The following is a 115,343-nucleotide window of genomic DNA, read 5'->3' as shown; positions in this document are numbered from 1 at the left end:
TCGGTGGCGAGGATCGACTGGCTGGTCTCGATCTGGATCTCGAAGCCGAGCCGGCCGGCGTCCAGGCCGTGCTCCTTCTCGAACGCCTCCAGGAGACGGACGAAGGCACTCACCTGCTCGGGGTACGTCACCTTGGGCAGGGTGAGGACCAGGCCCTCGGGCAGGCCGCCGGCCTCCATCAGGCCGGTCAGGAAGACGTCGAGGGTGCGGATGCCCCGGTCGCGTACCGCGGCCTCCATGCACTTCATCCGGATGCCCATGTACGGCGCCGCCGTGCCGTTCCGGTACGCCTCCGCGATCAGGCGGGCCGCGCGGGCCGCCGTCTCGTCCTCCTCGGCGTCGGGGCGTGGGCCGTAGCCGTCCTCGAAGTCGACGCGCAGGTCCTCGATGGGCTCGCGCTCCAGTTTGGCGCGGACGCGGGAGTACACCGGCTCCGCGAGGTCGTCGGAGAGGCCGAGGACGGCCGCGAAGGAAGCGGCGTCCGGGGCGTGTTCGTCGAGGGCGGTCAGGGCCCGGTCGCCCCAGGAGCGGAGGGTGTCGGCGGCGAAGGCGTCACCGGGGACGTAGACGGTGTGCACGGGCTGGCGGGTGCCGGGGTCCCCGGGGTAGCGGCGCTCCAGCTCCGCGTCGACCGGTGCGAGGGAGGCACTGATCCCCTCGCTGACGGTGCCCGCGAGGCTCGTCGCCACCTTCTCCTGCTGACCCATCCCACACCCTCCAATTTTCCGCTGTACGGAATCAACAATCCGTAGAATGAAGTTATCCGGGTGGTTCTCGCTGGTCAACACCCCGTCCGGACCGTGGTCGGCACCCCGGCGGATCCGTCACCAGGATGCACCGAGGCCCCGGGGACCGCGTGCGGTCACCGGGGCCTCGAAGGCACCTCAGGGGGCTCAGCCCCGGCCGGGCTCAGCCCTTGCGGGGGCTCAGCCCTTGCGGGTCTTGACCTCGTCGGTCAGCTGCGGGACGACGTCGAAGAGGTCGCCGACCACACCGAAGTCGACCAGCTCGAAGATCGGGGCCTCGGCGTCCTTGTTGACGGCCACGATCGTCTTGGAGGTCTGCATACCGGCGCGGTGCTGGATCGCGCCGGAGATGCCGTTGGCGATGTACAGCTGCGGCGAGACCGACTTGCCGGTCTGGCCGACCTGGTTGGTGTGCGGGTACCAGCCCGCGTCCACCGCGGCACGCGAGGCACCGACGGCCGCACCGAGGGAGTCGGCGAGCGCCTCGATGATCGAGAAGTTCTCGGCGCCGTTGACACCACGGCCGCCGGAGACCACGATCGCGGCCTCGGTCAGCTCCGGGCGGCCCGTCGACTCACGCGGCGTACGGCCGGTGACCTTGGTGCCGGTCGCGTTCTCGGAGAAGGACACCGACAGGGCCTCGACCGCACCGGCGGCCGGCGCGGCCTCGACGGCGGCCGAGTTCGGCTTGACCGTGATGACCGGGGTGCCCTTGACGACCCGGGACTTGGTGGTGAAGGACGCGGCGAACACCGACTGGGTGGCCACCGGGCCCTCGTCGCCGGCCTCGATGTCGACGGCGTCGGTGATGATGCCGGAACCGATGCGCAGCGCCAGACGGGCGGCGATCTCCTTGCCCTCCGCGGAGGACGGGACCAGCACGGCGGCCGGGGAGACGGCCTCGACGGCGGCCTGCAGCGCGTCCACCTTCGGCACGACCAGGTACTCGGCGTACTCGGACGCGTCGTGGGTGAGGACCTTCACCGCGCCGTGCTCGGCCAGCGTGGCGGCGGTGTCGGCGGCGCCGTTGCCCAGCGCGACGGCGACGGGCTCGCCGACGCGGCGGGCCAGGGTCAGCAGCTCCAGGGTGGGCTTGCGGACGGCACCGTCCACGTGATCGACGTAGACGAGGACTTCAGCCATGGGATTGCTCTCCTGCGTAACGAAGTTGAGGGGCGGTCGGCGGGCGCGGGCCCTTAGATGAACTTCTGGCCCGCGAGGAACTCAGCGAGCTGCTTGCCGCCCTCGCCCTCGTCCTTGACGATGGTGCCGGCCGTGCGGGCCGGACGCTGGGTCGCGGTCTCCACCTTGGTGAACGCGCCGTCGAGACCGACCTCCTCGGCCTCGATGTCCAGGTCGGACAGGTCCCAGGACTCCACCGGCTTCTTCTTGGCGGCCATGATGCCCTTGAAGGACGGGTAGCGCGCCTCGCCCGACTGGTCGGTGACCGAGACGATCGCCGGGAGCTGCGCCTGGAGCTGCTCGGAGGCGGCGTCGCCGTCGCGGCGGCCCTTCACCGTGCCGTCCTCGACGGAGACCTCGGACAGCAGGGTGACCTGCGGGACGCCCAGACGCTCGGCGACCAGCGCGGGAACGACGCCCATCGTGCCGTCGGTGGAGGCCATGCCGGAGATGACCAGGTCGTAACCGGCCTTCTCGATGGCCTTGGCCAGCACCAGGGACGTACCGATGGCGTCCGTGCCGTGCAGGTCGTCGTCCTCGACGTGGATGGCCTTGTCGGCACCCATCGACAGGGCCTTGCGGAGCGCGTCCTTGGCGTCCTCGGGGCCGATGGTCAGAACGGTGACCTCGGCGTCGTCCGCGTTCTCCGAGATCTGCAGTGCCTGCTCGACCGCGTACTCGTCCAGCTCGGAGAGCAGACCGTCGACGTCGTCGCGGTCGACGGTCAGGTCATCGGCGAAGTGCCGGTCGCCAGTGGCGTCGGGCACGTACTTCACAGTGACAACGATCCTCAAGCTCACGCCGGCTCTCCTACTGCATCGTCATTTCCGGGCTGCCTCTTGCAGGCAGCATAGGCGCCTGAAGCGGCCGATCCCGATCGGGGCGTCCGCGCGCTCCGACCGAAATATTACTCGCCAGTACACCCAGTTCCTGCCCGCTAAGCAAGCGCTTTGAACTGTGACCTTCGCAACGCAGCGTAACCGGAACCCGACTGCGGCGCAGGTCCGGCCGGCGTGATCAATCCCGCAGGCCGTTGAAGCGACCCTGGTGGTAGAGAAGGGGACGGCCGGTACCCGAGGGGTCGCCGAGCACGACCTCGGCGAGCACGATCCGGTGATCACCGGCAGGGACCCGCCCGACGACCCGGCACACCAGCCAGGCGAGCACGTCGTCGAGCACCGGTACGCCTTCGGGTCCCTCGCGCCAGGCGGTCGGCGCGCCGAAGCGGTCGGCGCCGCTGCGGGCGAAGGTGGCGGCCAGCTCGCTCTGGTGGTCGCCGAGTATGTGGATGCCGACGTGCTCGGTCTTGGCGATGGCGGGCCAGCTGGAAGCGCCCACACCGATGCCGAAGGAGACCAGCGGTGGCTCCACCGAGACGGAGGTCAGGGAGGTGGCGGTGAAGCCGACCGGGCCCGAGTCGCCGTCGGCGGTGATCACCGCGACACCGGCGGCGTGCCGGCGGAAGGCGGAACGCAACAGGTCGGGGGCGGCGAGCCGAGCGGTGCCGAGGTCGGGCGTGGCCGTCATGGAGTGGTCCTTCTGCCGGAGGTCACAGGCGGGGTCGTCGGTGCTCAACAGCCCGGACAGCGCGCGCTCGCGGTGCGGGAGAGGTCGACGTGCATCCGCTCATGGAGAAGGAGTTCGATCGGCATCGGGTCAGACTGACGATAGGTGGCGCGCGCAGTCAAGGACGGTTCGGGATCGCGAAGATGCCGCAGGGCGTCCCGAGGGCCCCTCACACCGCCTCGCCCAGTGCCGCGATGACGTCGGCCTTGCGGGGCTGCCCGGTGGCGCGCCGCACCTCCCGGCCCTCGGCGTCCAGGACCAGGACCGTGGGCGTCCTGAGGACCCGCAGCTCGCGTACGAGGTCCAGCCGGGCCTCGGCGTCGATCTCCACATGGGTCACCCCGGGCACCATCGCGGCGATCTCGCCGAGGATGCGCCGGGTGGCCCGGCAGGGCGCGCAGAACGCGCTGGAGAACTGGACGAGGGTGGCCCGCTCGCCGCGTTCGCCGCCCAGCTCGGCCGCCCCCAACCGCTTGCCGTCGTCCCGCCCGCGCACCCGCACTCTCCCTCGCCGCGCAACCGCCGCCGTCCCGCCGTCCTCTGCACAAGCATTCCCGACGTCACGGAGATTCCCGCCTCCCGGAATCGTTTCCGTCGCGACGCCCCCCGCAAGCGTTTCTGTCGCACGGCTTTCCGGTGGTATCCGGCGGCACTTCACGGTCCGGGCGGCCTGTAGGCCGACGTGACGAGGATCTCGCCGCCGCGGGGCACCAGGACTGGCTACCCGTCCGTTCTTCGGGCACGATCTGCGATACGCCGTAAACCTACGGCTGCGTAACTTTCCCGCCGGGAGCCCCTTTCCCGAGCAGAGCAGAAAGGGCCCACCCCGCCCATGGCAGAGCTGGTCTACCGTCCCGTCGTCGGTTTCGCCAAGTCGTTGTTCAAGGTCTGGGACCTGAAGATCGACTGCCAGGGGTCGGAGAACATCCCGCGCTCGGGCGGCGCCGTGCTCGTGAGCAATCACATCAGCTATCTGGACTTCGTCTTCAACGGTCTGGCGGCTCTGCCGCAGAAGCGGCTCGTGCGCTTCATGGCGAAGGAGGCCGTCTTCCGCCACAAGATCTCCGGTCCGCTGATGCGCGGCATGAAGCACATCCCGGTGGACCGCCAGCAGGGCGAGGCCGCCTACGCGCACGCACTGGACTCGCTGCGTTCCGGCGAGGTCATCGGCGTTTTCCCGGAGGCCACCATCTCGCAGTCCTTCACGCTGAAGGGCTTCAAGTCCGGCGCGGCCCGCCTGGCCCAGGAAGCCGGCGTCCCGCTGATCCCCATGGCCGTGTGGGGCACGCAGCGGCTGTGGACGAAGGGCCAGCCCCGCAACTTCAAGCGCAGCCACCTGCCCGTCACGATCCGGGTCGGCGATGCGCTCGAGGCGCCCCGCGACCAGTACGCCGGTGCCATCACCCGCCGGCTGCGCGAGCGGGTCCAGGAGCTGCTGGAGGCCGCGCAGCGCGCCTACCCGGGCCGCCCCAAGGGCGCGGAGGACACCTGGTGGCTGCCGTCGCACCTCGGTGGGACGGCCCCGACGACGGAGCAGTTGCGCGCGGCCGAGGCGCGCTGACCCCGGCGAAGCAGCCGCCCGCAGGGCCTGGCCGCGCCGGTTTCGCACGCGGCCCGGCAGGGGGCGCGGCCCCGCGGTCCTCTCAGCCTCCGTCCCGGTCACCGGTCAGCAGGCGTTCCAGCCGGTCGAAGCGTTCGTGCAGGGCCTCGGCGGTCTCGTCGCGCAGCCGGTGCGTGTGGGCGCGCCGCCCCGCCTCCCGGCCGACGAACCAGGTCGCCAGCGCCGCCGTCACCATGCCGTAGGTGGTGATCCCGACGACCATGACGACCGAACCGACGACCCTGCCCCACGGCGTGACCGGGTAGAAGTCCCCGTAGCCGACGGTGGTCGCCGTCTCGATCGACCACCACAGCGCCCGCGGGTACGACGTCAGGTTCGCGCTGCGCGCCCCCCCTCCGCGGCCGACACGGCCCAGGACCCGCCGAGCATCCCCAGCACCAGGACGACCGTCGCGCCGCCAGCGGCCTTCAGGTGCAGTGACCGTCCCTCCCGGCCGAGGAGCGCGGAGACCACCCTGACGAGGAATCCGGGCAGCATGATCACTCCTTCCGCCCGCGGCCAGTGTCGCCCCGCACCGGCGCCCTCGCACGCCGGCTGTGCCGTCCGGGGCCGCCGTGGTGCGGGGTCGGCGGCCCCTGCTGCCAGCCGTGTCGCCGTCTCACGGACCACGGACCACGGACCACGGACCACGGACCACGGACCACGGACCACGGACCACGGACCACGGACCACGGACCACGGACCACGGACCACGGGATGATGGTGGTCGATGACCTCATCGGCCGCCAGGTAGGTGGAAGGGTCGGTAGTGGTCTGGATCGGCTCCATGCCGGTGCGCACAGGTACGCGATCACCCGAGCGTAAATGAACTTTCGGGTGACCGCATACCTATGCAATGACTGATGTGCGCGCTAGTGCGCCATCTCCTCCTTGAGCGCCGCCACGAACGTGTCGACGTCCTCCTCCGTGGTGTCGAAGGAGCACATCCAGCGCACCACTCCGGCGGCCTCGTCCCAGAAGTAGAACCGGAACCGCTTCTGCAGCCGCTCGCTCACGTCGTGCGGGAGCCGGGCGAAGACGCCGTTGGCCTGCACTGGGTAGAGGATCTCCACACCGTGCACCGCGCGAACGCCCTCGGCCAGCCGCTGGGCCATCTGGTTGGCGTGCCGTGCGTTGCGCAGCCACAGGTCCTTGGCGAGCAGGGCCTCCAACTGCACCGAGACGAAGCGCATCTTGGACGCCAGTTGCATCGACATCTTGCGGATGTGCTTCATCTGCCGCACGGCGTCCTGATTGATCACCACGACGGCCTCGCCGAACACCGCGCCGTTCTTGGTGCCGCCGAGCGAGAGGATGTCGACGCCGACCGCGTTGGTGAACGTGCGCATCGGCACGTCCAGGGAGGCGGCGGCGTTGGCTATCCGGGAGCCGTCCAGGTGCACCTTCATGCCGCGGGCGTGGGCGTGCTCGCAGATCGCCCGGATCTCCTCGGGCGTGTAGAGCGTGCCCAGCTCCGTGCTCTGGGTGATCGAGACGACCTGCGGCATCGCACGGTGCTCGTCCTCCCAGCCCCAGGCCTGCCGGTCGATCAGCTCGGGCGTGAGCTTGCCGTCGGGCGTCGGCACCGTCAGCAGCTTGAGGCCGGCCATGCGCTCGGGCGCGCCACCCTCGTCGACGTTGATGTGCGCGCTCTCGGCGCAGACCACCGCGCCCCAGCGGTCGGTGACCGCCTGGAGCGCGACGACGTTCGCGCCGGTGCCGTTGAAGACCGGAAAGGCCTCGGCGGTGGAGCCGAAGTGGCTGCGGACGATCCGCTGGAGGTTGTCGGTGTAGTCGTCCTCGCCGTACGCGACCTGGTGGCCGCCGTTGGCCAGGGCCAGGGCGGCCATCACCTCGGGGTGGGCACCGGCGTAGTTGTCACTGGCGAAACCGCGGACCTGCGGGTCGTGGTGGCGACGCGCATCGGTCCTGGGAGGGTTCACGGCTTCTCGGTCAGCCACAGACGGTTTCCGTTCACTTCGGCGACGGGCTTGCTCCAGACGCCCTCGATGGCCTCGGCCAGGTCCTTGACGTCGGTGAAGCCCGCGAACTTCGCGTTGGGGCGTTCGGCGCGCATGGCGTCGTGCACCAGCGCCTTCACCACCAGGATGGCAGCCGCCGAGCGCGGGCCCGTCTCGCCCCCGGCCTTGCGGAAGCCGTCGGCCATGGCGAGCGTCCAGGCCTCGGCCGCCGCCTTGGCGGCGGCGTACGCCGCGTTGCCCGCCGTGGGCTTCGCGGTGCCGGCGGCGCTGGTGAGCACGTACCGGCCGCGGTCGCTGCGCTGCAGGCCGTCGAAGAAGGCCAGGGAGGTGTGCTGGACGGTGCGGACCAGCAGCTTCTCCAGCAGGTCCCAGTCGGCGAGGTCGGTCGCGGCGAAGTTCGCGCTGCCGCGCCAGCCGCCGACGAGGTGGACCAGGCCGTCGATGCGACCGTGGTCCTTCTCGATGCGCGCGGCCCAGTCCCGGGTCGACTGCAGATCAAGCAGGTCGACCGTCTCGCCCGTGACCGTGGCGCCGCCGCGGGCATAGCGGGCCGCGTCCACGGCCTCGGCCAGGCGTTCGGGGTTGTTGTCCGCCCCCACGACGACCGCGCCCGCCTCCGCGAGCCGGACCAGCGTCGCGTGCCCGGCGGGTCCACCCGCACCCGCCACCGCGATCACCGCACCACTGAGAGACCCGTTCCCCACCATGTTCTTCCCCTCTTGACCTGTGTTCCGGACGCGATCGTTCACGCGGCGAGCCGCTCGGCGCCGTCCGCGGTGATCCCCTTCGTCGAGGCGATCACGTTCTTCAGCTTCTTGGACAGGGCCTCATAGAACATGCTCAGCGGAAACTCGTCCGGAAGCACGTCGTCCACGAGTTTGCGCGGCGGCAGGGTCAGGTCCAGGGCGTCCGGGCCCTTGGCCCACTTCGAGCCGGGGTGCGGGGCGAGGTAGGTGGCGACCAGCTCGTAGCCCGCGAACCAGTGCACCAGCTTCGGGCGGTCGATGCCGTCCTTGTAGAGCTTCTCGATCTCCGCGCACAGCTGGTTGGTGACCTGGGGCGCGCGCTCCCAGTCGATGGAGAGTTTGTTGTCGGTCCAGCGGACGACGTCGTGCTTGTGCAGGTAGGCGAAGAGCAGCTGGCCGCCGAGGCCGTCGTAGTTGCGGTTGCGGTCGCCGGTGACCGGGAAGCGGAACATCCGGTCGAACAGCACCGCGTACTGCACGTCACGGGCCTGCGGGACGCCGTCGTCCTGGAGCTTCACGGCCTCCTTGAAGGCGGTGAGGTCACAGCGCAGCTCCTCCAGGCCGTACATCCAGAACGGCTGGCGCTGCTTGATCATGAACGGGTCGAACGGCAGGTCACCGTGGCTGTGGGTGCGGTCGTGGACCATGTCCCACAGTACGAACGCCTCTTCGGAGCGCTTCTGGTCGTGGACCATGGCGGCGATGTCCTCGGGCAGTTCCAGGCCCAGGATGCCGACCGCGGCGTCGGTGACCCGGCGGAAGCGGGCGGCCTCGCGGTCGCAGAAGATGCCACCCCAGGAGAAACGTTCCGGCGCCTCGCGTACGGCGATGGTCTCCGGGAAGAGCACGGCCGAGTTGGTGTCGTAGCCCGAGGTGAAGTCCTCGAAGGCGATGCCGCAGAACAGCGGGTTGTCGTAGCGGGTGCGCTCCAGTTCGGCCAGCCAGTCCGGCCAGACCATGCGCAGCACGACCGCCTCCAGATTGCGGTCCGGGTTGCCGTTCTGCGTGTACATCGGGAAGACGACCAGGTGCTGCAGGCCGTCCGCGCGGTTAGCGGCGGGCTGGAAGGCCAGCAGCGAGTCCAGGAAGTCCGGGACCGTGAAACCGTCCTCGGCCCAGCGGCGCAGATCCCGCACGAGGGCCTGGTGGTAGTCGGCGTCGTGCGGGAGCAGCGGGGTGAGCTGCTCGACCGCGCCGGCGACACGCTCGACGGCCGCCACGGCATCGGTTCGCTGCGGGGCGCCGTCGGCCTCGAAGTCGATCGATCCGTCCTTCGACTGCCATGGCCGGATCTGCTCCACGGCATTCTTGAGCACGGGCCAAGCCGGGTGCTCAACCACCCTGGTCAGCGGAGAAACCTGCTCCTCCGCACCGGCCTGCACAAGAATTTCCGTCATGTCCCATCCTCCACGGGAGAACCTCGCGTATGGACACCGTATGCATACCCCGTTTCTCCCAGCAAGAGGCAGCTCCGAAAATTATTCTGCCCAGCCCCTTCATCACCGATGTTTTTCCTGCCGTAAACCGTGACGACGCTCACTTTCGCTTTTTCACATCACGGGCAGAATCCCTGCGAAGGGGGCAAACCGGACAGTCAACCGTGTGAGGAATCGCCCACGCCAGGGTGACGGTGAGAACGGATACCGGCCAGTCGGCGCCCGCCACGCGCCCCGATCAGCCGCGCACATGCGGGTTCATCACGGGCCCCGGCCGTTAGGCTGCGATTCTGCCCGCGCGGACGACGGCGTCCGCCCGTCACGCGCGTGCCGAGCCGCCGTCGACGGAAGCGAGTCGAACCTTGAACTTCCTTACCATCGGTCACCGCGGGGTCATGGGTGTCGAGCCCGAGAACACCCTTCGTTCCTTCGTCGCCGCGCAAGCCGCCGGCCTCGACCTGATCGAACTCGATCTGCACCTGAGCAAGGACGGCGCCCTGGTCGTCATGCATGACGCGGAGGTGGACCGGACGACCGACGGCTCCGGTCCGATCGCCGAGAAGACCCTCGCGGAGCTGCGCGCGCTGGACGCGGGCCGCGGAGAGCGCGTGCCGCTCTTCGAAGAGGTGCTGGACGCGGTCGGCTCGCCGCTGCAGGCCGAGATCAAGGACGTCGCGGCGGCCAGGGCACTGGCCGAGGTGATGCACCGGCGGGACCTCGTCGGACGCGTGGAGGTGTCCTCGTTCCACGACGAGGCGATCGCCGAGATCGCCCGGCTGGTGCCGGGCGTGCGGACCGCGCTGGTCGCGAGCCGCTACGGCACCGACGTCGTGGACCGCGCCGTCGCCGTCGGCGCCCCGACCCTCTGTCTCGACATCCGCCGGCTCACCCTGGAGGTCGTCGAGCGAGCGCGCGCCTCGGGGCTGCGGATCATCGGCTGGGTGGTCAACACGCAGCACCACCTGCGGCTCGTCCGCGCGCTGGAGCTGGACGGCGCGACCACCGACTATCCGGAGATCAAGCGCACGGGCCGGTTCACCGCCTGACCCGGCGCCCGGTCCCCCGCGGACACGTCACACCAAGGGCTTGACCAGCAGCTCGAACTGCAGGTCGGCGCGCTGCGGGACGCCGAAGCGCTCGTCGCCGTACGGGAACGGGGACATCTCTCCCGTACGGCGGTAGCCGCGGCGCTCGTACCAGGCGATCAGGTCGTCGCGCACCGAGATCACGGTCATGTGCATCTCGCCGGCGCCCCAGGTGTCGCGGGAGTACCGCTCCGCCTCCGCCATGACGGCCTTGCCGAGGCCCGCGCCCTGCTGGCCGGGGCTGACCGCGAACATGCCGAAGTACACGTGCTCGCCGCGGTGTTCCAGCTGGCAGCAGGCGACGATCCGGCCGCCCTGCTCGACGGTCAGCAGCCGGCTGCGGGGCGACTTGATCACCTGCAGCACGCCCTCCGGGTCGGTCCGCTGCCCCTGGAGGATGTCCGCCTCGGTGGTCCACCCGGCCCGGCTGGCGTCCCCGCGGTACGCCGACTCGATCAGCGCGACCAGCGCGTCGACGTCCGCGTCGGTGGCGTCGCGGAAGGTGAGTCCGGTGGCTTCGGCGTCCATGGGGCGGTCTCCGATCTCGGGTGTGGCAGAACCGGGGACGAGCGTATCCCTGCCACTAGGCTCCGCCCGCATGGTGCATGTACTCAGCAGCCGCACACTTCTGCGGCCCACCGATCCCGAACGTTCCCGCGTCTTCTACGGCGGACAGCTGGGCCTGCCCGTCTACCGCGAGTTCGGTACGGGCCCCGAGCGCGGGACGGTCTACTTCCTCGGCGGCGGATTCCTGGAGGTCTCCGGACGCTCCGAGACCGCGGCCGCGCCCGGCGTGGCCCTCTGGTTGCAGGTCCCGGACGTGTCGGCGGCGCACGAGGAGCTGCGGGCGAAGGGCGTCGACATCGTCCGGCCGCCGGTCCGGGAGCCGTGGGGCCTGCTCGAGATGTGGATCGCCGACCCGGACGGCACCCGGATCGTGCTGGTCGAGGTACCGGCGGACCATCCGCTGCGCCACCGGCCGGGGATCTGAGTCGGCCTCGGCCGGGGCTCCAGGCCGGCCCCGGCCGCCGCGCCCGCCGCCGCTAGGCGCGCAGTGCCTCCATCCGCCCCTCCAGGCGGCTCAGCAACTCGGCCAGCAGTCCCGCCAGTTCGCCCTGGCGCCCGGGGGCCAGCACGGACAGTACGGCCGTCTCGTAGGCGAGTTGCTCGGGAAGGACGCCGTCGACCAGGTCGCGGCCGGCGTCGGTGAGACGGAGATGGGCCACGCGGCGGTCGCGGGTGTCACCGCGCCGCTCGACCAGTCCGCGTTCGGTCAGCTGCTTGAGGCGCTTGGTGACGGCGGCCCCGGAGGAGAAGGTCTCCCGGGCCAGCTCGCCGGGGGTCAGCTCGTGGCCGGTGCGGCGCAGCGCGCCGAGCAGGTCGAACTCGGGCCGGCTGAGGCCGGCCCGGCGCAGCGGCGCGTCCTCGGCCTGCTGGAGCAGGGCGGCGCAGCGGTTGATCCGGCCGATCACCTCCATGGGGCCGGTGTTCAGCTCGGGGCGCACGGCCTGCCACTGACCGACGACGGCGGCGACCGTGTCCCTCCGGGCGGCGCCGGCCCCGAGTGGCACGTGCGGCGGTCGTACCCCGGCCGCCGCCTCGTCCTCCGCCGGCACACCGGTCGCATCGCTCCCGGGCACCGGCTCGCCGTTCGTCGCCGTCATGGCCGTATGTCCTCCGTCGTCCTGCCGGGGTCGTGGTCCTGCGGTACGAGGCCCTGCCGACGTACCGTCGCGGCGAGCGTACGGTGTCCGGCCTGCTCGGTGAGCACGACCCGCTCCTCGGGCAGGGCCCGCTGCCACCACTCGCCGGAGGCGGCGTCGGCGGTGGCGCGCAGGTCGACCAGGGCGGCCGTGAGCGAGCGGCGGGCGGAACCGAGGGCGGCGGGCGCCGGCCGCGGCTCGGCGAGCAGCCGGGCGGCGTCCTCGCGGGCGCGTTCCGCCGTGGCCAGTGCCCGTTCCAGCCGGTCGCCCGCGCGGCGGTTGGTGACGGCGAGTGCTGCGGCGAAGCCGACCAGCGCACCGACGAAGGTGTCCGCCACGCGCTCGGTGATCAGCCGGCCCGGGTCCTGGGTGCGGGCGAACTCGGTGACGAGCAGCGCCATCGGGGTGACGCAGACGCTGCCGAGCCAGTAGTTGCGGCCCATCAGCGCCTCGGCGCCGAAGTTGAGAGCGGCGCAGCACAGGACCAGGACGGCCGGATGGAGGTGCGCCACCGGGACGAGGGCGGCGAACAGGAGGACCCCGGCGAGGTTCCCGACGACGCGCTGGACGCCCCGGCTCCAGGTGAGGGCGACGTTGGCCTGGTAGAGGGAGGCGGCGGTGACCAGCGCCCAGTAGGGGCGGCCGACCCCGAGCGCGAGGGAGGCGTAGCCGGCCAGCGCGCAGCCGATCGCGGTGCGCGTGGCGAGCGGCGCGAACGGGCCGAGACGCTGCCGCAACGGCCGCCGCGGCGCTGCGAGTTCGGCATCGACGCCGAGGAGTTCGCCGGCAGGGTCGCGCGGGTTCGGGACGCGCGGGATCCGGCCGGTGCCGCGCAGTTCGCGGGCCCAGGCGCGCAGGGGGGCGGGGTCGGTGCCGGCGGGGGCGGCGAGGGCGGCCTCGGCGCGGACGAGGAGCTGTTCGAGGGCCCGCCGGGTGGGGTCGGGGCGGCCGCCGCCGGCGAGCAGCGACTGCCAGGCGGCGTGGACGGCGGCGGCGCTCGCGGCCCGGGCCCGGTCGTGGTCGTCGGCGGTGCCGTGCGAGCCGGCGTACCCGGCGGCGGCGTTCAGGGCCTGCGCGGTGGCGCGCCGCTCGGGTCCGTGCGGGCGGAGCAGTCCGGGTGCCATGCCGACCAGCCAGGCCCAGGCGCCGGCCGCGAGGGCCAGCGCGATGTGTCCGGGCACCTGGCCGAGGGTCTGCGGCGCGAACAGCGAGGCCGAGCTGATGAAGGTCGGGACGACGTTCCCGGGCGGCCCGACGCGCGAGGCGTCGCACACGGTCTTCTGGGCGGCCGCCATGAGGGCGCCGACCGTGACGAGGACGACGGCGTCGGAGGTGAACGACGCCGCGAGCAGGGCCAGGGCGAGGCCGCCCACCATGCCGAGCACCACCCGGGCCAGGGTCCGGGCGCGGGCGGCGTAGGGCCGGTTGTGGCCGTAGAGGGCGCACAGCGAGCCGGCCATGGTGTACATGGCGAGGTCGAGGCGGCCGAGGGCCAGCAGGATCAGGTTCGGCGGGGCGACCGAGGCGACCACGCTCAGGGCGGGCTTGAACCAGATGTCGGAGGGCCGCCCGAGGCGGAGCACTCCGGCGAGGGGAAGACGGTGGGGGGCGGCACTGCTCATCCATCAAATTTAGCATGTGTTTTACTCGTAAATAATACCGGGGCCGGCTCGCTCACCAGCCGTGCTCCGCGGAATGCCCCCCGCGTACCCCCTTGCGCTCGCGTACGCTCCCTCCGCCCTGGGCATCGCACCCTCGACCGATGGTCGGACGGGGAGGTGCGCATGCACGGACCGGTGCCGGCAGCCTGGCTGCTGGTGGCCCTGTGCACGGCGACCGGCGCCTACTGCCTGCTGCGCATGCGCAGCGGTGTGCAGGAGCAGCGCCGGGCCGCGGGCGGCGAGGCCCTGATGGGCTTCGGTATGGCCGCGATGGCCGTACCGGCGGCGGCGTTCACGCCACCAGGGTGGGCGTGGCCGGTGTACGCGGCCGTGTTCGGCGCCGCGGCGCTGCGCACCCTGTGGGCCGCGCGCGGCAGCCCGCACCACCTGCACCACCTGGTGGGTACGGCGGCCATGATCTACATGTCGGTGGCGATGGCCACGGCACCGCCGGCCGCGCACCATGCCCACGGCGGCTCGGGGGCACCCGTGACGACCGGCGCGCACTACGCCCACGGCGGCTCCGGAGTGCCCGTGGTGACCGGTGTCCTCCTGCTGTACTTCACGGGTTACGTGCTGCTCTCGGGCGCCCGGCTCGTACCCGCCCGCGTCACCGTGGCCGGTACGGCCGCCACCGGGGGCGTGGTGGCCGCCCGGTGGGGTGACCGCCCCGAGCTGGCGCGGGCGTGCCGGCTGTCGATGGGGATCGGCATGGTGGCGATGCTGCTGTCGATGTGAGGCACCGGCTGCCGTGACGCGCACCCGCGTTGCCTGCGTCACTTCGGCGCCACGGACCGTACCCCTGAGCCGCTCCACGCTCATAGGGTGCTGCCCATGATGGTCCCCGTGGCCCTGTTACTGCTCGGCGCCCTGACCGCCGTCATCGCCCCGCGACTGCTCGCCCGGACCGACTGGCCGGATCGTGAGCCGGTCGTCGCCCTCTGGGTGTGGCAGTGCGTCGTGGCCGCCGTGCTGCTGTGCTGCGCGCTGTCGATGACGCTCAGCGCCGCGGCGGCCTGGCAGGCGGTGCGCGGTCACGTGTTCGCCCCGGCCCCGCGGGCGGTCGTGGACGCGTACGCCCTCGGCGCCGCCGGACCGTGGGCCGCGACGACCGCCGTGCTGCTCGCCTCGGGCGGCCTGTGGAGCCTCGCGATGCTCGTGCGCGAGGTCGTACGGTCCCGCACGCGGCGGCGCGACCGGCGTGCCGAACTCCTCGTGCGTGCCCCGCTGTTGCCCGGCGAGGCGCCGGCGAGCGGCCGGCTCGTGGTACTGGAGGGCGAGCGCTCCGACGCCTGGTGGCTGCCCGGTACGGCACCGCGGCTGGTCATCACCACGGCCGCGCTGCGCCGTCTGAAAGGCCGCCGGCTGGATGCCCTGCTCGCCCATGAGCAGGGGCACGCGCAGGCACGGCACGACTGGCTGCTGCACTGCTCCGGCGCGCTGGCGGGTGGTTTCCCGCAGGTCCCGGTGTTCGCCGCGTTCCGTGACGAGATGCACCGCCTGGTCGAGCTGGCCGCCGACGACATGGCCTCCCGGCGGTTCGGCCGGCTGACGACGGCCCTGGCACTGGTCGAACTCAACGAGGAGCGGGGCGTGTTCGGACCCTGTCCGACCCCGCAGGCGCATGTGCCGAAACGGGTGTACCGGCTGCTGACCCCGCCGGACCGACTGCCCGCCCTGCGCCGACTGCGCCTGACGGCGGCCGCGGCAGTAATACCGGCGGTGCCGGTGCTGGTGACCTTGATCCCCGCACTGCGGACACTGGGCTGAGCCCACGTCCGCCCCGACGGTAGGACCACGGTCGGCCCGGGCGGTGGGCCCACGTCCGGCGACGGTAGGTCGGCTCCTTCGCCGCCCCGACGGTAGGCCGGCCTCTTCGCCGCCTGCTGGCCCTGTGGCTGTTCGGTCGGCGAAGATCGCGGCATGCGCCATCGGACCACCGCACCCTCACCGCCCCGCCCCGACGCGCCGCGCACCGCATACCTCGTGGCCGCCGTCCTGGGCGCCTGTTCCGTACTGCTGCTGGTCCTGGTGGCCGCCCGATGGAACCCCTTGCTCAGCGTGGACGGTGACCTCGCCCGGGCCACCCATCGCCGGGCGGTGGACGACCGGGGCGTCACGGACGTCCTCCGCGTGCTGTCGGACTGGGTCTGGGACCCGCTGACCATGCGCCTGGTCTGCGCGGCAGCGGCGGTGTGGCTGGTGTGGCGGCGGGCTGCCTGGCGGACGGCGGTGTGGCTGGCGGTCACCTGTGCCCTGACGGCGATCCTGCAGCAGTCCGTGAAGGCCGCCGTCGACCGGCCCCGCCCGTACTGGCCGGACCCCGTCGACTCCGCCCACTACGCGGCCTTCCCCTCCGGCCACGCCATGACGGCCACGGTGGTCTGCGGCCTGCTGCTGTGGATCCTGCGCCGCCTCGGGGCGAGCCGGGCGGTGTGGCGTACGGCCGTGGCGGCGGCGCTGGTCTCGGTGGTCGGTGTGGGCGTGACCCGGGTGTGGCTCGGCGTGCACTGGTTCTCGGACGTGGTCGGCGGCTGGCTGTTCGGAGCGCTGGTCACGGCGCTGGCCGTCCTGGTGTACGAGTGGCCGCGGTCCGGCCGTGCCGAACTGCCCGGCCGGCGGCGCGAGTAGAGTCCGGCGCATGGCTGCCGTGCTGTTCGACTTCTCCGGGACGCTGTTTCGCGTCGAGTCCACCGAATCCTGGCTGCGCGCGGCACTGGCGGAGACCGGCGTCACCCTGTCCGAGCCGGAACTGTCGGAGGCTGCCAGGGCGCTGGATGCCGCCGGGGCCCTGCCAGGTGGTGCGGATCCGGAGCAGTTGCCCGAAGAACTGGCCGGTGCGTGGGCGCTGCGGGACAAGAGCGCGGAACTGCACCGGGCCGCCTACACGGCCCTCTCGCGGCGAGTGCCGCTGCCCGACCCGGTGTTGCACGACGCGCTGTACGAGCGGCACATGACGCCCGCCGCCTGGTCCCCGTACCCGGATGCGGCCGGCGTGCTGCGCACCCTGTGCGAGCGTGGAGTCGGTGTGGGCGTGGTGAGCAACATCGGCTGGGATCTGCGCCCGGTGTTCCGCGAGCACGGGCTCGACACCTATGTCGGCACGTATGTGCTGTCGTTCGAGCACGGCGTGCAGAAGCCGGACCCGCGGCTGTTCACGGTCGCCTGCGAGGCGCTGGGCGCCGACCCCCGGCAGACCGTGATGGTCGGCGACAACAGGGTGGCGGACGGCGGCGCGGCCGCACTCGGCTGCAGGGTGCACTTCGTGGACCACCTGCCGGTCGGCCACCGGCCCGACGCGCTGCTGCCCGTGCTGGATCTGGTGGGGTGAGCGAGGGCGCGGCGGGGCGGGCGGGGACGACGCGCTCGGGACCGTTCAGCCCCGGTAGCCCTCGACCTGGGAGGAGGGCCGCTCCTTGGCCTGGTCCGGATGGTCGCCGGACTCCGCCTTGGCCCGCCGCTGCCGCAGCAGGTTCCAGCATCCGTCCGGCTCATGAGCCCGCGCCGTCCGTCTGAGACGATCCCCCGCGTCGCCCCAGACGGACGGCAGCTCTGAGCAGGCGCCGCGCATGGCTGCGCCTCCCGCGTTGAGTATAGTTGGCTGGCAGCCAGTCAACGCAGGAGTTACAGGATGTCCCCGCGCAGCGCCTCGGTCAATGAAGAGTTGCGGCGGCGTTCCCGGGAACGGCTTCTGCAGGCCGCCGTGGAGCTGGTCGGCGAGCGCGGGTTCGAGGCCACGACCCTGGGCGACATCGCGGACCGCGCAGGATCGGCGCGCGGACTGGTGTCGTACTACTTCCCCGGCAAGCGCCAGTTGGTGCAGTCCGCCGTGCACCGGCTGATGCACCGCACGCTGGAGGAGGCGCTGGAACGGGAGCCGTGCGCCGAGGACGGCCGGGAGCGGCTGGCCCGGGCCATCGACGCGATCCTGGGCCTCGCCCGGGACCGGCCGGTGCTCATGCGGCAGCACATGGCGGGACTGCTGCACGCAGAGGGCTTCGTGCAGTGCCCGGAGCAGCGGCGGCTGTCGGATCTGCTCGGTGACACCGTCGCCCGGTACGGCTCCCACGACGTCTCGGCCGACTATCCGATGCTGCGGGCCCTGCTGATGGGCTCGGTGTACGCGGCCCTGGTGCCCGGAGTGCCGATGCCCGTCCCGGCGCTGCGGGCCGAGCTGTTCCAGCGCTACGGACTCGACTGGGCGCTGGGCGTGCCGCCGGAGAGCGATCCCGGGGCCGGGGCGCGAGGGCGGGACGATGATCTGTCCCGGTTCTTCGCGACGGAGGAACGCCCGAGCCTCCCCGAGGGCTAGGCCCTGATCCCCCCGGGCGGGCTCCCGTGACGCGTCCGCACGACGAGTGGGTCCGGGCGGGGGCGCCGCCGCGAACCGCCCGGGGGATGTGTCCGTGCGGCCCCGTGACGCGTCCGCACGATCGCACTCCGCGCGAAGGGCGCCCGGGCGCGTCACCCCGTCGGCCCCTGCCCTCTCGCGCCGTGCGGTGACATGCTGGAGAGGTCCGCACCCGACCTCCTTCGGGCAAGGAGTACCGCCGTGCTGCGTGTCGCCGTGATCGGTTCCGGGCCGAGCGGGTGCTACACCGCCCAGAGCCTCGTCCAGTCGGACCCCGGGGTGCGCGTCGACGTCCTGGACCGGCTGCCGTGCCCGTACGGGCTGGTCCGCTACGGTGTCGCCCCGGACCACGAGAAGATCAAGTCCCTGCAGGTCAGCCTGCGGGGGGTGCTGGAGCACGAGCGGGTGCGGTTCCTCGGCGGGGTCCGCGTGGGCGGCCCCGGAGGCCTGCCCGTGGAACGGCTGCGGGAGCTGTACCACGCGGTGGTGTACTGCGTGGGCGCGGCGACCGACCGCCGGCTCGGTGTCCCGGGTGAGGACCTGCCGGGCAGTTGGTCGGCGACCGAGTTCGTGTCCTGGTACAGCGCGCATCCGGACGCGGCGGACTCGGGCTTCCTGCGCGGGGTGCGTTCCGCGGTGGTCATCGGCGTGGGCAATGTGGCGGTGGACGTCACGCGGATGCTGGTCCGGGGCGCCGCCGAGCTGCGCCCCACCGACATCCCGCAGGCGGCCCTGGACACGCTGACGGCGAGCGGGATCGACGAGGTCCACATGGTGGGCCGGCGCGGCCCGGCGCAGGCCCGTTTCACCACGAAGGAACTGCGCGAGCTGGGCGCTCTGCCCGGAATCGACGTGCGCGTGGATCCCGGCGAGCTGGCGTTGGATCCGGTGGATCCCGCCACGCTGCCGCCTGCGCAGCGCCGCAACGTGGAGGTGCTGCGCGGCTGGGCCGCTGCGCCCCAGGCGCCGGCCGGACGGCGGATCGATCTGCGGTTCTTCCTGCGGCCCGTCGCGCTGCTCCCGGAGGCTCCCGGGACGGGCCCGGAGCCGGGAGGCGAGCGGGTGGGCGCCGTGCGCTTCGAACGGACGGTTCCGGACGAGCACGGTGGCGTGACGGGCACGGGCCGTTTCGAGGACGTGCCCGCCCAGCTGGTGCTGCGCTCGGTCGGCTATCGCGGAGTGGCCCTGGACGGGCTGCCGTTCGACGCGTCCACCGGCACGGTGCCGCATGTGGCGGGGCGGGTCGTGCGCGACGGCGTTCCCTCCCCCGGCGAGTATGTCGCCGGGTGGATCAAACGCGGCCCGACGGGCGTCATCGGCACCAATCGGCCCTGCGCCAAGGAGACGGCGCTCTCCCTGCTCGCCGACGCCGCGACGCTCGCCCGCGCGGACGTACCCGCGGATCCGGTGGCGGCCCTGCGGGCCGGCGGCATCGATCCCGTTCCCTGGAGCGGCTGGCTGTCCATCGAGCGGGCCGAGGCCGCGCTGGGCGCGGACCTGGGCCGCAGCGTGGTCAAACTGGCCGACTGGGACACGCTTCTCGGCGCGGCCCGGACGCCGTAGCGGCCGCGCCCCGTCCCGGCGGCGGCCGTAGCGGGCCCCTCCTGGCGCCCCGCGAACCCTCCTGGCGCCCCGCGAGCCCTCCTGGCGCCCCGGGGCAGGACACGCGAGGTCGTCGACCGGCTTCCGGACGGGAACGTACACGCGAGATCGCCCGGCCGGATTCCAGACGGTGACGGACAGCGGCGCTTCAGACGGTGATGGGCAGCGGTTTCAGCGTGCGCTGCCCGTCCGCGCCCGTGCCGGATCCACTCGTCGGCCACTGTCCGGTGCAGGTGTTCAGGTTCCCGTCCGGGCGGCGAGGCGGAGGGACTGGCGGGCGGCGGCGGTGAGGAGGCTGTCGAGGAGTCCCGGGAAGAGTCCGTCCAGGTCGTCCCGCCGCAGGGCGTTCATCTTCGCCGTACCCCGGTAGATCTGGCGGATGACGCCGCTCTCGCGCAGCACCCGGAAGTGGTGCGTGGTGGTGGACTTGGTCACCGGCAGATCGAAGTGCGAGCAGGACAACTCGACACCGGGTCCGGCGAGTTCGCTGACGATCCGCAGCCGCATCGGGTCGGAGAGCGCATGCAGCACGGCCTCCAGCCTGATCTCCTCCCGCTCCGGGTGCGGCAGCGCACGGCCGGTGGTGGCGGTGTCGGTCACGGCGGTCGCCCTTCGTCGCGGAATTCCTCGGCTGCCAGCATTGTACGAGAAGCATCGTAGTTTGACATGTCTCGTAGTACGAGGGTTATCGTACGAGGAGACCACCGGTCCAGTGACGAATGGAGTCCGTCGTGAGCGCGCTCTTCGAGCCCATCACTCTGCGCGAAGTGACCATCCCGAACCGGGTGTGGATGTCGCCGATGTGCCAGTACTCGGCCGAGCCGGAGGGCCCGGCGGCCGGCGTCCCGCACGACTGGCACTTCGCGCACTACGCCGCGCGCGCCACGGGCGGCACCGGACTGATCATGGTGGAGGCCACGGCCGTCTCCCCCGAAGGCCGCATCTCCCCGTACGACCTCGGTCTGTGGAACGACACGCAGGTGGAGGCCTTCCGCCGGATCACCCGCTTCCTCGCCGCCCAGGGCGCGGTGCCCGGTGTCCAGCTCGCCCACGGCGGCCGCAAGGCCTCCACCGACCAGCCGTGGCGCGGCGGCGCACCGGTCGGACCCGAGGCCCACGGCTGGCAGCCGGTCGCCCCGAGCGCGGTGCCCTTCGACGAGCGCCACCCCGTGCCGACAGAGCTGACCGTCGATCAGATCGGTGAGATCGTCGGGCAGTTCGCGGCCGCGGCGCGCCGGGCGCTGGACGCCGGCTTCGAGATCGCGGAGATCCACGGCGCCCACGGCTATCTCGTCAACGAGTTCCTCTCCCCGCACACCAACCACCGCACCGATGCCTACGGCGGCTCGTACGAGAACCGCACGCGGTTCGCCCTCGAAGTCGTCGACGCCGTCCGGGAGGTGTGGCCCGAGGGCAAGCCGGTGTTCTTCCGGATCTCGGCCACCGACTGGCTCCAGGACGGCGGCTGGACCCCGCAGGACACTGTCCGCTTCGCCCGCGACCTGCACGCCCACGGCGTCGACCTCCTCGATGTGTCCACCGGCGGCAACGCCCCGGGCGCCATGATCCCGACCGGCCCCGGCTACCAGGTCCCGTTCGCCGCCCGGGTGAAGGCCGAGACGCCGCTGCCCGTCGGCGCCGTGGGGATGATCACGGAGGCGGAGCAGGCCGAGAAGATCATCGCGAACGGCGAGGCCGACGCGGTGTTCCTGGGCCGGGAGCTGCTGCGCAACCCCTCCTGGGCCCGGCAGGCGGCCCGGGAGCTGGGCGGCGAGGTCAGGGTGCCGGACCAGTACCACCGGTCGGTCTGAGCCCGGGCCCCGGGCCGGCCCCGCCGGTGGGTCCGGGACCCGGTCGCCGGTGGGTTGGGAAACCGGTCACCGGTGGGTCCGGGACCCGGTGGCCGCGCCCAGCCCGCCCTGACGCCCGGTATAGGTCTCAGCCGGACGCCCCACCGCCCGGCCTGCCCCACCGCCCGGCCTGGGTCTCGGCCCGACGCCCCACCGCCCGGGCTCTCAGCCCGGCGTCTCCACCGTCCGGGCCGGGAGCAGGCGAGTGATGGTCTCCTCCAGTCGGGGCAGCGACCGCTGGGCCGCCAGGGCCAGGGCGATCGCCGCCACCACCCCGGCCCAGGCGACCGGGCCGAGCGGGGTGCACCCGACGACACGGCTGACACCCGGGGTCTGCACCACGGCCACCAGAGCCACGGCGGACCCCAGGGAGGTGACCTGCACCAGGCGGCTGTCGCGCCGGTCCAGCAGGGTCTGCACGAGCTGTGTGCCGACCACTCCGCACAGCGCCATGGTGCTGGACCGGCGGGCGGTCCCCGGGGTGAAGCGGCCGATCAGCCACGCCGTGAGCGCGCCCAGGCTGGTGGTGAGGGCCCGGTGCCGGATCTGCCGCAGCAGGGGTTCGCCCAGCACACCGGCCGCCTCCTCCACGTGGGCCAGGTCCGCCTCGCCCTCCCGCTGCGTCACCGCCACCGCCATCGACGGGAACAGATCGGTGAAGAGGTTCACCATGAGCATCTGCCGGGTGGACAGCGGCGCCCGCCCGGACAGCAGCGTGCCGAGGATGCCGAAGCCCACCTCGCCCGCGTTGCCGCCGATCAGGATGGCGATGGCGTCGGCCACGCTGTGCCACAGGGCGCGGCCCTCGCCGATCGCGTCGATCAGCACGGTCAGGTCGTCGTCGGTGAGGACGATGTCGGCGGCGTTGCGCGCGGCGGCGGAGCCCCGCGCGCTGATGCCGACGCCGATGTCGGCGGCGCGGATGGCCGCGGCGTCGTTGGCTCCGTCGCCGACCATGCCGACCACTCGGCCCGCGTCCCGCAGTGCCTCGACGACCTGCAGTTTCTGTTCGGGCGCGACCCGGGCCACCACGCCGGCGTCCCGCAGCATACGGGCCCTGGCAGTCCGGTCCGCCGCCGCCAGCTCGTCCCCAGTGACCACCACGGTGTCCTCCGGCCAGCCGAGATCGGCGGCGATGGCCCGCGCGGTCCGCGGGTGGTCGCCGGTGAGCATGACCGGCCGCACGCCTGCCTTGCCCAGGCCGCTCACCAGGGCCGTCGACGTCTCGCGCGGTACGTCGGACAGGGCCAGCAGACCGGTGAACTCCAGCTCACCCAGCTCCTCTTCGAGGGCGTCGGACTCGTTATCGTCCTCGCCGAGCCGCCGTTCGGCCACCGCGAGGACCCGCAGACCGTCACCGGCGAGGGCCTGCGCGGCGTCGTGGGCGTGCTCCGGGAGCCCGGCGCAGGCGGGCAGCACGGTCTCCGGGGCGCCCTTGACGACGAGCACGGGCGGCCCGTCCCCGGTGCGGCCGACCGCCGCGGCGTATCCGCGCCCCGCCTCGAACGGCAGGCCCGCGAGCTGCGTCCAGTCCGGTTCGGGGGCGGCGGCCGCCAGCACCGCCTCGTCGGTGGCGTGCACGGGACGGTCGGAGTCACCGTTGAGCTGCGGGCAGGCCCGCGCGGCGGCCCGGATCGTGTCCGCGGAACCGGCGTCGTGCACGGCGCGGACCGTACCGTCGGCGCCGGAGGTGCGTACGAGCCGCAGCCGGTTCTCGGTGAGGGTGCCCGTCTTGTCGAAGCAGATGGTGTCCATGCGGCCCAGCGCCTCCAGCGTGCGCGGGGTGCGGACCAGTACACCGGCGCGGCTCAGCCGCCGGGCGGCCGCCAGCTGGGCGACCGTGGCCACCAGCGGCAGGCCCTCCGGCACCGCCGCCACGGCCACCGCGACACCGCCGCTGACCGCCTCGCGGATGGGAGTGCCGCGCAGCATGGCGAGGCCGGTGACCGTGGCGCCGCCCGCCAGCGTCAGCGGCAGTGCCTTGCGGGTGAGTTCCTGAAGCCTGGCCTGGACACCGGCCGCCGGGGGCGTGCGGGCGGCGAGGTGTACGGCGCGGGCGGCCTCGGTGCTGTCGCCGGTGTCGACCACCATGGCCCGGGCCTCGCCCGCCACCACCGTCGTGCCCTCGAAGACCATGCAGCGCCGGTCGGCGACGGGGGCGTGCGGGGTCGGATCCGTCTGCTTCTCCACCGGCAGCGACTCACCGGTCAGCGCGGACTCGTCGACCTCCAGGCCGTCCTGCCACAGCAGACGGGCGTCGGCCGGCACCACGTCCTCCGCCTTGAGCTGGATCACGTCACCCGGCATGAGCCTGCCCGCCTCCACGGTGCGGGTCCCGCCGGCCGGCGCCTCCTCCTCCGGCGGCACGAGGCGCGCCTTCCGTTTCTGGTCGGCGACCAGTCCGGACAGCGCCTCTTCGGCGCGCAGTCGCTGGATGCCGCCGACCAGGGCGTTCAGATCCAGGGCACCGACGACGAGCAGGGCGTCCATGACCGAGCCGAGGATCGCCGACGCCGCCGAGCCGACCGCCAGGACCGGGGTGAGCGGGTCCTGCAGTTCCCCTCGGACCGCCCGGCCGAGCCGGTACGACCAGCGCACGGGCGTCGCGGCCGGATGCCGGTAGGCGCCGGCGGTCGCTTCCCGCAGGCGGGCGGCGGCCTCCCCGAAGGGCGTGCTCACGGCGGCCGGTTCGTGTTCCAGCCGCTCGCGGGCCTCGTCCGGGTCCAGCTCGTGCCAGTGCACGCGCGGGTGCGGGTGCGGGGCGCGGGCCGTCGCCACCCCGAGCGCGGCCCGGCCCCCGGACAGCAGGGCGGCCGCGGCGCCGGCGTCGACGGGTGCGTGCCGGAGCCCCGGCAGCATCGCGCGGCGGCCGCGTCCGTCGCCGGACTCGCCGACGGCCACCAGGAGACCGGAGAGCGCGGCGCCGGAGCGGGCCAGGGTTTGGGACCGCCGGCCGACCGTGCGGGCGGCCGGGACGGCGGTCAGCACCCGCCACACGTCGGGCAGACCGTGCAGCGCGAGGATGTCCGCGCCCCAGACGACCGCCCCGTCGTGGTCGGTCAGGGCGATGGCCACGTCACTGGCGCGCAGGGCGGCCAGGATGTCGTGCTCGTCGGCGGTGCGCACCCGGGCGACGGTGATCACGGCTCCTGCCGAGTCGCCGCACGCCTCGTACACCACGTCGTCCAGCGGCCGGCGGGCGTCGACCACCTGGTCGGCGAGCCCGGTGAAGTCCTCCAGCGCGGGGTCGTCCAAAACCACGACCCGCAGCCCGGCCCGGCGCGCGGCGTCCAGCACCACCTCGGCCCAGGGATCGGCCTCGCCCTCCTCGGTGCACAGGGCACCGGGGTGCAGGACGACCGTTTCGGCCATCTCCAGCAGGCGCAGCCGTTCCGGGTCCCGGACCAGCACACCGGCCCGGGCGAGGGCCGCGCTGAGCAGGGCGTGGAAGGCGGCGGGGCCGTAGCGGGCCGCCTTCGGGGAACCGGCGAGCACCGCTTCCGCCGCCTCGGTGCCGCTGTGCTTGACGAGCAGAGTGGCCGCGGCGCCCAGCACGCTGCCCGTCGAGGCGTGGGAGGCGTACGCCTGCGCCGGGGAGCGATGCAGCGGCGGCCGTGGAGGGCCGTTCGGGGCGAGGCTGACCCGGTCCGGTGCGCACAACTGGTCGTGCACCGCGTCGAAGGCTGCGGCGCGGGCCACCGTGTCGGCCACCTGGCACACCCGCAGGGCGCCGTCGAGCACAAGGGAGCTGGGTGTCTGGCCGGCGCCGTGGGCGGCGGCGTTCGCGCAGGCCAGTGCCAGGTCCATCCGGGTGGCACCGACCTGGTCGCGCAGCCAGCCGCGGAAGCGGGGGTTCTCCCGCAGCAGCGTCACCGCAGCGGTCAGCACGCGCGGCGAGGGCGGCAGCCGCATCGCGTACGCGCCGAGTGCCATGCCGATGCCGGCGCCGTCGGCCGCGAGCGCGGCCACGGCGGCGCGCACCCCCGCCGGATCGGCGGGGTGCGTGGTCTCCTCCACGTCGTCGCACAGAACCAGTCCGTGCCGCTCGGCCAGCTCGGCCGCGTGCTCCAGGACCCGGTCGGCCGCCTCCTCCTCGACCGCGGTGACCACCAGGCGCGCGAGTCCCTCGTCCCAGTAGGCGACGAGCACGTCCGGTCGCTCGGCCAGGGCCTCGGCCACCCGTCGTGCCAACTGGGCCGTGCCGCCCGCGCGCCGTGCCCCGTCGTGTTCGACCGGCCGCAGGGCCAGGTGCGCGCGGGCGCCGGCCCGCCAGTGCGCGCCGCCGCCGGGCAGCGTGCTACGTGCCACACGCGCCACCCGTACGGCGGCGTCGGCGCCCCGCACCCCGGCGCGTGCCGTTCCGGCCGCGGCACCCGCGGCCATCCCCATGGCCGGCGCCGCCGCCCGGGCGAGGAGCCGCGGGGCGGCGGGCAGCAGGCGTGCGGCGACGGAGGGCACCGTCAGCAGACCGGGCACCATCAGCCTCCTCAGAGCGAGGTGCGGTCGGGCCGCGCCGTCGGACCCAGTGGACCGGTCGACGGCTTCGGCTCCGCTCTCTCGTCGTGCGGCGCCTTGCCCGCGTGGGACGCACCGGCAGGACCGTGCGCTCCGGCGGGACCGTGCGCACCGGCAGGACCGTGCGCCCGGGCCTCCGTGGACGGCTTCCCGCCGCCGGTCACGTCTGCGGCCGTCGGCCCATGACCCGGGTGCCCGCTGCCGTGCCCGGACCTGAGCGCCGCGGTGCCGATGTCGTGCGCGGGTTCGAGACCCGGTGCGGAGCCGCGGTGCGCGGGCCTGGGCTGGGTGAGCCAGGCGACGGCGGCACCGGTCACGGCCACGGGCCACTCCACCACTCCGGCGGCTCCGAGCAGCCCGGCCCCGGCGTACACGGCGATGCGCCGGCCACGGGGCGAGACCACGCCGACCTTGTCCAGCGTCTCCCCCGCCGCCCTGCTCACCGTCCCGGCGCCGGGCACCTTGCGCAGGACCGAGGCCGCGCCGCGCAGGGGCGCCGTGAGGATCGACGACGACTTCTGCTCAGCCATGACTCTCCTCGGATGAGATCGCGCTCGATGTGACTTCCGAGTGCCCAGCCATGTCACAAATCATCCCTTTTCGACACGCAAAGCACCGCCTTTGTGTGAGCGGACCCCGCGCAGCCCGGCCGGACCCGCTCCCGCCCTGGCCGGGCCGGGCCGGGCCGGGCGATCGTCCGGCCCGGGCGGTCGGCCCTTCGCCGTCCCGCGTCCGGGACACCGCGGGCGCCCCCTGCCGCACCCGAGGAGGGGCGCCCGGCCCTGCGGGTGACAGGTCAGGGGTTCCGTGTGCGGGACGGCAGGCCCTCCGCGTCTCCCCCGCCCGGCGACGGGGCCGGTTCCGGGTCTCCCAGGCCCATCGAGCGGGCCAGTTCCCGGCGGTAGCCGGCGTACGCGGCGCGCAGGGCCTCGCCCGGCCAGTCGGCGGGCAGCAGAGCGGGCGGCAGCACGGGGTCGGTGAGCAGGTGGCGTACGGAGGCGGCGTAGGCGGTGAGGCGGTCGGCCGGCTGTCCGGCCGCCGTCGCTCGGGCGAGCAGGGCGCGCGCGGTGGCGGCCCAGGCGTCCAGGGGCCAGAGCCGGGCGACCAGATCACGCGGCGGCTCGTCGGGCCGGGCGATGTACGTCCGTGCCGTGTCCCGCAGGTCGTCCGGCAGCGGGCGGTCGAGGTTGGCGGGGCGCAGCCACACGCCCTCGCGAAGTTCGGCCAGGCGCAGGGCGGCCAACCGGGCACGCAGGTCCGCGCGCTCTGCCGGCCCGCGGCCCGTCGCCGTGATCACCACCATCTCCCAGTCGCCGTCCCACGCGCGCGTGCCGGGGTGCACGGCCTCGTCCTGGCGACGCCGGCGGACCAGCAGCCGCTCGCTGAGCCGGTACACGGCGTCCGTGCGCCGCAGGTCGCCGGCGGCCACCATCCGGCTCAGCGCCGCCCGCAGGGTGGAGCCGCCGACACCGAACGGCTCCACCAGCCGGACCAGGTCCTTCACGGGCAGCTCCGGCGGGTGCGCGCCGAGGAGCAGGCTGAGCACGACCGAGCGCGCGGACAGCGGCCGCAGGGCCGCCACGTCCGGCTCGCCCGACACGTTCATGCGCATGGGCACGTACTGTACGGGCGACCGCATGTTGCACCATTGCTACGACCGCAGAAAGTGTGCAACATACCTCGTATGGTCCCGACCCCCGCGCAGTCGCCGCCCCAGCCGCAGTCCGCCACGCACGACGTCACCAACCAGGCCCCACCGCTCTCGCCGTACGACGCCTCCGACGACCGGGCCCTGCTGGAGGGGCTGCGCCGGGAGGGCGCCGGGTGGGCCGAGGAGGACATCCGCGGGCTCGGGGCGCGCGCCGGGAGCGCGGAGGCGCAGGAGTGGGGGGACCAGGCGAACCGGCACGAGCCCGTCCTGCGGACCCATGACCGTTACGGCCACCGCGTGGACGAGGTGGAGTTCCACCCCAGCTGGCACCACCTCATGCGCACCGCGGTCGCCGAGGGTCTGGCCGGGGCCCCCTGGGCGGACGAGCGGCCCGGCGCGCATGTGGCCCGTACGGCGGGCGGGCTGGTGTGGGGGCACACGGAGGCCGGCCATGGCTGCCCGACGTCGATGACGTACGCCGCCGTACCCGCGCTGCGCGCACAGCCGGATCTGGCCAAGGTCTACGAGCCGCTGCTGACCGCCCGGGAGTACGACCCGGAGCTGCGCGTGCCGACCGAGAAGCCCGGGCTGCTCGCCGGGATGGGCATGACCGAGAAGCAGGGCGGCTCGGACGTCCGGACGAACACCACCATGGCGACTCCCACCGCCGAGCCGGGCGTGTACACGCTGCGCGGGCACAAGTGGTTCACGTCGGCGCCGATGTGCGACGTCTTCCTGGTGCTCGCGCAGGCGCCGGGCGGACTGTCGTGCTTCCTGGTGCCGCGGATCCTGCCCGACGGCAGCCGCAACACCTTCCGCATCCAGCGGCTGAAGGACAAGCTCGGCAATCGGTCCAACGCCTCCTCGGAGCCGGAGTTCGACCGGACCGTGGCCTGGCTGGTGGGCCCGGAGGGGCGGGGCGTGAAGACCATCATCGAGATGGTCAACTGCACGCGGCTGGACTGCGTGATGTCCTCGGCGGCCCTGATGCGCAAGACGCTCGTCGAGGCGGGCCACCACGCCCGGCACCGCTCCGCGTTCGGCGCGCGCCTCGTCGACCAGCCGCTCATGCGCAACGTCCTGGCCGATCTCGCGCTGGAGTCGGAGGCGGCGACGACGCTCACGCTGCGGCTGGCCGGCGCCGCGGACCGCGCGGTGCGCGGGGACGCCGGGGAGCGGGCCTTCCGGCGCATCGCCACGGCCGTCGGCAAGTACTGGGTCACCAAGCGGGGCCCGGCGTTCACCGCCGAGGCCCTGGAGTGCCTGGGCGGGAACGGGTACGTCGAGGAGTCCGGCATGCCCCGGCACTACCGGGAGGCCCCGCTGCTGTCGATCTGGGAGGGCTCCGGGAACGTCAACGCGCTCGACGTGCTGCGCGCCCTCCATCGCGAACCGGACAGCGCCGAGGCCCTGTTCGCCGAACTCGCCCTCGCGCGCGGGGCGGACGCCCGCCTGGACGCGGCCGTGACCGGACTGGAGGACCAGTTGGCCGAGACCGATCAGGTGGGCGCTCGCCGGCTGGTCGAGCGGATGGCTCTCGCCCTGCAGGCCTCCCTGCTGATCCGGCACGCTCCGGCCCCGGTCGCGGACGCCTTCTGCGCTTCCCGGCTGGGCGGTGACTGGGGGCACGCGTTCGGCACCCTGCCCGGCGGGTCCGCCCTGGGGGCGATCCTGGAGCGCGCCCTGCCCGACCGGAACTGATCGGCCCCGCACGCCCTCCCCGCACCCCTCCCCTCATGCCCTCCCCGCAGCCGGCGGGGCGGTGCCGCTGGCCGATCACAGCCGACGGATCGCACACAGTCAGCGTGCGGTTCCGGACCGTTGTCAGTGCCGTGGTGCAGACTCGCGCTCAGGTGGCACTCGTCTGGGGAGGACAACGTGTTCACGGGGATCGACGAGGTCGACTGGGCCTCGCTGCGGCACGCGTACGGCAGCGCGGAGGACGTGCCCGGCCGGCTACGGGCACTGGCGTCCGTGGACCCCGCCGAGCGGGCGACCGCGCTCGACGGGATGTACGGCACCGTGCACCACGAGGGGCAGGTGTACGACTCGACGCTGGCCTGCGTCCCGTTCCTGTTCCGGCTCGCGGCCCGCGAGGAGGTGCGGGACCGGGGCGCCGTACTGGAGCTGCTGGTCAGCATCGGCGCGGAGAGCGAGGACGGGGAGGGGCGGGCCCGGGAGGCGGTGTGTGCGGGCGCCGAGGGCTTCGTCACCCTCGCCGGCGACCCGGATCCGGCGGTGCGGGCGGCGGCGGCCGGCGCACTCGTCCGGTTCCTGGACGAACCCGCCCGCGCCCTGGAGGTGTTACGGCGGCGCCTCCGGGCCGAGCGGGACGACCAGGTCCTGCTCGCGCTCACCGAGACGCTCGGCCTGTTCGTCCGCCGGTACCCCGCGTACGCCGACGGCGCGGTGGACCTGCTGGCCGAGCAGAGCGCGGCGCCGTACCCCCCGGGGTTGCGGCTCGCGGCGCTGGGCCAGCTCGCCCTCGGTGCGCCCGGCCGGCTGCCCGCCGACCTGGTGCCGACGGCGGTGCGGCTGCTGCGGGAGCGTTCCGCGCTCCGTCTCCGTGAGGCGCGGCTTCCCGGCTCCGAGACCCTGGTGGGCCGGATACGGCGACTGCGGCCCTCGGACGAGGAGGGCTCTCATCTGCTGCGGACCCTGCACATCGCGCTCGGCGACCGGACGGACGACCGGACCGCCCTGCTGGCCGGGCAGTTGACCAGCTCGGACCCGGTCGACCGGTGCAACGCCGTATGGATGGCGGCGGCGCTGTTGCGTGGCTGGCGCGGCGAACACACCGGCTCGGTGGCGCTGCTCGGCGCCCAACTGGACACGGAGCACGACCGGTTACGGGAGGCGGCCGTCTCGGTCCTCGCGGAGCTGTTCGTGCTGGCCGCGCCCGCCGCGGACGACCTGCACGCACTGGTGGCCGCCCGGCCCGACCTGTGGACGCACCGCTGGGAGCGCGGCTCCCCCCTCCTCGGCTCTCCGCTCAAGGCGCTGGCCAGAAGCGGCGATACGCGCGCGGTGCCCCCTCTCGCCCAGTTGCTGGCCGGCCCCGCGGCCCCCGCCGACCTTGGCTTCGAGCTGGCGCAACTGGGGCGGGCCGCGGCCCCGCTCGCCCCCGCGCTGCGGCACCGGCTCGGCCGGATACCGCTGCCCTCGCCGTCCGCCGCCCGGCTGGCCGCGCCGCTGCTGTCGGCGGTCCGGGCCGTCGGGGACGCCGAGGCGGTCCCGGAGGTGCTGCGGCTGCTGTCGGGGGCGCCCGGCGACCTGGGCGCCCGGGACACGATCGCGGAGGAGGCGATCCGGACCCTGGAGGCGCTCGGCGCCGCCCCCCGGGCGGCACCGCTCCTGCACGCCCTGCTGCACACCCGGCACGCGGCCACGGCGGCGGGCGCACTGTGGTCGGCCGAGGGCGACGCCCGGACCGTACTGCCGGTACTGCTACGGGAGTTGAGGGAGGGAGACCCGGCGAACCGCCGGCTCGCCGCCCGGCAGCTGGGCAGGCTGGGTCCGGCGGCCCGAGCCGCCCTGCCGGAGCTGCGCCGGACCGCGGCCTCGGCGCCGGTGCGGGAGCGGACCGCGGCCGCGTGCGCGGTCTGGCAGATCGACGCCGATCCCGGACCCGTCCTCCCGGTGCTGCGGGCCGCCTGGGCTCAGGCCCCCCGCACCCGGGGCCCGATCGCCCGCTGCCTCACCGGCATGGGCCCGGCGGCGGCCCCGCTACGGGACCTGGTGGCGGCCGAACTGGCGGCCCCCCGGCGGCACACGGCCCGCGAGGGCGGCTACGGCGGCGCCCACGACATTCCCGAGGACGAGGCACTGCTGAGAACGTGCCGGGAGGTGCTGACGCGGTTCTAGGCTCCCGGCCACCACGCCGCGTGCGCCGCGGGGACGGACCCACGGTGGGACCATCGGCCCCTCCGCGGGGCGCGCGCTGCGTCAGACCATCCGTCCCCACTGCGGCCCGAGTCGGGCCCATTGCGTGTCCCACGCGGCCATCCGGCGGCGTTCCAGCCGGCCGCGCAGCACCAGGCCGGCGACGAAGGGGACGGCTGCCGCGCTCACGCCGACCAGGCCGCCTATGAGCGCGGCCCGGAAGGCGGCCTCGCCGGAGGAGGAGGGCCGGCTCACGAGATGCCCCCGGGGGTCGGTCCAGACGGTGACCGGGGTGCCCGCCCTGCTGCCGGGCTCCACCCGGACCTGCCCGGTGTGGGCGGCTCCGTCGGCAGCCGTCCAGCGCACCTCGGCCCAGACCCGCTCTCCGGCGGCGGCCCGGCCGTGCGCGTGGTGTGACCCCGGAGCCCGTTCGACCACCCGTGCCACGGCAGGTCGCCAGGCTGCTCGCTCCCTGGCGAGTCCGTGCTCCACCGAGCGGTCCGCCGCGAGGCCCGCCGGCACCCCGGCCAGCACGGTCAGCAGCCAGACGCCGAGCACCACCCAGGCCTCCAGCACGTCGGCCCGGCGTCTGAGCGGATTGCGCCGCCAGCGCCACAGCCACACCTTCGGACCACGGAACGCCTTCAAAGGCATCCTCCTCACGAGCGCACCGGATGGCCGGACCGCCCTCCCATACGGGAGAGATCACTCCGTTGCTCACGACGAGCCGTCTTCTCGACGGTCGCACGAGACACCCGTTTCCCGCAGGCGCATCCGGCAACGGACCCGACGCAACTTCGCCGCGGTCCGGCGACACAGCCGTGACCTGCGCGTAGGTCCGATGCGACGGTGGTGTCAGTGGTGGGGTGCAGACTGGCCGACAACTGACGGCTGTCCGGACGACGGCGTCCCGGAGGTGATCGGCATGATCGAGGTACTGCTGGCGGTGGGCACCCGCAAAGGCCTGTTCATCGGGCGGCGGCGGGGTGATGACGCCTGGGAGTTCGACGAGAGCCCGTATTTCAACGCGCAGGCGATCTATTCGGTGGCGATCGACACCCGGGGCGCCCGGCCGCGGCTGCTGGCGGGCGGTGACAGCGCGCACTGGGGCCCGTCGGTGTTCCACTCGGACGACCTGGGGCGCACCTGGACCGAACCGCCGGCGCCCGCCGTCAGGTTCCCCAAGGACACCGGCGCCTCCCTGGAGCGCGTCTGGCAGCTGCACCCGGCCGCCGCGGAGCCCGACGTGGTGTACGCGGGCACCGAACCGGCCGCGCTGTACCGCTCGCGGGACCGGGGCGAGAGTTTCGAGCTGGTCCGTCCGCTGTGGGAGCATCCGACGCGCTCGCGGTGGGTGCCCGGCGGTGGCGGCGAGGGACTGCACACGGTGCTGACCGACGCCCGGGACCCGCGGGAGGTGACGGTGGCCGTCTCGACGGCCGGTGTCTTCCGCACCCGCGACGGCGGCACGAGCTGGGCGCCGTCCAACTCCGGGGTGTCCGCGGTCTTCCTCCCGGACCCGAACCCGGAGTTCGGGCAGTGCGTGCACAAGGTCGCGCGGGACGCGGGTGATCCGGACCGGCTGTATCTGCAGAACCACTGGGGGGTGTACCGCAGCGACGACGCGGGCGCGCGCTGGACCGACGTCGGCGCGGGCCTGCCGTCCACGTTCGGTTTCGCGGTGGCGGCCCATCCGCACCGGGGAGGTACGGCGTACGTCTTCCCGATCAACGCGGACGCCGACCGGGTGCCCGCCGAGCACCGCTGCCGCGTCTTCCGCACCGCCGACGCGGGCAGGACGTGGGATCCGCTGTCGAAGGGGCTGCCGGAGCGGGACCACTACGGCACGGTGCTGCGGGACGCCCTGTGCACCGACGACGCCGACCCGGCGGGCGTGTACTTCGGCAACCGCAACGGCGAGGTGTTCGCCTCCGCCGACGACGGCGACAGCTGGCGGCAGCTGGCCGCCCATCTGCCGGACGTGCTGTGCGTCCGCGCGGCGGTGGTCGGCTGACCGGACGGCCGGCCGGGCGGGTGGTCCGGGGCTTCCGGGTCGCCCTCCGCCCCCCGATGCCCCGCCGCGCACTGTGGGTCGCGGTGGTGCGCGGGTCCACGCAGTGGTGCGCAGGGGTGTGCCCATGGACGGCGGGCGATCGTCCGGTCGGCGTCCGGACGGCGGACGGCTGCCCGGTCGGGCTCAGGCCATCGGTTGATCACCCGCCGGCGCACGGCAGTAGGGTGACGCCCGTGGCACCACGACCCTTGCATGAGATCGTCGAAGCGGGCTGGGCGAAGGCCCTGGAACCCGTCGCCGGACGGATCGCCGAGATGGGCGACTTCCTGCGCACGGAGATCGCCGCGGGACGCACCTACCTCCCGGCCGGACCGAACGTCCTGCGGGCCTTCCAGCAGCCCTTCGACGAGGTACGCGTCCTGATCGTCGGTCAGGACCCGTACCCCACCCCGGGGCACGCGGTGGGCCTGTCCTTCTCGGTCGCACCCGAGGTGCGCCCGCTGCCCCCGAGCCTGATCAACATCTTCCGCGAGCTGAACGGCGACCTGGGGCTGCCCCAGCCTTCGAACGGCGACCTCACCCCCTGGACACGGCAGGGCGTGCTGCTGCTCAACAGGGCGCTGACGACCGCTCCGCGCAGCCCGGGCGCTCACCGGGGCAAGGGCTGGGAGGAGGTCACCGAGCAGGCGATCCGCGCTCTGGCGGCGCGGGGCAAGCCGCTGGTGTCCGTCCTGTGGGGCCGTGACGCCCGGAATCTGCGCCCGCTGCTGGGCAGGCTGCCGGCCGTGGAGTCGGCGCACCCCTCACCCATGTCGGCCGACCGCGGTTTCTTCGGCTCGCGTCCGTTCAGCCAGGCCAACGACCTGCTGGTCCAGCAGGGAGGGCAGCCGGTGGACTGGCGTCTGCCGTGACCGCCTCGGGGTATCTCGCCGTGGACTCCGGGGGGTCCGGCCTCCGGGTCGTCGTCGGCGTCCCGGGGCGGGCGCCCTCGGTCCAGCGGGAGACCCGGGAACCGGTCCGTACGGGCGCGCGGGGCATCGATCCCGGCCATCTGATGGCACAGCTCCTCCCTCTCGCCCGGGCCTCGGCCGCGGAGGCCAGGGTGGAGGATCTGGGCACGGTCGTCGTCGGCGCGGCCGGCTTCGCCACGCTGGGCGACGCCCTGCGGGCCGAACTGCCGGGTGCCCTCGTCCGGGAACTGGGCGTGCGGCGGATGGCGCTCGCCGCCGACGCCGTCACCGCCTACGTCGGTGCCCTCGGGCCCCGCCCGGGCGCGGTGCTCGCCGCGGGCACCGGACTGATCGCCGTCGGCACCGATCTGCGGCGCTGGCGGCGGGCCGACGGCTGGGGCCACCTGCTCGGCGACTGCGGCAGCGGTGCCTGGATCGGACGGGCCGGCCTGGAGGCGGCTCTGCGCGCGTACGACGGCCGGGACGGGGGTTCCGTCTCACTGCTGGCCGGGGCGGAAGAGCAGTTCGGCCCGCCGCCCGGGCTGCCCGGGCTGCTGTACCCGCGCACGGACCGGCCCGCCGTGCTGGCCTCCTTCGCCCCCCGGGTGGCCGCGTGCGCCGCGCACGACCCGGTCGCCGCCGGCATCCTGCGCACGGCGGCCCGGCACCTGGCCGAATCGGCCGCCGCCGTGTGCCCGTCGGCCGGAGAGCCCGACGTGGCGCTCACGGGAGGCCTGTTCAAGCTGGGAGAAGCTCTTCTCCGGCCGTTGCGCGAGGAGTTCACGAGCCGGCTGCCGCATGCACGGCAGGTGCCGGCCGGGGGCGACCCCCTGCACGGCTCGGTCCGGATCGCCCTCGACCTCGCTGCCGACCGGCTCGCCCTGCCGGGCGACCCCGCCATGCTCTGCGTGCTCGGCGCCACGGCAACCGGGATCCGGACAAAGGGCGACTGATCCTGCCGATGGCACATGTTCCCGGCACATGCCGGGAACACCCGCTCTCGGCGGGTAACTCATCAGACAAAACCGGACGGATACCGCTCACCTGCACCCTCCCCGAACAGGAGGGCCGGAGAAGCCAGTAACATGCGGCGCCATGAGCTCCCCCACTGGACCCGCGTCCGGCCTGCCAGTACGAATGCCGCGACCCCGCCAGCCCGGACGGCACCGCCGCCCGGAACCGCTGGTGGCTCCCGAGGGCGCGCCCGCGCTCGTCCTCGCGGTGCCCGGTGCGCCCAGCGCCGCCACACGCGGCCTCGCCGAGGAGGTCGTGAGCATCGCCCGCTCCGAGCTCCCCGGCCTGGATGCCCGGATCGGGTACCTGGACGGGGACGACTCCGAGTTCCTCACGCTCCGGTCCGTGCTGGCCCGTGCCGCCGGGGAGCGCACCGCCCGTTACGAGCAGGCCGTCGCCGCCGGTCTCGACGTCAAGGAGCCCGACGGTCCCGTCGCCGTCGTCGTCCCGCTGCTGGCCGGCCCGGACAATGCCCTGATCCGCCGGATCCGCCAGTCGGTGATGGACAGCCGGGTCGCCGCCGAGCTGACCGACGCCCTCGGCCCGCACCCGCTGCTCGCCGAGGCGCTGCACGTGCGGCTGTCCGAGGCGGGCCTGGCCCGCGCCGACCGCGCCCGGCTGTTCACCGTGGCCACCGCCGCGGACGGCATCATCCTGGCCTCCGTGGGCGGCGACGAGGCCGTGCAGGCGGCCGGGATCACCGGCATGCTGCTCGCCGCGCGTCTCGCCGTGCCCGTGATGGCGGCGGCCCTGGACCAGGAGGGCTCCATCTCCTCCGTCGCCGAGCAACTGCGCTCCTCCGGTTCGCAGCAGCTGGCCCTCGCGCCGTACCTCGTGGGTCCCGAGATCGACCCGGGGCTGCTCGCGGCGGCCGCCGAGGAGGCGGGCTGCGCCACGGCCGAGGCGCTCGGTGCGTACCCGGCGATCGGCAAGCTCGCGCTCGCGAAGTACACGACGGCGCTGGGCATCGCCCCGCAGCAGACGCAGGGCGCGCCGGTCCGCTGACCGGACGAGGCTTCGGTACGCCACAGGGCCCGCTCCGGTACTCGGGAGCGGGCCCTTCGCCCTTCCCGGCCCTCTCGGGGCCCTTCCCGGCCCTCTCGGGGCCCTTCCCGGCCCTCTCGGGGCCCTTCCCGGCCCTCTCGGGGCCCTTTCCGGCCCTCTCGGGCCCTACCGCCGGCCCCTGACCAGGCACGTGAGGCTTGCCCCCCCGGCGCCCCGCCGGACCCGGCTCCGGCCGCTGACCAGGCCCCTTGCCCACCCCCTCCACAAGGCTCGCCTCGTGGTGCCTCTCTAGGCCAGTAGGCGGGCCTTTTCCAGGCGTGTTTCCGGCCCGTCTCCCGGCCATTCCCCGCCCGTCTCCCGGCCATCCCCGGCCGGCCGGGCTCGATCAGCCGAAGACGACGCAGGAGGCCGCGGTGACCTGCACGGCGCCGTCGTAGCGGGGCAGTCCCGTTCTCTCGTCCACGGCGAACCAGCTCACGTCTCCGGAGCGCTCGTTGGCCGCGTAGAGGTACCCGCCGTTCTCCGTCAGCGCGCGCGGCCAGTGTCCGCCGCAGGGCACCGTGCCGGTCAGCCGGAGGCCGTCCCCCTCGACGGCGAGGACCGACAGGACGTCCTCGCCGCGGGTCGCGGTCCACACGAAGCGGCCGTCGGGCGAGACCGCGATGCCCGACGGGTAGGCGTCGCCGGCCGGGGCGCCCGGCAGCAGCGGGATCTCGCTCAGCGGCTTCAGGGCGCCGCCCGCCGCGTCCCAGCGGCACACCGTCACGGTCGGGGTGAGTTCGTTGACCACGTAGGCGTGCTCGCCGCCCGGGTGGAAGGCCAGATGGCGGGGCCCGGAGCCGGGACGCAGGGCGAACTCGCGGTGCAGGACGGGGGCGCCTCGCTCGAGGGCGCACACCCGTACCGAGTCCGTGCCGAGGTCGACGCTGACCGCCCACCGCCCGGTGGGGTCGGGCTGCACCTGGTGGGCGTGCGGGCCGCGCTGGCGCCGGTCGTGCGGGCCCGAACCGGTGTGCTGCAGGACACCGGACGGCTTGGCCGCGAGCAGCCCGTCCGGGCGCACGGGGACGGCGGTGACGCTGCCGGAGCCGTAGTTGGCGGTCAGCACGTGACCGTCGTACAGGCTGAGGTGGGTGGGTCCGCTGCCGTCCACCTGCACGGGCGGCCCGGCGAGTTCGGGCCGGTCGTCGAGGCGGTACGCGGCGACGGCCCCCTCGGCCGTCTCACTGACCGCGTACAGCGTGCGGCCCCCGGGCGCCACGGCCAGGTACGAGGGGTCGGGTACGTCCTTCACGGCGGCCACGAGGCTGAGGGCCCCGCCGTCCGGCGCGACCTCGGCGGTCACCAGTCCGGGTCCGCCGGCCGCCGTGAACGAGCCGATGAACGCCCGGAGCCTGTCCGCCCTGCCGTCCTGTGCCAACGCTGTCCCCTCTCGGTCGAGCCTGGGTGGAGCCGGTGGAGCCGGTGGAGCCGGTCCGGGGCAGACGGTAGCAGTCGATCACGTGCGGTCTAGACCAAGAGACGGGGTGACGGGGCGGTTCTTCACGGAACCGTCCGATTGCCGCGCGTTCCGGTGCCCACGGGATCCGCCCCTCAGGCCCCGACCAGTCGCGATCCGGAAGGCGTGCGCAGCGGCTCGGCCAGGTCGGCGAGGGCGCGTTCCAGACCGTGCAGATGCGCCAGCGCGGGTTCGTCGGGAGCTTCGGCGAGGCGCCGCCGCGGCTGCGCGCCGCCCGCGGTCAGAGCCTCGACGGCGCTCTCCACGCGCCAGCAGGCGGCGGCCAGGCGGGCGTCGTGGGAGGCCACGGGATCGGCGGCGATCGCCACCAGGCCGCGGATCTCGCGGGCGCAGTCGTCAAGGAGGGCGAGGACCCGGCGGGCGCGCCGCTTGCGGACCGGCATCGGGTTCAGCGGGTGCACCAGGGGCGCCACCGAGAGCCGGACCCGGCCGAGGAGCTGCTCCAGTTCGGCCACGCGCGGCGCCGGGTCGGCCGTGGCCGAGCCCGCGAGCCGGGCCGCGGCCTCGCCCGTGCAGGCGTGCACACAGCGCAGGGCGCGCTGGATCCAGGCGTCGGTGGTGGCGTGCGTGGTGACCGGCAGCACGAACAGCACGGCGAGGGCGGCGCCGAGCGCGCCCACACCGGTCTCGGTGAGGCGCAGGGCGAGCAGGCCCGGGCTGAGGACGCCGAGGAGACCGTAGAGCAGCTCGGCGAGCAGGGTCACCCAGAGCATCATCCAGGTGTAGGAGACGGCGGCCGTGTAGAAGATGCCGAAGACGGCGACGGCCACGAGGACGGCCGTAGGGACGGCCGCGCCGTGCACGGGGACGGCGACGAGGAAGCCCAGGCCGATGCCGATCAAGGTGCCGAGGACGCGCCGGAAGCCGCGTACCAGGGTCTCCCCGCGCGAGGCGGTGTTGACGAAGATCCACCAGGTGGCGCCGACGGCCCAGTACCAGCGCTGTCCGGACACCAGCTGGCCGGCGACCAGCGCGAATCCGGCGCCCGCCGTCGCCTGGACCGCCTGCCGGGTGGTGACCCTGGCCAGCCCGGCTCCGGCCGGCGGGACGGGGACGGCGGCCGGGGGCAGCCGGCGCTCGTAGCACCACACGCCGAAGCGGACCGCGGCGGCGCTGAGCACCGACAGCAGGAGGGCGGCGTACAGCTCGGGCAGCTGGGCCACGGTGGCGTGCAGGAACTGGGCCACGAAGAAGGTCATGAAGGCGAACACGCCGAGGCTGTGCCCGCGCGGGCCCCAGCGCCGCGCGTACACGCCGGCACCTACGACGGCCAGAAAGGCAAGGTCTCGGGCCACGGGCTGGTCGTGCAGTCCGGCCGCCGTGGCGAGCACCGGCACACCCACGGCGGGCAGCAGGGCGGTGGTGACCGCCTGTCCGCGCACGGTCGGGTCGGTGACGGTGAACAGCGCGAGCAGCGCGGCGAGGCCGCCGGTGACCGCACCGGCGAGGGAGTGTCCTGCCAGCAGACAGACCATGACGGCCAGCCCGATGCCGAGGACGGCCCGCGCGGCGAAGCGCAGGCGCGCCCGTCCCGGGTCCGGAGCCACGAACACCCTCTTCAGCACTGCTGCCCTCCCCATGGAACACGGCACAGAAAAGGCGCCGCGGGGTCCGCAGCGCCATCGACACGCCCATGAGACCACCTCCGACCTCAGTGGCTCAAGTGATGCCCTCCTCAATGGACCATTGGCACATAGATGAGCTTCTACGGAGGGCGGCCGGAATACCAACGGAGCAGGTGGGGCTCGACGTGGCGCCGACCCGCCGCTGAGCCATTGGTACAGTCGTAGATCATGGCCGTGGACGAACTCGACACCCGTATCCTGCGGCTGCTCCTGGAGCAGCCGCGCACCAGCGTGCGCGAGTACGCCCGCATCCTGGGCGTCGCCCGCGGCACACTCCAGGCACGCCTGGACCGGATGGACCGGGAGGGTGTGATCACCGGCACCGGCCCGTCCCTCTCCGCCGCCGCCCTCGGCCACCCGGTGCTGGCTTTCGTGCACATCGAGGTCACCCAGGGTCATCTCGACGACGTGGGCGACGCACTGGCGGCCGTGCCCGAGATCGTGGAGGCCTTCTCGATCACGGGCGGCGGCGACATGCTCGCCCGGGTGGTCGGACGGGACAACGCGCATCTGGAGGACGTGATCCAGAAGCTGATCAGCCTCCCGGGCGTGGTGCGCACCCGTACCGAGGTGGCGCTGCGCGAACGCGTCCCGTACCGATTGCTGCCACTGGTGGAGTCGGTCGGCCGGGCGGCCCGCACCTGACCCCGGGCATCGTGGACCGCATGGGAGACGGTGCCGCTCTGGCGCAAGGCGCTACGGCCTGCGCACCTCGACGGAGGAACTGCTGGACGCCACCAGGGGTGACGCGCGGTGGTTCTGCGTGCGTGGGGGGCCATGGCTGCATAGCGTGACCGCATGATCACAGACCAAGCCCCGCCCGCCCCGGACGACCGGCGGTGGAAGGCGCTCGGGGTCTGTCTGACGGCGGGCTTCATCTCGCTGCTCGACACCTCGATCGTGAACGTGGCGCTGCCCTCCATGGAGCGGGGTCTCGGAGCCTCCGAGGCCGCCCAGTCGTGGGTGGTCTCCGGGTACGCGCTGACCTTCGGGCTCGCGCTGGTACCGGCGGGCCGGCTCGGCGACATGCGCGGACGGCGCCAGGCCTTCCTGTGCGGGCTCGCGGTGTTCACGGTGGCCTCGGCGGCGTGCGGTCTCGCCCCCAGCGCCTCCTGGCTGGTGCTGTTCCGGCTGATCCAGGGCGCGGCGGCGGGCATGGTCGCGCCGCAGACCTCGGGTCTGATCCAGCAGATGTTCCAGGGGGCCGAGCGGGCCAAGGCCTTCGGCCGGCTCGGCAGCGTCATCGGCGTGTCGACGGCGACCGGGCCGCTGGCGGGCGGCGTGCTGATCAACGCCGTCGGCTCGGACGACGGCTGGCGCTGGGTGTTCTTCGTCAACCTGCCGATCGGGGTGGCCGCCTTCGCCGCGGGGCTCCGGCTGCTGCCCCGGTTCCCGGCGTCGACGGGGAAACGCGAGCAGTTCGATCCGGTCGGGGTGCTGCTGCTCGGCTCGAGTGTGCTCGCGCTGATGCTGCCCCTGGTGCAGGAGCAGCAGTGGACCGGACGGGAGAAATGGGCGCTGCTGCCGGTGGCCGCGCTGCTGCTGGGCGCGTTCTGGGCCTGGGAGCGGCGGCAGGCGCGGCGCGGAGCGGCTCCGCTGGTGGACCTGGCGCTGTTCTCGCTGCGCTCGTTCACGCTCGGCGCGCTGATCAGTCTCAGTTACTTCGCCGGCTTCACCACGGTGTTCTTCGTCTTCACCCTGTACCTGCAGAACATCGTGGGCTACAGCGCGCTGGCGGCGGGTGTCACCGTCCTGCCGTTCGCGGCCGCGTCGGCGATCGGGGCCGCCGTCGGGGCACGACTGGTGGCGCGGTTCGGCCGCAAGCTTGTGGTCGTCGGTCTGAGCGGGGTGGCGATCGGGCTGCTCGGGGTGGTAGCGGCGGTGCAACTGGTGCCCGGCCCGGAGGTGGGATGGGCCGCGGCGCTGCCGTTGCTCGTCGGAGGCATCGGCTCGGGAGTGGCTGTGTCCCCGAACACCACCCTCACCCTCACCCGGGTTCCCGTGCACCGTGCCGGTGCGGCCGGCGGTGTTCTGCAGACGGGCCAGCGAGTCGGATCGGCGGCCGGGATCGCAGTCGTCGGCGCGGTGTACTTCGCGCACCTGGCGAACCACGGGCGCCCCGCCGCGGCGATTCAGCTCGGCCTGCTCACCGCCGTGGGCATCATCCTGATCGCCCTGCTACTGGCCATCGCCGACCTGCGCGAACGCCATGCGCACCCGGAACCGGAGGGGAACGCCGAGCCGGTCCGGGGCGCGGAAGAGGGCGGGACCGAGGAGAGAGTCGGCCCCAGCGCCTGAGACGCCTGGGGCGCGGCCCATGTCCCGCCGGGTTCCGCGAGGGTGGCGGCCGGCTCCGGTGCCGCGAGAGCCGGGGAGAGGGAGCGGCCGGCCCCCGCGAGTCCACGACGGGAGGCGGCCCCTCTCAGGAGCTGCGGCGCGGCTTCCCGCGTCTGGCCGGCTTGCCGCCCCCCGACCCTGTGCGGCCGCGGCCGCCGCGGCCCGCCGCCTTCGCGCCGGTCGCCTTCGATCCCCCGGCCTTCGATCCCCCGGCCTTCGGTCCCGCCGCCTTCGCGCCGGCCGGCTTCTTCTGCCGGGTGCTCCCCGGTTCCGCCTGCTTGCCCTGCTGCTCGGCGCCGGCCTTCGCCTGCGTACGGCCCCGCGTGCTGTTGACCGTGCGGCCGCGCACGATGCCGATGAACTCCTCCACCAGATCGGTGGTGGCCTCCTCCGGCCAGGACAGGGCGACGCTCGAGCGAGGGGCGTCGCTGACCGGGCGGTAGGTGAGGTCCCGGCGGTGGTGAAGGCGGGCCAGGGACTGCGGCACGACCAGGAGGCCGACGTTCGCCGCCACCAGTTCGACGGCGTCCGGTGTCGTCGCGGGCCGCTCGAAGGCCGGCTCGCCGGGTGGGCTGTCCCAGTCGAACACGTCGTCGAGGGGGTGGAACAACACCTCGTCCTCGAGGTCGGCGAGGGTGACCTCGTCCACCGCCGTGATCAAGTGGTCCTTGGGGACGATCACCACCGTGGTCTCGGTGTACAGCGGGATCGCGCTGAAGAAGGTGCGGTCCACGGGCAGCCTTACCAGACCCACGTCGGCGTCACCCTCGCGGAGCAGCTCGGGCACCTCCGCGGCGGCTGCCTGGACGAGGGTGAGCGGGATGTCGGGCAGGCGCTCGTTCCACACCTTCACCCATTTGGCGGGTGTCACTCCGGGGGCGTACGCGAGCCGGAACGACGGTGGTGGTTCTTCCGAGCCTGTCACCAGGCCAGGCTACCGGCCGTGGTCGGCCCGCCCGCACGCGGCCGATACCCTTGACCTCATGAGTTCGCAGCAGAGCACCCAGACGATGAAGCCCGCGACCGCGGCGAAGAAGCTGGGTGTGTATCTCCCCGCCACCCCCGCCACCTTCCAGGAGGGTGTGGTCTCGCGCGCCGAGCTGAACGAACTGCAGGCCGATCCGCCGGAGTGGCTGCGCGAGCTGCGGGAGAACGGCCCGCACCCGCGCCCCGTGGTCGCGGCGAAGCTGGGCGTGTCCATCGCCGGTCTCGCGCGCGGCGGGGTCACCGAGCCGCTGACCACGGCGCAGATCGAGACGCTCAAGCAGGAGCGGCCCGAGTGGCTGGAGAAGGAGCGCGCCACGCAGGCCGAGGTTCGCAAGGAAGGCGCGCGGATCAAGAAGAAGAACGCCGAGCGCGACGAGAAGTCGCGCCCCTGACACCGAGCGCCGCCACGGTGCCTCTCGCTGCCGACGCCCCTGCCGCCGAACCACAAGGCGGTGGGGGCGTCGCGTCGTGAGCGGTGAGACCTGGCCCGCCGGGTGGGGGAGCACGCGGGCCGGCGGGTACGGAGGCAGGAGGCGCGGGCGGCACGGGTGCATGCCGCAGGGGTGCGGGCGGCAGGGGCGCGGGCGCATGCGGCATGAGGCGCCGGCGGCAGGGGCGCGGGCGCATCGGGCATGAGGCGCCGGCGGCAGAGGCGCGGGCGCATCGGGCATGAGGCGCCGGCGGCAGAGGCGCGGGCGCAGGAAGGCCGAGGGCCCGGGGTGGGGTGACACCGGCCGGGCCGCCGTTCCCCCGTGCCGGCGGCCCGTCCGACATGGGCCCGACGCGCGCCCGACGTACGTCGACGCGCGCCCGGCATACGTCCGAGCAGGCCGGTGTCCCGGATGAAGTGTGCCAAGCCCGGGCCGAGAGGGGTATGCGTAGAGGTACGTACGGGGCGCGAAGGCCGTGCACACGAGTCGGAGGCCGAGCGGAGAGGACACGTGGAGCTGGACAGGGCTTACGAGCGCATGACGGCCGTCGCCGTGGCCGCGCTGCACGAACGGGAGCCCGCGCGGCTGTGGCCGCTGGTCGCCGACGCACTGGCCGGCCTGTGCGGAGGCGAGGCGGTCGTCCACAAACTCGGCGACTGGACCGAGAACGAGGGCGGTTTCGGCATCACGCCCGGCGCTGCCGCCGCTCCTCTGGACCGGCTCGACGAGGCGGACCTGCGGCTGTTCCGCGCGGGCTACCCCTTCGCCCGGCGTTACGCGGCCGGAAGCGACCGCACCCCGGTCAGCGCCCGCCGGGCGGCGGGCCGCCGCTGGCCGGAGAGCCGGACGGCACGCCTGCTCGGTGCCGTTCTGGACGTCGATCACGTGCTGGGCGTACCCCTGCCGGGGAGCACGACGCCGATCACCGGGTGCCTCGTGTACCGATCCGGTACGGACTTCAGCGACGACCACCTCGTCATGGCGGAGCGCGCGCAGCCACTGCTGGCCGCCGTCGAGCGGCAGCGGCAGTTGCTGGAGGAGTGGCGGCGGTCGCTCGGTCCGGGGGCGGCGCCGGACCGGCGGGCGGCCGATTGTGCGTTGACACCTCGCGAGACCACGGTCCTGCTGCTGCTCGCCGAGGCGCTCACCGCCGACACCATCGGCCGCCGCCTCGGTATCTCGGTCCGTACGGTGCACAAACACGTCGAGAACGTCTATCGCAAGCTGGGCACCCGCGACCGCGTCGGCACCGTACTACGCGCCCAGCGACTCGGCCTGATCCCTGCCCCGCTCCCGGCCGCGCCGGGACCGGGGCCCTCCCGCCGCCACGGACCGCCGCGGAACTGAGCGGAGCAGGGCCCAGGCCGCCCGCGACGGCCGCCGAACAGGTGCGGAAGACGGCCCACCGGACGTGCTCCCGCACCGCGCGGGAGGCTCAGTTCAGATGCCACAGCGCATAGGCCGCGGTGAGCATGAGAAGTCCCGCACCCGCCATGACGCTTCCCAGGAACCGCACGTACCCGGATGTCGCGAAAAAGGTCGGAGCCCCGCCGAGACGGCCCATGGCCATCGACGCCTCCTCGCTCCTGCGCCGCATCCGCTCGACCCTGCGCGTGGTGATCCCGCGCACATCGAAGGCCCAACTGAGGCCGCACCACAGGGCGACCACTCCTCCCACGGCGAAGACGACGTCGATCGCCGGAGACGGTCCGTGAGCCCCGGCGGCCAGGTGCTGCATCGTTCTCGGCGTTCCTTTCGTCGTTCCCCGCCTAGGGCGGTCCAGTATCCCCCGGTACAGGGCGCGTCGATGAGTACCGGCGCGAGGCACGGGCGCGGAGAGAGAGCCTTTCCCCTCCGGGGCCTCGGCGGAGGCACGGCGGCGCGGCGCCGCCGATCCCCCCTGGGGGCGTTCACCTCAACCGGTCGAAGTCGGCTGCCACTTGGTCTCGCTGTCTTCGCCGGTCAGGTCGCCCGGTTCCTCTGAGGTGAGGATGGGCACTGTAGTCCGCCGACGCGTGGAAGACCTCATCCGGCGCCTTCCCCGGGGCCCCGCCCACCGGTCATCGTCGAACGCTTGCCTTATCCGGGTCGACGGCCCGCCGACTACCCGAGGAACGACAGCCGCACCCGGCGGTCGGGGTTGTCCCTGTTGGTGTCCACCAGGCACACGGACTGCCAGGTGCCCAGTTCCAGGTGGCCGGCGATCACCGGGAGGGTGGCATGCGGTGGTACGAAGGCCGGCAGGACGTGGTCGCGGCCGTGCCCGGGGCTGCCGTGCCGGTGCTGCCAGCGGTCGTCGGCGGGGAGCAGGGTGTGCAGGGCGGCGAGGAGGTCGTCGTCGCTGCCGGCACCGGTCTCGATGACGGCGATTCCCGCCGTGGCGTGCGGCACGAAGATGTTGAGGAGGCCGTCGCGACCGGCCGCCGCCTCCCGCAGGAAGTCCTCGCAGTCCTGGGTGAGGTCGACGACGCGTTCCCGGGACCCGGTGGAGACGCTCAGCATTCGAGTGGTGAGGGCATCTGACATGCTCCCATCCTGACCCATACGCCGGATTTCACACCCGACGGCACGACCGGCTCGGATACCCGTGCTCCGCTGACCGGGGCACCGTCGATCGGCGTCGGCCGGCGTCGATCGGCACGCGTCCGTCGGGGCCGCCGCCACGTGTGGTGCGGCGCGCGCCGGGGAGCCGGGAAGATCCGTGCGCGGCCGTCTGTTGGGAGAGGCGTGAACGGAGCACACGAGGTCGAGGTGGTCGTCATCGGCGCTGGTCAGGCCGGTCTGTCCAGCGCCTATCACCTGCGGCGCACCGGTTTCGAGCCGGACCGCGACTTCGTCGTGCTGGACCACTCCCCCGGACCGGGCGGCGCCTGGCAGTTCCGCTGGCCTTCGCTGACCTACGGCAAGGTGCACGGGATGCACTCGCTGCCCGGCATGGAGCTGACGGAGGCCGATGCGGGCCGGCCCTCGGCGGAGGTGATCCGCGAGTACTTCGACCGGTACGAGCGCGCCTTCGACCTGCGCGTACGGCGGCCCGTGGACGTGCGGGCGGTACGCGAAGGCCAGGATGGGCGGCTGCGGGTGGAGACCTCGGACGGTGTCTGGTCGACGCGGGGCCTGATCAATGCGACCGGCACCTGGGACCGGCCGTTCTGGCCGCGCTACCCGGGCCAGGAGACCTTCGGCGGACGGCAGTTGCACACCGCTCGGTACGCCGGCCCGGAGGAGTTCGCCGGATTGCGGGTCGTGGTCGTCGGCGGTGGCGCCTCGGGCACCCAGCATCTGCTGGAGCTGGCCCCGTACGCGGCCGAGACCACTTGGGTGACCCGGCGGCCGCCGGTGTTCCGCGAAGGGCCGTTCGACCAGGAGGCCGGCCGGGCCGCGGTCGCGCTGGTGGAGGAGCGCGTGCGCAGGGGGCTGCCCCCGCGCAGCGTGGTCGCGGTCACGGGACTGCCACTGACCGACGCCGTACGGCAGGGCCTCGCGGACGGTGTCCTGGACCGCCGGCCGATGTTCGACCGGATCACCCCGGACGGCGTGGCCTGGAACGACGGCCGGCACGTGGACGCGGACGTGATTTTGTGGGCGACCGGATTCCGGGCCGCGCTCGACCACCTCACTCCGCTGCGACTGCGCGAGCCGGGCGGCGGCATCCGTCTCGAGGGCACCCGCGCGGCGGCCGATCCGCGCGTCCACCTCGTGGGTTACGGGCCGTCGGCCAGCACCATCGGCGCGAACCGGGCCGGTCGCGCGGCCGTTCGGGACATCGGGCGGCTGATGGCCGAGGGGCGGCAGGTCGCCGCTTGACGCCCTGTCGGCTCAGCCGGCCGCGGGCTACGAGGGGGCCGGAGACTCCCGCGGGCTCTGACTCTGTGCCGTGCCCTGCTGGAGCGCGTTGAACTCCGCCACGTTGCGCATGTGGGTCGCGTAGTCGTCGGTGAAGCGGGTGTCTCCGGGCTTGACCGTCACGAAGTACAGCCAGTTGCCCTGCGGCGGGTTGAAGGCGGCGCGCATCGCCTCCTCGCCGGGACTGTCGATCGGCGTCGGCGGCAGGCCCATGCGCTGGTAGGAGTTGTACGGGCTCTCGACGTTGATGTCGTCCTGGCTGGTGTGGCCGGTGCCGCGGTTGAGCGCGTACTTGACGGTCGAGTCCATCTGCAACGGCATACCGCGCTCCAGCCGGTTGACGATGACCCGGGCGACCTTGCCCATGTCCGCCTTCCTCACGCCCTCGGCCTGGATGATGCTGGCGATGGTGATCGCCTGGTAGAGGTTCATCGAGGTGCGCGGCGCTCCGGCCGCGGCCGGCGCCGCGGTGAACTTCCTCTCCGCGGTGGCGACCATGGCCCGCAGCAGGGACTCGGGCGTCGCACCCTTCTGCAGCCGATACGTCGCGGGGAACAGATAGCCCTCCGGATTGCCCCCCGCCTCGCCCGGCAGTTTCAGACCGGCCTTGCCGATGGACTTGCGGGTGGTGCCCGAAGGGAGACTCAGGGCCTTGTCGACCGCGTCGTACACCTGGCTCGCGCGCCAGCCCGCCGGGATGACCAGGGCGACGGGCCTCACCTCCTGGTGACCGGTGCCCAGCATCAGCAGCGGCACCGCCACGGCGGTGCCGACCATGACGGCGCCGGCCACGACGAAGGCGAGTCTGCCTCGACGGGTCAGCCGGATCATGCTCCGTGGCGGAGTGTTCGTCTGCATGCGGGAACGGTAGTACGCATATCCCTGCAAACCCGGCATATGTTCAGTTTGGCGATCGCTGCGTCAGCCGGCCGGTTCCAGTTGCGCGTCCCGGCGCACCAGGGCCGCGTAGCGGCCGTCCAGCTCCAGCAGTTCTTCGTGCGTCCCCCGCTCCGCAACGCGCCCGGCGTCCAGCACCACGATCTGGTCGGCACCGCGGACGGTGGACAGCCGGTGGGCGATGGTGAGCGTCGTACGGTCGGCCGACAGGGCGTCTATGGCGTCCTGGACGGCGGCCTCCGTGCGGGTGTCGAGCGCACTGGTGGCCTCGTCGAGGATGAGGACCGGCGGGTCGCGCAGGATGGTGCGGGCGATGGCCAGACGCTGTTTCTCACCTCCGGAGAATCGGTGGCCGCGTTCACCGACGACGGTGTCGTAGCCGTCGGGGAGTGCGGCTATGTGGTCGTGGATCTGTGCCGCCTCGGCCGCCGCGCGCAGTTCCTCGTCGGTGGCGTCCGGCTTGGCGAAGCGCAGGTTGTCGGCGACCGAGGCGTGGAAGAGGTACGTCTCCTGCGAGACGACGCCGACCGCGCGGGCGAGGGTGTCGAAGTCGAGGTCGCGGACGTCCACGCCGTCCAGGGTGACGCGGCCGCCGGTGACGTCGTAGAGGCGGGGCACCAGGCAGCCCAGCGTGGACTTGCCGGCCCCGGTCGGGCCGACGACGGCGAGACTGCCCCCGGCGGGCACGGTGACGTCGACGCCGTCGAGGACCGGTCCGGCCGCGCCGTCGGCGTCGTAACGGAACTCCACGTCCTCGAAGCGGACTTCGCCCTTGATCCGGTCGAGGCGGATGGGCTGTTCGCGTTCGGTGATGTCGATGGGCAGGTCCAGATACTCGAAGATGCGCTGGAAGAGGGCGAGCGAGGCCTGGATCTGGACGCCTGTCGCGAGCAGGCTGACGGCCGGGCGGAACAGGCCCTGCTGGAGCGATACGAAGGCGACGATGGTGCCGAGGGAGACCTCGGGTCCGCCGACCCGGAGGGCCAGCCCCGCGGTCCAGTAGATGACGGCGGGCATCGCCGCCATGACCATCGTGATCACGGCCATACGCCAGCGGCCCGCCATGTTCGACTTCACTTCCAGGTCGACCAGGCGCTCGGACTCCTCGGCGAACGACGAGGTGAGGGAGTCGGATCGGCCCATGGTGCGGCCCAGCAGGATGCCGCTGACGGAGAGCGACTCGGTGACGGTGGCGGCCATCGCGGCCATCTGCTTCTGCCGCTGGGTGGTGATTCTCTTGCGTTCGTTGCCGACGCGGCGGCTGATCCACACGAACACCGGCAGCAGGAGCAGCGAGACGATGGTGAGCCGCCAGTCGAGCGCGATCATGGCGGTGATCGTGGCGACGACGCTGGTGGCGTTGGAGACCAGGGAGGTGGCGGTCGAGGTGACGGTGGCCTGCATCCCGCCGATGTCATTGGCGATGCGGGACTGCACCTCACCGGTGCGAGTGCGGGTGAAGAAGGCCAGAGACATGCGCTGCAGCCGGCCGTAGACGGCTGTGCGCAGGTCGTGCATGACGCGCTGGCCGACGGTGGTCGAGATCAGCGTCTGCAGCACGCCGAGGACGCCGGCCAGGACGGCGCTGAGGATCATGCCGAGCGCGAGCAGGCTCAGCAGGCCGGTGCGGCCCTGCGGAATCGCGACGTCCAGGGTCTCCTTCAGCAGGAACGGCGTGGCCACCGACACCAGCGAGGAGGCACCGACCAGCAGGCCGACGATCGCGAGCCGCCCGCGATAGGGACGGAAGAGGTGCAGGATGCGGCGCACCTGCCGCGGCTGCGCGCCGGCATCGGCAGGTGGGGTCCAGGAAGATTCACGGTCGGGGTTCATGGGCTCCTACGGGGGGACGGGCGTCGGCCAGGGGCCGGCCGACGAGGCCAGAACGGATCTTAGCTCATTGTTACCTATACTCACAATGAACGGCATCCTGATATTGTTCCCGCATGACCACCCCCGATCCGGACGGCCCGCTCGCCGAGCAGTTGCTGCGGCTGACCCGCCGGGTGCACAGGATCCAGAAGCGCCATCTGCAACAGCGTGACCTGGGTGTCACCCCGGCGCAGTCCCGGCTGCTGCGCACCCTCGCGCACTACGGTTCTCCTCCGCGCATGGCCGACCTCGCCGAGCACCTGGAGGTCGTGCCCCGTGCGGTGACGACACTGGTGGACGGCTTGGAGGCGAACGGCAAGGTGCGGCGGGTGCCCGACCCGGCGAACCGGCGCGTGACCCGGATCGAGCTGACGGACGACGGGCGCTCGACCCTGGCCGAGGTGCGCGGCGCCCGCCGCTCGGCGGCCGAGGAGATACTCGCGCCCCTGACGGAGAAGGAACGCCAGGTACTCGGCGTGCTGCTGGACACGCTGATCGACGGGGACCCACCCAAGCGCTGCTGAGCGGCCGGGGCCCACCCAAGCGCCGCTGAACGGCCGGGGGCCACCCGACCGCCACTGAACGACGGGGGCCCACGCCACGGCCCCACCCCGGCCGACCGGCCCCGTTCCCGCGGATCAGCAGCGCTGGCGATCCTGCGTCAGCGTTCCCTGGGCCGTGGTCAGCGTGTGGTCGTAGCACCCCTCGGAGCCGTGGAGCCGATAGCGCTCGGTCGAAGTGCCCACCGCGTGCCGCTGGTCGCGCGGCACGTCGAGTGCGTACGCCGCATCGCCGCGGTAGGTGTCGTCGAACCGGGACCACACGGTGCGCCGGCCGTCGCGCCGCTCCACGACCGAGGCTCGGTCGCCGAGGATCAGCGCGGTGCGCAGCCGGCCGTCCGAGCCGATGGTCGTGGCGCCGTTCATCGTGTACGTCCGGTGCGTGCGGGCCGTCCGCGCGGGGCCGTGTCCGCCGACGGTGACGGTCTCGTCGTCGGTCCAGGTCGCGTCGAGCCCGTCCATGGTCTCGCCGTCGGTCCAGCGGTGTGCGGAGGTGTGGGCGAGTGTCCGGCTGACGGTGGTGGTCACTCGGCCGTGCGAGGTGTCGAGGTAACCGGAGACGGTGAGCCGGTGCCCGGCCTCGGTGTCCACGCGGTTGACCGAACCGGGCGTGAGGGTGGAGGAGTTCGCGACGTCCGTCGCGCTGTGCGCGGTCAGTGCGCCGCTGAGGTGCGTCCGGTGCGCGTCCCGCCAGACCAGTACGTTCACCGGTGTGCTCCAGCCGGACTGGCCCGCGGGCACGCCGGCGACGGAGACCTCGACGCGGTGCGGGCGGCCGTCGTCGAGAAGGCCGGCGAAGGGCGTCAGGTCGTACTCGATCGGCCGTACGTCGAAGGCGCGGGGCGCCGGGAGCACGTACCAGAGGAAGGGGTTCGACCAGCCGCCGGTCCAGACGTTCGGGAACGGCGCGGCGATGCCGGCCAGTCGGCCGTCGACCTTGATCTGCACCTCGCGGTAGGGCCCGTGGTCGGCCTTGCAGGAGTAGGCCGCCGGGTCGGCCACGGTCAGGTACCAGAACTCCTCGCAGCCGCCGCCCGATCCGGTCGCGTACACCTCGGCGACGATCCGCTCGCTGTTGCGCGGGGTGGTGAGGGTGGTGCCCTCGGGCGTGTCGGCGAGGGTGAGGACGCGGTCGGGCCCGGGACTCTCGGGACGGCCCGCGTAGAAGGTCAGGGTGACGTGCACGTCGATGACCCCGGTGTAGGTGTCGTCGACGACGTTGCCGATGAGCATCTCGACGTCCCGTGCGCCGCGGAAGGTGTCGCTGTACCGGGTGACGTCCTTCTCGACGTGCCACTCGATGCCGTCGGGCGAGGGCTCCGGTGTGGACGTGCGCAGGATCTCGACCCCGCCGACGTGCAGATAGCCGAGCCGGTCGTACTGGCGGCCCTTGACCTTGCCGTCCAGGCGCAGGACCACCTTGCTCCAGCGGTCGCCGCAGCCCTTGGGCGGGGCGTACGTGCCCCGGTACGGGGTGAAGTCGCGGAAGCGGGTGTCGGCGAGCGTGACCTGGCAGGACCGGGTGTGCGGCCGGTCGGGCGGCGGTGCCGCGGTCACCGGGTCGTGCCAGTCGGAGCCGAACTCGGCGGGGGCGTCCGCCGCGCGCGCGGCAGGGGTTCCGGCGCCGAAGAGCGTGCCCGCCAGGAGGGCCGCCCCGGCGAGCATGGACATGACGATCCGTCTTCTCATGGCCGGTGTTCTACGGCGTGCCGGCCGCCGTCCGCAACGGGCAGACCGGCCGAAGCGCGCGGCGTGATCCGGACCGCAGGACCAACGGCCGCATCGCCCCGCACGGACGTGCGACAGCACCGCATCCAGGACGGCCACCCCGCACCGACGCGCGGCGACTCGAGGCGCAGGCGGCATACAGGTCCGCCCCGCCCCGCGCAGGCACGCGACAACACGGCGGTCGGCACGGCATCATCCCGCGCGAGGAAACGACAACACGGCGGTCGGCACGGCATTGCCCCGGGCGGGGGAACGACAACACTGCGGTCGGCACGGCATTACCCCATGCGGGCGCGCGGCAACGTCGCATTCAGTCCTATAAGCACATCATGCTGACATAGTTCCGCCATGGAGATCACCAAGGTGTCGCTCAGGCGATCGGCACACCGAGATCCCCGGCAGGTGCGTCCCCGTCACCTCCTCCGCGCTCGCCACCTCCTGCACGCTCGCCACCTCCTGCACACCCGACACCTCCTGCACGCTCGTCACCTCCTGCCTGCACGTCAGCTCCTGCACACCCGGCACCTCCTGCGTGCCCGTCGCCTCCTGCGCACCCGTCGCGCTGCACTGGCCCTCGTCCTCGCCGGGACCGGCACGGTCGCCGGTGCGGCCGTTCTCGCCGGCGTGCTCCCGCACGGATCCCACCGCTCGCCCGCACCCGGCCCGGCCGCCTCCTCGGGCACGGCCGCGGTGGACCCGGCCTCGTCCGGCCCGGCCCCCGCGCCCGGCGCGCCGGGCATCGGCGACCCGCTGATGCCGCTCGCGGGCAACGGCGGCTATACGATCCGCCGCTACACGCTCGACTTCGACTGGCGGGCACCCCGGACACCCTTCGCCGCGGACGCCGTGATCAGCGCCACCGCGACCCAGGCCCTGTCCCGCTTCGACCTGGACTTCGCCGGCAACGCACTGCACCGGGTCACGGTCGACGGCGTGCCGGCCCGAGCCGTACGCGACGGCGACGAACTCGTCGTCACCCCAGCGAAACCGATCTCCCGTGGCGGCGCGTTCACCGTGCGCGTGGACTACACCGCCGATCCGGCGCAGCGCCGGCACCGCGACGACGCGATCCAGGACTACGGCTGGGTACCCACGTCCGACGGGACCGTGGTCTGCGCACAGCCCGACGGCGCGAAAATGATCTTCCCGGCGAACGACCACCCGAGCCTGCGGGCCCCGGTGACCTTCCGCATCACCACCCCTGCGGGACTCGGCGCGGTCGCCAACGGCCGGCTCGTCGACCGTGCCCGGCGACCCGACGGACGCACCCGCTGGACCTACGACTCCGAGCAGCCGATCGCCGCACAGCTGGTCCAGCTGGCGATCGGCCGGTTCGCGTTCCTCGACGGCACCGGTCCGCACGGGCTACCCGTACGGGACGTGGTCGCCGAGGATCTGGTCGAGGACACCGAGGCCTACCGCTCACTCACCCCGGAGCACCTGACCTGGCTGGAACGGCGGCTCGGCCCCTATCCGTTCCGCCGCTACGGCGTGCTGGTCGGCGACACCGAGCTGCCCGTGGCACTGGAGACGCAGTCGCTGTCCGTGGTGCCGAAGGAGGACCTGCTGGGCGACCGGGTGGACGCCGAACGCAATCTGGTGCACGAGCTGACACACCATTGGACGGGTGACAGCGTGGCCATCCGGCGCTGGTCCGACCTGTGGCTGAGCGAGGGTCACGCCCGTTTCTACGAGCGCCTGTACTCCGACGAGCACGGCGGTGTCGGCCTGGAGTCGGCGATGCGGGCGGCGTACGAGCAGCACGACCAGTGGCGGCACGACGAGGGAGCGCCCGCCGAGCCCACGGAGCCGACGCTGTTCAAGGTGATGCGCTACGACGGCTCGGCCCTGGTGCTCTACGCGCTGCGGGAGAAGGTCGGCGCCGAGACCTTCGACCGGATCGAGCGGTCCTGGGTGACGAAGTACCGGGGCCGGGCGGCCGGCACCCGGGACTTCGTCGCGCTGGCGTCCCAGGTCGCGGGCGAGGATCTGAGACCCTTTCTGACCCCGTGGCTGTACGGGCCGGACACCCCGCCCATGCCCGGTCATCCCGACTGGCAGGTGGACCCGGTCGAGGACTGAGCCGCACGCCGCCGACCGAGTGGCCTCTGCCCGATCGCTCGGCCACCCCGGTGACCCTTGGCGCGACGTGGCGCGCCAAGCACGGAAACGTACCAGGGGTGGCGTCCGGGACAACTGCCTTGTCCTGGTGGTGACGAGCATGTCTGGAGAACCGTGCAATGAGAAGACCGGCCACCCCACGTGTTCCCAACGCCCTCCGCGGGTACCGCCGAACGGCTTGCGTGATCGCGTCGGCGGCGGTGCTGGCACCGCTGCTGCTCATCCCGATGTCCGGCGAGGACGGATCACCGGAGCAGCGGCTGCAGGATGCCTTCGAGGACGCCGCCCGCGAGTACCACGTGCCGCGCAGCGTGGTGATGAGCGTGTCCTACGTGCAGACGCGCTGGGACGCCCATCCGGGTGCCCCCAGCGTCGCCGGCGGCTACGGGCCGATGCACCTGCTGGACACCGCCCGGCTGCGCCCACCGGCAGCGGCGGCCGGGCCGCTGACCCCGCCCGACCTCGACACCCGGCCGCGCAAGGGCAAGGAGAAGGCCGCTCCGCCGCCGCAGGACGAAGCCACTGTCGACCACGCCGTGCAGCCGGCGGATCTGGAGCGTGCCGCGCAGCTGATCGAGGTCCCGGCCGTGCGTCTGCGCACGGACGCCGTCGCCAACGTCCGGGGCGGCACCGCACTTCTGGCGGCCCTGCAGCGACAGCTCGGCAAGCCCTTGAGCGACAACCCGGCGGACTGGTGGGAGGCGGTGAAGCGCTATCCGGGCACCGCTGACCTCACGACGGCGGCGACGTACGCGAACGACGTCTTCGACGTCATCCGCAAGGGGGCGCGGCGTACCACCGCCGAGGGACAGCACGTCGCCCTCGCCGCCAGCCCCGGGGTACGCCCGCGCATCGCCGCTCCGCAGCCGGCACGCCGGTCAAAGGAGGTCGAGTGCCCCGCTGAGGTGTCCTGCGACTGGCTCAGCGCGCCGTACGAGCAGATCGACGACGACGGGGCGTACGGCAACCACGACCTCGCCGACCGGCCCAGCGACCAGAAGATCGAGTACATCGTCATCCACGACACCGAGGCGAAGCTGCCCCGCATGTTCGACACGGTGCTGGATCCGACGGAGGCCTCGTGGCACTACTCGATCCGCTCCAGTGACGGTCACATCACCCAGCACGTCAAGACCAAGGACGAGGCCTGGCACTCCGGCAGCCAGTTCGTGAACGCCCGCTCGATCGGCATCGAGCACGAGGGCTTCCTCACCCACCCCGGCACCTGGTACACGGAACGGATGTACCAGTCCTCGGCCCGCCTGGTGCGATACCTGGCGAAACGTTACGGCGTCCCGCTCGACCGGCAGCACATCTTCGGCCACGACAACGTGCCGTCACCGACCGCCGACAGCATCCCCGACATGCACGACGACCCCGGGCCGTTCTGGGACTGGCGGCACTACTTCGACCTGCTCGGCGCGCCGCTGCGGGCCACGGCCGGCCCGAACAGCGACATGGTGACGATCCTGCCGGACTACTCCACGCACAAGCCGTCGTTCACGGGATGCACCGGCAGCGGCCGGCCGTGTCCCGCGCACGGCTCCAGCGCCGTACGCCTCTACACGGCACCGGACGAGAACGCCCCGCTGATCCAGGACCCGGGCCGCAAGCCGGACGGCGACCCCTCCACGGTGGACGTCAACGACCTGGGGTCGCGCGTCTCCGCCGGTCAGACCTTCGCCGTCGCCGGGCGCAGCGGCGACTGGACGGCGATCTGGTTCCAGGGGAACAGGGCCTGGTTCAAGAACCCGAAGAAGCACCTGACGGCGGTCGGCGCCGCGGGCCGGATGGTGACGCCGAAGGAGGGCCTGGACGAGATCCCGGTGTACGGGCGTGCCCTCCCGGAACCGGACGCCTATCCCGAGGACGTGGAGGAGCCGAGCGATTCGCCGCTCCCCTACCGCTTCACGGCGGGCCAGCGGTACGTGACCCAGGACCGCGTGGGCGGTTCGTACGTCGACAGGTCGTTCTTCGCCGACACCCCCGAGCCCGTGATCAAGGGCCAGGAGGGCTACTACGAGATCCAGTTCGGCCACCGGCTCGCCTACGTCCGGGCGAGCGACGTGGACGTGCTGGCCGCACCCGCCGTGGCCGGAGCTCCCGCGGCGAACGAGAACCCCCCGGCCGGGGGCTAGCCGACGGCCGACAGGCCCCGACCCGGCCGCCGGCCCCGTCCGACGACCGCCCGGTCCCGGTTCGGCCTCCCGACCCCCGGTCCCGGTTCGGCCTCCCCACCGCCCGGTCCCACTCGGCCGCCGGACGGTCCTGCTCGGGCGGACGGTTGCACTCGGACGGACGGTTGCACTCGGCCGGACCGATGTCCTCGGCCGGACGGTTCCACTCGGACGGACGGTTGTCCTCGGCCGGATGTGGGCCGGTCCCTCGTGCCTCCCACGCCGACCTCGCCCCGCCGATCCCTCCGGATCTTTCCTGCCGCGCCCGTCCCCCGTCACGACGGTCGGGGCGCGGACCGGGGTGAGCCGGATCGCGGGCGATTCCCGGCCTCCTCGCAGAGGCCGACGCGGGACGGGGCCGCTCGGGTGGTCCGTGTGCCCCGGCGCCCGCGCCGCGGCCCCTGTGTCACGCCCCAGGTCGTCCGGGAGCGCACGCGCGTGTCCGTCCCGGTGGAACGGCGGCCCGGCGGGGCCGGTGAGTCACAGCCTTCACGCCGCTGAGTTCACGACCTCGCGGGCCGGTGAGTCACAGCCTCCACGCCGCTGAGTTCACGACCTCGCGGGCCGGTAAGTCACAGCCTTCACGCGCCGCTGAGTTCACGACCTCGCGGCCCGGTGAGTCACAGCCTTCACGCGCCGCTGGGTTCACGCCCTCGGGGGCCGGTGCGTTCACGCCCTTGCCGTGAACGGTCCCGGCCCGCGGAGCCCGGGGCGCGTCCGGTGATCTTCCGCGGCGCCACAGACCGATCCGCCGGATGGCCGGCACCCGCCCGGAAGCGGCCCCGCGGCCGCGGCCCGCCTCCGTGGCCGGAAGTCGGTGGACAGGGCGGGATGCCCGGGAAAACCGTTTGAAATCGACCCCTCCGCGACGCGAACCTTTCACGGCTTGCTGCCGCTCACCGCCGTTATCCCTCCCCCTCTGACACGAGCCACTGGGACGTCATGCAGATTCAAGACCTTCCGTACTCCGATCCGGGCGTGCCCGACGCCCGTTCGGGTCCCCGCCTGCTGTGGTGGCTCTGGCGCAATCAGACGGGCGGGCAGCTGAAGGCCCTCGTCTGGGGCCTGCTGCACTTCGTCTCCGTCTCCGCTCTGCCCTTCTGCATCGGCCTCGCCGTCCAGGCGGTCGTCGACCGCTCCGGCACCCGGCTCGCCCTGACGGGTGGTCTCCTGCTGCTGTGCGGCACGGGTGTCGCCGTCGGCGACACCTTCCTGCACCGGGCCGCCGTCACCAACTGGATCACCGCCGCCGCCCGCCTCCAGCAACTGCTGGCCCGCAAGGCCGCCGGGCTGGGCTCCACGCTGACCCGGCGGGTCGCGGCCGGTGAGGTGGTGGCCGTGTCCACCGGTGACGTGGAGAAGATCGGCTGGTTCGTCGAAGGGCTCTCCCGGTTCACCGCGGCCGCGCTGACCGTCGTCATGGTCGGGGCCGGCCTGCTCGTCTATCAGCCCGCCTTGGGCGTGGTGGTCGCCGTCGGACTTCCCGTCGTGGCACTCGCCGTACTTCCGCTGCTGCCCCGCGCCACCCGCCGTGCCGACGCGCAGCGCGAGAAGGCGGGCCGCGCCACCGAACTGGCCTCGGACACGGTCGCCGGGCTGCGCGTACTGCGCGGCATCGGCGGCGAGGACCTGTTCCTCGACCGCTACCGCCGGGCCTCGCAGGAGGTACGGCACGCCGCCGTGCGCAGTGCCCGGATGTGGTCGCTGATCTCAGCCGTCCAGGTGCTGCTGCCCGGGCTGCTGCTGATCGCGGTCGTCTGGCACGGCGTCCACCTGGCCCGCCAGGGCCGGATCACGGTCGGCGAACTCGTCACCGTGTACAGCGCGGTGATGATCCTGAACTACCCGTTGCGCCATTTCGAAGAGATCGCGATGGCCTACTCCTTCTCCCGGCCCTCGGCCGAACGGGCCGCGCGCGTGCTGTCGCTGCAGCGGACCACGGTCACCGACGGCATCCGCGCCGCCGGGGTACCGGCCGGTGACCTGTACGACCCCGGCACCGGTCTGCTCGCCGCCACCGGCCGGTTCACCGCCGTGGTCTGCGGCGACCCGGACGCGGCGGGCAGGCTCGCCGAGCGGCTGGGCGGCCACCCCGCCGAGCCGGGCCACTCGGTGCTGCTCGGCGGGGTGCCCCTGGACGAACTGCCCCTGGAAATCGCCCGGGCCGCCGTCCTCGTCCAGGACAAGGACCCGGTGCTGCTCTCCGGCACCTTGCGCGAGCTGCTCGACGTGCCCGCCTCCGGTGCCGTGCGGGCCGCGGACGCGCTGGCGGCCGCGCAGTGCGAGGACGTCCTGGACGCGCTCGTCCAGGGATCGGTGGACGCCACCGACCCGCTGGACGCCCGCATCACCGAGCGCGGGCGTTCCCTCTCCGGAGGCCAGCGCCAGCGGCTCGCCCTGGCCCGGTCGTTGATCACCGACCCGGAGGTACTGGTGCTGGACGAGCCGACCTCCGCGGTCGACTCGCACACCGAGGCCCGCATCGCGGAGGGACTGCGCCGGCTGCGCTCGGGGCGGACGACGGTGGTGTTCACCTCCTCGCCGCTGCTGCTCGACCGGGCGGACCGGGTGGCCCTGGTGCACGGGGGCGAGGTCGTGGCCACCGGCGTGCACCGTGAACTGCTCGACGCCGAAGCGCTATACCGGGCCGTGGTGACGCGCGAGACCGGCGAGGAGCCGCCCGTCACCGGCATGGTCGCGGACCTGTCCGGCGAGGACGCCGTGCTGGGCGCCCTCGGTGAATTGGAAGAGATCGAGGAGAGCGCATGATCGGCGTTGCGCCGCCAGCGTACGACCCGGCGGCCCCGACGACCGCCACCACCCTGCCCGTCGGCACGGCCGCGACCGTACGCGACTACGTCGCCGAACTGTTCCGCCGGCACCGTCGCGCCTTTCTGCTGCTCATCGCGGTCAACACGGTGGCCGTGGTCACCTCCATGGTGGGCCCGTACCTCCTCGGCGACCTGGTCGAGCGGGTGTCGGACGGGGCGCAGGACCTTCATCTCGGCCTGATCTCAGGGGTGTTCGTGCTCGCCCTGGCCGTGCAGGCCCTGTTCGTCCGGCAGGTTCGGCTGCGCGGCGCCATGCTCGGCGAACGGATGCTCGCCGACCTGCGCGAGGACTTCCTCGTCCGCTCGGTCGGGCTCCCGCCGGGCGTGCTGGAGCGAGCGGGCACCGGCGACCTGCTCTCCCGCATCACCACGGACATCGACCGCCTGGCCAACGCCATGCGCGAGGCCGTACCGCAGCTGGCGATCGGTGTCGTATGGGCCCTGCTGCTGCTCGGTGGACTCGTCGTGACGGCCCCGCCGCTGGCGGCGGCCGTCCTGATCGCCGTGCCCGTGCTGGTGGCCGGATGCCGCTGGTACTTCAGGCGGGCGCCCTCGGGCTATCGCTCCGAGTCCGCCGGGTACGCCGCCGTGGCCGCCGCGCTCGCCGAGACCGTGGACGCGGGCCACACCGTCGAGGCGCACCGCCTCGGCGCCCGCCGCATCGCACTGTCGGAACGGCGGATCAAGGAGTGGACGGCCTGGGAGCGCTACACCCTCTGGCTGCGGTCCGTGCTCTTCCCGGTGATCAACGCCGTCCACGTCCTCGTGCTCGGTTCGGTCCTGATGGTCGGCGGGGTGTTCGTCCTGCGGGGCTGGATCGGGGTGGGGCAGCTGACCACGGGCGCCCTGGTCGCGCAGATGCTCGTCGACCCGGTGAACCTCATCCTGCGCTGGTACGACGAGGTGCAGGTGGCCCAGGTCTCGCTGGCCCGGCTGGTCGGCGTGCGGGAGGTCGAGCCGGACGCCGGGGACGGCTCGCTGGCCCCTGAGGGGCGGGACGTGCGCGCCGACCGGGTGCACTTCGGCTACCGCGAGGGTGTCGACGTGCTGCGCAAGGTCTCCCTGGACGTCGCGCCCGGCACCCGGCTGGCCCTGGTGGGCCCGTCCGGGGCGGGCAAGTCCACCCTGGGCAGGCTGCTCGCCGGCATCTACGCTCCCCGGTACGGCCGGATCACCCTGGGCGGGGCGGAGCTGTCCCGGATGCCGGCCGAACGCGTCCGCTCGCACGTCGCCCTGGTCAACCAGGAGCACCACGTGTTCGTGGGCTCGCTGCGCGACAACCTCCTGCTGGCCCGGGCCGGCGCCACGGACGCCGACCTGTGGGCGGCCCTGGGGGCGGTCGACGCCGGCGCCTGGGCGCGGGCGCTGGACGACGGCCTGGACACCGAGGTCGGCTCCGGCGGCCTCGCGCTGACCCCGGCGCAGGCTCAGCAGATCGCGCTGGCCCGGCTGGTGCTGGCCGATCCGCACACGCTGGTCCTGGACGAGGCGACCTCGCTGCTCGACCCGCGCGCGGCACGGCACCTGGAGCGTTCCCTGGCCCGGGTGCTGGAAGGCCGCACCGTGGTCGCCATCGCCCACCGCCTGCACACCGCGCATGACGCCGACGTGATCGCCGTGGTGGAGAGCGGCCGCATCAGCGAGCTGGGCAGTCACGACGAGCTGGTGGCGGCGGACGGCGCCTACGCGGCGCTGTGGCGCTCCTGGCACGGCTGAACGGGCCGCCCCGGACACAACCGGTGCCCGGGGCGGTACGCGGAGGCCCTCACGGCGGGTACGGGCACGCCGGACACACCACCACGCAGGGCTCCGCGGCTCGGACCCGCACCGCCCACGCGGGCCCCGGGGCGGGGAACAGGCACCGCAACGCCGGACTCCAGGGCGGAGAACAGGCACCGCAACGCCGGACTCCAGGGCGGAGAACAGGCACCGCCACGCCGGACTCCAGGGCACCGACTCGCACCGACTCGCACCGCCACGCAGGGCCGCAGGGCACCGGTGCGGAGCGCGGCCGGGGCGCGTGCCGTTGCGCGGTCCCGAGCCGGGGTGGAAATCTGGAGAGGGGCACCGGCGTGGGAAACACCGGCGGACCGATCGGCTCGCCCGGCCTGCCCGCGCTGGATGCGCCTACGGCCCGCAGCCCGCCCCGGCGGTACGCGGCCGTCCTCATCACCTGGAGGTACTCGTGGACAGCTCCGACGGTTGGGGGGACGACGTCTACCAGCCCGATCCCTCGGAGATCGCGGAAGACTCGGGAGTGCTCGACGTCGAGGACACGCTGGACTTCGACGGCGTCACCGACCCCCTCGACCGCGGCTGGTCCCCTCCCGAACGGCCGTGGGCGGTGGATCACGTCGGCGTGACGGCGGCCGAACGGCAGGCGGGCGAGTCCCTCGACCAGCGGCTCGCCGAAGAGCTGCCCGAGGCGGTTCCGCTCGCCGGCGACGGTATCGGCGACTGCGACGGCACCGACGGCGAACTCCTCGACAACGAGGTCGGCAATCTCCGCTCCGGCCGGCTGGTGGCTCCCGACGAGGGGGCACACGAGGACGAGGAGGCCGCACTCGTCGCCACCGACGTCGGCATCGACGGGGCCGCGGCCGCCGCGGAGGAGGCAGCGGTGCACATCGTCGACGAGGACTTCCTCTCCGGCTGACCCGCCCGCCCCTGCCCGACCACCGTGCGTGAGGAGCCGCCATGCAGCAGGACAAGCACCCCGACTACCACCCCGTGGTCTTCCGTGACCGCGCCGCGGGCTACGCGTTCCTCACCCGGTCCACCGCGCGGAGCGACCAGACCATCGAGTGGGACGACGGCCAGAGCTATCCGGTGATCGAGGTGGAGATCTCTTCCGAGAGCCACCCCTTCTACACCGGCAAGGCCCGCACGGTGGACACCGAGGGCCGCGTCGCCCGCTTCGAGCGCCGTTACAGCGGGACGGATGCGGGCGAGACGACCTGACGCCAGCCCCTAGGCCCCGCCCCGCCCCGCCCCGCCCCGCGCCGAAGCGTGGCGGGTGCCGGGCCCGACGGGTGCCGTGCAGGAGGGGTGCGGGGCAGGACGGGGCCGGGCTGGACGGGGCCGGCACCGGGCAGGGCGGCGGGTGCCTGGCAAAGCGGGTCGAGCGCCCGGCAGGAGGGTGCGAGCGCCGGGCGGGACATGCCCCGGGCGGGCGACGCGCCCCGGTCCGAGCGGGCGGGCCGGCTCAGATCACGTTGAGCGCCGCCGCGCAGCCCACGCCCCCGGCCAGCATGAACACCGGCATCAGCACCTTCAGCTCCACCCAGCTGCCGGCCCGGAACCGCATCGGCTTCGGCGGCCCCAGCGCGTACCAGCGCTTGCGGCCCACCGGGATCGGCCACAGGATCGGGCAGCCGGACACGGTCAGCGCGTCCCCGATGTCGTGCACCAGCGCACCGAGCACGACCGGCAGCCCCAGCCACAGGTACTCCTGTCCGGGCGCCGTGAACAGCCAGTCCGAGCCGTTGCCCGGCTTGTCCAGCACCCCTGCGAGGATCCACGCGCTGGTCGCCGCCAGCAGCCATACCAGCACGTCGCTGCTGGAGCCGCGCGCCGCCCGCCACAGCAGGCCCTCGATCGCGAGCACCATGTGCACGAACAAGATCGCCAGCACCGCCCAGCGACCGCCGGAGATCGCCGCCCCGGAGCAGCCGGCACCGATCACGACCGCCCACAGCCAGGTGTGCGTCAGGGTCCGGTGACCTCCGGACCTGCGCGGGTCGCCCTGCTTCCTGGTCGCCTTGTAGACGGCGTACGACAGCTTGTCGACGATCTCGCAGATCCAGCGGGAGATCGGCCCGAAGGCGCGGGAGATGGTGGCGGCCTTGTGGTCCAGGTCCGGGGCGAGGGCGGCGCCGGCGCAGATCAGGGAGCCGACCAGGAGGACCGGCCAGGGCATCGGGTGCCCGGCCGCGGCGGCTGCTGCCCCCACGCCCAGCCAGGCCGCGGCCCCGGAGAGTGAGTGTGCTGGTCCCATCATGGCCGCTTCCCGCCCCATTCCTCGTGTGCCGCTGTCCAGTTGACCTGGTGCGCCGACGTGCGCCGGCGACACAGCGTATCGGTCATGATCTTCGTACTCGCAGCCGATTCCCCTCCCGGGGACAAGGGCAGGCAAGATGGGGGCGTGACCCTCATCGATCAGCTCCCGCCGACCGCCGACCCCGACGCCCTGTACGAAGCCTTCGAGTCCTGGGCGCAGGAACGCGGTCTCACCCTCTATCCCCATCAGGAGGAGGCGCTGATCGAGGCGGTCTCGGGGGCGAACGTGATCGTCTCTACGCCCACCGGGTCCGGCAAGAGCATGATCGCCGCCGGTGCGCACTTCGCCGCGCTGGCCCGGGACGAGGTCACCTTCTACACGGCCCCGATCAAGGCGCTGGTGTCGGAGAAGTTCTTCGAGCTGTGCAAGCTCTTCGGCACCGAGAACGTCGGCATGCTCACCGGCGACGCCTCCGTGAACGCCGACGCCCCCGTGATCTGCTGCACCGCCGAGGTGCTGGCCTCGATCGCGCTGCGCGACGGCAAGCACGCCGACGTCGGCCAGGTCGTGATGGACGAGTTCCACTTCTACGCGGAAGGCGACCGCGGCTGGGCCTGGCAGATCCCGCTGCTGGAACTGCCTCAGGCCCAGTTCATCCTGATGTCGGCCACGCTCGGTGACGTGTCCTTCTTCGAGGAGGACCTCGCCCGCCGGACCGGCCGCACCACCTCGGTGGTCCGGTCCGCGACCCGCCCGGTCCCCCTCTCCTACGAATACAAGCTGACCCCGCTCACCGAGACGCTCACCGAACTGCTGGCGACGAAGCAGGCGCCCGTCTACATCGTGCACTTCACGCAGGCCCAGGCCGTGGAACGGGCACAGGCGCTGATGAGCATCAACATGTGCTCGCGCGAGGAGAAGGACCAGATCGCCGAGCTGATCGGCAACTTCCGCTTCACCACCAAGTTCGGCCGCAACCTCTCCCGTTACGTCCGGCACGGCATCGGCGTCCACCACGCCGGCATGCTGCCCAAATACCGGCGTCTGGTGGAGAAGCTCGCCCAGGCCGGCCTGCTCAAGGTCATCTGCGGCACGGACACCCTCGGTGTGGGTGTCAACGTGCCCATCCGGACCGTGCTGTTCACGGCCCTGACCAAGTACGACGGCAGTCGCGTGCGTACCCTGCGCGCCCGTGAGTTCCACCAGATCGCGGGCCGCGCCGGCCGGGCGGGCTTCGACACGGCCGGGCTCGTCGTCGCGCAGGCGCCGGAGCACGTGATCGAGAACGAGAAGGCCCTGGCGAAGGCGGGCGACGACCCGAAGAAGCGCCGCAAGGTGGTGCGCAAGAAGGCACCGGAGGGCTTCGTCGGCTGGACGGACAACACCTTCGAGAAGCTGATCGGGTCGGAACCGGAGCCGCTCACCTCGCGGTTCAGGGTCACGCACACGATGCTGCTGTCGGTGATCGCGCGTCCCGGCAACGCCTTCGAGGCGATGCGGCACCTCCTGGAGGACAACCACGAGCCGCGCAAGCAGCAGCTGCGGCACATCCGGCGGGCCATCGCGATCTACCGCTCGCTGCTCGACGGCGGGATCGTGGAGAAGCTCGACGAGCCGGACGCCGAGGGCCGTATCGTCCGGCTCACGGTCGACCTCCAGCAGGACTTCGCGCTCAACCAGCCGCTGTCCACGTTCGCGCTCGCCTCGTTCGAGCTCCTCGACCCCGAATCGCCGTCCTACGCACTCGACATGGTGTCCGTGGTCGAGTCCACCCTGGACGACCCGCGGCAGATCCTCGCCGCCCAGCAGAACAAGGTGCGCGGCGAGGCCGTCGCGGCGATGAAGGCGGACAGTGTCGAGTACGAGGAGCGCATGGAGCGCCTCCAGGACATCACCTACCCGAAGCCGCTGGAGGAGTTGCTCTTCCACGCGTACGACACCTACCGCAAGAGTCACCCCTGGGTCGGTGACCACCCGCTGTCGCCGAAGTCGGTCGTCCGGGACATGTACGAGCGGGCCATGTCGTTCACGGAGCTGGTGTCCTTCTACGAGCTGGCGCGCACCGAGGGAATCGTGCTGCGCTACCTCGCCAGTGCCTTCAAGACCCTCGACCACACCATCCCGGACGATCTGAAGTCGGAGGACCTGCAGGACCTCATCGAGTGGCTCGGCGAGATGGTCCGCCAGGTCGACTCCAGCCTGCTGGACGAGTGGGAGCAGCTCGCCAACCCCGAGGAGATGACGGCCGAGGAGGCCCGGGAGAAGGCGGACGAGGTCAAGCCGGTCACCACCAACGCGCGTGCCTTCCGGGTCCTCGTCCGCAATGCGCTGTTCCGCCGCGTGGAGCTGGCCGCGCTGGACCATGTCGAGGAACTGGGCGAGATGGACGCCGAGTCCGGCTGGGACGCCGACGCGTGGGGCGAGGCGATGGACAAGTACTGGGACGAGTACGACGACCTCGGCACCGGACCCGATGCCCGTGGCCCCAAGCTGCTGGTGATCAAGGAGGAGCCGGAGAACGGCCTCTGGCGCGTCCGCCAGATCTTCGACGACCCGAACGACGACCACGACTGGGGCATCAGCGCGGAGATCGACCTCGCCGCCTCGGACGCCGAGGGGCGTGCGGTCGTCCGCGTCACCGACGTCGGTCAGCTGTGAGCACAGGAGTATCCCACCGATGACGAACCCGGCCGAAAAGCTGGTCGACCTGCTCGACCTGGAGCAGATTGAGGTCAACATCTTCCGTGGCCGAAGCCCGCACGAGTCTCTGCAGCGGGTCTTCGGCGGCCAGGTCGCGGGCCAGGCGCTCGTCGCCGCCGGTCGCACCACGGAGGGTGACCGCCCGGTGCACTCGCTGCACGCGTACTTCCTGCGCCCCGGGCGTCCCGGCGTACCGATCGTGTACCAGGTCGAGCGGGTCCGCGACGGCCGGTCGTTCACGACCCGCCGGGTCACCGCCGTGCAGCAGGGCCGCACGATCTTCAATCTCACCGCCTCCTTTCACAAGCCTGAGGAAGGACCGTTCGAGCACCAGCTGCCGCCGGCCCGTGAGGTGCCGGACCCGGAGTCGCTGCCGACGGTGACCGAGGAGATCCGCAAGCATCTGGGCACGCTGCCGGAGCAGTTGGAGCGGATGGCGCGCCGCCAGCCCTTCGACATCCGGTACGCGGACCGGCTGCGCTGGACCGCCGAGGAGATCGAGGGCGCCGAGCCGCGCAGCGCCGTGTGGATGCGGGCGGTGGGACCGCTCGGCGACGACCCGCTGGTCCACACCTGCGCGCTCACCTACGCCAGTGACATGACCCTCCTGGACGCGGTCCGCCTTCCGATCGAACCCCTCTGGGGTGCGCGGAACTTCGACATGGCCTCGCTCGATCACGCCATGTGGTTCCACCGGCCGTTCCGCGCGGACGAGTGGTTCCTGTACGACCAGGAGTCACCGATCGCCACCGGCGGGCGTGGTCTGGCCCGCGGGCGCATCTACGACCTGCACGGGCGTCTGCTCGTCTCGGTCGTTCAGGAAGGGCTCTTCAGGCCCCTGTAGGGGCCTGCCGTGTGCTTCTGCGCCGCAGCCAGGCCCGCATTCCGCGCGTGGGCCGCTGCCGGCCCTGTCCGGCGCCGGCGTCCCGTGCCGTGACGGCCGGGCCCGGACGCCGACCCGGCTGCGTGGCACGCGTGACCGTGCGTGTCAGCGGCGCGATCGGCCTTGCCGCCGCCCGCACCACCGGTCCCGCGTGGCGGACCGCCGGTCGGGGGGCGGGGGTGAGCGTGCGGGCCTCCTCGACGGCGCGGACCAGTTCTCCGCGCAGCCACTCGATCTCGTCCCCGTCGTGCGCGGTCATGATCCGCTCGGCAAGGTGGGCGGAGGGTGACCCGGGCGCCCCCTGGCCGGGCGGTGCGGGACGGAAGCGGTTCAGGCAGGCGCGCTCGGACGGGTCCTCGACGACGTCGGCGATCTCGGCGGGCGCCAGGAGGGCGGCCAGGGAAGCGGCTCGGGCCCAGGGGTCTTCGGCCTGCCGGAGCAGGAATCCGAGGTGCCGGCCGCGCCAGTTGCGGGCGCGCAGGTCCACTCTCGCCTCCAGCTGGCCCCGCAGGGTCTCGGGCGTACGTCCCTTGAGCAGATGGGCGTTCTCGGCGGCCGCGGTGAAGTCGCGCAGCTCTTCCGCCAGATAGAGCCAGACCACGGCCCGGTAGCGGTTCAGGTACCACTTCGCCGGCACAATCAGGCCCAGACGCGCGAGCCGGGTGAACCGGCCGGCCGGGATCTCCATGAGAGCGGCACCCTCCACGGTCCCCACGACCCGCACCCGGTCCCGGAGGGCCCCGGGGAAGCCGTCCTGGGCGCGGAGCCGGTCGATCTCCGTGCGCTCCACCCGCCGGCCTCCTCCCCCGCCCTCGTCGGGCACGGTCCGGATCCGGCCGAGCTGCACGGCGAGATCGAACTCCCCTCGCTTCAGTTCCAGTTCACGAGCGGCGCGCCCCGGTGCGCAGGTGAGGGGGCGAGGTGGTCCGAAGGTGATTGCCGACATGGTCGTAACTCCCCCGTGGAGTCGGTGGCTGACGCCCTGTGCGTTCGCCGTGCACCCACCGTAGCCAATGCCCCGCAACTCGTGGCGAGCCTGTGGACAACTCCACGGGATGCCGGAGAACCTCGGGAAAGGCGCAGCTCAGAGGTCTGTCGAGGGGGATCGCTCGGGTTGTCTGGCATCGACGCCGAGGTGTTCGCCGACGCGGTTGACCAGCAGGGTCATCTCGTAGGCGATCTGCCCGATGTCGGCTTCCGCCCCGCTGAGCACGCACAGACAGCTACCCGTGCCCGCCGCGGTCACGAACAGCACCGCGTCGTCGTACTCGATCATGGTCTGGCGCACTCTGCCCGCGCCGAAGTGGCGTCCCGAACCCTTGGCCAGGCTGTGCAGTCCGGACGCCACGGCGGCCAGATGCTCGGCGTCCTCGCGACGCAGGCCCGTGCTCGCACCCGTGACCAGGCCGTCGTTCGACAGCACCAGCGCGTGCCGCACGTGGTCCACCCGCTCGGTCAGATCGTCCAGGAGCCACCCGAGTCCCTGGTTCTGCGCCATGTCCGTCTCCCCGTGTGACGTCTCCCCCTGACAGGAGCAACTCTCCGCCAGCCTTCCCCACGACCGGCGTCCGGGCAAGCAGGATGGGGGGCATGGCAGAGAAGATGACCGACGAGGAATGGCGGGCGTTCGTCTCGGAGGGCACCCGCACCGCCAAGTTGTCCACCGTTCGCGCCGATGGGAGCCCTCATGTCGCGCCGATCTGGTTCTTGCTGGACGGGGACGAACTGGTCTTCAACACGGGCAAGGACACGGCGAAAGGGCGCAATCTGGCCCGTGACGGGCGGGTCGCGTTGTGCGTGGACGACGACCGGCCGCCGTTCCACTTCGTGGTGCTGAACGGTCGCGCCCGGCTGTCGGAGGACCTGGACGAGGTGCGAAGGTGGGCCACCCGGATCGCCGGACGGTACATGGGCGAGGACCGCGCCGAGGAGTACGGCGCCCGCAACGGCGTGCCGGGTGAGCTGCTGGTCCGCGTGACCATCGACAAGGTGGTGGCCGTCAAGGATCTGGCGGCCTGAGCCGCCCGTCAGCCGACCGAGTCGAGGAGCCGGGCGGTGTGCATCCGCCCGGCGTACTCGATGAGCCGGATCAGCACCTCCTTGCCGGAGTCCCGGTCGCGCGCGTCGCACAGGACCACCGGTGTGCCGCGGTCCAGGTCGAGAGCCCTCGCCACGTCGTGGGCACCGTGGCCACGGGCCCCCGCGAAGCAGTTGACGGCCACCACGAACGGGATGCGCCGGTGCTCGAAGTAGTCGACGGCGGGAAAGCAGTCGTGCAGGCGCCGGGTGTCCGCGAGAACGACCGCACCGAGCGCCCCCTGGGACAACTCGTCCCACAGGAACCAGAAGCGGTCCTGTCCCGGCGTGCCGAACAGGTACAGGGACAGGCCCGAGCGGATGGTGATGCGCCCGAAGTCCATGGCGACGGTCGTGGTGACCTTCCGGTCCACGCCGTGGGTGTCGTCCACCAGTTGGCCGGCCTCGCTGAGCACTTCCTCGGTGCGCAGGGGGCGGATCTCGCTCACCGCCCCGACCAGGGTCGTCTTGCCGACCCCGAATCCGCCGGCGACCAGTATCTTCAGCGCCAGGGCGGAAGAGTCGCCCGTGGCGTCGGAGTGCTCGGAGACCATGATCACTTCTCTCGGGAGGGCCGGCTGCGGTCGACGTGGGGGTGCTCCGGGGATGGCGTCAGCATCATGGCAACCGGGACACACCTTCGGGCGGTTGGACCGGAATGCACCTGATGTGACCGACTGGGGCCCGGTCGGTGACACATCCCGTACGGTTCGGGGCGCGGCGCGGAGCACTCCGGATTCCGGACGTTCATCTAGAGGGCTCGCAGTCCCGCGATACGTTCATCTAGAGCGCTCGCAGTCCCGCGATGACCTCGCGCAGGATCCGCTCGTCGGGCAGGCGCGCCGGCGGCACGGGAAGGCTGATGCTGACGCAGCCCAGCTCGAGGAGGTCCCCGAGCAGCACCCTGACCACGCCCACGGGCAGGTCCGCGTCGGCGGCGAGTTCCGCGACGGACTGTGTCTCCGTGCGGCACAGCTCGATCAGAGTCCTGTGTTCGGGGCCGAGCGCGGTGTCACCGGCCTGCGGGCCGGCGGGTTCGAGAGTGACGAGCGCGATGAGGTCGAGGCGCACTCCGGTGGGGCCGGACTGGGTGCGGCCGCCCGTCATGGCGTACGGGCGGACCAGAGGTCCGGCCTCGCCGTCGTACCACTGGCTACCCGGCTCCCACGGTCCGCCGGCCGAACTCCCGGTCATCGGTGCCGCCTTCGCCGGCTCATCCGGCGGCCGGTGGCCGGGCCGAGAGCCGCGGCGGCGTGTAGAGGTGCTCCCCGACCCGCTTGACCAGGCGCGCCATCTCATAGGCGACCAGCCCGACATCGGCGGTGACCGCGGTCAGGACTGCCAGGCAGGAACCGTCGCCGGCGGCGGCCACGAAGAGGAACGCGTCGTCCATCTCGACCATGGTCTGACGCACACCGCCCGCCCCGAAGTGCCGCCCGGCGCCCTTGGCCAGGCTGTGGAAGCCGGAGGCGACGGCCGCCAGGTGTTCGGCGTCCGCCCGGGCCAGATCGCCGGAGGCGCCGGTGGCCAGGCCGTCATTGGACAGCACGACGGCGTGCCGCACCTCGTGCACCCGCGTGACCAGGTCGTCGAGCAACCAGTCCAGTTCGCCGGATCGCCGTCCGGCGCCCGGGTTCGGTTCCTGCATCATGCGGGATCTCCTTCACTGCTGTGACTGCCCTTGTCACCGTCCGGTTCGCCGCCGCGGCCCGGTGGCCGGCCGCCGCCGCGCGTCCAGCCGTCGCGGTAGGCCGTCATGCGCTCGCGTACGAGTTCTGGAGTGCGCCGGTCGTCGGCGCGCCGCTGCGGCTCCGGCTCCGTCTCTTCGGCACGCCGCCGACGGAGTTGCGGGGCGAGACTGGCCTGCCGCACCCGGCGCGGCAGGTCTTCGGAGTGCTCGGGGCCGCTCGGGGGACGGTGCGGCCTCAATGTGGTGACTCCGGGGGGCGGGGCGTCGTTCGACGTGCCGTGCGGTGTGGGCTCGGTGGCGGTGTGGTGAGGACCGGGCGTGGTGGCCGGGAGAGCGGGTTGGTCCGGCAGGGAGGATCGGTCGGACGGGGAGGACCGGCCCGGCAGGGAGGACCGGTCCGGAAAGGTGGGTCGGTCCGGAAAGGTGGGTCGGGCCGGAAAGGTGGGTCGGTCCGGCAGGGTGGGTCGGTCGGACGGGGAGGACCGGTCCGGCCGTGTGGCGACGGCTCGCCGCGGCACCGCGACGGGTTCCAGCGGAACGGCGGCGGGCTCCTGCGGCACCGCGACGGATTCCGGCGGTCTGACGACGGGTTCCGGCGGCGCGAACTCGTCGGGCACGCACGCGTGAACGTGTTCCTGCTCAAAGAGTCCTCGTTCGGGCCGTCGGGAAGAACGTTCCGTCGAGCCGCTGTGCAGCAGAGCGGTCGGCACCAGGATGACGGCGGTGGTGCCTCCGTAGGGGGAAGTCCGCAGATGCACCTTGATGTCGTGCCGGGAGGCGAGCCTGCTGACCACGAAGAGTCCGAGCCGGTCACTGTCGAAGAGGTCGAGGGATTCGGACTGTTCGATGCGCCGGTTGGCCTCCGCGAGGGTGTCGGCGCCCATGCCGAGTCCCCGGTCCTCGATCTCCAGGGCGTAGCCGTTGCCGACTGGTTCGCCGGTGACGCCCACGCGCGTGTGGGGTGGCGAGAACTGGGCCGCGTTCTCGACCAGTTCGGCCAGCAGATGGGTGAGGTCGGCGACCGCCGCCCCGATGACGTGCGCCTCGGGGAGCTGCCGCACCTCCACGCGTGCGTAGTCCTCGACTTCCGACACTGCGGCGCGAACGACGTTCGTCAGGGACACCGGCAGGCGCCAGGCCCGGCCGGGAGCCGAGCCGGAGAGGATGATGAGACTCTCGGCGTGGCGGCGCATCCGGGTGGTGAGGTGGTCCAGACGGAACAGGTCGCTCAGTTCGTCGGGATCGTCCGAACGCCGTTCCATGCTGTCCAGGAGGCTGAGCTGACGGTGGACCAGTACCTGGCTGCGGCGGGCCAGATTGACGAAGACCCCGGAGATGCCGCTGGCCAGTTCCGCACGCTCCACGGCGGCGCTCAGGGCGGCGCGGTGCACGGTGGTCAGGGCTTCCGCGACCTGTCCCGCCTCGTCCTCGGCGGGTGGTCCGGCGGGCGCCTCGGACCTGATGTCGATCTCCTCGCCCGCGCGCAGTCTCCTCATCGCTTCGGGGAGTTTGCGCCGGGCGATCTCCAGGGCGTCGTTGCGCAGGCTGACGAGTTCGACCACGAGCGCGCGGCCGATGCGTACGGAGATGACGAGCGAGGCGGCGACAGCGGCGAGGCCGAGGAGCACGGCGGCACCCTCAGCGCTGAGCAGACCGCGGGTCACCGGGTCGGCGCGGCCGGCGACGGCACGCCCCGTGGCCGCCTCGATGGTCCGCATTCCGTCCTGTACGCGCGCGTGGGCGACGCTCCAGGTGGCCGGCGGTGCCGCCGCGGACGGCCTGGCGGCGAGAATGCTGTCCTCGGCCGCGCCGAGCGCGCCGTAGGAGCGGTCTGCGGCCAGCGCGTGCCAGGCGGCACGCTGTGCGGCGGGCAGATCGGCGACGGCCGTCTCGGTCAGGGCACGGCGTGTGGCGACGGCGGAGGCGAACAGCCGGAGTCGCTCGCCCCCCAGGCCGCCGGCGGTCCGCGCGCTGCCGAGTACGGCGTCCTCCTGGGCCAGTGCCTCACCGGCCCGGGCGAATTCGAGCAGCACGCGGGCGTCGGAGCCCATATCCGCCTGCTGGACGCCGCTGAGGGCGCCGTCCACGGCGAAGGCTCCCCCGATCGCCTTCGTGTACTGCGTGTACGCCGCGTCCCAGCCGGCCGTGCGGTCGAGCACGGCCGTCCGCAGCGGACGCAGGCGTTCGGCACCGGTGACGAAGGCGTCGAGCCGCGCCGAGACGCCGCCCGGCAGTTCCTGGCCGTCGGCGACCGTACTGTCGTCGCCGAGCCGCAGCTCGGCCACCGCCCGGTCGGTACGGGCCGCCAGGCGTTCCAGGTCGCCGCGGTCCACGGTCCCCGGAGCGCCGGCGTAGCGCACGGCCGCACCGCGCTCGGCCTGCAGTGCGGCGACCGCCGCGGTCACCGGGGTGCGCAGTTCCGCCTCGACCCGCTGGGACTGGCGCAGCCGGGCGATGTCCTGAGCGGTGCTGACGGTGGCGTAGGCCCACAGGGCGAGGAGCGAGACGACGGGCACCATCAGCAGGCTGACCACCTTGGCGCGCACCGTACGAGGACGCAGCCGCCGACGGCTCCTCCGCGTAGGTGCCGTGGTCCGCGCCGTGCCGACGGGGGCGTCGTCTGCGCCTTCCTGCGCCGGGGGTCCTGCGTGGGCGCGGCGGCCGCGCGGATGCCGCGCCGCGGAGCCGGCTTCCTGGGGTGTACGGGGTGGGCGCATGGCCTCCTCGTTCGGGACGTGGGTCGGGACGCTCGGGCCGGCTGCCGCCGAGCCGGCTTCCGCTAGCGGGCGAGGATGTCGACGGGCCGCTGGGCGGAGGCGGACGCCTCGCGCTCGTCGGCCGTGGGCGAGAGGGCGACGAAGGCCGAGGTGATGAACAGGTAGGAACCGAGGCCCACGGCGAGAGGGAAGATGAACTGCATCGCCGTGGCCCCGGAGAGGGCGTCGCCGGACGGGTCAACCCGCACGCTCACCGCGAACATCCCGGTGTAGTGCATGCTGCTGACCGCCGCGCCCATACCCAGCGAAGCGACGGTGACGGCGAGGGGTGACCTGATGTCGAGTGCGGCCCACAGGGCGGCCGTCGCGGCCACCACCGCGATCGCGACCGACACTCCGACGAGGATCGGGTCGTAGCGGACGTGGCCGTGCAGCCGGACCGCCGCCATGCCGAGGTAGTGCATGCTGGCGACGCCCAGCCCGGTGGTGAGTCCGCCGCACAGCAGCGCCCGGTAGCGGCCGCGGCTGTAGCCGACGGCGAAGACGCCGGCGAAGACGACGACCATGGCGACGAGGAGGCTGAGGATGGTCAGCGGCACGTCGTAGCGGATGTCGGTGCCGCTGACGCGGAAGCCGAGCATGGCCACGAAGTGCATCGTCCAGATGCCCGTCCCGATCGCGGAGGCGGCGGTGACGAGCCAGTTGCGGCGCGATCGGCCGGTGGCGGCCAGCGCGCGGACGGTGCAGCGCAGTCCCAGTGCGGCGCCCACACAGGCCATGAGGTACGACAGCACGGGTGTCAGCCAGCCGAAGGCGGCGTGGTCCAGGTGTCCCATGGGCCCGGGACGCTAGCCGGGGCAGGGGCGCACGACGGGGGCGCATTTCGAAAACTGTTGGAATATGACATGGAGATGAGACGGAACGATCGCGTCCCGCTCGAACATGCGCGCAGAGACATCCCTCGTGTCGGTGAGGAATCATGCGGGACATGAGCGACGACCACACACGTGTCCAGGAGTTCTTCACCGCCCGGGCGGCCGGCTGGGACGGCAGGTTCCCCGACGACGGCCCCGCATACGCGGCCGCCGTGGCCGATCTCGGTCTGCGCGCCGGCGACCGCGTGCTGGACGCGGGCTGTGGAACGGGGCGCGCCCTGCCGCCCCTGCGTGCCGCCGTGGGGCCCTCGGGGGTGGTGGTGGGCGCGGATCTGACGCCGGCGATGCTGCAGGCCGCCACACGGGCGGGCCGGGACCGGGACGGGCGGCTGCTGCTCGCGGACGTGTCCGCGCTGCCGCTGCGGTCGGGGTCCCTGGACGCCGTCTTCGCGGCCGGCTTGATCGCGCACCTGCCACGCCCGGCGGACAACCTGAGGGAACTGGCCCGTGCCGTGAGGCCGGACGGCACGCTCGCGCTGTTCCACCCCATCGGCCGGGCGGCCCTGGCAGCCCGTCAGGGCCGCCGGATCACGTCCGATGACCTGCGGGCCGAGGCGAACCTCGGTCCGCTGCTCGCCCGTTCTGGGTGGCGCATGACGTCGTACACGGACGCGGACGCCCGCTTCCTCGCCCTCGCGGTACGGGAGAGCTGACCGCCGGGGCGGGTCAGGCCGCGCAGGCGACGGCCGCCGCGAAGGCGTCGGGGTTGTCGAACATGACGTTGTGCCCGGCGCCGGGGACCGTCACCACCCGTACCCCTGCGGCCTCCAGCCGGTCCCTGCCGTCGAGTTCTCCGCTGCGCCCGCCCTGGAGGTAGACGCGCTCCACGGCGAGTTCCTCCAGGATCGAGCGCATCACGGGAGTCGAGCCCCGCCGCAGTCCGACGGCACTGCGGTGCAGAGCGCGCGGGTCGGTCAGCCGCATGGTGGCCGCCCACACCGGGCCGACCGCGTGCAGCATGCGCGCGTACTGCTTCTCGACGAACTCGTCCTCCCCGAAGGACGCGATCGCGCCGCTGGCGGCGGTCAGGGGCGGGAAGGCGTCCAGATTGGCCTCCGTCAGGACCAGCCGTGACACGAGGCCGGGCCACCGGTGCGCCAGGACGATGGCGACGGCACCGCCCATGCTGTGCCCGATCAGCTCGGCGCCGGCGACTTCCGCCTGATCGAGGGCCGCGGCGACGGCGTCGGCGTGTTCCTCCAGCGTGTAGCCGAAGTGCTGCGGCCGGTCGCTGAGGCCGTGCCCGGGCAGGTCCACGAAGAGGCTGCGTCTTCCGGCGAGTTCGGGACGGGCCGCGATGTGCGCGTGGTAGGCGGTGCACATCGAGCCGAGCCCGTGCAGATACACCCGCGCGGGTTCCGCTCCCGGCACCTCGGTCCAGCGAATCCGGCTTCCTTCGCTGTCGAACGTGGCCTGCTTCACCGTTCCCCTCCCTGACGCTGCCGCCGCCTGAGCCGCCTGAGCCGCCTGAGCCGCCTGAGCCGCCGACAATACATCGGTAACGATGTATAGCGGTACCGTGCCCTTGTCAGGTCGATGCATGGCGCCGTGGGGAACAATGCGGGCCATGCTCGAACTCGCCATCCTCGGCTTCCTGTACGGCGCCCCGCTGCACGGCTATGTCCTGCGCCGTCACATCGCCGCGCTCACCGGCCACGTACGCCCCATCGCCGAGAGCACGCTGTATCCGGCGATCAAGCGTCTGGAGAAGGCGGGCCTGCTGGTGCGAACCCCCGAGCCGGGCGCCGTGGCGGCACCACGCCATGTCCTGAGACTGACCGAGGACGGCGGACGTGAGCTCAAGCGCCGGCTCGCCGAGCCCGGGCAGCGCGAGATCACCGACGAGAACCAGTGGTTCACCCTGCTCGCCTTCCTGCGGCATCTGGACGACCCCGCCGCCCAGGCGACGGTTCTGCGGCGCCGGCTGGCCTTCCTGGAGGAGCCTGCGAGCTTCTTCTACGATGGCGACCGGCCACTGTCCGCCGAGGAGTTGGACGACCCGTTCCGGCGCGGTCTGCTCACCATCGCGCGCGCCACGAGCCGGGCTGAACTCGCCTGGCTGCGCGACACCCTCGCGTCACTCGACGGGGCCGCCCTCTGATGCTTCCGGGGTGCGGAGAAAGGCAGGTTCCACGACATCTGGACACGACCTGTTCGAAGCGGCGGCCGTCCGTACGACTGCCGGCGCGGAGCACGACGACCGGCTCGAGACGGCGCAGCCCGGGGCACCGCGGCACACACCTTCCCGGCTGACGGCGGTCCGCCGGAACATCACTCGCCCGCCGTGGTCGATTCGCCCCCGTCCAGGCGGAAACCTGCAGCTCCGCGCGGTGTGCGGAGTCGTGACAAGGGCCTTCACCTGGCACTAGGGTGCGCGCCGATGGAAGAACCACTGGGGAGGCTGTGATGGCCGGAACAGACGACGAGGCCGTCGCCGCCGCGGACGATGCGCTGTATGTGCTGACGGCGGTACTGCTGACGCCTGCGAAGTTTCCGAGCGTGCTGGGCGACGACTACCCGGAGGCCTGCGCCGCGCTGGGACTGCCGCCGCGCGCCGACGGGTACGGCCTGGTGCTGGGCCAGGACGGCGACGGCGCCCGCTGGACGGTCGTCATCGACGACGTCTCGCTGGTGGCGGTGGCGATCGCGTCATGGGACTGCGGCATGGAGTACGAGCTGTCGCCGGACGAGCGCGCGGTCGTGACCGCTCTGCCCGGCTGGCCCCTGGCCGTCGCGGTGGCGGCACCCGGCGTCCCCGCGCCGCACGACCCCCCACCCGAGATCGCGGACCGGCCCCCGCTCAGCCCGCCGGACACCAGCTTCTGGGGGCCCGCCCAGCGGCGCCTCGGCGCCGACGAGATAGCACTGCAGTGGGCCGCATGGCGGGAGCAGATCGACGACACGGAGTTCTCCGGGGCGAGCGAGCAGGCACGGCCGGAATCGGCGGAGCCGGGGACCGGGTCGGCGGGGCCGGGACCGGCGGAGCCGGGATCTGTGGGGTCGGCGGAGCCGGGATCCGCGGGACCGGCGGGGCCGGGCGGGCCGGGATCCGCAGGACCGAGTGGACCGGGGCCGGGGGGAACCGACTCGCCAGGGTCGGCGGGAGCCGTGGCGACGGCCCCAGACGAGGATCGCGCATCTGAGGGTGAGGACGAGGCGCCGGCGAGGGGCCATCAGGGCGTTCGCCGGGTGCTCGCGGAGGCACGGGCCTATGTGGCCTCGCCGCCGCCGCTCGGCCGGGTGCGCTCGTCGTTCGCCCCGGGCGACGCCCGTACGCTGCGCGCCGACGGGCCGGGCTGGTCGATCGTGGCCCGCACCGACGACATCGCGTTCGTCCTGCTCGACGAGGAGCCCGGTGAGGTCCTGCCGATAGGCAGGGGCCCCGAGCTTCCGGGTCTGCTGGAGGCACTCGACAAGCTGGCCGCACGACCCCTGTGAGCCGAGGCCGCACGGGACGGGGCCGTGCGGGCCGCGGTCGTGCGGGCCGCGGTCGTGCGTGTGGAGGTCGTGCGGGCGGAGAGGCCAAGCCTGCCGAAGCCACGTGAGCCGAAATCGCGCGTGCGGAGGCGATCCCCGCCGAGGCCCGCACGAGCCGCGGTTTTGCGTGCGGAGGCGATTCCTGCCGAGGCCGCACGAGCCGATCGGCGCGGCGCCGCGAACCCTCGCAGGACCGCACCGAACGCGGCCACCTCAGCGCGAGGCCCGGGCCCCGCCCAGTCGCCGCCACCTCGGGACCACCCCGCCGGCCTTCAGCGCCCGAGTTCCTTGCGGCCGACTCGGCGTAGCCGGCGCCGCTGCGAGGGGTCCAGAGCCAGGTAGGCCGCCACCGGAACCCCCACCACGATCAGGAACGCCACCCACCAGGGCAGCCATATCAACAGGATGAGCCCGACCGCCACGCCGCCCACGGCGATCTTCGCGTTCTTGGACATGAGCGTCCCTCCTTCACGGCCTCTGCCGCTCTCTGCTCTGAAAACGGCCCCCCGCATCCCACGGTTCCAGGAGCCGACCCTGAGACAACCCTGAAGCCCGCCCTTAATGGTGTCACCGGCCGGCGGTGCCGCCGATACCGCGGCCCGGCGGAGACAACGGCCGGCGTCAGGATCGCCGTCCGCCGGGGCCTCTCCTCGCGGTGCTGTACTCTCGACCACCCCGACTGAGTAGTCAAATTTGAGGAGTACGCCAGAGCTGTGCAGAGGATTCCCACCGCACCACCCGCCGGACTGTCCGAACTCGCCCGCTGTCACACCGTGTTCCTGCCCGCCGACCCCGCCCGGGAGGGCCGCTTCGCCTTCTGGCGGACCGATGGCAGCGCCTTCTGGCAGAGGGACGGCCTCGCCTTCGGGCAGACGGACGGCGAGGCCCCTCCCAGCGTCACGGACAGCTCCGTGGCGGACCTGGACGTCGTCGTCCCCGCGGCAGACGGTGGCGTGGAACGGCGTCGTTCGTCCGCCCTCGTCGTACCCGTGCACAGCGCGCTTCCGTTGCTCGCGCAGGCGCGTGAGCTGCGGCGGCAAGGACGGTCCGCCGTCTTCTGGGACACGGCCCGGCTGCTGGCGCTGCACTTCCTGGCGCGCGGCCTGCTCCTGCCGGGCCTCTCCCCGGCGAGCACGACGCCTGGCGGGTCGGGCCGTTGTCCGGTCGTGACACGGAGCTGGTCCGTGCTCTCACCGCCGCCATGCCTCCGGAGGCGCACGCCGTGCCCCTCACGGTGGACGGCCGGCCCCTGCTGCCCGCCCCGGAGCGGCTGCTGCGCGCCTTCCTGGACGCCGTCGCCGACACGCTGCCGCGTTCTCCCGCCGCCGCCATGGTGACGGGCGGGGCGGCGTACGCCGTGGCCGAGCCGCAGCGACTGCCCGCTCTGCGGACGTGGGCCGACGACGTCGCCGCCGGCCATGACGCGGGCGTGCGGCTGTCGCTGCGGGTGGAGGCGTCGGGTCTCGACGACGCGGCCCCGCAGGACGATCCTCCGGTCCGATTCCGTGCGGTGCTCCAGGTACACGGGCCGGGCGGAGCGCCGGACGTGATGGACGCGGCCGGCCTGTGGACCGCTGGGGCCGGGCGCGACGCGTTCGGCGCGGACACCGCCTTCGGTACCGGCGACGCGTCCGGCGCTGGCCCCTCGTCCGGTGCCGATGGCGCGTTCGGTCCACGCGCGCGTGCGGACGCGCTGCTCGCGCTGCGCCGCGCGGCCCGGGCCTGGCCGCCACTGGCGCCTCTGCTGTCCGCCGCCGTCCCCGACGCGATGGACCTGGCCGACGACGAGATCACCGAACTTCTGGGCGAGGGTACGCGGGCACTGGCGTCGGCCGGGGTCGACGTGCACTGGCCGAAGCGGTTGCCGCGCGAGCTGAGCGTGCACGCGAGGCTCGGCCCTCCGGACGCCGGAACGACCGGACCGGGGTGCGCCCCGAACCCGTCCTCGTTCCTCACGGCGGAGCCCGGGGTCGCCCTGGGCTGGTCGTTCGCACTGGGCGGTCGAGAGCTCTCCCGGGAGGAGCTGGACCGGCTGGCGGTAGCGAAACGCCCTCTGGTGCGGCTGCAGGACGGATGGGTGCTGGTCGACCCGCGCACGGCGCAACGCGCCCTGGACCGGCCGGATCGCTCACTCGCTCCCGTCGAGGCACTGGCCGCCGCCTTGTCCGGCTCGGCGGAGATCGACGGCCAGGAGATCGACGTAAGGACCACGGGGTGGCTGGAGGGGCTCCGGGAACGGCTCGCGGACACCAGGACGGCGCGGACGGTCGAGCAGCCGCCGGGCCTGGCCGCCGAGCTGCGGGACTATCAGCTGCGGGGCCTGGACTGGCTGGTCCGCACGACCTCCCTCGGCCTGGGCTGCTGCCTCGCCGACGACATGGGTCTGGGCAAGACGATCACCCTCGTCGCCCTGCATCTGCACCGGCAGACGGACGCCTCGGCGGCCGGTCCCACCCTCGTCGTCTGCCCCGCCTCCCTGCTCGGCAACTGGCAGCGCGAGATCGAGCGTTTCGCGCCCGGTGCGGCACTGCGCCGGTTCCACGGGGCCGGGCGCGACCTCGGTTCCGTAGGCGCCGGGGAGTTCGTGCTGACCACGTACGGCACGATGCGCCTGGACACCGAACGGCTCGCCGCGGTGCCGTGGGGCATGGTGGTGGCCGATGAGGCGCAGCATGTGAAGAATCCCTATTCGGCGACCGCGCGGGCGCTGCGTTCCATCGGCGCACGCGCACGCGTGGCGCTCACCGGCACTCCGGTGGAGAACAGTCTGACCGACCTGTGGGCCATCCTCGACTGGACGACACCCGGTCTGCTCGGCCGCAGCCTCGGCACCTTCCGCACGCGGTACGCGCAGCAGGTCGAGGGCGGCCGGGACCCCGGCGGCGCCCAGCGGCTCGCGCGGCTCGTCCGGCCGTTCCTGCTGCGGCGGCGCAAGTCGGACCCGGGCATCGCCCCCGAGCTGCCCCCGAAGACCGAGACCGACCGTCCCGTGGCCCTGACCGGCGAACAGGCCGGGCTCTACGAAGCGTTGGTCCGCGAGACGCTGGACCGGATCGCGGCCACCGACGGCATGGCCCGGCGGGGACTGATCGTGGGGTTGCTGACCGGCCTGAAGCAGATCTGCAACCACCCGGCGCAGTTCCTCAAGGAGGACGACGCCCGGCTCTCCGGGCGCTCGGGAAAGCTGGAACTGCTGGACGAACTGCTCGACGCGATGCTGGCGGAGGGCTCCGGCGTTCTGGTCTTCACTCAGTACGTGCGCATGGCCCGCCTGCTCGAACGGCATCTGGCGAACCGTGGGGTGCCTTCCCTCCTCCTGCACGGCGGCACCCCGGTCCCCGCGCGCGAGGAGATGGTGCGACGCTTCCAGGAGGGCGAGGTCCCGGTGTTCCTGCTGTCTCTGAAGGCCGCGGGGACCGGTCTGAACCTGACCCGCGCCGAACACGTCGTGCACTACGACCGCTGGTGGAATCCGGCGGTCGAGGCGCAGGCCACCGACCGCGCGTACCGCATCGGGCAGACCCGTCCGGTGCAGGTGCACCGGTTGATCGCCGAGGGGACCCTGGAGGACCGGATCGCTCAGATGCTGGGCCGCAAGCGCGAGTTGGCCGAAGCCGTGCTCGGCGCCGGCGAGGACGCGCCGACGGAACTGACGGACGCGGAACTGGCCGCACTGGTGGAACTGCGCGGGGAGGCGTGATGAGCCGCGAGGGCGACGAACACGACCAGGATGCGGGGCACACGGCGGCCGCACTGCCGCCCACGCGCGGACGCGGATTCGCGCGGAGCTGGTGGGGACGCGCATGGCTGCGGGCCCTGGAGGACGCGGCCCTGGACGCGGCGGCGGTGAAGACCGGACGGCGGCTCGCGCGCGTGGGCGGCGTGGGCGCGGTGACGGTGCGGCCGGGCCGGGTCACCGCCGTAGTACGTGACGCGCAAGGCTCCGCGCACCGGGCCGATGTGCTGGTGCCGGAGCTGTCCGCACGGGAGTGGGGGCGGTTTCTGGATCTGGCCGTGGAGCAGGCCGGGCACATGGCCGCGCTGCTGGACGGGGAGCTGCCGCCGCACCTGGTCGAGGACGCGGCGGTGCACGGGATCGATCTGCTGCCGGGTCCGGGTGATCTGGATCCCGAGTGCGGCTGCGGCACCTGGGACCACTGCGGCCACACCGCCGCGCTGTGCCACCAGGTGGCGCGGCTGCTGGACGACGATCCGTTTCTGCTTCTGCTGATGCGCGGACGGGCGAAGGACGCGTTCCTGACGGAGCTGCACGTGCGCGGTACGGCGCCGAAATCATCCGCCGGCGTACCCGGGGCGGGCGGGGTGGACGCGGCGGAGGCGTGGGCGGCCTCGGACATTCTGCCCCCTCTGCCCGAGCTGCCGGGCCTCCCGCAGGCGCCCGGCACGCCACCCTGCCTCGGCGCCGGATCGGCACCGGACCCGGCGTCCGGCGTCGATCCGTCGGCTCTGGAACATCTGGCCGGCCGCACCGCGGTGGAGGCGTACCGTCTGCTGGCGCAGGACCTGTCCGCCGAACCGCGCAACGGCACTTGTCTGACGGCCGCGCAGGACGCCGTTCGGCTGGCCTGCGGTACGCCGCCCGGCGCCGTGACCGAGCGGCTCGCCGCCGGAACGGGGCGCGGTCGCGCGGGGCTCGCGCTGGCTGTCCGTGCCTGGCGGCTCGGAGGCGGCCCCGCCCTCGGCGTACTCGACGAGGAACGGCAGCTGGAGGACGCGGCCCTGGTACGCGCGCGGGCGGCCCTGGAAGGGGCCTGGGAGGCCGCCGAGCGGCCGCCGCTGCACAGGAGCGGAAACCGGTGGACCATCCCCGGCGGAGGGGTCCAGCTGCGGCTCGGCGGGGACGGCCGCTGGTGGCCGTACCGCGACGAGGGCGGGCACTGGGCCCCCACGGCCGGACCGGAGGGCGATCCCGCGACGGCCCTGGCCTCGACCGGTCACGGCACGCGCGCGTGAAGGTCAGCCCCGCGCCGCCAGGAGGTGGTCCATAGCCAGCTGGTCGAGTCGCTCGAAGGCCATGCCCCGGGCGGCGGCCGCTTCCACGTCGAAGTCCTCGAAGGCCGATCGGTCGGCGAGGAGGGACTGCAGGCCGTCGGCGGCGGTCGGCTGGGTCAGCTGGTCCAGCCGCGCGGCGCGCAAGGCCTCCTGTACCTCCGGGTCGGCGCGGAAGGCGGCCGAACGCTCCTTCAGGATGAGGTAGTTGCGCATGCAGCCGGCCGCCGACGCCCATACGCCGTCGAGGTCCTCGGTGCGCGGCGGCTTGAAGTCGAAGTGGCGAGGCCCTTCGTACCCGGCGCTCTCCAGCAGGTCGACGAGCCAGAAGGCGGCCCTCAGATCGCCGGCGCCGAACCGCAGGTCCTGGTCGTACTTGATGCCGGACTGGCCGTTGAGGTCGATGTGGAAGAGCTTGCCCGCCCACAGTGCCTGGGCGATGCCGTGCGGGAAGTTGAGGCCGGCCATCTGCTCGTGGCCGACCTCCGGATTCACTCCGTACAGCTCGGGGCGCTCCAGGCGCTCGATGAAGGCCAGCGCGTGGCCGACGGTGGGCAGCAGGATGTCGCCGCGCGGCTCGTTCGGCTTGGGCTCGATGGCGAAGCGGATGTCGTAGCCCTGCGTGGTGACGTACTCGCCGAGCAGGTCGAAGGCCTCCTTCATGCGGTCCAGGGCGGCGCGCACGTCCTTCGCGGCACCGGACTCGGCGCCCTCGCGACCGCCCCAGGCGACGTACGTCCCGGCCCCCAGCTCGACCGCGAGGTCGATGTTGCGGATCGTCTTGCGCAGCGCGTAGCGGCGCACGTCCCGGTCGTTCGCGGTGAAGGCGCCGTCCTTGAAGACGGGGTGCGTGAAGAGGTTCGTGGTGGCCATCGGCACCTTCATGCCGGCCGCGTCCAGGGCCTGGCGGAACCGCTTGACGTGCGCCTCGCGCTCGGTGTCCGAGGAGCCGAAGGGGATCAGGTCGTCGTCGTGGAAGGTCACGCCGTGGGCACCCAGCTCGGCCAGGCGCCGCACCGTCTCGACCGGGTCGAGGACCCGGCGGGTCGCGTCGCCGAACGGGTCCCTTCCCTGCCAGCCGACGGTCCACAGGCCGAAGGTGAACCTGTCCGCGGGGGTGGGCTGGTAGTTCATACCGCTGCTCCTCTGGGCTGCGTCCGACTATTTCGTCATCGCCATTTACAAATTAGTATGCGGGCACACCTCTGGGAAGAGACACGGTGTCTTCTGTCCAGAGTCGCGGAAGAGGGAGAGCCCGATGTCAGCAGCCGAGGGTCCGCTCGTCGTCGGCGTGGACACGTCCACCCAGTCCACGAAGGCGCTGGTCGTCGATGCGGCCACCGGGCAGGTCGTGGCGAGCGGCCAGGCGCCGCACACGGTGTCCGCCGGAGCCGGCCGGGAGAGCGATCCGCGCCAGTGGTGGGACGCCCTGTGCGCGGCGCTGCGCCAGTGCGGTGACGCGGCGCACGAGGCGGCGGCGGTGTCGGTCGGCGGACAGCAGCACGGTCTGGTCACCCTGGACGAGCGCGGCGAGCCGGTGCGCCCGGCACTGCTGTGGAACGACGTCCGGTCGGCCCCGCAGGCTCGTCGTCTGGTGGAGGAGCTGGGCGGTTCCAAGGCCTGGGCGGAGCGCACCGGCAGCGTGCCGGGGGCGTCGTTCACGGTCACTAAGTGGGCCTGGCTGACTGAACACGAGCCCGAGACGGTCCGCTCGACCAGGGCGGTACGTCTCCCCCACGACTACCTCACCGAGCGCCTGACCGGGGAGGGCACCACCGACCGCGGCGACGCCTCCGGCACCGGCTGGTGGGCGTCGGGGACGGAGGCGTACGACGAGGAGATCCTCGCGCACGTCGGCCTCGACCCGGCGGTCCTCCCCCGGGTGGTGCGCCCGGGGGAGCTGGCCGGCACCGTGCGTGACAGCCATGACCTGCCGTTCTCCAAGGGCACGCTGGTGGCGCCGGGCACCGGCGACAACGCGGCGGCGGCGCTGGGGCTCGGGCTGCGGCCCGGCACCCCGGTCCTCAGCCTCGGTACGTCCGGCACGGTGTACGCCGTCTCCGAACGACGTCCGACCGATCCCACCGGCACGGTGGCGGGCTTCGCCGACGCGCGCGGCGACTGGCTGCCCCTGGCCTGCACGCTGAACTGCACGCTCGCCGTGGACCGCGTCGCGACCCTGCTGGGCCTGGACCGGGAGGCGGTCCAGCCGGGTGGCTCGGTGACCCTGCTGCCCTACCTGGACGGCGAACGCACCCCGAACCTGCCGAACGCCTCCGGTGTGCTGCACGGGCTGCGGCACGACACGACGGCGGGCCAGTTGCTGCAGGCCGCCTACGACGGCGCGGTGTACGCGCTGCTCGGGGCCCTGGAGCTGGTTTTGGACGAGGACGCCGACCGCGGCACTCCACTGATCCTGATCGGCGGCGGGGCTCGCGGGGCGGCCTGGCAGCAGACCGTGCGCCGTCTGTCGGGGCGGCCCGTGCAGGTGCCACGAGCCGGGGAACCGGTCGCCCTGGGCGCGGCGGCGCAGGCGGCCGGCCTGCTGACCGGCGAGGATCCGGCGGCCGTGGCCCGGCGCTGGAACACCGCCGCGGGCCCGGTGCTGGAGGCCGTGGAGCGGGACCGGGAGACGCTGGGCAGGATCACCGGGGTACTCTCCGACGCGGCCCCGCTGCTGGAGCGGAGGACCGAGGCCCAGCCGCACGCCGAGAGCCGAGCGGCGGACGACGAGGACTGACGCAGGCATGACCGCACCGCCGCACGAGGGCCGCCAGCCGGGCAAGGGCCGCGCCCTGCCGGACACCCAGCGGGGCATGCGGCGCCGCAATCTGGCACGGGTCATGCACGCCGTCAGCGCCGAGGGCTCGCTGTCCCGGGCCGCGGTCGCCACACGGATCGGTCTGACGCGCGCGGCGGTGTCGACGCTCGTGGACGAGCTGATCCGCTGGGAACTGCTGGAGGAACTGGGCCCGGAACGGCCGGGCCGGGTGGGCCGGCCGGGGTCGGCGCTCGCCGTCAGCGGCCGTGGCCCGGCGGGGATCGGCGCGGAGATCGGCGTCGATCACCTGGCCGTGTGCGTGGTCGACCTGAGCGGAACGCTACGCGCGCGTGCCGTGCGACGAGGCGTCAACCGGGGCCGCGCACCCGAGCCGGTGACCGAGGAGCTGACGGCACTGATACGCCGGGTCGTCGCGCAGGCCGAACGGGAGGGCCTCTGGGCCGCCGGGCTCGCCGTCGCCGTTCCCGGACTGGTGGCCCGGGACGAAAGGACGGTCGTCCGTGCCCCGAACCTCGACTGGCACGACACGGACCTCGGCGCCCTGCTGCCCGGCTCATGGCCGCTGACCGTGGACAACGAGGCCAACTTCGGGGCTCTCGCGGAGCTGTGGCTCAGGGACGGCACCCCGCGTGACTTCGTGCATGTGTCGGCCGAGATCGGCATCGGCGGCGCGGTCGTCGTGGACGGCGGCCTGCTGCGCGGCACCCGGGGGTTCGCCGGCGAGCTGGGTCACGTACCCGTGCGGCCGGACGGTCCCGCCTGCCCCTGCGGCGGCCGTGGCTGCCTCGAGCAGTACGCCGGCGAGGAGGCGGTGTCACGCGCGGCGGGACTGGAACCTCGCGAGGACCTGGTGGGGCTGCTCGGGGAGCGTGCCGAGCAGGGAGACGAGAGGGTGCGGACGGCCCTGCAGGACGCCGGTACGGCACTCGGCATCGCCCTGACCGGGGTGGTGAACCTGCTCGACCCCGAGGCGGTGGTCCTGGGCGGCGCGCTGACCGGACTCGCGCCTTGGCTGCTGCCTTCGCTGGAGGCGGAGTTGAGCGGCCGCACGGCCGGTCCGGCCTGCCCGGTGACGGTGTCCGGGCTGGGGCCGGAGGGTCCGCTGCTCGGCGCGGCGCACTCGGTCGTCCGCGCTGTGCTGGACGACCCGGCGATGGTGGCCGAACGGCCCTGACCGCCTCCCACGAGGTCCGGCGCGGAGGACACCGCGAACGCTCCGGCACAGGGCGCCAGGCATCGCCGCGACGGCATCGGTGCGCCGGGGCCGCCGGCTGTCTGCTGTCTGCTGCCGGCCGTCTACTGCCGGCTGTCGGCTGCCGGCTGATGTACGTCGGCTGTCGGCCGCCGGCCGCAGGCTGGTGTACGTCGGGGTCCATGAAGCGGTAGCTCCCAGGCATCTGACGTCACAACACCTCGCCCTTCGGACAGCCCCGGACGGCGGTACGGATTCAGCCGAACGGGTGGCCGAGTTGTCCACAGGAGGTGACTCGTCCACGGAACCGCGACATGCCCTTCTGCCCAACCGGCCCGCGCCTTACCGTGATTCGAACGAGGCTCAGGCGACGGACCGTCACGGCCAGCCGCAAATCACGCGGATGGGCCGGCCGGGACTTGCGCGGATCGGCCGGCCTGCGTCTCGTGGATCGACCGGCCGGCACCCTCGCGCATCGAGGGGAACCACACGCCCGAAGTGACGGGCAGACATGGATGGGGGGGCACATGCACAGGGAACCGACGAAGGACCTCGGACCCACCGCAGACGCCACGGCCAGTGCCACTGCCACTGCCACTGCCAGTGCCCCTGCCCCTGCTCCTGCCCCTGCCCCTGCTCCTGCTCCTGCTCCTGCTCCTGCCACTGCCACTGCCACTGCCGGAACGGTCGTCGATCCGGCAGTCGGACCGGGGCGCGGCGCACCGCCCTGTTCCGGATGCGGGACGGCGGAGTCGAGCCTCTGCCGCTCCTCGATCCGACGCACGGCACGGCCCGTGCGGCTCCCGCCTGCGACGAACAGCGTGCTGATCGCGGACCTCCTCACGGGAACCGCTCCGTGGCGCCGCACGGAGTCGGACCCGCACGTCGGCTCCACCGGCTCGGCGCGCCCGCTGGAGGACGCCTTCCGCATATGCGCGGAGCGACCTGACGCAGAGGTTGATGCGCCGCCACGGCGCCGGCGAGCCGTGCGGCTCCGGCGGCCGTCGCTCGCACCGCGCGGCTGACCTCCGCGCCGTACCCACCGGAAACACCCCGGCACTGCCCCCAGAGCACCGATGGTCCGGCTGTCCGGCGCCGGGCCGCCGGCCGCGGCCCCCGACTCCCGAAAGGCCCCCATCATGGACATGGACCGCACGAAACCGCGTCTCAGTAGGCGTCGGCTCCTCAAGGGCGCGGCGCTGGCCGCCGTTCCCTGTGCGCTGCTCCCCGACCCGCAGGCCGGTGCACAGACCACCGCCGTCGACTACCCGGCCGCCGAGTGGCAGTCGGCGAGCACCTCCAACTACACGGCGTCCGACCGCCCGTACAGCTACACCGTCGACCGTGTGATCATCCACGTCACACAGGAGACGTACGGCGACACACTGGCGATCTTCAGGAACCCGGCCAAGAGGGTGTCCGCGCACTACCTGATCCGCTCGGCGGACGGGCACGTCGCGCAGTGCGTCCATGAGGCCGACGTCGCCTGGCACGCGGGCAACTGGGACTTCAACACCCACAGCATCGGGATCGAGCACGAGGGATGGGTGGACCAGCCCACCTACTTCACCGACGCCCTCTACGAGCAGTCGGCGAAGCTCACGGCGGCCGTCTGCGCCAAGTACGGCATCCCCAAAGACAGAGAGCACATCCTCGGCCACTCCCAGGTGCCGGGCACCGATCACACCGACCCGGGACCGAACTGGGACTGGGTCCGCTACATCCGGCTGGTCAACTTCGCCTAGCGCCGCCGGGCCGGCACGACATCGGGGACGGCGCCGCCCACCCGAGGGAACCGGCGTCGAACCGGTTGTCCGCGCGAACACCGCGAGTGACGATGGTCGCAGTCACATCACCGTCCATTCACCGTCCGGGGAGGCCGAGTTGACCGATCCGTGGGTGGCCCTGGAGCCGGGGGCCGACCCCGCCGAGCGTGTCCGTGTGCTGCGCCGGGCGCACGAGACGTTCACCACGGCGGGCACGGTGCCACGTCCGGTGCGGTCGGTGGTGGCGGCCTCCTGGCGGCGCAGCGCACGGGCCGGGGTCGGTCCGGACGGCACCGCGAGCGTGGAACTGACCGACGGCGACCTCGGCGCCTACCGGGCCGAGCATCCGCTGGCCCGGGTGATGCCACTGTTCCGTGAGCTGCTGGGTACGTTCGCCGCCGACGGCGAGCATCTGCTGGCGGTGTGCGACGCGCACGGCAGGCTGCTGTGGGTGGAGGGGCATCCGGCGACCCGCCGGCGGGCGGACGGGATGAACTTCGTGCCGGGCGCCCGCTGGTCGGAGTCGGCGGTCGGCACCAACGCTCCGGGCACCGCGGTCACCGTGGACCGGCCGGTGCAGGTGTTCGCCGCGGAGCACTTCATACGCCAGGTGCAGCCGTGGACATGCGCGGCCGCGCCCGTGCACGACCCGCGTACCGGACGGGTGCTGGGCGCCGTGGACATCACCGGCGGGGACGGGCTGGCGCATCCGCACAGTCTCGGTTTCGTCAAGGCGGTGGCGTGGGCCGCCGAGGCACAGCTCGCCCTGTTCACCCCACCAGGCCCCGCCGGGGACACGCCGTTGCTGACCGCGCTGGGCCGGGACGAGGCCGAACTGGTCCGGTGCGGGCGGCGGATGAGGCTCAGCCGCCGGCACAGCGAGCTCCTGGTGCTGCTCTCCCGGCACCCGGAGGGACTGACGGGCGACGAGCTGCTGTGCGCCCTGTACGCGGACGAGTCGGTGACCCCGGTGACGCTGCGGGCCGAACTCGCGCGGCTGCGCCGCCTGCTGGGCCCCGGGTCGCTCGCCTCACGGCCGTACCGGCTCACGGCGGCGGTCGACTCGGACGTCACCGTGGTGGAGCGGCGGCTGCGGGCGGGTGCGCTCACCGCGGCGGCGGAGGCGTACACCGGCCCGCTGCTGCCCGGTTCGCAGGCACCGGCGATCGTGCGGCTGCGCGAGCGGATCGCCGGCGGACTGCGCGCGGCGCTGATCGCCCACGGGGACCCGGACCTGCTGGCGGACTGGGCGCACGCGGTGTGGGGCGAGGACGACGTCGAGGTGTGGCGGGCGCTGGCCGGACAGCGGCCCACGGCCCCGGTGCGGGCCAGGCTCGCCGCGCTGGAGACGGAGCTGACGGTACCGGTCCCCGCGAGCCGGGCGCGGACCCGCGGCGCAACGTACTTGCAACGTCCGCCTGTCTAGCCTCGCGCCGAGAGCTGCCCAGCGGCGGGCAGTGCTGCACCGGGAGGCACACCAGCATGACTCGTTACGCGGCGCCGGGCACCGAGGGCGCGATCGTCTCCTACCAGGCGCGCTACGACCACTTCATCGACGGCGAGTACGTGCCGCCGGTGCGCGGGCGGTATTTCGAGAATCCGTCTCCGGTCAACGGACAGCCCTTCACCGAGATAGCGCGCGGCACCGCCGAGGACGTCGAGCGGGCACTGGACGCGGCGCACGCGGCCGCACCGGCGTGGGGGCGTACGTCGGTGGCGGAGCGTTCCGACGTCCTGCTGAAGATCGCCGACCGTATGGAGGCCCACCTGGAGCCGCTGGCGGTGGCCGAGAGCTGGGAGAACGGAAAGCCGGTGAGGGAGACGCTGGCGGCCGACATTCCGCTCGCGATCGACCACTTCCGCTACTTCGCTGGGGCCATCCGGTCGCAGGAGGGGTCGCTGGGCGAGATCGACGACGACACGGTGGCGTACCACTTCCACGAACCGCTCGGTGTCGTCGCGCAGATCATTCCGTGGAACTTCCCCATCCTGATGGCCACATGGAAGCTGGCGCCGGCACTCGCGGCGGGCAACGCGGTCGTCCTCAAGCCCGCCGAGCAGACCCCGGCCTCGATCCACTACTGGGTGAGCCTGATCGCGGACCTGCTGCCGCCCGGGGTTCTGAACATCGTCAACGGGTTCGGGGTGGAGGCGGGCAAGCCGCTGGCGTCCAGTCCGCGGGTGGCGAAGGTGGCGTTCACCGGGGAGACCACGACCGGGCGGCTGATCATGCAGTACGCCTCGGAGAACATCAAACCGGTCACCCTGGAGCTGGGCGGCAAGTCGCCGAACATCTTCTTCGACGACGTGTGGACGCACGACGACGACTTCCGTGACAAGGCGCTCGAAGGCTTCACGATGTTCGCGCTCAACCAGGGCGAGGTCTGCACCTGCCCGTCCCGGGCGCTGATCCAGCGCGGCCACTATGGGGAGTTCCTCGAGGCGGCGGTCGAGCGCACCCGGCGGATCAAGCCGGGGCACCCGCTCGACACGGAGACGATGATCGGCGCCCAGGCGTCCAACGACCAGTTGGAGAAGATCCTCTCCTACCTGGACATCGGCCGGCAGGAAGGCGCGAAGGTCCTCACGGGAGGTGAACGCGTCGAGCACGAAGGCGAGCTGAAGGGCGGCTACTACGTCCAGCCGACCATCTTCGAGGGCGACAACCGGATGCGCATCTTCCAGGAGGAGATCTTCGGCCCGGTCGTCTCGGTGGCCTCCTTCGGCGACTTCGACGACGCCATCAAGATCGCCAACGACACGCTGTACGGGCTCGGCGCGGGCGTGTGGACCCGGGACGCCAACACCGCCTACCGCGCGGGCCGCGCGATCCAGGCGGGCCGGGTGTGGACCAACTGCTACCACGCCTACCCCGCGCACGCGGCGTTCGGCGGCTACAAGCAGTCCGGAATCGGCCGCGAGACGCACAAGATGATGCTGGAGCACTATCAGCAGACGAAGAACCTCCTCGTCTCTTACTCGCCGAAGAAGCTCGGCTTCTTCTGAAGGCTCGCGGAAAAGGAGAGCACCCCGCATCGCCCTGCCCGCGGCTGCGCCCCGCGCCACGCCTGCGCGGGGCGGGTGATGCGGTGAACCGCGTCGTCCCCGCCGCGACCCCGGCCCCGGCACCTGGCGGGCTGTGAGTCCGGTCGCGCCGAAGATGAAAGGGGCTCACCGACTCACCGCTGCCCGCGAGGCCGCAGCTTGGGCCGGGCCGTGGCGTTCGCGCGCCTCGTCTCCTCGATCCGGCCGGCCAGCCGGCTCACCGTCGGACCTTCGAACAGATCCGCGAGGGAGAGGTCGACGTCCAAGGCTGTCCGTATCCGGCTGACCAGTCTGGTCGCGGTCAGGGAGTGGCCGCCGAGTTCGAAGAAGTTGTCGTCGACGCCGACGTGTCCGAGGTCCAGCAGATCCGCGAAGAGGCCGCACAGGATCTCCTCGACGGGATCGCGAGGCGCTCGGCCGCCTCCGCCGCCGAATTCCGGTGCCGGCAACGCGCTCCGGTCGACTTTGCCGTTGACCGTGAGCGGCAGGGCGTCGAGCACCACGAACGCGGACGGCACCATGAACTGCGGCAGCACCGCGGAGACCGAACGACGAAGCGCCTCCACGTCGACACCGGCGTTCTCGCCCGGCACCAGATAGGCCACCAGGCGCTTGTCACCCGGCCGGTCCTCACGCACGACCACCACGGCCTGGGCGACTGCCTCATCACGCAGCACCACCGCTTCGACCTCGGCCGGCTCGATCCGGAACCCGCGCAGCTTCACCTGCGCATCCGCCCGGCCCACGAACTCCACCACACCGTCCCGGCTCCACCGCGCCAGGTCACCCGTCCGGTACATGCGCCGTCCCACCCCACCGAACGGATCGGCCACGAACCGCTCCGCGGTCAGACCCGCACGACCCACGTAACCCCTCGCCAGATGCGACCCAGCCACATACAGCTCACCCACGGCACCCGGCGGAACAGGGCGCAGAGCCTCATCCAGGATGTAGATCCCGGTATTGACCAGCGGGGTCCCGATGGGCAGCGCCCCCGGATGCCCCAACGTCTTGTTCACCCGGTGCACCGTGGCGAAAACGGTACTCTCGGTCGGACCGTAGCCGTTGTGGACGGTGATGTCCGGGCAGTGCGCGAGTACCCGGCGTACCGCCTCGGGAGAAACGACATCCCCGCCCGTCCACACTTCCCGAAGCTCGCGGAAGGCCTGCGGGTTCTCCTCTGCGAGCACATGGAACAAGCCCGCGGGCAACCACAGCGCAGGCACTTTCCGATCGGTCAGCAACCGGCCCAGCGCAATCGAATCCAGCGACCCGGGCGGCGCCACCTCCACGCACCCGCCCTGCAGCAGCGGACCCCATATCTCGAGGGTCGACGCGTCGAAGGCCAACGGCGCGTACTGCAGCATCCGATCGGCCACGCCGTTGCCGAACGCCTCGTCACGCACCAACTCCACGATGTTGCGGTGCGTGTTGCCCGATCCCTTCGGCACTCCCGTCGACCCGGACGTGAACATGACGTAGGCGAGCTGATCGGGATGCACCCGCACGTCCGGCGGCGGCGTCACAGGATCACCCGGCCGCCACTGCTCCAACGGCGGCACCCGCAACACCGGCACCGTGTCCGGCAACTCCGAGCCGGACACATCACGAGCGGTCAGCACCATCGTCGCCGACGCCTGCCGCAGGATCTCCTCGATCCGCGCCCTGGGGTACCGAGTGTCCAGGGGGACGTAAGCCCCACCGGCCTTCAGCACCGCCAGCATCGACACCAGCGCCTCGACGCTGCGGTCCTGGAACACGGCAACCCGCAACTCGGGACCGATCCCCGCCGTGACAAGCCGCCGAGCCAGACGATTCGCCTGCTCCTCGAACTCCGCGAACGTCACCATGCGCTCACCGCACACGACGGCAGGCGCGTGCGGCCGGTCGACGGCGTGCGCTCGAACGACCTCCGGCAAAGACGTCGCCGGCCGGGCCGGCAGCTCACCGGTTCCCGCCCCCGACAGCCACTGCCGCTCACCGGGCGTGAGCACGTCGATGTCGCCGATCGACTGGTCCGGCGCATCCACCACACCGGCCACGAACCACACGAGCCGTTCACCGAACGCACGAACGGTGGTCTCGTCGAAGATGTCGGTGGCGTACTCGATACCCACGTCCAGACCACCGGGGCGGCCCGCCTCCAGCCGGTGCTCCCGGAAGTTGACGGTCAGATCGAACCGGGCCCAGCCGGCAGGGGTCTCCTCCGCGTCCGAGGTCAGGCCGGGCATCGCCGGTCCGGGGATGACCGCGTCGGCGAGGGTGAGCATGGTCTGGAAGAGGGGGTGACGGGAGGCGGAGCGTTCGGGGCTCAGTTCCTCGACGAGGCGTTCGAAGGGCAGGTCCTGGTGGGTCCAGGCGGCCAGGTCGGTTTCCCGGACCCGAGCCAGCAGCTGCCGGAAGCTGGGATCACCGCTGGTGTCGGTGCGCAGCACCAACGTGTTGATGAAGAAGCCGACCAGCTCGTCCAGGACGACGTCGTGCCGGCCGGCGACCGGTGAGCCGAGCGGAATGTCGGTCCCGGTGCCGCTGAGGGTGAGCACTGCGGCGGTGGCCGCTTGGACGGCCATGAACAACGAGGCGTCGCATGTGCGGCACAACCGCACCAGCCGCTCGTGCACGGCGGCATCGATGCGCAGATCGACGCGGCCGCCCCGGTAGGTCGCCGCCGGAGGCCGGGGCCGGTCGGCCGGCAGTGTCGCCTCCACCGGCAGATCGGCGAGCGCGTCCCGCCAGAAGCGCATCTGACGTGACATCGGGCTGCTGGGATCACCGGCGTCGCCGAGCACTTCCCGTTGCCACAGCGCATAGTCGGCGTACTGCACCGGCAACGGCGCCCAACCCGGCGCCCGCCCTGCCACCCGTGCCGCGTACGCCGCCGCCAGATCCCGCAGCAACGGCGTGTTCGACCACCCGTCGGAAGCGATGTGATGGACCACCAACGACAGCACGCACTCGTCCGGACCCGTCTCCACCAACGTGGCTCGCACCGGGACCTCCTGCGCCAGGTCGAACACGTGCCGGGCCACATCCCGCAGCACCGCCCCCGACTCGGCCTCGGAGGTCACCACGACACGCAGCTCCAGCTCCACCTCGGCAGGCGCCAGCACCCGCTGGACCGGGCCGCGTTCTCCCACGGGAAACACAGTCCGCAGGCTCTCGTGGCGTCCCACCAGGTCAACCAGTGCGGCCGCCAGCGCGACCCGGTCCACGCCCCCGCGCAACCGGATCGCCAACGGAATGTTGTAGGTCGCCGAGCCACCCTCCAGCTGCGCCAGGAACCACAACCGCTGCTGCGCGAACGACAACGGCAAGATCTCCGGACGAGGCACCACCGGCTCCAGCGCCGGCCGCTCGGCCGACCGGCCCAGTGCGACCGAACCCGCCATCCCCGCGACCGACGGGCAGCTGAAGACGTCCCGCACCGTCACATCGACACCGAACACCGCCCGTATCCGGCTGACCAGTCTGGTCGCGGTCAGGGAGTGGCCGCCGAGTTCGAAGAAGTTGTCGTCGACGCCGACGTGTTCGAGGTCCAGCAGATCCGCGAAGAGGCCGCACAGGATCTCCTCGACGGGATCGCGAGGCGCTCGGCCGCCTCCGCCGCCGAATTCCGGTGCCGGCAACGCGCTCCGGTCGACTTTGCCGTTGACCGTGAGCGGCAGGGCGTCGAGCACCACGAACGCGGACGGCACCATGAACTGCGGCAGCACCGCGGAGACCGAACGACGAAGCGCCTCCACCTCGACACCGGCGTTCTCGCCCGGCACCAGATAGGCCACCAGGCGCTTGTCACCCGGCCGGTCCTCACGCACGACCACCACGGCCTGGGCGACCGCCTCATCACGCAGCACCACCGCTTCGACCTCGGCCGGCTCGATCCGGAACCCGCGCAGCTTCACCTGCGCATCCGCCCGGCCCACGAACTCCACCACACCGTCCCGGCTCCACCGCGCCAGGTCACCCGTCCGGTACATACGCCGCCCCGCCCCACCGAACGGATCGGCCACGAACCGCTCCGCGGTCAGACCCGCACGACCCACGTAACCCCTCGCCAGATGCGACCCAGCCACATACAGCTCACCCGCGACGCCAGGGGCGGCGGGGGCGAGGGTCTCGTCGAGGACGTAGAGCGCGGTGTTGGCCATGGGACGGCCCAGGTGGAGCCCCGCAACCGGGCGTACCCGAGGTTCGAAGATCTGGTAGCTGCAGAAGACCGTCGTCTCGGTCGGACCGTAGACGTGGACGACGGTGGTGTCCGGGCAGGCGTCGAGGACTCGGCGAAGCGCCGCGGTCGACAGCACGTCGCCGCCGGTCCAGATCTCGCTCACTGCGGCGAGGGCCTCGACCTGCTCCTGTGCCATGGCGTCGAACAGGGCGGTGGTCAGATAGAGGGCGGTGATGCCGTGCTCCGCCACGGCTCGGGCCAGATCGCCGAGGTCGATCTTGTCTCCGGTCAGTACCGTCAGAGCACCGCCGTGCAGCAACGGCACCCACATCTCGTAGGTGGAGGAGTCGAAAGCAGGCGGCGAGTACGCGAGCACCCGGTGGTGCCGTGCCGCGTCCCAGCAGGGGTCAAGGGCGAGCTCGACCACGTTGCGGTGTGTGTTGGCGACGCCCTTGGGCGTACCGGTGGAGCCCGAGGTGTACATCACGTACGCCAGCTGGTCCGGGTGTACGTCGACGTCCGGTGCGCCGGGGTCTCCCGCATGGGCCGCGTCTTCGCCCGCCGGGACTCCAGCCACTGGGATGTCGCAGGTGAAAGGCAGTTCGGCCGGGTGGCGGTCAGTGAGCAACAGCGTTGCTCCGGCGTCCGCGACGATCCAGGCGAGTCGCTGCGCGGGCTGGCGCGGGTCGAGCGGCACATACGCCGCGCCTGCCTTGAGCACGGCCAGTTCGGCAACGATCAGTTCGGCGGAGCGGCTCAGATAGAGGGCCACGTTGTCGCCTGGCCTCACTCCGAGGCCGATGATGAGGTGGGCGAGCCGGTTGGAGGCCGCGTCCAGGCCGGCGTAGGTGAGAGCACGTCCCTCGCAGACGACGGCAACGGCGTCGGGCGTACGGCCTCTCTGCTCGGTGAACAGGTCGTGCAGCGGTGCCTGCGGAAGCGGCTCGGCGGTGTCGTTGTAGTCGACGAGCAGGCTGTGGCGCAGAGATTCGCCGAGCCAGTCGATGTCACCGACTCGTGCTCCTGGTTCGGTGGTCACCACCTCCAGGGCGCGGGTGAGCAGATCGGCAGCGGTTCGGGCCATGCCGGCTGCCAGCCGGTCGGCCCGGTGAACCAGTTCGACGCTGGGCGGCCCGCCGTCATGGGCAGTGCGCACGACGAGAGTGGCGGCGTGTCGCGTGGTGTCGCGCAGTCGTACGCCCAGCACGGCCAGGTCGGTGGGCTCGTCGCCACCCGTTTCGCCGAGACCGAGCGAAGCGGGATCCCAACGACGGGCGTCGACGACGACCGCGGTGTCGAAGAGGGCGCCCGCAAGCCCCGACACGTCCTCCAGCGTCGCGGCAGCCGCATGGCGGTGGGCGGCCAGGAACCCGTTGCACGCGTCGGTGCGCCGGACTACGTCGGCGAACGAGTCGTGTGGTGCGGCCGCAACCCGGACGGGAAGGTCGTCCGTGTCGCCGAGAACCGCTTCCCAGCGGTTCTTCAGCCTCATGCACACCAAAGCCCAAACGGTCTGGTAAAGCGCTTCGGGTGCAATGCCGAGACGGCCGGGAAGCAGGCCGAGGTCGGGCGGTACGGGCACGGACAGCGACTCGGATCGTCGTCGCGGCTCTCGGTTCGGGACGGTCGCGGCCGAGTGTCCGAGCAGGCAGGGTTCGTCGAGGTCGCCCAGCGCTTCCCGCCAGGCACTGTGTGTGTCGGCCTCTGACGGCCGTCCCGCCTCCGCGGTCCCCTGCGAAGTTCCGTGCGTCCCGTCCCGCAGGTCACCACCGAGCATGGTGGCGAGGGTGTCGTGGGCGGCTTGAAGGGTGAGCACCGCGCGATGGCCGGTGAGGACGATGTGGTGACGCGAGCCTTGCCCGGTCGTCATGACGACCAGTCGCATCAGGGGTTCGTCACCTGTCGGGTCGAATTCGCGTTCCCATTCGTCCTCTGCCACCTGCCGGACCGTTGCGTCGGCCTCGGCGCCCACCGAGACGTGTCGCTGCACCAAGGGCAGGCGGCCCTCGGGGCGGGCGATACGCACCGAGCCGCCCATGGCGTCGCGGTCGAAGCGGGCGAGCAGTTGGGGATGCGCCCTGGTGATCCGGCCGGCGCGGGTGTGGAGCTCCTCCAGGTCGAGGTGACCGTCCACGGTGAGCACGACCTGCGTCGTCTCTTCGCCACGCAGATCCCGCTCGACCTCCGCATGAGACAACAGACCCTCCTGGGTGACCGTCACCGGCAGGGGCCTTGCGTCGTGCGGATCGGGCATCTTGCCACCTTCTCGGAGCGTAGTTGTCTGACGGGGTGTGCCGTGCGTCGAACCGACTGCGAGAGTCAGGTCACGCGGGTTCGAGCTCGAAGATGACCTCTCCGACCGTCATGTCGATCGAATGCCTGTGCCGCAGCCTCCAACCGCTCTCCGCGAATGCGGACTCCCAGTCGGCGACGGTGGGCAGGAATGTCCCCATCATGTCGTGGGCCACCTCGAAGCCGAGGGTGAAAACGGGAAGCTCCCGGTCGGAGGTGCCGACCGTCCTCGTTGCGTCGCCGAGCAGGAACCGCTTGACGTTGGGGAAGAGTTCACGAATGCGGGCGAGGGTGGCGATGCAACGTTCCCTCGGCCAGAAGTCGTGCCCCATCATGAAACACGTCAGCAATTCGACCTCGGCGAACTCGGGGCGCCGGTCCATCGTCCGTACGTCGGCGGTGACGAACGTCAGACGGTCGGAAAGCCCGGCACCGACGGCGTCGGACTCGGCCACCTTCAGCGAGTCGGCGGCGATGTCGACGCCGATCCCGCTGGCCCCCGGATGGCGTCGCAGGATCTTGATGAGCCGATCGCCGCTACCGCACCCGAGGTCGGCGACCATGCTGAAATCGAAGTCGATCCCGTCGATGGCCGACCAGAACCAGGGATCGTAGGTGAGGGCGTTGATCTCGCGGCACGCGTAGGCGACCGCCGCCGGATCTCGCGGATCGAGCTCGCCACCGCGGTGCTGGTTCCGGAGAACCAGCGGCATCTGGCGGAACAACTCCGCGCTGCCCCTGGTGAGCCAGTGAAAGAACGATCGTGTCTGCTGTATCTCGGCGAAGTCCGCCGTGGGGGTCACCCTCGTGCCATCCCTTTCCACGATGTTCACCGCGGCCAGCGCCCTGAACATCGCGAGGGTCGACGCCGGGTCCAGGTCGTTGCGAGCCGCGAACTCGTGGGCGTCCAGCTCCCCCTTGTCGTGCAGCTCGTCCAGCGCGCCCAACTCCCAGGCGGCTCCGATGGCCGATGCGGCGACGGCCGAGTTGTAGAGCTGTGCCGCTACCTTCCACGAGCGGGCCTGCTGGGCTTCGATCATTGCTGTCCTCCTGATTGCCGTGGTGGTCAGTGCGCGTACGGGCATTTCCCCCGACTGCGAGCCTGAGCCTCGTCGTCGAGGTAGAAGTTGGGGCGCTGCTCGATTTCGTCGTAGTAGCGATGGAAGACAGGCGTGATGCCGCCGGAGATCGGGGGGACGATCCAGCTCCAGTCCGCGGACACGGTGCGGCCGTTGCGTTCCTCCCGGGCCAAGTGGGCCAGGAAGAGGCGGGATTCGGTGTGGTGGTCGCTGATCGTGACACCGGCGGCGGTGAAGGAATGCAACACGGCAACGTTGAGCTCGACCAGCGCGCGATCACGCCACAGGGTGGTTTCGCTGCTGGTATCCAGGCCGAGGCATGCTGCGACGGTCGGCAGCAGGTTGAACCGGTCCTCGTCGACCAGGTTGCGCGCGCCGATCTCAGTGCCCATGTACCAGCCGTTGAACGGGGCCAGGGGATAGTCGATCCCGCCGATGCGCAGGCGCATGTTGGAGATCGCCGGTACGGCGTACCAGCGCAACGCCAGATCCGTGATCTGTGGATGGTCCGGGTGGGTGATCGGCACTTCACGGATCAGATCGGGTGGCAGCTCGAAGAGCTGTGGCTTGTCGCCGGCGGTCTCGATGACCAACGGCAGCACGTCGAAGGGACCTTGAGGGGCCGGCCAGCCCAGCTCGCGGACGACGTTGGTGAAGTCGACGTACGTGGCGTCACCGAGAACGGTGCCGTCCTGCCGACGGTAGCCGGCGTACCTGATGAGCTGGTCGTTCCACACTCTGGGGGCAGGCCGCTCGGGGGTGTCGGGATCAAAGATCGAGATGACCGGGCGGATGCGTCCGTCGTTCGTCGCCTGACGCAGGTGTGCACAGAGGTGCCGGTGAATCTCCTCGGGCTCTGTCACGTCCCGTCGGTCCACCACGCGAAGGCTGTTCCAGTAGGCCCGGCCGATACAGCGGCTGGAGTTGCGCCAGGCCACCCGGGCACCAAAGGTCAGCTCCTCGGAGGTGTGCCGGTAGGCGCCCGTGGTGTCGATCTCGGCGACGACCTGTCCCAGACGCACTGCGATCGGGACGGGCTGGTCAGGCTGCTCGGCGTGGAACTGGCGTAGGAATTCCTCCGCTTCGTCGACGTCGGCGGTACTGCTGCTCCCGACGGAGGGGGCGTGCTGGCCAGGAGTCCTTGCCAGGAGCGGTTCGGTGTCCATGTGTGTTCTCGGGGCTCGTCAGCCCAGGCTCAACGGAAGGGAGCGCAGCGACCGGAACTCGAGATTGCTGTTCCAGTCGGGCTCGCCCGCCAGCCGGATCATCGGGAAACGCGCGAACAGGGCGACGAAGAACCACTTGATCTCGAGGCTGGCGATTTGCCGACCGAGACATGCGTGCGGCCCGAAGCCGAACGACAGGTTCTTGCCGCTGTTCTTCCGATCGAGGTCGAACTTGTCCGGGTTCTCGAAAACGTCCGGATCCCGGTTCGCCGCCCCCAGGAACAGGGCAACCCGCTGTCCCTCCTTGATGCGGACACCACGCAGTTCCACGTCCGTCGCCGCAACGCGCCACGTGAACTGGTTCGACGCGTTGTAGCGGACCACCTCGTTCGCGACGTTGTCAACGCACGCGGGGTTCTCCAGAAAACGTGCGATCTGGTCGGGGTTCGTCGCGAATGCGAGCATGCCACTGCCGACGGATCCCGGCGTCGTGGGCGCGAACAGTGCGATCAGCAGAAGGACCAGCTGATGCACGGTCTGCTCCGGCGTGACGTCGGTCTGGTCCGCAAGGCCCGCCGCAAGACGGGCGATGACCGTGTCCGGAAGGACCTTGCCGCGCTTGCCCTGAACGAGTTCGAGGGCGTAGATGTGCAGGTCCGTGAGGTGCTCGAGCAGGTGGTCGAGCTCGACCGGCTGCTCCTGGGGCCCCGACCAGTAGGTCATCACCTTGTTCACGCTCGGTACCACGGTGTCGAGGTCCTCTTCGGGGACTCCGAAGGCGTGCACAGCGGCGTTCACGGGAAGCTTTTCGGCCAGCTCGGCGACGGCGTCGATGACCTTCGCATCGTCCGGAATGCCGGCGACCAGATCGTGGGCGACACGCTCGATGACCTGGCTGTAGTGCTCGTGGGCCGCCCGGGTGAAGCCGGCGTGCGTGGATTTCCTCAGCGCACCGTGACGCGGGGCATCGGTGTACATCATGACATTGCTGGTGAACCGATGATAGATATTGTCGGCCGGCAGCGTGCGACCGTCGAACTTGCCGCTGAGAATCTCTTCCATGCGTTCGGCCTTGAACCGGGAATCCTGCAGCACGCTCGCGCAGTCCTCGTGCCTCAGTATGGCCCAGGCGTTCAAGCCTTCACACCAGTGGATGGGCTCTCGCGCCGCAAGGTCCGCATAGACGGGGTAGGGGTTCGGGACGATTTCAGGGTCGGACAACGGTGACGGATTTACCACGGGTTACTCCCTGTCAGATTTGATACGAATGATTCAGGTCGGTTTGCGGCTACCGAGCCGGGTTGTCCATGGCGTCGATCAGGCTCTTGGGTCGCATGTCCGTCCACGTTTCTTCGATGAAGGTCACGACCGATTGCCTGTCCGACGGGCCGAGAGCCACGCTCCATCCCTTGGGAACCTCGATCGTGGTGGGCCACAGCGAGTACTGACCCTCCTCATTCACGAGGGCGTAGTACTCGACATCGTCCCGCTCAAACGGATTCTTCATTCCTGTTCTCCTCCAGCTCGCACACTTTGGCCACCAAAGTCTTGGCGATGATCGACAACGGCTCAGGGGACATCATTTCCCCGTGTGAGCAGTTGATTTCGTGTACGTGAACCTGTCCGGTGCAATATTGCGCCCACACTGCCGCAGCGTCCGCTGAACCACGCTCGTTGTCGCCGACCGCAGAATAGAGGTGCAGGTCCCCGGACATTCGGCCGACCGAACGTGGAAGGCTGCCGATCCGAGCCGAGTTCAGGGCTACCTCGAGAACCCTCTGCACCTGTTCCTTCGCCAAGGACCCCAGCGTGCTCATCTTTTTCTGCATGAGCGCAACGGCCTGGTCCAGGCTGGGGGATTCACCCAGGCTCCCGGTCTCCGCCCCGAAGGCCTCCATCATTACCTTGAGAATGGCCTCAGGGCGAGCGGATTCCCCCTGCAGAGGAGCAGGGCGCGGAGAAGAGTCGAGCATAGCAAGGAATTCGACGTCGTAGCCACGATTTTGCAGTTCTATCGCCATCGCGTGAGCCGTGGTTCCGCCGAGAGACCATCCGACCAGGCGATACGGACCATCCTTCTGAATCGTGAGGATTTCGTCGACGTAGCTGCGAGCCATTTCCTCGATGGACCGAGGCAGGGGCGATTCCTCGTTGAGCCCGCGGGCCTGGATTCCGTACAACGGGTAGTCCGGTCCGAAGTGCTGCAGCAATCCGGAATAACACCAGCTCGTACCGCCGACCGGATGCACGCAGAAGACGGGGAGACGCCCTCCGCCGGAGCGGAGAGGAAGGACAGGGCTGAGTGCGTCCCCCGAGGGCGCGAGATGGAGCTGCCGGCTCAGGGCGGCCACGGTGGGGGCCTGGAAGAGCGTACGCACGGAGATCTCGGTGTTCATCACCGCGCGGACGCGGCTGATCAGGCGGGTCGCGAGCAGAGAATGCCCGCCCAGATCGAAGAACGAGTCATCGACGGACACCTCGTCAAGTCCGAGAACCTCGGCGAACAGCGCGCACAGCACCTTCTCCTGCTCCGTGCGCGGGGGCCGCCCGTGCGCGGTGGAGTAGTCCGGCGCGGGCAACCGCCGACGGTCGAGCTTCCTGTTCGCGGTCAGCGGCAGCGCCTCCATCACCACCACCGCCGAAGGCACCATGTACTCCGGCAGCGCAGCCGCGGCGCGCTCGCGTACCGCGGCCGGATCCACCGCCCTGCCGGCGGCCGCGACCACATACGCGACGATCCGCTTGTCCCCGGGGCGGTCCTCCCGCACCACCGCGACCGACTGGCCGACCTCCTCGTCCTGCAGCAGCACCGACTCGATCTCACCCAGCTCGATGCGGAACCCGCGCACCTTCACCTGGTCGTCCGTCCGCCCCAGGAACGCCAGATACCCCTGCGCGTGCCACCGCACAAGATCGCCGGTGCGGTACATCCGCGATCCCGCCGGCCCGAACGGGTTGGCCACGAACCGGCCCGCGGTCAGCCCCGGCCGGTTCAGATACCCACGAGCCAGCCCCGCACCCGCGACGTACAGCTCACCCGCGACTCCCACCGGAACCGGACTCAACTTCTCGTCCAACACGAACACCCGCGTGTTGGTCACAGGACGGCCGATGGGAATGTCGTCCACTCGCTCGCCCTCGGCGAGCCCCTCGAAGATCCAGGACGCCACGTCGACGGTCGCTTCCGTGGGGCCGTACGCGTTGACCATCCTCCGGCCCGGCGCCCAGCGCGCCACCAGGTCGGCCGACAGCGCCTCGCTACCCGTGATCAACACCCTCAGGTCCGGCAGGCGCGTGCCGGGAAGGCTGCTCAGCACCGCAGGAGGGATATGAGCATGAGTGACTCCGTTCTCGCGAATGAAGTCGCTGAGGGATTCTCCGTACATCGTTGCCGGAGGAAGTATCAGCCGTGCCCCGGACAGCAGTGAGAGGCAGTATTCGGAAACGGTTACGTCGAAGCTCAGGGAGGCGAACTGGAGGACCCTGCTGTGGGGGTCGACGTCGTAGCGGTCGGCCTGGTTGGCGACGAGGCCCGCGATCCCGTGGTGGGTGACGGCGACGCCCTTGGGGCGTCCGGTGGATCCGGACGTGTAGATGACGTAGGCGGGATTGGCCAGGGACAGCGGTGCGCGACGGTCCCGGTCGCCGGGGTCGGTGTCCGGCTGGGCGGCGAGAACCGTCTCGACGGAGGGATCGTCCAATGTCAGCACCTCGGTGCCGACAGGCAAGCCGGGTGCCGTACCGGCAGTGGTGATCACACACACGGGGGCGGCGTCATCGAGCATGAACGCGATCCGCTCGGGCGGATACTCGGTGTCGATCGGCATGTACGCCGCACCCGCCTTGAGCACCGCCAGCAACGCCACGACCATCCGCGCCGACCTGGGCATCGCCAGTCCGACCACGTCCTCGGGGCCGATGCCGCAGCTGATCAGGTGGTGGGCGAGCCGGTTGGCCCAGGCGTTCAGTTCGGCATAGGTCAGCTCGGTGTCCCCGTGGACCACCGCCACGCTGTCCGGTGCCGCCGCCGCCCTGGCCTCGAACAGCTCGGGCAACGTGGCCGCGGGTACCTCACGGCCGGTGTCGTTCCACTCCACCAACATCCGCCGACGCTCCTGCGGGGTGAGGAGGTCGGCCTCGCTGATGCGTCCCTCGGGGTCGTCAGCGAGGACGGTGAGCATGCGGGTCAGCCGCCGGCACACGCTCTCCGCGGTGGCCCGGTCGAACAGGTCGGTGGCGTACTCGAGCGCCCCGGCCAGTCCGCCACCTCTTGTCTCCCCCACGGTCAAAGCGAGATCGATCTTGGCCCCGGACTGGGCGATCGGCCACTCGCGGACCTCCAGATCGTGGAGGGAGGAGTCGTGGTGGTCGTTGTTCTGGAGAACGAGCATGACCTGGAACAGGGGGTGGTGGGACAGGCTGCGGGGTGGGTTGAGGATCTCGACGAGTCGTTCGAAGGGGAGGTCCTGGTGGGCGTAGGCGGCCAGGTCGGTCTCGCGCACTCGGTCCAGAAGCTCGGTGAAGGTGGGATCCTCGGAGGTGTCCGTGCGCAGGACGAGGGTGTTGACGAAGAAGCCGACCAGGTCGCCCAGGGCGTCGTCCCCGCGCCCGGCCACCGCTGATCCGATCGGAATGTCCGTGCCCGCACCGAGACGGGTCAGGAGCGCGGCGAATGCGGCCTGCAGGACCATGTACAGGGTGCAGCCCCGGGCCTTGGCCACCTCCATCAGCCGTGTGTGCAGTTCCGCGTCGATGGAGAGGGGGACGGAGGCACCGCCATGGCCGGACACCGCCGGGCGGGGCCGGTCGGTGGGCAGTTCCAGCAGTTCCGGTGCCCCGGCCAGGGCTTGACGCCAGAAGGCGGACTGCTGACTCAGCACGCTGTCCGGGTCGTCCTCCTGGCCGAGCATCTCAAGCTGCCACAGCGCGTAGTCGGCGTAGTGGACCGGGAGTTGCTCCCACAGGGGCTCCCGTTCCTGGCAGCGGGCGGCATAAGCCGTCGCAAGGTCCCGCATCAGCATCCCCGTCGACCAGCCGTCACTGACCATGTGGTGCTTCAGGAGCAGCAACACGGACTCGTCGTCGGTCAGGGTGAACAGCCGCGCCCGCAGCAGCAGATCGGTGGCCAGGTCGAAGTGCTGGCCGGCGGCCGCCTCCAGGGCCTGGGCCAGACCTTGCTCATCGGCAGCGGTGACCACCAACTCCGGCACCGCCTCGGCAGGGGGGAGTATCCGCTGGAAGGGTTCACCGTCCTGCTCGGGAAACACGGTGCGCAGGGCTTCGTGCCGGTCCACCACGTCGGCCAGTGCCGCCTGCAGAGCGGGTGTGTCCACCGCGCCTCGCAGTCGCAGACTCAGCGGCGCGTTGTACGTCGCGCTCGGCCCCTCCACCTGGGCCAGGAACCACAGCCTTCGTTGTGCGGCGGACAGCGGCAGTACGGCAGGGCGGGCGCGTGGTGCCAGCACGGGCCGGGTTCGGCCGGTGTGCAGGTTGTCGGAGACGCCGGCGACGGTGGGGGCCTGGAACAGGTTCCGGATGCCCAGTTCGGCGCCGAGCACGGCGCGGATCCGGCTGATCAGCCGGATCGCGAGCAGCGAGTGCCCGCCCAGGTCGAAGAAGTTGTCGTCGATTCCGACATCGGTGACACCGAGCACGTCGGCGAACAGACCGCAGAGGATCTCCTCCTGCGGAGTCCGCGGCGCCCGGTAGCCGCCTTCGCCACCGTACTCCGGCACGGGCAGCGCCCGCCGGTCCACCTTGCCGTTCGGCGTCAACGGCAACGCCTCCAGAACCACGACCGCCGACGGCACCATGTGCTCCGGCAGCCGTCGGGCCGTGAAGCCACGCAGGCCGGCCGGATCCGGCGCGCAACCCTTCTGCGGTGTCACGTAGGCGACCAGACGCCTGTCGCCCGGCCGGTCCTCACGGACCAGCACGGAAACCTGGCCGACCTCCGGATGTGCGGCCAGCGCCGCCTCGACCTCACCCAACTCGATGCGGAAACCCCGCACCTTCACCTGATTGTCGGCACGGCCGACGCAGGCCAGCTGACCCTCGGCGTTCCACAGCCCCAGATCCCCGGTGCGGTACATGCGCTCCCCGTCACCCCAGGGGTTGGCGACGAACCGCTGAGCGGTCAGGCCGGGCCGATCGAGGTAGCCGCGGGCAAGACCCGAACCCGCCACGTACAGCTCCCCCACCACGCCGGGTGGCACCGGCCGCAACGACTGGTCCAGGACATAGACGCGCGTGTTCCAGAACGGACGGCCGATCGGCACCGCGCCCGGATCGAGGACATGTCCCGGGGCGATGCGGAACTCGGTGCTGTTCACCGTGGTCTCGGTAGCACCGTAGGCGTTGACCACCGTCAGGCCCGGGTGCGTCGCGCGCATCCTCCGCAGTGCGTGGCCGGTCAGCATCTCCCCGCCGAGGATCAGGGTTCCGGACGGGGAGACTTCCTCCGGGAGGTTCTCGAGTATCCCGAGGTGCGACGGTGTGAGCTTCATGAACGAAGGCCGGCCGACCGTGCCGGCGCGTTCGTCCAGTTCGGCCAGGACCACGCGCCCTCCACTCACCAGGGTGGTGTAGAGCGCCGTGACCGTCAGGTCGAACGCGAAGGACGAATTCACCAACGCCGTACCGGCCGCGTCGGGGTACACCTCTCGCGCTCGGAGCAGATAGGCCCCCAGAGCGGCGTGTTCGATCACCACGCCCTTGGGCTTTCCGGTGGAGCCGGAGGTGTAGATGACGTATGCCGGGTCGGCCGGTTTCGTGGGTGTCTCCGGGTTGGCCGCCGGACAGGTGGTCACGTCAGGTAGCTCGTGGAGGGTGAGTACCGGTCGCGCATCGTTGATCACGTCGTTGATGCGGTCCTGCGGGTGGTCGAGGTCGATGGGAAGGTAGGCGCCACCGGCTTTCAGCACGGCGAGAACCGCGACGACGAGGTCGATGGAGCGCGGGAGTGGCAGGGCCACGAGGGCTTCCGCGCCCACTCCGTGGTCGATGAGGTGGTGTGCCAGGCGGTTGGCGCGGGTGTTGAGTTCTTCGTACGAGATCTCGGTGTCTTCGCAGACCACGGCGGTGGCTGTGGGGGTGCGGCGCACCTGGGCTTCGAAGAGTTCGTGGGCGCACTGATGGGGAACCTCGACCGCGGTGTCGTTCCACTCGACCAGGATCATGTGCCGTTCCTCGTCGGAGAGGAGGTCGAGGCGGTCGGGAACATGGCTCGGATCGGCGGTCACCGAGTCCAGCAGGCGGACCAGCCGGGCGGCCATCGCCTCGATCGTGGCCTGGTCGAACAGGTCCGTGGCGTAGCTGAAGACCGCGGTCAGTCCGGCGGGGGCACCGGATTCGTCGTGGGTCTCGGCGAAGGCGGCGGTGAGGTCGAACTTCTCGGCGCTGTAGGCGGGAGGTTCCACGGTCACCTCCAGGCCGGGTAGTTCGAGGGTGGCCTCGTCGTTGTTCTGCACCACCAGCATGATCTGGAACAGCGGGTGGTGGGCGGTGGACCTGGCCGGGTTGAGAACCTCCACCAGTTGCTCGAAGGGGACGTCCTGGTGAGCGAACGCGGCCAAGTCGGTCTCACGGACCCGGTCCAGGAGCTCGGTGAAGGTCGGCTCGCCCGAGGTGTCGGTGCGCAGCACCAGAGTGTTGACGAAGAATCCCACCAGGTCGTCGAGTGCTACATCGGTGCGGCCGGCGATCGAGGTCCCGATCGGAACATCCGACCCGGCACCCAGCTTGCTCAGCAGCGCGGCCAACCCGGCCTGCAGCACCATGAACAAGGTGACGTGATGGGCGGCGGCCAGCTCTTTCAGCCGTGCGTGAAGTTCCGGCCCGACCCTCCATTCCACGCGACCGCCCCGGTAGCTGGCCTCGACCGGTCGCGGCCGATCGAAACGCAGCTCCAGCTGGTCGGGCACGCCCGCCAACGCGCCGACCCAGTAGTTCACCTGTTCGGCGAGTCGACTGTCGGGGTCATCGGCGGCACCCAGCAGTTCCCTCTGCCACAAGGTGTAGTCGGCGTACTGCACCGGCAGGGCGGACCACTGCGGCTCAGCGCCTCGGCACCGGGCCACATAAGCGGTCGCCACGTCACGCAGCAACGGAGTCAAGGACCAGCCGTCGGTGGCGATGTGGTGAACCACCAGGACGAGTACGTGCTCCTGCGCGCCGACACCGAACAAGTACGCCCGGATCGGCAGCTCGGCCGACAGATCGAAAACGCAGTGCTCAGCCTCATTCAGCGCGTCGGCCAAGGCGTCCTCGTCGGCGCAGTTCCGCACCTGCACCACGGGAACGGCCCGCTCGCCGGAGACCACCTGCTGGAAGGGTTCACCGTCCTGCTCGGGAAACACGGTGCGCAGGGCTTCGTGCCGGTTCACCACGTCGGCCAGTGCCGTCTGCAGAGCGGGTGTGTCCACCGCGCCTCGCAGTCGCAGACTCAGCGGCGCGTTGTACGTCGCGCTCGGCCCCTCCATCCGGGTCAGGAACCACAGCCTTCGTTGTGCGGCGGACAGCGGCAGTACGGCAGGGCGGGCGCGTGGTGCCAGCACGGGCCGGGTTCGGCCGGTGTGCAGGTTGTCGGAGACGCCGGCGACGGTGGGGGCCTGGAACAGGTTCCGGATGCCCAGTTCGGCGCCGAGCACGGCGCGGATCCGGCTGATCAGCCGGATCGCGAGCAGCGAGTGCCCGCCCAGGTCGAAGAAGTTGTCGTCGATTCCGACATCGGTGACACCGAGCACGTCGGCGAACAGACCGCAGAGGATCTCCTCCTGCGGAGTCCGCGGCGCCCGGTAGCCGCCTTCGCCACCGTACTCCGGCACGGGCAGCGCCCGCCGGTCCACCTTGCCGTTCGGCGTCAACGGCAACGCCTCCAGAACCACGACCGCCGACGGCACCATGTGCTCCGGCAGCCGTCGGGCCGTGAAGCCACGCAGGCCGGCCGGATCCGGCGCGCAACCCTTCTGCGGTGTCACGTAGGCGACCAGACGCCTGTCGCCCGGCCGGTCCTCACGGACCAGCACGGAAACCTGGCCGACCTCCGGATGTGCGGCCAGCGCCGCCTCGACCTCACCCAACTCGATGCGGAAACCCCGCACCTTCACCTGATCGTCGGCACGACCCGCGAATACCAGCTGCCCGTCACGGTTCCACCGGACCAGATCGCCGGTGCGGTACATCCGCTCTCCCGGCAGCCCGAACGGGCACGCGACGAAGCGCTCGGCCGTCATACCCGGCCAGCCCAGGTAACCCCGCGCCAGGCCGGAACCTGCGACGTAGAGCTCGCCCGTCACGCCCACCGGTACCGGAAGCAGCTGTTCGTCCAGCACGAACACCTGCTTGTTCACCAACGGCCGCCCCACCGGTACGACTCCGCGCTCGACATCACGCCTCGTGGCCAGGTGGGTCGTGGAGAGTCCCATGTTCTCCACGGGGCCGTAGCCGTTGAGAACGCGCAGTCCTGCGGACTCCTGCAATGCGGCGGCCACATGGGCCACCGACGCGGCTTCGCCGGCCGTCATGATGTAACCGAGCCTGTGGAGGACTTCTGGTTGATGTTCGACCAGGAGGTTGAAGAGACTGGCCGACACCTGCAAGGCGGTCACGCCGTGCCTGTTGATCGCGTGGACGATGCTGTGGACGTCCAGCTTCGGTTCCGGGTAGAGCACGACCGTGGCACCGCCGAGCAGTGGCGCGAGCAACTCCACGGCGAAACCGTCCCACGACACCGGTGAGGTTTGCAGCCACACCTGATCGGGCCCGTAGTCCACATAGTCCTGACCGCTGAACGTGCCCACCAAAGCCCGGTGGGTGGTGAGCACGCCCTTGGGCCGGCCTGTCGAGCCCGACGTGAACATCACACACGCCACGGACTCCGGATCCCCGGCTGCCACGGGTTCGGAGTCCGCCCGCCGCCTGGTCCACTCCGCCGCGGAGTCCACTCGGACGAAGTCCACACCCTGCCAGGAGGTCCGACCGGCCAGTGCCGAATCGGTGATGACCACACGGGCGCCGGCGTCGTCGGCCACCGAGAGCAGCCGGTCGACGGGGAAACCCGTGTCCAGCATCGTGTAGGCGCCGCCGGCCTTGAGTACGGCCAGCACCGCGACCACCATCTCCACCCCACGGTTCAGGTAGACGCCCACCACCTCCTCGGCGCCTACGCCGTGGTCGATGAGGTGGTGTGCCAGGCGGTCGGCACGGGTGTCGAGTTCTTCGTACGAGATCTCGGTGTCTTCGAAGACCAGGGCGGTGGCCGTGGGGGTGCGGCGCACCTGGGCTTCGAACAGTTCGTGGACGCACTTCCGCGGTACCTCGGCCGCTGTGTCGTTCCACTCGACGAGGGTCGTGTGTCGTTCGTGGTCGGAGAGCAGGTCGATTCCGGTGATCCGGGACTGCGGTTCGGCCACCACCAGCCGCAGGACGCGCACCAGATGGTCCGCAAGCGAGTCCACCGTGGCCTGATCGAAGATGTCGGTCGCGTACTCGATCTGGCCGGTGAGCCCTGCGGGCGCGCCGGTGGCGTCGAACGCCTCGCTGAAGCTGACCACGAGGTCGAACTTCGCGACCTCCGTGCTGACCTGTTCCCGGGACACGACCAGATCGGCGGTCCGCGGCCAGGCGAGTGTGTCGGACTGCAGCACCAGCATCACCTGGAACAGGGGCTGCCGGGCCGCCGACCGGTGCGGAGCCAGATCCTCCACCAGCAGGTCGAACGGGACATCCTGATTGCGGTACGCACCCAGATCCGTCTCACGGACCCGGCGCAGCAACTCCACGAAGGACGGATCTCCCGACAGGTCGGTCCGCAGCACCAGTGTGTTCACGAAGAACCCGACCAGATCCTCCAGGGCCTCGTCAGTGCGCCCCGCCACCGCGGTGCCGACCACGACGTCGTCCCCCGCGCCGTGCCGCTGCAGCCAGACCGCAAGCCCGGCCTGCAGCACCATGAACAAGCTGGCGCCCTGCCCCTGCCCCAGCCGCGTCAACGCCCGATGCAGCTCGGCGTCGAGAGTGAAGCGGGCGAGCCCGCCGTGGTGCGTCGGATCAGCCGGGTACGGCCTGTCGGCCGGCAACGCCAACTCCGGTGGTGCCCCCGCCAGCGTCTCGCGCCAGTACCCCAGTTGTTCCGGTCCGACCTGCGCCACCAACTCCTCGTGCCACACGGTGTAGTCGCTGTAAGCGACCGGCAACGGCACCCACTCCGGCGCCACCCCCCGGCACCGGGCCTGGTACGCCTCCCCCAGATCCCGCGTCAAAGGTGCCAGTGACCAGCCGTCACACGCGATGTGATGCAGCACCAGCACCAACACGTGCGTCCGGGGCGCCAGCCGGAACAGCCACGCCCGCACCGGAATGTCGCACGCCAGATCAAACGGCCGCGCCGCCACCTCGCTCATCACCCGCGGCAGCTCGTCAACGGTCACATCGCTCAGCCGCAACTCGACCCGCGCCTGATCCGGCCGCAGCACCTCCTGTCGCGGCACCCCGTCCCGCTCCGGGAAAACACACCGCAAAGCCTCATGCCGCTCCACCACGTCATTCAGCGCCGCCTGCAGAGCTCCCACATCCAGACCCCCGACAAAACGCAACCCGAAGGGCACGTTGTACGTCGCCGCAGGCCCCTCCAGCTGGCCGAGAAACCATAGCCGCCGCTGAGCGAATGACAACGGGAACACAGCAAACCCCCAGATAATCGGCCCAGCCACGGCCACACCAAGCGTGCTCACGCACACCGTTGCGCCGGTGTCGGCCCCCAGTAAAGTCAGAAAAATCGCGGTGCGTGATGGCTATGCCGTCGGGAATCACAGTCGACCCGGGGGTGTACATCACGTACACGAGGTTCTCGGGTAAATCCGGCAGCGCGGCGAATTCCCCGTCAGCCACACCGCATCGCTACAGGACCGCATGGGGTCCAGCTGAATCGGTCCGGAGGATTGCCCTGGCGCAACGAAACGTATCAGCCATGACTTTCGACATGACCGCCTTGCTCAGGCAGAAATTAATAGTGCCGGCCGAGAACGCCGCAGAATACCGCACCGCCGAGCGTTACCCGGCGGCTGATCCGGTCAGGCCGTCGCCAGCGGGGCTCTTCGAACAGGCCAGGGCCGCGACAATCCGTCGTGCACGTGAAAAACTGTGCGTCCACAGTGCAATCTCCGAGCGCAAGCAGCAGTCGCTCCCATGGCGCCCTCCCCCTTTTCCCCGCAGAACATAAGACGCAAGCAAGCGGAACCTTTTTAAGCCATGATCAACAGCAACCGCAACCAGGTCTCAATATGATGTAGGTCACTCTCGGCCCGAGGGGTTCCCGCAGTTCACGGGGACGACGCCTTTGATATGGTCCGACACCATGAAACGCGTGGTCTACCCGGGCTCTTTCGATCCAGTCACAAATGGACATATCGACATAATCGGACGTGCCGCCGCCGTATACGACCACGTGGTGGTGAGCGTGCTGGTCAACATAAACAAAAAGTGCCGATTCTCCTCGGAAGAACGCTTGGACATGCTCCGCGAGGTGACCGCGGACCTGGACAACGTAAGCGTGGACTCATTCAGCGGACTGCTCGTGGACTACTGTCAGAGGGAGAAGTTCGCGCTGGTCGTCAGGGGGCTGCGCACCATCAGTGACTTCCAAAGCGAGTTGCATATGGCGCAGATGAACTACAGTCTCGCCGGGGTAGAGACAGCATTTTTCATGATGAACCAGAATTACAGCGTCTCATCCAGCCTGGTCAGGGAAATCCTCGACCTGGGTGGCGATGTGTCTCACCTGATCCCGCCGGCGTTGCTGGGCAGGATGAAGCACAACGTCATCTGAGGGGGGATGACGTAGCACGACACTTCTCTAGGGGGACGAAACACCGTCATGCGCAATCTGATCTCTCTGTCCGATCTCGCGCCGGACGACCTGGCGCGCATCGTCGGACGCGCCGTGCAGTTCGGTCGCGACGGTGTCCGGGAGCGGACTCTCGCCGGGCGCGCGGTCGGCATCTACTTCAGCAAGTCGTCGACCCGTACCCGGACATCCTTCTGGTCGGGGGCGACCCGCCTCGGCGCGGACACCATCACCTACGGCCCGGACGACCTCCAACTCACCACCGGCGAGACCCTCGAGGACACGGCGAGGGTGCTCGGTCAGTACCTGGACGCCCTGGTCGTCCGCACCAACGGGCCGGCCGAGGAGATGCGCAGGCTCGGCTCGAGCAGCCGCCTGGCCGTGGTCAACGCGCTCAGCATCGAGGAGCACCCCACCCAGGCCATCGCCGATCTCGCCACGCTCACCGAGGAGTTCGGCAACCTGAACGCGCGTCATGTCCTGTGCGTCGGAGAGGGGAACAGCTCCGGCTCCGCCCTGGCGCTCGCCGCCGCTCTCACACCCGGGTTGCGGCTCACACTGCTGTGCCCTGCCGGGTACGAGGTGCCGGACGAGGTTCTCGCCACCGCCGATCGTCTTGGCGACGGGCGCGCCGAGGTGGAACAGATCACCAGCCCGGCGGATGTGAAGGGACCGGTCGACGCCGTCTACACCAGCCGCTGGCAGACCATGGGGGTGCCCAAGGCGGACGCGAACTGGCTCACCGCGTTCGAGGGGTTCCGCATCGACGGCGAGTTCCTGGATCGGGTCGGCGCACGGCACACCGTCTTCCTGCACGACCTTCCCGCCGTGCGCGGCCAGGAAGTCACCGACGACGTTCTCGACGGAGCACAGAGCCGGGCGTGGCGCCAGGCGCATCACAAGATGACCGCGGCCATGGCCGTACTGGAATGGTGCATGACGAGCGAGGTCCGCTGAACCCGTTCGGGCGATCACCTGGAAGCGAGCAGGAAGCGTGATCGGTCGACGGGTGGGTTGCCTCGGCAATGCGGACGTCGTGCGGTACTAGCCGTCACCGTTCGCAGGTAATGCAACGCGGCCGTATCCGAGATCGAAATCGTCGACATGGCCTTGAGGGAATCGGCCGCCGGCCGCCTTCTCGTGATCACGGCCATCGAGATCGAGGTATGAATGGACCGCGATGCCTGTTGAAAAAGCACACCCCACTCGACTGAGTGGGCGAGTGAGCACCGGGCCGAGTCATCTGCTGCGCACAGAGGTGCTTGATCCGCAGTTCGACGCAGAGGTGAACAATCTGCTGCCGCACTACGTGGCGATCGAGAAAGCCCTGGTCGCGGAGTACGTCCGCATGGGGCTTCTCACCGGGGAGAGTGCGCACGAGATCAACACGCTCCTGGACTCGGTCGATCGCGACACGATGATCGAGCGGAGCGCGGCCTGCATGAGCGACATGGCGTTCACCCTGGAGCGGCACGTCGAGGACGGCCTCGGCGAGCCGGCTCCGGCCTGGCATGTCGACCGCAGTCGCAACGACTACCAGGCGTGCGCGCAGTTGCTCTTCGGACGTTCCCGCCTGCTCGACGCCGCCGCCACACTGCTGGAGTTCGGCCGTGCCGCGCACCGGCTCGCCGGGCGTCACACCGAACACCCGATGCCCGGCTACACGCATCTGCAAGCAGCGCAGATCATCTCGCCCGGCTTCTACCTGGCCGCTCTGTCCGAACAAGCGCAACACACGTCACGCCGGCTCCTGTGCACCTATGACAGCATCGACGCCTGCCCTCTGGGAGCGGGGGCGATGTCAGGCCAGACCCTGCGCTGGGATCGCCGGCGCCTGGCGCGATCGCTGGGTTTCCAGCGGGTGCAGCCGCTCGCGCTGACCTCCGTCGCACATCGAGGCTGGACGGTCGAGATCACCGCCGAGTTCGAGATTCTCGGCGTGCAGTTGAGTCGGTTCGTCACCGACCTGATGGCCTGGGGCAGCAGTGCCTACGGGTTCCTGGATCTGCCGGACGAGCTGTCCGGAATCTCCTCCGCCATGCCGCAGAA

85 protein-coding genes and 2 pseudogenes (2 of these 87 running past the window's edge) are annotated in these 115,343 nt (G+C 72.0%); 44 read left to right on the top strand and 43 right to left on the bottom strand.

Annotated features, from left to right (window positions below; translation table 11 throughout):
• The 5 genes from ACGFT2_RS01455 to ACGFT2_RS01435 form a co-directional block, all read right to left on the bottom strand.
• Positions 1 to 707 carry the 5' portion of a DUF6986 family protein gene (locus tag ACGFT2_RS01455; RefSeq protein WP_393272298.1) on the bottom strand. It extends 592 nt beyond the left edge of the window, so 707 of the gene's 1,299 nt are visible here — the first part of the coding sequence; it begins with the start codon at positions 705 to 707; its stop codon lies beyond the left edge, outside the window.
• A gap of 219 nt (positions 708 to 926) precedes the next feature.
• Positions 927 to 1,889, bottom strand: coding sequence for an electron transfer flavoprotein subunit alpha/FixB family protein (locus ACGFT2_RS01450; RefSeq protein ID WP_393272296.1), 963 nt, complete (start codon positions 1,887 to 1,889; stop codon positions 927 to 929).
• A 53-nt stretch (positions 1,890 to 1,942) separates the two neighbouring features.
• Entirely contained in the window at positions 1,943 to 2,728 is a 786-nt protein-coding gene (locus ACGFT2_RS01445) for an electron transfer flavoprotein subunit beta/FixA family protein (RefSeq protein WP_393272293.1), read from the bottom strand.
• A 217-nt stretch (positions 2,729 to 2,945) separates the two neighbouring features.
• Complete coding sequence (locus ACGFT2_RS01440; protein ID WP_393272291.1) at positions 2,946 to 3,455, bottom strand: flavin reductase family protein; 510 nt, start codon at positions 3,453 to 3,455, stop codon at positions 2,946 to 2,948.
• Positions 3,456 to 3,663: 208 nt separating this feature from the next.
• Entirely contained in the window at positions 3,664 to 3,996 is a 333-nt protein-coding gene (locus ACGFT2_RS01435; RefSeq protein ID WP_393272289.1) for a TlpA family protein disulfide reductase, read from the bottom strand.
• 330 nt (positions 3,997 to 4,326) lie between these two features.
• Between ACGFT2_RS01435 and ACGFT2_RS01430 the strand changes: the two genes are divergently transcribed.
• Positions 4,327 to 5,055 (top strand): lysophospholipid acyltransferase family protein, encoded by a 729-nt coding sequence (locus ACGFT2_RS01430; RefSeq protein ID WP_393272288.1) that lies wholly within the window; start codon positions 4,327 to 4,329, stop codon positions 5,053 to 5,055.
• A gap of 82 nt (positions 5,056 to 5,137) precedes the next feature.
• Here the strand turns inward: ACGFT2_RS01430 and ACGFT2_RS01425 are convergent.
• The 4 genes and pseudogenes from ACGFT2_RS01425 to ACGFT2_RS01410 form a co-directional block, all read right to left on the bottom strand.
• Positions 5,138 to 5,592: pseudogene (locus ACGFT2_RS01425) on the bottom strand (potassium channel family protein).
• Between the two features lie 374 nt (positions 5,593 to 5,966).
• Positions 5,967 to 7,037 carry a threonine aldolase family protein gene (locus ACGFT2_RS01420; protein WP_393272286.1) on the bottom strand — a complete coding sequence of 357 codons (1,071 nt, stop codon included), beginning with the start codon at positions 7,035 to 7,037 and terminating at the stop codon, positions 5,967 to 5,969.
• Positions 7,034 to 7,780, bottom strand: coding sequence for an SDR family NAD(P)-dependent oxidoreductase (locus ACGFT2_RS01415; RefSeq protein WP_393272900.1), 747 nt, complete (start codon positions 7,778 to 7,780; stop codon positions 7,034 to 7,036). Before ACGFT2_RS01415 ends, ACGFT2_RS01420 begins: the two co-directional genes overlap by 4 nt.
• 41 nt (positions 7,781 to 7,821) lie before the next feature.
• Positions 7,822 to 9,219, bottom strand: coding sequence for a DUF6421 family protein (locus ACGFT2_RS01410; protein ID WP_393272284.1), 1,398 nt, complete (start codon positions 9,217 to 9,219; stop codon positions 7,822 to 7,824).
• Between the two features lie 401 nt (positions 9,220 to 9,620).
• Between ACGFT2_RS01410 and ACGFT2_RS01405 the strand changes: the two genes are divergently transcribed.
• Complete coding sequence (locus ACGFT2_RS01405; RefSeq protein WP_393272283.1) at positions 9,621 to 10,304, top strand: glycerophosphodiester phosphodiesterase; 684 nt, start codon at positions 9,621 to 9,623, stop codon at positions 10,302 to 10,304.
• 27 nt (positions 10,305 to 10,331) lie between these two features.
• Here ACGFT2_RS01405 and ACGFT2_RS01400 read toward each other — a convergent pair whose 3' ends face one another.
• A complete protein-coding gene (locus ACGFT2_RS01400; protein ID WP_393272281.1) occupies positions 10,332 to 10,871 on the bottom strand; it encodes a GNAT family N-acetyltransferase in 540 nt (179 codons plus the stop codon).
• Positions 10,872 to 10,941: 70 nt separating this feature from the next.
• Between ACGFT2_RS01400 and ACGFT2_RS01395 the strand changes: the two genes are divergently transcribed.
• Complete coding sequence (locus ACGFT2_RS01395; protein WP_393272279.1) at positions 10,942 to 11,334, top strand: VOC family protein; 393 nt, start codon at positions 10,942 to 10,944, stop codon at positions 11,332 to 11,334.
• Positions 11,335 to 11,386: 52 nt separating this feature from the next.
• Here ACGFT2_RS01395 and ACGFT2_RS01390 read toward each other — a convergent pair whose 3' ends face one another.
• Both ACGFT2_RS01390 and ACGFT2_RS01385 read right to left on the bottom strand, forming a co-directional pair.
• Entirely contained in the window at positions 11,387 to 12,007 is a 621-nt protein-coding gene (locus ACGFT2_RS01390) for a MarR family winged helix-turn-helix transcriptional regulator (protein ID WP_393272277.1), read from the bottom strand.
• The gene (locus ACGFT2_RS01385) at positions 12,004 to 13,668 is read right to left on the bottom strand and encodes an FUSC family protein (protein ID WP_393272275.1); all 1,665 of its coding nucleotides are present in this window, start codon (positions 13,666 to 13,668) and stop codon (positions 12,004 to 12,006) included. The genes ACGFT2_RS01390 and ACGFT2_RS01385 overlap by 4 nt, the downstream gene beginning before the upstream one ends.
• 162 nt (positions 13,669 to 13,830) lie before the next feature.
• Here ACGFT2_RS01385 and ACGFT2_RS01380 point away from each other — a divergent pair, with 162 nt between their 5' ends.
• The 4 genes from ACGFT2_RS01380 to ACGFT2_RS01365 all read left to right on the top strand — a co-directional run bounded on the left by ACGFT2_RS01380 (position 13,831) and on the right by ACGFT2_RS01365 (position 17,038).
• Complete coding sequence (locus tag ACGFT2_RS01380) at positions 13,831 to 14,445, top strand: DUF5134 domain-containing protein (protein WP_393272273.1); 615 nt, start codon at positions 13,831 to 13,833, stop codon at positions 14,443 to 14,445.
• A gap of 96 nt (positions 14,446 to 14,541) precedes the next feature.
• Complete coding sequence (locus ACGFT2_RS01375) at positions 14,542 to 15,477, top strand: M56 family metallopeptidase (RefSeq protein WP_393272271.1); 936 nt, start codon at positions 14,542 to 14,544, stop codon at positions 15,475 to 15,477.
• 153 nt (positions 15,478 to 15,630) lie between these two features.
• Positions 15,631 to 16,338 carry a phosphatase PAP2 family protein gene (locus tag ACGFT2_RS01370; RefSeq protein ID WP_393272269.1) on the top strand — a complete coding sequence of 236 codons (708 nt, stop codon included), beginning with the start codon at positions 15,631 to 15,633 and terminating at the stop codon, positions 16,336 to 16,338.
• Between the two features lie 10 nt (positions 16,339 to 16,348).
• A complete protein-coding gene (locus ACGFT2_RS01365) occupies positions 16,349 to 17,038 on the top strand; it encodes an HAD family hydrolase (protein WP_393272267.1) in 690 nt (229 codons plus the stop codon).
• A 45-nt stretch (positions 17,039 to 17,083) separates the two neighbouring features.
• Here the strand turns inward: ACGFT2_RS01365 and ACGFT2_RS01360 are convergent, their stop codons facing one another.
• A complete protein-coding gene (locus ACGFT2_RS01360; RefSeq protein WP_393272265.1) occupies positions 17,084 to 17,278 on the bottom strand; it encodes a DUF2630 family protein in 195 nt (64 codons plus the stop codon).
• Between the two features lie 60 nt (positions 17,279 to 17,338).
• On the opposite strand from ACGFT2_RS01360, the gene ACGFT2_RS01355 reads away from it, so the two are divergent.
• Complete coding sequence (locus ACGFT2_RS01355; protein ID WP_393272263.1) at positions 17,339 to 18,019, top strand: TetR/AcrR family transcriptional regulator; 681 nt, start codon at positions 17,339 to 17,341, stop codon at positions 18,017 to 18,019.
• 240 nt (positions 18,020 to 18,259) lie between these two features.
• The gene (locus ACGFT2_RS01350; RefSeq protein ID WP_393272261.1) at positions 18,260 to 19,621 is read left to right on the top strand and encodes an FAD-dependent oxidoreductase; all 1,362 of its coding nucleotides are present in this window, start codon (positions 18,260 to 18,262) and stop codon (positions 19,619 to 19,621) included.
• A 276-nt stretch (positions 19,622 to 19,897) separates the two neighbouring features.
• Here ACGFT2_RS01350 and ACGFT2_RS01345 read toward each other — a convergent pair whose 3' ends face one another.
• Complete coding sequence (locus ACGFT2_RS01345) at positions 19,898 to 20,260, bottom strand: ArsR/SmtB family transcription factor (RefSeq protein ID WP_393272259.1); 363 nt, start codon at positions 20,258 to 20,260, stop codon at positions 19,898 to 19,900.
• A 131-nt stretch (positions 20,261 to 20,391) separates the two neighbouring features.
• Between ACGFT2_RS01345 and ACGFT2_RS01340 the strand changes: the two genes are divergently transcribed.
• Positions 20,392 to 21,471 (top strand): NADH:flavin oxidoreductase/NADH oxidase, encoded by a 1,080-nt coding sequence (locus tag ACGFT2_RS01340; protein ID WP_393272257.1) that lies wholly within the window; start codon positions 20,392 to 20,394, stop codon positions 21,469 to 21,471.
• Between the two features lie 204 nt (positions 21,472 to 21,675).
• On the opposite strand, the gene ACGFT2_RS01335 is transcribed toward ACGFT2_RS01340, so the two are convergent.
• The 3 genes from ACGFT2_RS01335 to ACGFT2_RS01325 all read right to left on the bottom strand — a co-directional run bounded on the left by ACGFT2_RS01335 (position 21,676) and on the right by ACGFT2_RS01325 (position 27,637).
• A complete protein-coding gene (locus ACGFT2_RS01335) occupies positions 21,676 to 25,989 on the bottom strand; it encodes an HAD-IC family P-type ATPase (protein ID WP_393272255.1) in 4,314 nt (1,437 codons plus the stop codon).
• Positions 25,990 to 25,997: 8 nt separating this feature from the next.
• Entirely contained in the window at positions 25,998 to 26,555 is a 558-nt protein-coding gene (locus ACGFT2_RS01330) for a hypothetical protein (RefSeq protein WP_393272253.1), read from the bottom strand.
• A 266-nt stretch (positions 26,556 to 26,821) separates the two neighbouring features.
• Positions 26,822 to 27,637: a PaaX family transcriptional regulator C-terminal domain-containing protein gene (locus tag ACGFT2_RS01325; RefSeq protein WP_393272251.1), complete on the bottom strand. Its 816-nt coding sequence runs from the start codon at positions 27,635 to 27,637 to the stop codon at positions 26,822 to 26,824.
• 72 nt (positions 27,638 to 27,709) lie between these two features.
• Here ACGFT2_RS01325 and ACGFT2_RS01320 point away from each other — a divergent pair, with 72 nt between their 5' ends.
• Both ACGFT2_RS01320 and ACGFT2_RS01315 read left to right on the top strand, forming a co-directional pair.
• Positions 27,710 to 29,377 (top strand): DNA alkylation response protein, encoded by a 1,668-nt coding sequence (locus ACGFT2_RS01320; RefSeq protein WP_393272249.1) that lies wholly within the window; start codon positions 27,710 to 27,712, stop codon positions 29,375 to 29,377.
• Between the two features lie 177 nt (positions 29,378 to 29,554).
• Complete coding sequence (locus tag ACGFT2_RS01315; protein ID WP_393272247.1) at positions 29,555 to 31,540, top strand: HEAT repeat domain-containing protein; 1,986 nt, start codon at positions 29,555 to 29,557, stop codon at positions 31,538 to 31,540.
• An 81-nt stretch (positions 31,541 to 31,621) separates the two neighbouring features.
• Here the strand turns inward: ACGFT2_RS01315 and ACGFT2_RS01310 are convergent, their stop codons facing one another.
• Positions 31,622 to 32,212: a hypothetical protein gene (locus ACGFT2_RS01310; RefSeq protein ID WP_393272245.1), complete on the bottom strand. Its 591-nt coding sequence runs from the start codon at positions 32,210 to 32,212 to the stop codon at positions 31,622 to 31,624.
• A gap of 271 nt (positions 32,213 to 32,483) precedes the next feature.
• On the opposite strand from ACGFT2_RS01310, the gene ACGFT2_RS01305 reads away from it, so the two are divergent.
• From ACGFT2_RS01305 to ACGFT2_RS01290, 4 genes are all read left to right on the top strand, one after another.
• A complete protein-coding gene (locus tag ACGFT2_RS01305) occupies positions 32,484 to 33,572 on the top strand; it encodes a WD40/YVTN/BNR-like repeat-containing protein (RefSeq protein ID WP_393272244.1) in 1,089 nt (362 codons plus the stop codon).
• Positions 33,573 to 33,805: 233 nt separating this feature from the next.
• Entirely contained in the window at positions 33,806 to 34,483 is a 678-nt protein-coding gene (locus tag ACGFT2_RS01300; protein ID WP_393272243.1) for a uracil-DNA glycosylase, read from the top strand.
• Complete coding sequence (locus ACGFT2_RS01295) at positions 34,480 to 35,475, top strand: N-acetylglucosamine kinase (RefSeq protein ID WP_393272241.1); 996 nt, start codon at positions 34,480 to 34,482, stop codon at positions 35,473 to 35,475. Before ACGFT2_RS01300 ends, ACGFT2_RS01295 begins: the two co-directional genes overlap by 4 nt.
• Before the next feature lie 142 nt (positions 35,476 to 35,617).
• Positions 35,618 to 36,541, top strand: coding sequence for a sirohydrochlorin chelatase (locus ACGFT2_RS01290; RefSeq protein ID WP_393272239.1), 924 nt, complete (start codon positions 35,618 to 35,620; stop codon positions 36,539 to 36,541).
• Between the two features lie 385 nt (positions 36,542 to 36,926).
• Here ACGFT2_RS01290 and ACGFT2_RS01285 read toward each other — a convergent pair whose 3' ends face one another.
• A complete protein-coding gene (locus ACGFT2_RS01285; RefSeq protein WP_393272237.1) occupies positions 36,927 to 37,961 on the bottom strand; it encodes a lactonase family protein in 1,035 nt (344 codons plus the stop codon).
• Between the two features lie 173 nt (positions 37,962 to 38,134).
• Positions 38,135 to 39,625, bottom strand: a complete 1,491-nt coding sequence (locus tag ACGFT2_RS01280; protein ID WP_393272235.1) for an FUSC family protein — start codon at positions 39,623 to 39,625, stop codon at positions 38,135 to 38,137.
• Positions 39,626 to 39,853: 228 nt separating this feature from the next.
• Between ACGFT2_RS01280 and ACGFT2_RS01275 the strand changes: the two genes are divergently transcribed.
• Together ACGFT2_RS01275 and ACGFT2_RS01270 are read left to right on the top strand one after the other, a co-directional pair.
• Complete coding sequence (locus ACGFT2_RS01275) at positions 39,854 to 40,330, top strand: Lrp/AsnC family transcriptional regulator (RefSeq protein ID WP_393272232.1); 477 nt, start codon at positions 39,854 to 39,856, stop codon at positions 40,328 to 40,330.
• A gap of 153 nt (positions 40,331 to 40,483) precedes the next feature.
• The gene (locus ACGFT2_RS01270) at positions 40,484 to 41,983 is read left to right on the top strand and encodes an MFS transporter (RefSeq protein ID WP_393272230.1); all 1,500 of its coding nucleotides are present in this window, start codon (positions 40,484 to 40,486) and stop codon (positions 41,981 to 41,983) included.
• 124 nt (positions 41,984 to 42,107) lie between these two features.
• Here ACGFT2_RS01270 and ACGFT2_RS01265 read toward each other — a convergent pair whose 3' ends face one another.
• The gene (locus ACGFT2_RS01265; protein WP_393272228.1) at positions 42,108 to 42,947 is read right to left on the bottom strand and encodes a LysR family transcriptional regulator substrate-binding protein; all 840 of its coding nucleotides are present in this window, start codon (positions 42,945 to 42,947) and stop codon (positions 42,108 to 42,110) included.
• A 58-nt stretch (positions 42,948 to 43,005) separates the two neighbouring features.
• On the opposite strand from ACGFT2_RS01265, the gene ACGFT2_RS01260 reads away from it, so the two are divergent.
• Entirely contained in the window at positions 43,006 to 43,401 is a 396-nt protein-coding gene (locus ACGFT2_RS01260) for a DUF5997 family protein (RefSeq protein ID WP_393272227.1), read from the top strand.
• A gap of 549 nt (positions 43,402 to 43,950) precedes the next feature.
• Positions 43,951 to 44,787 (top strand): response regulator transcription factor, encoded by an 837-nt coding sequence (locus tag ACGFT2_RS01255; RefSeq protein WP_393272224.1) that lies wholly within the window; start codon positions 43,951 to 43,953, stop codon positions 44,785 to 44,787.
• Between the two features lie 88 nt (positions 44,788 to 44,875).
• Here ACGFT2_RS01255 and ACGFT2_RS01250 read toward each other — a convergent pair whose 3' ends face one another.
• Positions 44,876 to 45,178 carry a hypothetical protein gene (locus tag ACGFT2_RS01250; protein WP_393272223.1) on the bottom strand — a complete coding sequence of 101 codons (303 nt, stop codon included), beginning with the start codon at positions 45,176 to 45,178 and terminating at the stop codon, positions 44,876 to 44,878.
• Positions 45,179 to 45,543: 365 nt separating this feature from the next.
• Entirely contained in the window at positions 45,544 to 45,966 is a 423-nt protein-coding gene (locus ACGFT2_RS01245) for a YjbQ family protein (RefSeq protein ID WP_393272221.1), read from the bottom strand.
• Between the two features lie 201 nt (positions 45,967 to 46,167).
• Here ACGFT2_RS01245 and ACGFT2_RS01240 point away from each other — a divergent pair, with 201 nt between their 5' ends.
• The gene (locus ACGFT2_RS01240) at positions 46,168 to 47,247 is read left to right on the top strand and encodes an NAD(P)-binding domain-containing protein (RefSeq protein WP_393272219.1); all 1,080 of its coding nucleotides are present in this window, start codon (positions 46,168 to 46,170) and stop codon (positions 47,245 to 47,247) included.
• Between the two features lie 27 nt (positions 47,248 to 47,274).
• On the opposite strand, the gene mltG is transcribed toward ACGFT2_RS01240, so the two are convergent.
• Both mltG and ACGFT2_RS01230 read right to left on the bottom strand, forming a co-directional pair.
• Positions 47,275 to 48,144: an endolytic transglycosylase MltG gene (gene mltG, locus ACGFT2_RS01235; protein ID WP_393272217.1), complete on the bottom strand. Its 870-nt coding sequence runs from the start codon at positions 48,142 to 48,144 to the stop codon at positions 47,275 to 47,277.
• Positions 48,145 to 48,207: 63 nt separating this feature from the next.
• Entirely contained in the window at positions 48,208 to 50,016 is a 1,809-nt protein-coding gene (locus ACGFT2_RS01230; protein WP_393272215.1) for an ABC transporter ATP-binding protein, read from the bottom strand.
• A 113-nt stretch (positions 50,017 to 50,129) separates the two neighbouring features.
• On the opposite strand from ACGFT2_RS01230, the gene ACGFT2_RS01225 reads away from it, so the two are divergent.
• Complete coding sequence (locus ACGFT2_RS01225) at positions 50,130 to 50,579, top strand: MarR family winged helix-turn-helix transcriptional regulator (protein ID WP_393272213.1); 450 nt, start codon at positions 50,130 to 50,132, stop codon at positions 50,577 to 50,579.
• Positions 50,580 to 50,693: 114 nt separating this feature from the next.
• Here ACGFT2_RS01225 and ACGFT2_RS01220 read toward each other — a convergent pair whose 3' ends face one another.
• Complete coding sequence (locus ACGFT2_RS01220) at positions 50,694 to 52,304, bottom strand: peptide-N4-asparagine amidase (protein ID WP_393272211.1); 1,611 nt, start codon at positions 52,302 to 52,304, stop codon at positions 50,694 to 50,696.
• A gap of 387 nt (positions 52,305 to 52,691) precedes the next feature.
• Here ACGFT2_RS01220 and ACGFT2_RS01215 point away from each other — a divergent pair, with 387 nt between their 5' ends.
• From ACGFT2_RS01215 to ACGFT2_RS01190, 6 genes are all read left to right on the top strand, one after another.
• A complete protein-coding gene (locus ACGFT2_RS01215) occupies positions 52,692 to 54,425 on the top strand; it encodes a M1 family metallopeptidase (RefSeq protein WP_393272209.1) in 1,734 nt (577 codons plus the stop codon).
• Between the two features lie 158 nt (positions 54,426 to 54,583).
• Positions 54,584 to 56,602 carry an N-acetylmuramoyl-L-alanine amidase gene (locus ACGFT2_RS01210; protein ID WP_393272206.1) on the top strand — a complete coding sequence of 673 codons (2,019 nt, stop codon included), beginning with the start codon at positions 54,584 to 54,586 and terminating at the stop codon, positions 56,600 to 56,602.
• Between the two features lie 981 nt (positions 56,603 to 57,583).
• On the top strand, positions 57,584 to 59,410 hold the full coding sequence (locus ACGFT2_RS01205; protein WP_393272205.1) for an ABC transporter transmembrane domain-containing protein: 1,827 nt from the start codon (positions 57,584 to 57,586) through the stop codon (positions 59,408 to 59,410).
• Complete coding sequence (locus ACGFT2_RS01200; RefSeq protein ID WP_393272203.1) at positions 59,407 to 61,188, top strand: ABC transporter ATP-binding protein; 1,782 nt, start codon at positions 59,407 to 59,409, stop codon at positions 61,186 to 61,188. Before ACGFT2_RS01205 ends, ACGFT2_RS01200 begins: the two co-directional genes overlap by 4 nt.
• 469 nt (positions 61,189 to 61,657) lie before the next feature.
• Complete coding sequence (locus ACGFT2_RS01195) at positions 61,658 to 62,128, top strand: DUF5709 domain-containing protein (RefSeq protein ID WP_393272201.1); 471 nt, start codon at positions 61,658 to 61,660, stop codon at positions 62,126 to 62,128.
• A 41-nt stretch (positions 62,129 to 62,169) separates the two neighbouring features.
• Positions 62,170 to 62,433: a type B 50S ribosomal protein L31 gene (locus tag ACGFT2_RS01190; RefSeq protein WP_393272199.1), complete on the top strand. Its 264-nt coding sequence runs from the start codon at positions 62,170 to 62,172 to the stop codon at positions 62,431 to 62,433.
• 244 nt (positions 62,434 to 62,677) lie between these two features.
• Here the strand turns inward: ACGFT2_RS01190 and ACGFT2_RS01185 are convergent, their stop codons facing one another.
• Positions 62,678 to 63,472, bottom strand: a complete 795-nt coding sequence (locus ACGFT2_RS01185; protein ID WP_393272197.1) for a metal-dependent hydrolase — start codon at positions 63,470 to 63,472, stop codon at positions 62,678 to 62,680.
• 144 nt (positions 63,473 to 63,616) lie between these two features.
• On the opposite strand from ACGFT2_RS01185, the gene ACGFT2_RS01180 reads away from it, so the two are divergent.
• Complete coding sequence (locus tag ACGFT2_RS01180) at positions 63,617 to 66,130, top strand: DEAD/DEAH box helicase (protein ID WP_393272195.1); 2,514 nt, start codon at positions 63,617 to 63,619, stop codon at positions 66,128 to 66,130.
• A 19-nt stretch (positions 66,131 to 66,149) separates the two neighbouring features.
• A complete protein-coding gene (locus tag ACGFT2_RS01175) occupies positions 66,150 to 67,016 on the top strand; it encodes an acyl-CoA thioesterase (protein WP_393272193.1) in 867 nt (288 codons plus the stop codon).
• Here the strand turns inward: ACGFT2_RS01175 and ACGFT2_RS01170 are convergent.
• The gene (locus ACGFT2_RS01170; RefSeq protein WP_393272192.1) at positions 67,003 to 68,001 is read right to left on the bottom strand and encodes a DUF6397 family protein; all 999 of its coding nucleotides are present in this window, start codon (positions 67,999 to 68,001) and stop codon (positions 67,003 to 67,005) included. The two genes, ACGFT2_RS01175 and ACGFT2_RS01170, sit on opposite strands and share 14 nt — an antisense overlap.
• 138 nt (positions 68,002 to 68,139) lie before the next feature.
• Positions 68,140 to 68,553 carry a roadblock/LC7 domain-containing protein gene (locus ACGFT2_RS01165; protein ID WP_393272191.1) on the bottom strand — a complete coding sequence of 138 codons (414 nt, stop codon included), beginning with the start codon at positions 68,551 to 68,553 and terminating at the stop codon, positions 68,140 to 68,142.
• A gap of 92 nt (positions 68,554 to 68,645) precedes the next feature.
• On the opposite strand from ACGFT2_RS01165, the gene ACGFT2_RS01160 reads away from it, so the two are divergent.
• The gene (locus tag ACGFT2_RS01160) at positions 68,646 to 69,074 is read left to right on the top strand and encodes a PPOX class F420-dependent oxidoreductase (RefSeq protein WP_393272189.1); all 429 of its coding nucleotides are present in this window, start codon (positions 68,646 to 68,648) and stop codon (positions 69,072 to 69,074) included.
• Positions 69,075 to 69,082: 8 nt separating this feature from the next.
• On the opposite strand, the gene ACGFT2_RS01155 is transcribed toward ACGFT2_RS01160, so the two are convergent.
• From ACGFT2_RS01155 to ACGFT2_RS01135, 5 genes are all read right to left on the bottom strand, one after another.
• Positions 69,083 to 69,685, bottom strand: a complete 603-nt coding sequence (locus ACGFT2_RS01155; protein ID WP_393272187.1) for an ATP/GTP-binding protein — start codon at positions 69,683 to 69,685, stop codon at positions 69,083 to 69,085.
• 229 nt (positions 69,686 to 69,914) lie between these two features.
• Positions 69,915 to 70,325 (bottom strand): DUF742 domain-containing protein, encoded by a 411-nt coding sequence (locus ACGFT2_RS01150; RefSeq protein ID WP_393272185.1) that lies wholly within the window; start codon positions 70,323 to 70,325, stop codon positions 69,915 to 69,917.
• A 19-nt stretch (positions 70,326 to 70,344) separates the two neighbouring features.
• Positions 70,345 to 70,782, bottom strand: coding sequence for a roadblock/LC7 domain-containing protein (locus tag ACGFT2_RS01145; RefSeq protein ID WP_393272184.1), 438 nt, complete (start codon positions 70,780 to 70,782; stop codon positions 70,345 to 70,347).
• Entirely contained in the window at positions 70,779 to 73,538 is a 2,760-nt protein-coding gene (locus ACGFT2_RS01140; protein ID WP_393272182.1) for a nitrate- and nitrite sensing domain-containing protein, read from the bottom strand. The genes ACGFT2_RS01145 and ACGFT2_RS01140 overlap by 4 nt, the downstream gene beginning before the upstream one ends.
• 62 nt (positions 73,539 to 73,600) lie before the next feature.
• On the bottom strand, positions 73,601 to 74,374 hold the full coding sequence (locus tag ACGFT2_RS01135) for an MHYT domain-containing protein (RefSeq protein ID WP_393272180.1): 774 nt from the start codon (positions 74,372 to 74,374) through the stop codon (positions 73,601 to 73,603).
• 152 nt (positions 74,375 to 74,526) lie between these two features.
• On the opposite strand from ACGFT2_RS01135, the gene ACGFT2_RS01130 reads away from it, so the two are divergent.
• Positions 74,527 to 75,126 carry a class I SAM-dependent methyltransferase gene (locus ACGFT2_RS01130; protein ID WP_393272178.1) on the top strand — a complete coding sequence of 200 codons (600 nt, stop codon included), beginning with the start codon at positions 74,527 to 74,529 and terminating at the stop codon, positions 75,124 to 75,126.
• A gap of 13 nt (positions 75,127 to 75,139) precedes the next feature.
• Here the strand turns inward: ACGFT2_RS01130 and ACGFT2_RS01125 are convergent, their stop codons facing one another.
• Complete coding sequence (locus ACGFT2_RS01125) at positions 75,140 to 75,895, bottom strand: alpha/beta fold hydrolase (RefSeq protein WP_393272176.1); 756 nt, start codon at positions 75,893 to 75,895, stop codon at positions 75,140 to 75,142.
• Positions 75,896 to 76,040: 145 nt separating this feature from the next.
• On the opposite strand from ACGFT2_RS01125, the gene ACGFT2_RS01120 reads away from it, so the two are divergent.
• Entirely contained in the window at positions 76,041 to 76,574 is a 534-nt protein-coding gene (locus ACGFT2_RS01120; RefSeq protein WP_393272175.1) for a PadR family transcriptional regulator, read from the top strand.
• 305 nt (positions 76,575 to 76,879) lie between these two features.
• Positions 76,880 to 77,911, top strand: a complete 1,032-nt coding sequence (locus tag ACGFT2_RS01115) for a hypothetical protein (RefSeq protein ID WP_393272173.1) — start codon at positions 76,880 to 76,882, stop codon at positions 77,909 to 77,911.
• Between the two features lie 311 nt (positions 77,912 to 78,222).
• Here ACGFT2_RS01115 and ACGFT2_RS01110 read toward each other — a convergent pair whose 3' ends face one another.
• The gene (locus tag ACGFT2_RS01110; protein ID WP_393272172.1) at positions 78,223 to 78,405 is read right to left on the bottom strand and encodes a hypothetical protein; all 183 of its coding nucleotides are present in this window, start codon (positions 78,403 to 78,405) and stop codon (positions 78,223 to 78,225) included.
• 258 nt (positions 78,406 to 78,663) lie between these two features.
• Here ACGFT2_RS01110 and ACGFT2_RS01105 point away from each other — a divergent pair.
• Positions 78,664 to 81,650, top strand: a pseudogene (locus ACGFT2_RS01105) (SNF2-related protein).
• Positions 81,650 to 82,924, top strand: coding sequence for an SWF or SNF family helicase (locus tag ACGFT2_RS01100; RefSeq protein WP_393272170.1), 1,275 nt, complete (start codon positions 81,650 to 81,652; stop codon positions 82,922 to 82,924). Before ACGFT2_RS01105 ends, ACGFT2_RS01100 begins: the two are co-directional and overlap by 1 nt.
• A 3-nt stretch (positions 82,925 to 82,927) precedes the next feature.
• On the opposite strand, the gene xylA is transcribed toward ACGFT2_RS01100, so the two are convergent.
• Positions 82,928 to 84,094: a xylose isomerase gene (gene xylA, locus ACGFT2_RS01095; RefSeq protein ID WP_393272168.1), complete on the bottom strand. Its 1,167-nt coding sequence runs from the start codon at positions 84,092 to 84,094 to the stop codon at positions 82,928 to 82,930.
• 124 nt (positions 84,095 to 84,218) lie between these two features.
• On the opposite strand from xylA, the gene xylB reads away from it, so the two are divergent.
• From xylB to adh, 5 genes are all read left to right on the top strand, one after another.
• Positions 84,219 to 85,700, top strand: coding sequence for a xylulokinase (gene xylB / locus ACGFT2_RS01090; protein ID WP_393272166.1), 1,482 nt, complete (start codon positions 84,219 to 84,221; stop codon positions 85,698 to 85,700).
• Positions 85,701 to 85,707: 7 nt separating this feature from the next.
• On the top strand, positions 85,708 to 86,916 hold the full coding sequence (locus ACGFT2_RS01085) for an ROK family protein (protein WP_393272164.1): 1,209 nt from the start codon (positions 85,708 to 85,710) through the stop codon (positions 86,914 to 86,916).
• Positions 86,917 to 88,079: 1,163 nt separating this feature from the next.
• Positions 88,080 to 88,679 carry an N-acetylmuramoyl-L-alanine amidase gene (locus ACGFT2_RS01080; RefSeq protein ID WP_393272162.1) on the top strand — a complete coding sequence of 200 codons (600 nt, stop codon included), beginning with the start codon at positions 88,080 to 88,082 and terminating at the stop codon, positions 88,677 to 88,679.
• A 139-nt stretch (positions 88,680 to 88,818) separates the two neighbouring features.
• Positions 88,819 to 90,126: a transcriptional regulator gene (locus ACGFT2_RS01075; protein ID WP_393272160.1), complete on the top strand. Its 1,308-nt coding sequence runs from the start codon at positions 88,819 to 88,821 to the stop codon at positions 90,124 to 90,126.
• Between the two features lie 56 nt (positions 90,127 to 90,182).
• Positions 90,183 to 91,706 (top strand): aldehyde dehydrogenase, encoded by a 1,524-nt coding sequence (gene adh / locus ACGFT2_RS01070; protein ID WP_393272158.1) that lies wholly within the window; start codon positions 90,183 to 90,185, stop codon positions 91,704 to 91,706.
• A gap of 173 nt (positions 91,707 to 91,879) precedes the next feature.
• Here the strand turns inward: adh and ACGFT2_RS01065 are convergent, their stop codons facing one another.
• From ACGFT2_RS01065 to ACGFT2_RS01040, 6 genes are all read right to left on the bottom strand, one after another.
• A complete protein-coding gene (locus tag ACGFT2_RS01065; protein WP_393272157.1) occupies positions 91,880 to 98,167 on the bottom strand; it encodes an amino acid adenylation domain-containing protein in 6,288 nt (2,095 codons plus the stop codon).
• A gap of 70 nt (positions 98,168 to 98,237) precedes the next feature.
• Complete coding sequence (locus tag ACGFT2_RS01060) at positions 98,238 to 99,245, bottom strand: class I SAM-dependent methyltransferase (protein ID WP_393272155.1); 1,008 nt, start codon at positions 99,243 to 99,245, stop codon at positions 98,238 to 98,240.
• Between the two features lie 26 nt (positions 99,246 to 99,271).
• Positions 99,272 to 100,450: a nitric oxide synthase oxygenase gene (locus tag ACGFT2_RS01055; RefSeq protein ID WP_393272153.1), complete on the bottom strand. Its 1,179-nt coding sequence runs from the start codon at positions 100,448 to 100,450 to the stop codon at positions 99,272 to 99,274.
• 18 nt (positions 100,451 to 100,468) lie between these two features.
• Positions 100,469 to 101,689 (bottom strand): 4-nitrotryptophan synthase, encoded by a 1,221-nt coding sequence (gene txtE / locus ACGFT2_RS01050; protein WP_393272151.1) that lies wholly within the window; start codon positions 101,687 to 101,689, stop codon positions 100,469 to 100,471.
• Positions 101,690 to 101,738: 49 nt separating this feature from the next.
• On the bottom strand, positions 101,739 to 101,957 hold the full coding sequence (locus tag ACGFT2_RS01045) for an MbtH family protein (RefSeq protein ID WP_393272149.1): 219 nt from the start codon (positions 101,955 to 101,957) through the stop codon (positions 101,739 to 101,741).
• Positions 101,941 to 112,182 carry an amino acid adenylation domain-containing protein gene (locus tag ACGFT2_RS01040; RefSeq protein ID WP_393272147.1) on the bottom strand — a complete coding sequence of 3,414 codons (10,242 nt, stop codon included), beginning with the start codon at positions 112,180 to 112,182 and terminating at the stop codon, positions 101,941 to 101,943. Before ACGFT2_RS01040 ends, ACGFT2_RS01045 begins: the two co-directional genes overlap by 17 nt.
• Before the next feature lie 623 nt (positions 112,183 to 112,805).
• Here ACGFT2_RS01040 and coaD point away from each other — a divergent pair.
• The 3 genes from coaD to ACGFT2_RS01025 all read left to right on the top strand — a co-directional run.
• On the top strand, positions 112,806 to 113,276 hold the full coding sequence (gene coaD, locus ACGFT2_RS01035) for a pantetheine-phosphate adenylyltransferase (protein WP_393272145.1): 471 nt from the start codon (positions 112,806 to 112,808) through the stop codon (positions 113,274 to 113,276).
• A 48-nt stretch (positions 113,277 to 113,324) separates the two neighbouring features.
• Positions 113,325 to 114,251: an ornithine carbamoyltransferase gene (locus ACGFT2_RS01030; RefSeq protein WP_393272144.1), complete on the top strand. Its 927-nt coding sequence runs from the start codon at positions 113,325 to 113,327 to the stop codon at positions 114,249 to 114,251.
• 265 nt (positions 114,252 to 114,516) lie between these two features.
• Positions 114,517 to 115,343: the 5' portion of an argininosuccinate lyase gene (locus tag ACGFT2_RS01025; RefSeq protein WP_393272143.1), read on the top strand. 637 nt of this gene lie beyond the right edge of the window; 827 of the gene's 1,464 nt are visible here — the first part of the coding sequence; it begins with the start codon at positions 114,517 to 114,519; its stop codon lies beyond the right edge, outside the window.

The sequence above is a fragment of the Streptomyces sp. NPDC048514 genome, from assembly GCF_043199955.1.
Classification (GTDB): Bacteria; Actinomycetota; Actinomycetes; order Streptomycetales; family Streptomycetaceae; genus Streptomyces.
Note: the sequence above shows the minus strand (reverse complement) of the source record. Positions and strands in the feature narration are given on the sequence as shown.

What these genes read in the sequence shown, in the direction of transcription:
- ACGFT2_RS01450 (WP_393272296.1), bottom strand. Translation starts at nt 1,889, where the DNA reads ATGGCTGAAGTCCTCGTCTACGTCGATCACGTGGACGGTGCCGTCCGC.
- ACGFT2_RS01440 (WP_393272291.1), bottom strand. Translation starts at nt 3,455, where the DNA reads ATGACGGCCACGCCCGACCTCGGCACCGCTCGGCTCGCCGCCCCCGAC.
- ACGFT2_RS01430 (WP_393272288.1), top strand. Translation starts at nt 4,327, where the DNA reads ATGGCAGAGCTGGTCTACCGTCCCGTCGTCGGTTTCGCCAAGTCGTTG.
- ACGFT2_RS01410 (WP_393272284.1), bottom strand. Translation starts at nt 9,219, where the DNA reads ATGACGGAAATTCTTGTGCAGGCCGGTGCGGAGGAGCAGGTTTCTCCG.
- ACGFT2_RS01400 (WP_393272281.1), bottom strand. Translation starts at nt 10,871, where the DNA reads ATGGACGCCGAAGCCACCGGACTCACCTTCCGCGACGCCACCGACGCG.
- ACGFT2_RS01395 (WP_393272279.1), top strand. Translation starts at nt 10,942, where the DNA reads ATGGTGCATGTACTCAGCAGCCGCACACTTCTGCGGCCCACCGATCCC.
- ACGFT2_RS01390 (WP_393272277.1), bottom strand. Translation starts at nt 12,007, where the DNA reads ATGACGGCGACGAACGGCGAGCCGGTGCCCGGGAGCGATGCGACCGGT.
- ACGFT2_RS01385 (WP_393272275.1), bottom strand. Translation starts at nt 13,668, where the DNA reads ATGAGCAGTGCCGCCCCCCACCGTCTTCCCCTCGCCGGAGTGCTCCGC.
- ACGFT2_RS01380 (WP_393272273.1), top strand. Translation starts at nt 13,831, where the DNA reads ATGCACGGACCGGTGCCGGCAGCCTGGCTGCTGGTGGCCCTGTGCACG.
- ACGFT2_RS01375 (WP_393272271.1), top strand. Translation starts at nt 14,542, where the DNA reads ATGATGGTCCCCGTGGCCCTGTTACTGCTCGGCGCCCTGACCGCCGTC.
- ACGFT2_RS01370 (WP_393272269.1), top strand. Translation starts at nt 15,631, where the DNA reads ATGCGCCATCGGACCACCGCACCCTCACCGCCCCGCCCCGACGCGCCG.
- ACGFT2_RS01365 (WP_393272267.1), top strand. Translation starts at nt 16,349, where the DNA reads ATGGCTGCCGTGCTGTTCGACTTCTCCGGGACGCTGTTTCGCGTCGAG.
- ACGFT2_RS01360 (WP_393272265.1), bottom strand. Translation starts at nt 17,278, where the DNA reads ATGCGCGGCGCCTGCTCAGAGCTGCCGTCCGTCTGGGGCGACGCGGGG.
- ACGFT2_RS01355 (WP_393272263.1), top strand. Translation starts at nt 17,339, where the DNA reads ATGTCCCCGCGCAGCGCCTCGGTCAATGAAGAGTTGCGGCGGCGTTCC.
- ACGFT2_RS01335 (WP_393272255.1), bottom strand. Translation starts at nt 25,989, where the DNA reads ATGGTGCCCGGTCTGCTGACGGTGCCCTCCGTCGCCGCACGCCTGCTG.
- ACGFT2_RS01330 (WP_393272253.1), bottom strand. Translation starts at nt 26,555, where the DNA reads ATGGCTGAGCAGAAGTCGTCGTCGATCCTCACGGCGCCCCTGCGCGGC.
- ACGFT2_RS01325 (WP_393272251.1), bottom strand. Translation starts at nt 27,637, where the DNA reads ATGCGCATGAACGTGTCGGGCGAGCCGGACGTGGCGGCCCTGCGGCCG.
- ACGFT2_RS01320 (WP_393272249.1), top strand. Translation starts at nt 27,710, where the DNA reads ATGGTCCCGACCCCCGCGCAGTCGCCGCCCCAGCCGCAGTCCGCCACG.
- ACGFT2_RS01310 (WP_393272245.1), bottom strand. Translation starts at nt 32,212, where the DNA reads ATGCCTTTGAAGGCGTTCCGTGGTCCGAAGGTGTGGCTGTGGCGCTGG.
- ACGFT2_RS01305 (WP_393272244.1), top strand. Translation starts at nt 32,484, where the DNA reads ATGATCGAGGTACTGCTGGCGGTGGGCACCCGCAAAGGCCTGTTCATC.
- ACGFT2_RS01290 (WP_393272239.1), top strand. Translation starts at nt 35,618, where the DNA reads ATGAGCTCCCCCACTGGACCCGCGTCCGGCCTGCCAGTACGAATGCCG.
- ACGFT2_RS01275 (WP_393272232.1), top strand. Translation starts at nt 39,854, where the DNA reads ATGGCCGTGGACGAACTCGACACCCGTATCCTGCGGCTGCTCCTGGAG.
- ACGFT2_RS01270 (WP_393272230.1), top strand. Translation starts at nt 40,484, where the DNA reads ATGATCACAGACCAAGCCCCGCCCGCCCCGGACGACCGGCGGTGGAAG.
- ACGFT2_RS01260 (WP_393272227.1), top strand. Translation starts at nt 43,006, where the DNA reads ATGAGTTCGCAGCAGAGCACCCAGACGATGAAGCCCGCGACCGCGGCG.
- ACGFT2_RS01250 (WP_393272223.1), bottom strand. Translation starts at nt 45,178, where the DNA reads ATGCAGCACCTGGCCGCCGGGGCTCACGGACCGTCTCCGGCGATCGAC.
- ACGFT2_RS01245 (WP_393272221.1), bottom strand. Translation starts at nt 45,966, where the DNA reads ATGTCAGATGCCCTCACCACTCGAATGCTGAGCGTCTCCACCGGGTCC.
- mltG (WP_393272217.1), bottom strand. Translation starts at nt 48,144, where the DNA reads ATGCAGACGAACACTCCGCCACGGAGCATGATCCGGCTGACCCGTCGA.
- ACGFT2_RS01230 (WP_393272215.1), bottom strand. Translation starts at nt 50,016, where the DNA reads ATGAACCCCGACCGTGAATCTTCCTGGACCCCACCTGCCGATGCCGGC.
- ACGFT2_RS01225 (WP_393272213.1), top strand. Translation starts at nt 50,130, where the DNA reads ATGACCACCCCCGATCCGGACGGCCCGCTCGCCGAGCAGTTGCTGCGG.
- ACGFT2_RS01220 (WP_393272211.1), bottom strand. Translation starts at nt 52,304, where the DNA reads ATGAGAAGACGGATCGTCATGTCCATGCTCGCCGGGGCGGCCCTCCTG.
- ACGFT2_RS01215 (WP_393272209.1), top strand. Translation starts at nt 52,692, where the DNA reads ATGGAGATCACCAAGGTGTCGCTCAGGCGATCGGCACACCGAGATCCC.
- ACGFT2_RS01210 (WP_393272206.1), top strand. Translation starts at nt 54,584, where the DNA reads ATGAGAAGACCGGCCACCCCACGTGTTCCCAACGCCCTCCGCGGGTAC.
- ACGFT2_RS01205 (WP_393272205.1), top strand. Translation starts at nt 57,584, where the DNA reads ATGCAGATTCAAGACCTTCCGTACTCCGATCCGGGCGTGCCCGACGCC.
- ACGFT2_RS01200 (WP_393272203.1), top strand. Translation starts at nt 59,407, where the DNA reads ATGATCGGCGTTGCGCCGCCAGCGTACGACCCGGCGGCCCCGACGACC.
- ACGFT2_RS01190 (WP_393272199.1), top strand. Translation starts at nt 62,170, where the DNA reads ATGCAGCAGGACAAGCACCCCGACTACCACCCCGTGGTCTTCCGTGAC.
- ACGFT2_RS01185 (WP_393272197.1), bottom strand. Translation starts at nt 63,472, where the DNA reads ATGATGGGACCAGCACACTCACTCTCCGGGGCCGCGGCCTGGCTGGGC.
- ACGFT2_RS01175 (WP_393272193.1), top strand. Translation starts at nt 66,150, where the DNA reads ATGACGAACCCGGCCGAAAAGCTGGTCGACCTGCTCGACCTGGAGCAG.
- ACGFT2_RS01170 (WP_393272192.1), bottom strand. Translation starts at nt 68,001, where the DNA reads ATGTCGGCAATCACCTTCGGACCACCTCGCCCCCTCACCTGCGCACCG.
- ACGFT2_RS01165 (WP_393272191.1), bottom strand. Translation starts at nt 68,553, where the DNA reads ATGGCGCAGAACCAGGGACTCGGGTGGCTCCTGGACGATCTGACCGAG.
- ACGFT2_RS01160 (WP_393272189.1), top strand. Translation starts at nt 68,646, where the DNA reads ATGGCAGAGAAGATGACCGACGAGGAATGGCGGGCGTTCGTCTCGGAG.
- ACGFT2_RS01155 (WP_393272187.1), bottom strand. Translation starts at nt 69,685, where the DNA reads ATGGTCTCCGAGCACTCCGACGCCACGGGCGACTCTTCCGCCCTGGCG.
- ACGFT2_RS01150 (WP_393272185.1), bottom strand. Translation starts at nt 70,325, where the DNA reads ATGACCGGGAGTTCGGCCGGCGGACCGTGGGAGCCGGGTAGCCAGTGG.
- ACGFT2_RS01145 (WP_393272184.1), bottom strand. Translation starts at nt 70,782, where the DNA reads ATGATGCAGGAACCGAACCCGGGCGCCGGACGGCGATCCGGCGAACTG.
- ACGFT2_RS01140 (WP_393272182.1), bottom strand. Translation starts at nt 73,538, where the DNA reads ATGCGCCCACCCCGTACACCCCAGGAAGCCGGCTCCGCGGCGCGGCAT.
- ACGFT2_RS01135 (WP_393272180.1), bottom strand. Translation starts at nt 74,374, where the DNA reads ATGGGACACCTGGACCACGCCGCCTTCGGCTGGCTGACACCCGTGCTG.
- ACGFT2_RS01130 (WP_393272178.1), top strand. Translation starts at nt 74,527, where the DNA reads ATGAGCGACGACCACACACGTGTCCAGGAGTTCTTCACCGCCCGGGCG.
- ACGFT2_RS01120 (WP_393272175.1), top strand. Translation starts at nt 76,041, where the DNA reads ATGCTCGAACTCGCCATCCTCGGCTTCCTGTACGGCGCCCCGCTGCAC.
- ACGFT2_RS01115 (WP_393272173.1), top strand. Translation starts at nt 76,880, where the DNA reads ATGGCCGGAACAGACGACGAGGCCGTCGCCGCCGCGGACGATGCGCTG.
- ACGFT2_RS01110 (WP_393272172.1), bottom strand. Translation starts at nt 78,405, where the DNA reads ATGTCCAAGAACGCGAAGATCGCCGTGGGCGGCGTGGCGGTCGGGCTC.
- ACGFT2_RS01100 (WP_393272170.1), top strand. Translation starts at nt 81,650, where the DNA reads ATGAGCCGCGAGGGCGACGAACACGACCAGGATGCGGGGCACACGGCG.
- xylA (WP_393272168.1), bottom strand. Translation starts at nt 84,094, where the DNA reads ATGAACTACCAGCCCACCCCCGCGGACAGGTTCACCTTCGGCCTGTGG.
- xylB (WP_393272166.1), top strand. Translation starts at nt 84,219, where the DNA reads ATGTCAGCAGCCGAGGGTCCGCTCGTCGTCGGCGTGGACACGTCCACC.
- ACGFT2_RS01085 (WP_393272164.1), top strand. Translation starts at nt 85,708, where the DNA reads ATGACCGCACCGCCGCACGAGGGCCGCCAGCCGGGCAAGGGCCGCGCC.
- ACGFT2_RS01080 (WP_393272162.1), top strand. Translation starts at nt 88,080, where the DNA reads ATGGACCGCACGAAACCGCGTCTCAGTAGGCGTCGGCTCCTCAAGGGC.
- adh (WP_393272158.1), top strand. Translation starts at nt 90,183, where the DNA reads ATGACTCGTTACGCGGCGCCGGGCACCGAGGGCGCGATCGTCTCCTAC.
- ACGFT2_RS01065 (WP_393272157.1), bottom strand. Translation starts at nt 98,167, where the DNA reads ATGCCCGATCCGCACGACGCAAGGCCCCTGCCGGTGACGGTCACCCAG.
- ACGFT2_RS01060 (WP_393272155.1), bottom strand. Translation starts at nt 99,245, where the DNA reads ATGATCGAAGCCCAGCAGGCCCGCTCGTGGAAGGTAGCGGCACAGCTC.
- ACGFT2_RS01055 (WP_393272153.1), bottom strand. Translation starts at nt 100,450, where the DNA reads ATGGACACCGAACCGCTCCTGGCAAGGACTCCTGGCCAGCACGCCCCC.
- ACGFT2_RS01045 (WP_393272149.1), bottom strand. Translation starts at nt 101,957, where the DNA reads ATGAAGAATCCGTTTGAGCGGGACGATGTCGAGTACTACGCCCTCGTG.
- coaD (WP_393272145.1), top strand. Translation starts at nt 112,806, where the DNA reads ATGAAACGCGTGGTCTACCCGGGCTCTTTCGATCCAGTCACAAATGGA.
- ACGFT2_RS01030 (WP_393272144.1), top strand. Translation starts at nt 113,325, where the DNA reads ATGCGCAATCTGATCTCTCTGTCCGATCTCGCGCCGGACGACCTGGCG.